116 protein-coding genes, 1 tRNA gene, 1 pseudogene and 1 riboswitch (1 of these 119 only partly in view) are annotated in these 113,059 nt (G+C 68.8%); of the genes and pseudogenes, 60 read left to right on the plus strand and 58 right to left on the minus strand.

What is annotated here, in order from left to right:
• Positions 1–89: 89 nt before the first annotated feature.
• On the minus strand, positions 90–1,985 hold the full coding sequence (gene typA / locus ORI60_RS39095; protein WP_266040868.1) for a translational GTPase TypA: 1,896 nt from the start codon (positions 1,983–1,985) through the stop codon (positions 90–92).
• A 166-nt stretch (positions 1,986–2,151) separates the two neighbouring features.
• On the opposite strand from typA, the gene ORI60_RS39100 reads away from it, so the two are divergent.
• Together ORI60_RS39100 and ORI60_RS39105 are read left to right on the plus strand one after the other, a co-directional pair.
• Positions 2,152–2,307: a hypothetical protein gene (locus tag ORI60_RS39100; protein ID WP_167974072.1), complete on the plus strand. Its 156-nt coding sequence runs from the start codon at positions 2,152–2,154 to the stop codon at positions 2,305–2,307.
• A 356-nt stretch (positions 2,308–2,663) separates the two neighbouring features.
• Positions 2,664–3,266 carry a S41 family peptidase gene (locus ORI60_RS39105; protein ID WP_266040867.1) on the plus strand — a complete coding sequence of 201 codons (603 nt, stop codon included), beginning with the start codon at positions 2,664–2,666 and terminating at the stop codon, positions 3,264–3,266.
• Here the strand turns inward: ORI60_RS39105 and ORI60_RS39110 are convergent.
• Entirely contained in the window at positions 3,263–3,565 is a 303-nt protein-coding gene (locus tag ORI60_RS39110) for a YciI family protein (protein ID WP_266040866.1), read from the minus strand. The two genes, ORI60_RS39105 and ORI60_RS39110, sit on opposite strands and share 4 nt — an antisense overlap.
• A 181-nt stretch (positions 3,566–3,746) precedes the next feature.
• On the opposite strand from ORI60_RS39110, the gene trpS reads away from it, so the two are divergent.
• A complete protein-coding gene (gene trpS, locus ORI60_RS39115; RefSeq protein WP_266040865.1) occupies positions 3,747–4,670 on the plus strand; it encodes a tryptophan--tRNA ligase in 924 nt (307 codons plus the stop codon).
• On the opposite strand, the gene ORI60_RS44665 is transcribed toward trpS, so the two are convergent.
• From ORI60_RS44665 to ORI60_RS39130, 3 genes are read right to left on the minus strand one after another with little or no spacing between them, the layout of a single operon-like run.
• The gene (locus ORI60_RS44665) at positions 4,663–5,436 is read right to left on the minus strand and encodes a (deoxy)nucleoside triphosphate pyrophosphohydrolase (RefSeq protein ID WP_323055949.1); all 774 of its coding nucleotides are present in this window, start codon (positions 5,434–5,436) and stop codon (positions 4,663–4,665) included. The two genes, trpS and ORI60_RS44665, sit on opposite strands and share 8 nt — an antisense overlap.
• Positions 5,437–5,445: 9 nt before the next feature.
• On the minus strand, positions 5,446–6,702 hold the full coding sequence (locus tag ORI60_RS39125; protein WP_266040864.1) for a sensor histidine kinase: 1,257 nt from the start codon (positions 6,700–6,702) through the stop codon (positions 5,446–5,448).
• The gene (locus tag ORI60_RS39130) at positions 6,699–7,412 is read right to left on the minus strand and encodes a response regulator transcription factor (RefSeq protein WP_266040863.1); all 714 of its coding nucleotides are present in this window, start codon (positions 7,410–7,412) and stop codon (positions 6,699–6,701) included. Before ORI60_RS39130 ends, ORI60_RS39125 begins: the two co-directional genes overlap by 4 nt.
• 155 nt (positions 7,413–7,567) lie before the next feature.
• Between ORI60_RS39130 and ORI60_RS39135 the strand changes: the two genes are divergently transcribed.
• From ORI60_RS39135 to ORI60_RS39145, 3 genes are read left to right on the plus strand one after another with little or no spacing between them, the layout of a single operon-like run.
• Positions 7,568–8,641 (plus strand): LolA family protein, encoded by a 1,074-nt coding sequence (locus ORI60_RS39135; protein ID WP_266040862.1) that lies wholly within the window; start codon positions 7,568–7,570, stop codon positions 8,639–8,641.
• Entirely contained in the window at positions 8,638–9,642 is a 1,005-nt protein-coding gene (locus ORI60_RS39140) for an ABC transporter ATP-binding protein (RefSeq protein WP_266040861.1), read from the plus strand. Before ORI60_RS39135 ends, ORI60_RS39140 begins: the two co-directional genes overlap by 4 nt.
• Entirely contained in the window at positions 9,639–10,451 is an 813-nt protein-coding gene (locus ORI60_RS39145; RefSeq protein ID WP_266040860.1) for an ABC transporter permease, read from the plus strand. The genes ORI60_RS39140 and ORI60_RS39145 overlap by 4 nt, the downstream gene beginning before the upstream one ends.
• Here ORI60_RS39145 and ORI60_RS39150 read toward each other — a convergent pair.
• The 4 genes from ORI60_RS39150 to ORI60_RS39165 all read right to left on the minus strand — a co-directional run bounded on the left by ORI60_RS39150 (position 10,448) and on the right by ORI60_RS39165 (position 14,758).
• Positions 10,448–11,206: an SDR family oxidoreductase gene (locus tag ORI60_RS39150; protein ID WP_266040859.1), complete on the minus strand. Its 759-nt coding sequence runs from the start codon at positions 11,204–11,206 to the stop codon at positions 10,448–10,450. The two genes, ORI60_RS39145 and ORI60_RS39150, sit on opposite strands and share 4 nt — an antisense overlap.
• A gap of 11 nt (positions 11,207–11,217) precedes the next feature.
• Positions 11,218–12,171 carry an ABC transporter ATP-binding protein gene (locus ORI60_RS39155; protein ID WP_266040858.1) on the minus strand — a complete coding sequence of 318 codons (954 nt, stop codon included), beginning with the start codon at positions 12,169–12,171 and terminating at the stop codon, positions 11,218–11,220.
• On the minus strand, positions 12,171–13,778 hold the full coding sequence (locus ORI60_RS39160) for an ABC transporter permease (RefSeq protein WP_416234502.1): 1,608 nt from the start codon (positions 13,776–13,778) through the stop codon (positions 12,171–12,173). Before ORI60_RS39160 ends, ORI60_RS39155 begins: the two co-directional genes overlap by 1 nt.
• Positions 13,754–14,758, minus strand: coding sequence for a thiamine ABC transporter substrate-binding protein (locus tag ORI60_RS39165; protein WP_416234501.1), 1,005 nt, complete (start codon positions 14,756–14,758; stop codon positions 13,754–13,756). The genes ORI60_RS39160 and ORI60_RS39165 overlap by 25 nt, the downstream gene beginning before the upstream one ends.
• A riboswitch (TPP riboswitch) is annotated at positions 14,745–14,857 on the minus strand. It overlaps the preceding gene by 14 nt.
• Before the next feature lie 32 nt (positions 14,858–14,889).
• Between ORI60_RS39165 and ORI60_RS39170 the strand changes: the two genes are divergently transcribed.
• Positions 14,890–15,183, plus strand: coding sequence for a 4a-hydroxytetrahydrobiopterin dehydratase (locus ORI60_RS39170; RefSeq protein WP_266040857.1), 294 nt, complete (start codon positions 14,890–14,892; stop codon positions 15,181–15,183).
• Between the two features lie 30 nt (positions 15,184–15,213).
• Here ORI60_RS39170 and ORI60_RS39175 read toward each other — a convergent pair whose 3' ends face one another.
• From ORI60_RS39175 to ychF, 4 genes are all read right to left on the minus strand, one after another.
• The gene (locus ORI60_RS39175) at positions 15,214–16,428 is read right to left on the minus strand and encodes a mannosyltransferase (protein ID WP_266040856.1); all 1,215 of its coding nucleotides are present in this window, start codon (positions 16,426–16,428) and stop codon (positions 15,214–15,216) included.
• Between the two features lie 278 nt (positions 16,429–16,706).
• A complete protein-coding gene (locus tag ORI60_RS39180; protein ID WP_090007203.1) occupies positions 16,707–16,862 on the minus strand; it encodes a DUF6131 family protein in 156 nt (51 codons plus the stop codon).
• A 109-nt stretch (positions 16,863–16,971) separates the two neighbouring features.
• Complete coding sequence (locus ORI60_RS39185; RefSeq protein ID WP_266040855.1) at positions 16,972–20,097, minus strand: AfsR/SARP family transcriptional regulator; 3,126 nt, start codon at positions 20,095–20,097, stop codon at positions 16,972–16,974.
• Positions 20,098–20,194: 97 nt separating this feature from the next.
• Positions 20,195–21,274, minus strand: coding sequence for a redox-regulated ATPase YchF (gene ychF / locus ORI60_RS39190; RefSeq protein ID WP_266040854.1), 1,080 nt, complete (start codon positions 21,272–21,274; stop codon positions 20,195–20,197).
• An 80-nt stretch (positions 21,275–21,354) separates the two neighbouring features.
• On the opposite strand from ychF, the gene ORI60_RS39195 reads away from it, so the two are divergent.
• Complete coding sequence (locus tag ORI60_RS39195; protein WP_266040853.1) at positions 21,355–22,641, plus strand: bifunctional transcriptional activator/DNA repair enzyme AdaA; 1,287 nt, start codon at positions 21,355–21,357, stop codon at positions 22,639–22,641.
• Entirely contained in the window at positions 22,638–23,135 is a 498-nt protein-coding gene (locus tag ORI60_RS39200; protein ID WP_266040852.1) for a methylated-DNA--[protein]-cysteine S-methyltransferase, read from the plus strand. Before ORI60_RS39195 ends, ORI60_RS39200 begins: the two co-directional genes overlap by 4 nt.
• On the opposite strand, the gene ORI60_RS39205 is transcribed toward ORI60_RS39200, so the two are convergent.
• From ORI60_RS39205 to ORI60_RS39215, 3 genes are all read right to left on the minus strand, one after another.
• Positions 23,132–23,626, minus strand: a complete 495-nt coding sequence (locus tag ORI60_RS39205) for a hypothetical protein (RefSeq protein WP_266043071.1) — start codon at positions 23,624–23,626, stop codon at positions 23,132–23,134. The two genes, ORI60_RS39200 and ORI60_RS39205, sit on opposite strands and share 4 nt — an antisense overlap.
• 648 nt (positions 23,627–24,274) lie before the next feature.
• Positions 24,275–27,151, minus strand: coding sequence for an AAA family ATPase (locus ORI60_RS39210; RefSeq protein WP_266043072.1), 2,877 nt, complete (start codon positions 27,149–27,151; stop codon positions 24,275–24,277).
• Entirely contained in the window at positions 27,148–28,287 is a 1,140-nt protein-coding gene (locus ORI60_RS39215) for an exonuclease SbcCD subunit D (RefSeq protein ID WP_266043073.1), read from the minus strand. The genes ORI60_RS39210 and ORI60_RS39215 overlap by 4 nt, the downstream gene beginning before the upstream one ends.
• Positions 28,288–28,385: 98 nt before the next feature.
• Between ORI60_RS39215 and ORI60_RS39220 the strand changes: the two genes are divergently transcribed.
• Together ORI60_RS39220 and ORI60_RS39225 are read left to right on the plus strand one after the other, a co-directional pair.
• Positions 28,386–29,297 (plus strand): DNA recombination protein RmuC, encoded by a 912-nt coding sequence (locus ORI60_RS39220; RefSeq protein ID WP_266043074.1) that lies wholly within the window; start codon positions 28,386–28,388, stop codon positions 29,295–29,297.
• Between the two features lie 89 nt (positions 29,298–29,386).
• A complete protein-coding gene (locus ORI60_RS39225) occupies positions 29,387–30,109 on the plus strand; it encodes a DUF6542 domain-containing protein (RefSeq protein ID WP_266043075.1) in 723 nt (240 codons plus the stop codon).
• Positions 30,110–30,187: 78 nt separating this feature from the next.
• Here ORI60_RS39225 and ORI60_RS39230 read toward each other — a convergent pair whose 3' ends face one another.
• A complete protein-coding gene (locus ORI60_RS39230) occupies positions 30,188–31,132 on the minus strand; it encodes a 4-hydroxy-3-methylbut-2-enyl diphosphate reductase (protein WP_266043076.1) in 945 nt (314 codons plus the stop codon).
• Positions 31,133–31,195: 63 nt separating this feature from the next.
• On the opposite strand from ORI60_RS39230, the gene ORI60_RS39235 reads away from it, so the two are divergent.
• The 9 genes from ORI60_RS39235 (at position 31,196) to ORI60_RS39275 (ending at position 37,083) form a co-directional block, all read left to right on the plus strand.
• Entirely contained in the window at positions 31,196–31,690 is a 495-nt protein-coding gene (locus tag ORI60_RS39235) for a lipid droplet-associated protein (protein ID WP_266043077.1), read from the plus strand.
• The gene (xseA, locus tag ORI60_RS39240; protein ID WP_266043078.1) at positions 31,687–32,937 is read left to right on the plus strand and encodes an exodeoxyribonuclease VII large subunit; all 1,251 of its coding nucleotides are present in this window, start codon (positions 31,687–31,689) and stop codon (positions 32,935–32,937) included. Before ORI60_RS39235 ends, xseA begins: the two co-directional genes overlap by 4 nt.
• Complete coding sequence (locus ORI60_RS39245; protein WP_266043079.1) at positions 32,927–33,271, plus strand: sugar ABC transporter substrate-binding protein; 345 nt, start codon at positions 32,927–32,929, stop codon at positions 33,269–33,271. The genes xseA and ORI60_RS39245 overlap by 11 nt, the downstream gene beginning before the upstream one ends.
• Positions 33,268–33,501, plus strand: coding sequence for an exodeoxyribonuclease VII small subunit (locus ORI60_RS39250; RefSeq protein WP_266043080.1), 234 nt, complete (start codon positions 33,268–33,270; stop codon positions 33,499–33,501). Before ORI60_RS39245 ends, ORI60_RS39250 begins: the two co-directional genes overlap by 4 nt.
• A 67-nt stretch (positions 33,502–33,568) precedes the next feature.
• Complete coding sequence (glpX, locus tag ORI60_RS39255) at positions 33,569–34,609, plus strand: class II fructose-bisphosphatase (protein WP_266043081.1); 1,041 nt, start codon at positions 33,569–33,571, stop codon at positions 34,607–34,609.
• 130 nt (positions 34,610–34,739) lie between these two features.
• The gene (locus tag ORI60_RS39260) at positions 34,740–35,510 is read left to right on the plus strand and encodes a S1 family peptidase (protein WP_266043082.1); all 771 of its coding nucleotides are present in this window, start codon (positions 34,740–34,742) and stop codon (positions 35,508–35,510) included.
• Between the two features lie 329 nt (positions 35,511–35,839).
• A complete protein-coding gene (locus ORI60_RS39265) occupies positions 35,840–36,199 on the plus strand; it encodes a L,D-transpeptidase (RefSeq protein WP_266043083.1) in 360 nt (119 codons plus the stop codon).
• A gap of 9 nt (positions 36,200–36,208) precedes the next feature.
• Positions 36,209–36,616: a L,D-transpeptidase gene (locus tag ORI60_RS39270; RefSeq protein ID WP_266043084.1), complete on the plus strand. Its 408-nt coding sequence runs from the start codon at positions 36,209–36,211 to the stop codon at positions 36,614–36,616.
• 56 nt (positions 36,617–36,672) lie between these two features.
• Positions 36,673–37,083, plus strand: coding sequence for a L,D-transpeptidase (locus ORI60_RS39275; RefSeq protein ID WP_266043085.1), 411 nt, complete (start codon positions 36,673–36,675; stop codon positions 37,081–37,083).
• 41 nt (positions 37,084–37,124) lie between these two features.
• Here ORI60_RS39275 and ORI60_RS39280 read toward each other — a convergent pair whose 3' ends face one another.
• Genes ORI60_RS39280 through ORI60_RS39290 form a run of 3 tightly spaced genes read right to left on the minus strand, consistent with a single transcriptional unit; the run spans position 37,125 to position 39,353 of the window.
• Positions 37,125–37,553: a hypothetical protein gene (locus ORI60_RS39280; RefSeq protein ID WP_266043086.1), complete on the minus strand. Its 429-nt coding sequence runs from the start codon at positions 37,551–37,553 to the stop codon at positions 37,125–37,127.
• 10 nt (positions 37,554–37,563) lie between these two features.
• On the minus strand, positions 37,564–38,310 hold the full coding sequence (locus ORI60_RS39285) for a hypothetical protein (RefSeq protein WP_266043087.1): 747 nt from the start codon (positions 38,308–38,310) through the stop codon (positions 37,564–37,566).
• A gap of 56 nt (positions 38,311–38,366) precedes the next feature.
• Positions 38,367–39,353, minus strand: a complete 987-nt coding sequence (locus tag ORI60_RS39290) for a Glu/Leu/Phe/Val dehydrogenase dimerization domain-containing protein (RefSeq protein ID WP_266043088.1) — start codon at positions 39,351–39,353, stop codon at positions 38,367–38,369.
• A gap of 109 nt (positions 39,354–39,462) precedes the next feature.
• Between ORI60_RS39290 and ORI60_RS39295 the strand changes: the two genes are divergently transcribed.
• Positions 39,463–39,924 (plus strand): Lrp/AsnC family transcriptional regulator, encoded by a 462-nt coding sequence (locus tag ORI60_RS39295; protein WP_266043089.1) that lies wholly within the window; start codon positions 39,463–39,465, stop codon positions 39,922–39,924.
• Between the two features lie 19 nt (positions 39,925–39,943).
• Here the strand turns inward: ORI60_RS39295 and ORI60_RS39300 are convergent, their stop codons facing one another.
• Positions 39,944–40,912: an NAD(P)/FAD-dependent oxidoreductase gene (locus ORI60_RS39300; RefSeq protein WP_266043090.1), complete on the minus strand. Its 969-nt coding sequence runs from the start codon at positions 40,910–40,912 to the stop codon at positions 39,944–39,946.
• A 63-nt stretch (positions 40,913–40,975) separates the two neighbouring features.
• On the opposite strand from ORI60_RS39300, the gene ORI60_RS39305 reads away from it, so the two are divergent.
• A complete protein-coding gene (locus ORI60_RS39305) occupies positions 40,976–42,370 on the plus strand; it encodes a class II fumarate hydratase (RefSeq protein ID WP_266043091.1) in 1,395 nt (464 codons plus the stop codon).
• An 80-nt stretch (positions 42,371–42,450) separates the two neighbouring features.
• Here the strand turns inward: ORI60_RS39305 and trhA are convergent, their stop codons facing one another.
• On the minus strand, positions 42,451–43,122 hold the full coding sequence (gene trhA / locus ORI60_RS39310; RefSeq protein ID WP_266043092.1) for a PAQR family membrane homeostasis protein TrhA: 672 nt from the start codon (positions 43,120–43,122) through the stop codon (positions 42,451–42,453).
• Between the two features lie 77 nt (positions 43,123–43,199).
• Here trhA and ORI60_RS39315 point away from each other — a divergent pair, with 77 nt between their 5' ends.
• Complete coding sequence (locus ORI60_RS39315; RefSeq protein WP_266043093.1) at positions 43,200–43,982, plus strand: isoprenyl transferase; 783 nt, start codon at positions 43,200–43,202, stop codon at positions 43,980–43,982.
• A 55-nt stretch (positions 43,983–44,037) separates the two neighbouring features.
• Here the strand turns inward: ORI60_RS39315 and ORI60_RS39320 are convergent, their stop codons facing one another.
• A complete protein-coding gene (locus tag ORI60_RS39320; protein WP_266043094.1) occupies positions 44,038–44,310 on the minus strand; it encodes a hypothetical protein in 273 nt (90 codons plus the stop codon).
• 91 nt (positions 44,311–44,401) lie between these two features.
• Positions 44,402–44,695 carry a hypothetical protein gene (locus ORI60_RS39325; RefSeq protein WP_266043095.1) on the minus strand — a complete coding sequence of 98 codons (294 nt, stop codon included), beginning with the start codon at positions 44,693–44,695 and terminating at the stop codon, positions 44,402–44,404.
• 225 nt (positions 44,696–44,920) lie between these two features.
• Between ORI60_RS39325 and ORI60_RS39330 the strand changes: the two genes are divergently transcribed.
• Complete coding sequence (locus ORI60_RS39330; RefSeq protein ID WP_266043096.1) at positions 44,921–46,171, plus strand: DUF885 family protein; 1,251 nt, start codon at positions 44,921–44,923, stop codon at positions 46,169–46,171.
• A gap of 400 nt (positions 46,172–46,571) precedes the next feature.
• Positions 46,572–47,864 (plus strand): PhoH family protein, encoded by a 1,293-nt coding sequence (locus ORI60_RS39335; protein ID WP_323055994.1) that lies wholly within the window; start codon positions 46,572–46,574, stop codon positions 47,862–47,864.
• Between the two features lie 56 nt (positions 47,865–47,920).
• On the opposite strand, the gene ORI60_RS39340 is transcribed toward ORI60_RS39335, so the two are convergent.
• The 5 genes from ORI60_RS39340 to ORI60_RS39360 form a co-directional block, all read right to left on the minus strand.
• Positions 47,921–48,691 (minus strand): ABC transporter permease, encoded by a 771-nt coding sequence (locus tag ORI60_RS39340; RefSeq protein WP_266043098.1) that lies wholly within the window; start codon positions 48,689–48,691, stop codon positions 47,921–47,923.
• Positions 48,688–49,641: an ABC transporter ATP-binding protein gene (locus tag ORI60_RS39345; protein WP_266043099.1), complete on the minus strand. Its 954-nt coding sequence runs from the start codon at positions 49,639–49,641 to the stop codon at positions 48,688–48,690. Before ORI60_RS39345 ends, ORI60_RS39340 begins: the two co-directional genes overlap by 4 nt.
• A gap of 4 nt (positions 49,642–49,645) precedes the next feature.
• Positions 49,646–51,085, minus strand: a complete 1,440-nt coding sequence (locus ORI60_RS39350; RefSeq protein WP_266043100.1) for a GuaB1 family IMP dehydrogenase-related protein — start codon at positions 51,083–51,085, stop codon at positions 49,646–49,648.
• Between the two features lie 48 nt (positions 51,086–51,133).
• Positions 51,134–52,114, minus strand: coding sequence for a GNAT family N-acetyltransferase (locus tag ORI60_RS39355; protein WP_266043101.1), 981 nt, complete (start codon positions 52,112–52,114; stop codon positions 51,134–51,136).
• A 138-nt stretch (positions 52,115–52,252) separates the two neighbouring features.
• Positions 52,253–53,782 (minus strand): ATP-dependent DNA ligase, encoded by a 1,530-nt coding sequence (locus ORI60_RS39360; RefSeq protein ID WP_266043102.1) that lies wholly within the window; start codon positions 53,780–53,782, stop codon positions 52,253–52,255.
• A gap of 90 nt (positions 53,783–53,872) precedes the next feature.
• Between ORI60_RS39360 and ORI60_RS39365 the strand changes: the two genes are divergently transcribed.
• Positions 53,873–54,010 (plus strand): hypothetical protein, encoded by a 138-nt coding sequence (locus ORI60_RS39365; RefSeq protein ID WP_266043103.1) that lies wholly within the window; start codon positions 53,873–53,875, stop codon positions 54,008–54,010.
• Positions 54,011–54,040: 30 nt separating this feature from the next.
• Here ORI60_RS39365 and ORI60_RS39370 read toward each other — a convergent pair whose 3' ends face one another.
• Positions 54,041–55,393: a PLP-dependent aminotransferase family protein gene (locus tag ORI60_RS39370; RefSeq protein ID WP_266043104.1), complete on the minus strand. Its 1,353-nt coding sequence runs from the start codon at positions 55,391–55,393 to the stop codon at positions 54,041–54,043.
• A gap of 47 nt (positions 55,394–55,440) precedes the next feature.
• Between ORI60_RS39370 and ORI60_RS39375 the strand changes: the two genes are divergently transcribed.
• Together ORI60_RS39375 and ORI60_RS39380 are read left to right on the plus strand one after the other, a co-directional pair.
• Positions 55,441–56,361 (plus strand): DMT family transporter, encoded by a 921-nt coding sequence (locus ORI60_RS39375; protein WP_266043105.1) that lies wholly within the window; start codon positions 55,441–55,443, stop codon positions 56,359–56,361.
• A gap of 258 nt (positions 56,362–56,619) precedes the next feature.
• Positions 56,620–56,745, plus strand: coding sequence for a hypothetical protein (locus tag ORI60_RS39380; protein ID WP_266043106.1), 126 nt, complete (start codon positions 56,620–56,622; stop codon positions 56,743–56,745).
• Between the two features lie 57 nt (positions 56,746–56,802).
• On the opposite strand, the gene ORI60_RS39385 is transcribed toward ORI60_RS39380, so the two are convergent.
• The 3 genes from ORI60_RS39385 to ORI60_RS39395 are packed head-to-tail and all read right to left on the minus strand — an operon-like array spanning position 56,803 to position 60,201.
• The gene (locus tag ORI60_RS39385) at positions 56,803–57,606 is read right to left on the minus strand and encodes a hypothetical protein (protein WP_266043107.1); all 804 of its coding nucleotides are present in this window, start codon (positions 57,604–57,606) and stop codon (positions 56,803–56,805) included.
• Positions 57,607–57,616: 10 nt separating this feature from the next.
• Positions 57,617–58,171 (minus strand): hypothetical protein, encoded by a 555-nt coding sequence (locus ORI60_RS39390; protein ID WP_266043108.1) that lies wholly within the window; start codon positions 58,169–58,171, stop codon positions 57,617–57,619.
• Positions 58,172–58,227: 56 nt separating this feature from the next.
• Positions 58,228–60,201: a thioredoxin domain-containing protein gene (locus tag ORI60_RS39395; RefSeq protein ID WP_266043109.1), complete on the minus strand. Its 1,974-nt coding sequence runs from the start codon at positions 60,199–60,201 to the stop codon at positions 58,228–58,230.
• Positions 60,202–60,256: 55 nt separating this feature from the next.
• Here ORI60_RS39395 and ORI60_RS39400 point away from each other — a divergent pair, with 55 nt between their 5' ends.
• Genes ORI60_RS39400 through ORI60_RS39415 form a run of 4 tightly spaced genes read left to right on the plus strand, consistent with a single transcriptional unit; the run spans position 60,257 to position 65,428 of the window.
• Positions 60,257–61,594 (plus strand): 3' terminal RNA ribose 2'-O-methyltransferase Hen1, encoded by a 1,338-nt coding sequence (locus ORI60_RS39400; protein WP_266043110.1) that lies wholly within the window; start codon positions 60,257–60,259, stop codon positions 61,592–61,594.
• A complete protein-coding gene (locus ORI60_RS39405) occupies positions 61,594–64,062 on the plus strand; it encodes a polynucleotide kinase-phosphatase (RefSeq protein WP_266043111.1) in 2,469 nt (822 codons plus the stop codon). The genes ORI60_RS39400 and ORI60_RS39405 overlap by 1 nt, the downstream gene beginning before the upstream one ends.
• Positions 64,059–64,673, plus strand: a complete 615-nt coding sequence (locus tag ORI60_RS39410) for a DNA polymerase beta superfamily protein (RefSeq protein ID WP_266043112.1) — start codon at positions 64,059–64,061, stop codon at positions 64,671–64,673. Before ORI60_RS39405 ends, ORI60_RS39410 begins: the two co-directional genes overlap by 4 nt.
• Positions 64,670–65,428: a DNA polymerase beta superfamily protein gene (locus ORI60_RS39415; protein WP_266043113.1), complete on the plus strand. Its 759-nt coding sequence runs from the start codon at positions 64,670–64,672 to the stop codon at positions 65,426–65,428. Before ORI60_RS39410 ends, ORI60_RS39415 begins: the two co-directional genes overlap by 4 nt.
• Here the strand turns inward: ORI60_RS39415 and ORI60_RS39420 are convergent.
• The gene (locus ORI60_RS39420) at positions 65,425–65,700 is read right to left on the minus strand and encodes a hypothetical protein (RefSeq protein WP_416234564.1); all 276 of its coding nucleotides are present in this window, start codon (positions 65,698–65,700) and stop codon (positions 65,425–65,427) included. The two genes, ORI60_RS39415 and ORI60_RS39420, sit on opposite strands and share 4 nt — an antisense overlap.
• 2 nt (positions 65,701–65,702) lie before the next feature.
• Positions 65,703–66,572 (minus strand): mycothiol conjugate amidase Mca, encoded by an 870-nt coding sequence (mca, locus tag ORI60_RS39425; RefSeq protein WP_266043114.1) that lies wholly within the window; start codon positions 66,570–66,572, stop codon positions 65,703–65,705.
• Between the two features lie 96 nt (positions 66,573–66,668).
• Here mca and ORI60_RS39430 point away from each other — a divergent pair, with 96 nt between their 5' ends.
• The gene (locus ORI60_RS39430) at positions 66,669–67,091 is read left to right on the plus strand and encodes a DUF4307 domain-containing protein (protein ID WP_266043115.1); all 423 of its coding nucleotides are present in this window, start codon (positions 66,669–66,671) and stop codon (positions 67,089–67,091) included.
• A 184-nt stretch (positions 67,092–67,275) separates the two neighbouring features.
• On the plus strand, positions 67,276–67,773 hold the full coding sequence (gene greA / locus ORI60_RS39435; RefSeq protein ID WP_090007240.1) for a transcription elongation factor GreA: 498 nt from the start codon (positions 67,276–67,278) through the stop codon (positions 67,771–67,773).
• Positions 67,774–67,801: 28 nt separating this feature from the next.
• Here greA and ORI60_RS39440 read toward each other — a convergent pair whose 3' ends face one another.
• Entirely contained in the window at positions 67,802–68,272 is a 471-nt protein-coding gene (locus ORI60_RS39440; protein ID WP_036016884.1) for an Lrp/AsnC family transcriptional regulator, read from the minus strand.
• Between the two features lie 113 nt (positions 68,273–68,385).
• Here ORI60_RS39440 and hppD point away from each other — a divergent pair, with 113 nt between their 5' ends.
• Both hppD and ORI60_RS39450 read left to right on the plus strand, forming a co-directional pair.
• Positions 68,386–69,567, plus strand: coding sequence for a 4-hydroxyphenylpyruvate dioxygenase (gene hppD / locus ORI60_RS39445; protein WP_266043116.1), 1,182 nt, complete (start codon positions 68,386–68,388; stop codon positions 69,565–69,567).
• Between the two features lie 132 nt (positions 69,568–69,699).
• Complete coding sequence (locus ORI60_RS39450) at positions 69,700–69,942, plus strand: hypothetical protein (protein ID WP_189158166.1); 243 nt, start codon at positions 69,700–69,702, stop codon at positions 69,940–69,942.
• A gap of 336 nt (positions 69,943–70,278) precedes the next feature.
• Here the strand turns inward: ORI60_RS39450 and ORI60_RS39455 are convergent, their stop codons facing one another.
• From ORI60_RS39455 to ORI60_RS39465, 3 genes are all read right to left on the minus strand, one after another.
• Entirely contained in the window at positions 70,279–71,424 is a 1,146-nt protein-coding gene (locus ORI60_RS39455; protein ID WP_266043117.1) for a cystathionine gamma-synthase, read from the minus strand.
• Between the two features lie 111 nt (positions 71,425–71,535).
• Positions 71,536–72,630, minus strand: coding sequence for an RDD family protein (locus ORI60_RS39460; protein ID WP_266043118.1), 1,095 nt, complete (start codon positions 72,628–72,630; stop codon positions 71,536–71,538).
• A gap of 91 nt (positions 72,631–72,721) precedes the next feature.
• Entirely contained in the window at positions 72,722–74,092 is a 1,371-nt protein-coding gene (locus tag ORI60_RS39465) for a cystathionine beta-synthase (protein ID WP_266043119.1), read from the minus strand.
• 119 nt (positions 74,093–74,211) lie between these two features.
• On the opposite strand from ORI60_RS39465, the gene ORI60_RS39470 reads away from it, so the two are divergent.
• The 3 genes from ORI60_RS39470 (at position 74,212) to ORI60_RS39480 (ending at position 76,769) form a co-directional block, all read left to right on the plus strand.
• Positions 74,212–75,084, plus strand: a complete 873-nt coding sequence (locus tag ORI60_RS39470; RefSeq protein WP_266043120.1) for an SGNH/GDSL hydrolase family protein — start codon at positions 74,212–74,214, stop codon at positions 75,082–75,084.
• A gap of 91 nt (positions 75,085–75,175) precedes the next feature.
• A complete protein-coding gene (locus ORI60_RS39475) occupies positions 75,176–76,396 on the plus strand; it encodes an acetyl-CoA C-acetyltransferase (RefSeq protein WP_266043121.1) in 1,221 nt (406 codons plus the stop codon).
• 163 nt (positions 76,397–76,559) lie between these two features.
• On the plus strand, positions 76,560–76,769 hold the full coding sequence (locus ORI60_RS39480; protein ID WP_266043122.1) for a hypothetical protein: 210 nt from the start codon (positions 76,560–76,562) through the stop codon (positions 76,767–76,769).
• Here the strand turns inward: ORI60_RS39480 and ORI60_RS39485 are convergent.
• Entirely contained in the window at positions 76,766–77,176 is a 411-nt protein-coding gene (locus ORI60_RS39485; protein ID WP_266043123.1) for a GNAT family N-acetyltransferase, read from the minus strand. The two genes, ORI60_RS39480 and ORI60_RS39485, sit on opposite strands and share 4 nt — an antisense overlap.
• Before the next feature lie 93 nt (positions 77,177–77,269).
• Positions 77,270–78,076 carry a Bax inhibitor-1/YccA family protein gene (locus tag ORI60_RS39490; RefSeq protein ID WP_266043124.1) on the minus strand — a complete coding sequence of 269 codons (807 nt, stop codon included), beginning with the start codon at positions 78,074–78,076 and terminating at the stop codon, positions 77,270–77,272.
• 320 nt (positions 78,077–78,396) lie between these two features.
• Between ORI60_RS39490 and ORI60_RS39495 the strand changes: the two genes are divergently transcribed.
• The 3 genes from ORI60_RS39495 to ORI60_RS39505 all read left to right on the plus strand — a co-directional run bounded on the left by ORI60_RS39495 (position 78,397) and on the right by ORI60_RS39505 (position 81,711).
• Entirely contained in the window at positions 78,397–79,785 is a 1,389-nt protein-coding gene (locus tag ORI60_RS39495; RefSeq protein WP_266043125.1) for an MSCRAMM family protein, read from the plus strand.
• Positions 79,770–80,486 carry a class F sortase gene (locus tag ORI60_RS39500; RefSeq protein WP_266043126.1) on the plus strand — a complete coding sequence of 239 codons (717 nt, stop codon included), beginning with the start codon at positions 79,770–79,772 and terminating at the stop codon, positions 80,484–80,486. The genes ORI60_RS39495 and ORI60_RS39500 overlap by 16 nt, the downstream gene beginning before the upstream one ends.
• A gap of 70 nt (positions 80,487–80,556) precedes the next feature.
• Positions 80,557–81,711: a polysaccharide deacetylase gene (locus tag ORI60_RS39505; protein WP_266043127.1), complete on the plus strand. Its 1,155-nt coding sequence runs from the start codon at positions 80,557–80,559 to the stop codon at positions 81,709–81,711.
• Here ORI60_RS39505 and ORI60_RS39510 read toward each other — a convergent pair.
• Complete coding sequence (locus tag ORI60_RS39510; protein ID WP_266043128.1) at positions 81,708–82,700, minus strand: PQQ-dependent sugar dehydrogenase; 993 nt, start codon at positions 82,698–82,700, stop codon at positions 81,708–81,710. The two genes, ORI60_RS39505 and ORI60_RS39510, sit on opposite strands and share 4 nt — an antisense overlap.
• Positions 82,701–83,033: 333 nt before the next feature.
• Here ORI60_RS39510 and pqqA point away from each other — a divergent pair, with 333 nt between their 5' ends.
• The 6 genes from pqqA (at position 83,034) to ORI60_RS39540 (ending at position 87,316) form a co-directional block, all read left to right on the plus strand.
• Positions 83,034–83,156, plus strand: coding sequence for a pyrroloquinoline quinone precursor peptide PqqA (gene pqqA / locus ORI60_RS39515; RefSeq protein WP_166045134.1), 123 nt, complete (start codon positions 83,034–83,036; stop codon positions 83,154–83,156).
• A 78-nt stretch (positions 83,157–83,234) separates the two neighbouring features.
• Complete coding sequence (gene pqqC / locus ORI60_RS39520; protein WP_266043129.1) at positions 83,235–83,930, plus strand: pyrroloquinoline-quinone synthase PqqC; 696 nt, start codon at positions 83,235–83,237, stop codon at positions 83,928–83,930.
• A complete protein-coding gene (gene pqqD / locus ORI60_RS39525; protein ID WP_266043130.1) occupies positions 83,927–84,205 on the plus strand; it encodes a pyrroloquinoline quinone biosynthesis peptide chaperone PqqD in 279 nt (92 codons plus the stop codon). Before pqqC ends, pqqD begins: the two co-directional genes overlap by 4 nt.
• Complete coding sequence (gene pqqE / locus ORI60_RS39530; RefSeq protein ID WP_266043131.1) at positions 84,198–85,277, plus strand: pyrroloquinoline quinone biosynthesis protein PqqE; 1,080 nt, start codon at positions 84,198–84,200, stop codon at positions 85,275–85,277. Before pqqD ends, pqqE begins: the two co-directional genes overlap by 8 nt.
• Complete coding sequence (pqqB, locus tag ORI60_RS39535) at positions 85,274–86,149, plus strand: pyrroloquinoline quinone biosynthesis protein PqqB (protein ID WP_266043132.1); 876 nt, start codon at positions 85,274–85,276, stop codon at positions 86,147–86,149. The genes pqqE and pqqB overlap by 4 nt, the downstream gene beginning before the upstream one ends.
• A gap of 18 nt (positions 86,150–86,167) precedes the next feature.
• Positions 86,168–87,316: a PucR family transcriptional regulator gene (locus ORI60_RS39540; RefSeq protein WP_266043133.1), complete on the plus strand. Its 1,149-nt coding sequence runs from the start codon at positions 86,168–86,170 to the stop codon at positions 87,314–87,316.
• Here ORI60_RS39540 and ORI60_RS39545 read toward each other — a convergent pair.
• Complete coding sequence (locus tag ORI60_RS39545) at positions 87,270–88,115, minus strand: SGNH/GDSL hydrolase family protein (RefSeq protein WP_266043134.1); 846 nt, start codon at positions 88,113–88,115, stop codon at positions 87,270–87,272. The genes ORI60_RS39540 and ORI60_RS39545 overlap by 47 nt on opposite strands.
• 117 nt (positions 88,116–88,232) lie before the next feature.
• Between ORI60_RS39545 and ORI60_RS39550 the strand changes: the two genes are divergently transcribed.
• The 5 genes from ORI60_RS39550 (at position 88,233) to ORI60_RS39570 (ending at position 95,048) form a co-directional block, all read left to right on the plus strand.
• Positions 88,233–88,973 (plus strand): inositol monophosphatase family protein, encoded by a 741-nt coding sequence (locus ORI60_RS39550; RefSeq protein WP_266043135.1) that lies wholly within the window; start codon positions 88,233–88,235, stop codon positions 88,971–88,973.
• On the plus strand, positions 88,970–89,653 hold the full coding sequence (locus ORI60_RS39555) for an SDR family NAD(P)-dependent oxidoreductase (RefSeq protein ID WP_266043136.1): 684 nt from the start codon (positions 88,970–88,972) through the stop codon (positions 89,651–89,653). Before ORI60_RS39550 ends, ORI60_RS39555 begins: the two co-directional genes overlap by 4 nt.
• A 1,550-nt stretch (positions 89,654–91,203) precedes the next feature.
• A complete protein-coding gene (locus ORI60_RS39560; protein ID WP_266043137.1) occupies positions 91,204–92,775 on the plus strand; it encodes a helix-turn-helix domain-containing protein in 1,572 nt (523 codons plus the stop codon).
• A 231-nt stretch (positions 92,776–93,006) separates the two neighbouring features.
• The gene (locus ORI60_RS39565) at positions 93,007–94,476 is read left to right on the plus strand and encodes a reverse transcriptase domain-containing protein (RefSeq protein ID WP_266043165.1); all 1,470 of its coding nucleotides are present in this window, start codon (positions 93,007–93,009) and stop codon (positions 94,474–94,476) included.
• A gap of 5 nt (positions 94,477–94,481) precedes the next feature.
• Complete coding sequence (locus tag ORI60_RS39570; protein WP_266043138.1) at positions 94,482–95,048, plus strand: hypothetical protein; 567 nt, start codon at positions 94,482–94,484, stop codon at positions 95,046–95,048.
• A gap of 265 nt (positions 95,049–95,313) precedes the next feature.
• On the opposite strand, the gene ORI60_RS39575 is transcribed toward ORI60_RS39570, so the two are convergent.
• Both ORI60_RS39575 and ORI60_RS39580 read right to left on the minus strand, forming a co-directional pair.
• On the minus strand, positions 95,314–95,508 hold the full coding sequence (locus tag ORI60_RS39575; protein ID WP_266043139.1) for a DUF397 domain-containing protein: 195 nt from the start codon (positions 95,506–95,508) through the stop codon (positions 95,314–95,316).
• Positions 95,495–96,373: a DUF5753 domain-containing protein gene (locus ORI60_RS39580; protein ID WP_266043140.1), complete on the minus strand. Its 879-nt coding sequence runs from the start codon at positions 96,371–96,373 to the stop codon at positions 95,495–95,497. Before ORI60_RS39580 ends, ORI60_RS39575 begins: the two co-directional genes overlap by 14 nt.
• Positions 96,374–97,216: 843 nt before the next feature.
• On the opposite strand from ORI60_RS39580, the gene ORI60_RS39585 reads away from it, so the two are divergent.
• The 4 genes and pseudogenes from ORI60_RS39585 to ORI60_RS44810 form a co-directional block, all read left to right on the plus strand.
• Complete coding sequence (locus ORI60_RS39585; protein ID WP_266043141.1) at positions 97,217–98,140, plus strand: Scr1 family TA system antitoxin-like transcriptional regulator; 924 nt, start codon at positions 97,217–97,219, stop codon at positions 98,138–98,140.
• 104 nt (positions 98,141–98,244) lie between these two features.
• Positions 98,245–98,985 (plus strand): DUF5753 domain-containing protein, encoded by a 741-nt coding sequence (locus ORI60_RS39590; RefSeq protein WP_266043142.1) that lies wholly within the window; start codon positions 98,245–98,247, stop codon positions 98,983–98,985.
• A 379-nt stretch (positions 98,986–99,364) separates the two neighbouring features.
• On the plus strand, positions 99,365–100,486 hold the full coding sequence (locus ORI60_RS39595; RefSeq protein ID WP_266043143.1) for a replication-relaxation family protein: 1,122 nt from the start codon (positions 99,365–99,367) through the stop codon (positions 100,484–100,486).
• 248 nt (positions 100,487–100,734) lie between these two features.
• A pseudogene (locus ORI60_RS44810) lies at positions 100,735–101,481 on the plus strand (recombinase family protein); the annotation flags it as partial.
• An 848-nt stretch (positions 101,482–102,329) separates the two neighbouring features.
• On the opposite strand, the gene ORI60_RS39605 reads toward ORI60_RS44810, so the two are convergent.
• The 12 genes from ORI60_RS39605 to ORI60_RS39660 all read right to left on the minus strand — a co-directional run bounded on the left by ORI60_RS39605 (position 102,330) and on the right by ORI60_RS39660 (position 110,515).
• A tRNA-Leu gene (locus ORI60_RS39605) sits at positions 102,330–102,406 on the minus strand.
• 118 nt (positions 102,407–102,524) lie between these two features.
• Complete coding sequence (locus ORI60_RS39610) at positions 102,525–103,631, minus strand: ATP-grasp domain-containing protein (protein ID WP_266043145.1); 1,107 nt, start codon at positions 103,629–103,631, stop codon at positions 102,525–102,527.
• Positions 103,628–103,750 (minus strand): hypothetical protein, encoded by a 123-nt coding sequence (locus tag ORI60_RS39615; RefSeq protein ID WP_256238980.1) that lies wholly within the window; start codon positions 103,748–103,750, stop codon positions 103,628–103,630. The genes ORI60_RS39610 and ORI60_RS39615 overlap by 4 nt, the downstream gene beginning before the upstream one ends.
• A gap of 199 nt (positions 103,751–103,949) precedes the next feature.
• Positions 103,950–105,275, minus strand: coding sequence for an NAD(P)/FAD-dependent oxidoreductase (locus tag ORI60_RS39620; protein WP_266043146.1), 1,326 nt, complete (start codon positions 105,273–105,275; stop codon positions 103,950–103,952).
• A gap of 142 nt (positions 105,276–105,417) precedes the next feature.
• Positions 105,418–105,879: a hypothetical protein gene (locus tag ORI60_RS39625; RefSeq protein WP_266043147.1), complete on the minus strand. Its 462-nt coding sequence runs from the start codon at positions 105,877–105,879 to the stop codon at positions 105,418–105,420.
• Positions 105,873–107,102 (minus strand): DUF58 domain-containing protein, encoded by a 1,230-nt coding sequence (locus tag ORI60_RS39630; protein WP_266043148.1) that lies wholly within the window; start codon positions 107,100–107,102, stop codon positions 105,873–105,875. Before ORI60_RS39630 ends, ORI60_RS39625 begins: the two co-directional genes overlap by 7 nt.
• On the minus strand, positions 107,099–108,040 hold the full coding sequence (locus tag ORI60_RS39635) for an AAA family ATPase (protein ID WP_266043149.1): 942 nt from the start codon (positions 108,038–108,040) through the stop codon (positions 107,099–107,101). The genes ORI60_RS39630 and ORI60_RS39635 overlap by 4 nt, the downstream gene beginning before the upstream one ends.
• The gene (locus ORI60_RS39640) at positions 108,037–108,387 is read right to left on the minus strand and encodes a hypothetical protein (protein ID WP_266043150.1); all 351 of its coding nucleotides are present in this window, start codon (positions 108,385–108,387) and stop codon (positions 108,037–108,039) included. The genes ORI60_RS39635 and ORI60_RS39640 overlap by 4 nt, the downstream gene beginning before the upstream one ends.
• Positions 108,384–108,983 (minus strand): DUF4129 domain-containing protein, encoded by a 600-nt coding sequence (locus ORI60_RS39645; protein WP_266043151.1) that lies wholly within the window; start codon positions 108,981–108,983, stop codon positions 108,384–108,386. The genes ORI60_RS39640 and ORI60_RS39645 overlap by 4 nt, the downstream gene beginning before the upstream one ends.
• Positions 108,984–109,037: 54 nt before the next feature.
• Entirely contained in the window at positions 109,038–109,511 is a 474-nt protein-coding gene (locus ORI60_RS39650) for an SMI1/KNR4 family protein (protein WP_266043152.1), read from the minus strand.
• Between the two features lie 19 nt (positions 109,512–109,530).
• Entirely contained in the window at positions 109,531–109,887 is a 357-nt protein-coding gene (locus ORI60_RS39655; protein ID WP_266043153.1) for a CPCC family cysteine-rich protein, read from the minus strand.
• A 10-nt stretch (positions 109,888–109,897) separates the two neighbouring features.
• Positions 109,898–110,515 (minus strand): uracil-DNA glycosylase, encoded by a 618-nt coding sequence (locus ORI60_RS39660; protein WP_266043166.1) that lies wholly within the window; start codon positions 110,513–110,515, stop codon positions 109,898–109,900.
• Between the two features lie 30 nt (positions 110,516–110,545).
• Between ORI60_RS39660 and ORI60_RS39665 the strand changes: the two genes are divergently transcribed.
• Genes ORI60_RS39665 through ORI60_RS39675 form a run of 3 tightly spaced genes read left to right on the plus strand, consistent with a single transcriptional unit; the run spans position 110,546 to position 112,988 of the window.
• Entirely contained in the window at positions 110,546–112,003 is a 1,458-nt protein-coding gene (locus tag ORI60_RS39665; protein WP_266043154.1) for a S10 family peptidase, read from the plus strand.
• Entirely contained in the window at positions 112,000–112,425 is a 426-nt protein-coding gene (locus ORI60_RS39670; protein ID WP_266043155.1) for a GNAT family N-acetyltransferase, read from the plus strand. Before ORI60_RS39665 ends, ORI60_RS39670 begins: the two co-directional genes overlap by 4 nt.
• The gene (locus ORI60_RS39675) at positions 112,422–112,988 is read left to right on the plus strand and encodes a chloramphenicol phosphotransferase CPT family protein (RefSeq protein WP_266043156.1); all 567 of its coding nucleotides are present in this window, start codon (positions 112,422–112,424) and stop codon (positions 112,986–112,988) included. The genes ORI60_RS39670 and ORI60_RS39675 overlap by 4 nt, the downstream gene beginning before the upstream one ends.
• 10 nt (positions 112,989–112,998) lie before the next feature.
• Here ORI60_RS39675 and ORI60_RS39680 read toward each other — a convergent pair whose 3' ends face one another.
• A protein-coding gene (locus ORI60_RS39680; protein WP_266043157.1) for an ABC transporter ATP-binding protein crosses the window boundary here: on the minus strand, positions 112,999–113,059 show its 3' end. 935 nt of this gene lie beyond the right edge of the window; the window shows 61 of its 996 coding nt (coding positions 936–996); its start codon lies beyond the right edge, outside the window; its stop codon occupies positions 112,999–113,001.

The following is a 113,059-nucleotide window of genomic DNA, read 5'->3' on the forward strand; positions in this document are numbered from 1 at the left end:
CCCCCCCGCGCCGGCCCCCCCGCCCCCCGCGCGGGGCGCCGGGGCGCGGCCCCCCCCCGCCCCTGTCAGGCGTTGCGTCAGCGCTGGTACTAGCCGCGCTGCTTGAGGCGGGAACGCTCGCGGCCGCGGAGGTTCGCGTCCAGGGTCACCTTGCGGACGCGGATGACGTCCGGGGCCACCTCGACGCACTCGTCGGAGGCGCAGAACTCCAGCGCCTCCTCCAGCGAGAGCTTGCGGGGGCGGGCCAGGGTCTCCATCACGTCCGCCGTGGAGGAGCGCATGTTCGTGAGCTTCTTCTCGCGGGTGATGTTGACGTCGAGGTCCTCGGCGCGCGGGTTCTCGCCCACGACCATGCCCTCGTAGGCGTCGGCGCCCGGCTCCACGAAGAACGTGCCGCGGTCGGCCAGCTGGATCATCGCGTAGGCGGTGATGGAGCCGGTGCGGTCGGCGACCAGGGAGCCGTTGTGGCGGGTGCGGATCTCGCCCGCCCACGGGCCGTAGCCCTCGGAGACGGCGTTGGCGATGCCGGTGCCGCGGGTCTCGGTGAGGAACTCCGTGCGGAAGCCGATGAGGCCTCGCGACGGGACCACGTAGTCGAGCTTGATGCGGCCGGTGCCGTGGCCCGACATGTTCTCCATGCGGCCCTTGCGGTTCGCCAGCAGCTGCGTGACGGCGCCGAGGTGCTCCTCGGGGCAGTCGACGGACAGGCGCTCGAACGGCTCGTGGACCTTGCCGTCGACGGTGTGCGTGACGACCTGGGGCTTGCCCACGGTCAGCTCGAAGCCCTCGCGGCGCATCTGCTCGACCAGGATGGCCAGCGCCAGCTCGCCGCGGCCCTGCACCTCCCAGGTGTCCGGGCGCTCGGTCGGCAGGACCTTCACCGACACGTTGCCGACGAGCTCGGCGTCGAGACGCGCCTTGAGCACGCGGGCGGTGAGCTTGGTGCCGCCGTTGCGACCCGCCAGGGGCGAGGTGTTCACACCGACGGTCATCGAGATGGCCGGCTGGTCGACCGTGATCCGGGGCAGCGCCTCGGGGGCCTCGGCGTCGGCCAGCGTGTCACCGATGGTGATGTCGGCGATGCCGGCGATGGCGACCAGGTCACCCGCACGGGCGAACTCGGCCGGGACGCGGTCCAGCGCCTCGGTGATGAGGAGCTCGGTGATGCGGACCTTGACGGGCTCGCCGTCCTCGCGGCACCACGCCACGGTCTCACCCTTGCGCATCGTGCCCTGGTGGATGCGGCACAGCGCGATGCGACCGAGGAAGGTCGAGGCGTCGAGGTTCGTGACGAGCGCCTGCAGCGGGCCGTCGACGTCGACGTGAGGAGCGGGGATGCGGTCGAGCAGCACCTGGAACAGCACGTCCAGGTTCTCCTCGTCCGGCAGGCCGCCGTCCTCGGGCTGGTTCAGCGACGCGCGACCGGCGCGGGCCGAGGCGTAGACGACCGGCAGGTCCAGCACGGACTCGTCGGCGCCCACCTCGGACGCGAGGTCGAGCAGCAGGTCGTGGGCTTCCTCGACGACCTCGGAGATCCGGGCGTCGGGGCGGTCGACCTTGTTGACCAGCAGGATCACCGGCAGGCCGGCCGCGAGGGTCTTGCGCAGGACGAAGCGCGTCTGGGGCAGCGGGCCCTCGGACGCGTCGACCAGCAGCACGACGCCGTCGACCATCGACAGCGCGCGCTCGACCTCGCCACCGAAGTCGGCGTGGCCGGGGGTGTCGACCACGTTGATGATCACGTCGCCGTCCGGCGTGTGCCTGCGCACAGCCGTGTTCTTGGCGAGGATCGTGATTCCCTTCTCCCGCTCGAGCTCGCCCGAGTCCATGACCCGGTCGACGAGCTCGGCACGCGCGGAGAACGCGCCGGACTGGCGCAGCATTGCATCGACCAAGGTGGTCTTGCCGTGGTCGACGTGCGCGACGATCGCGACATTTCGCAGGTCAGTTCGCGTCTGAAGGACAGACGCGGTGGCCGTGGGCACGCAGAACTCCTATGAGCTTCGAAGGCGTTGGAGGGGCTCGCGCCGGACACTTCGATGCGCAGGGCCGTTGCTGATACTACCGGCTGCGTCGCCATTACCACACAAGAGTGCCAGTGAAGTGAGCCTCACCTACTCTAGCGATACGTGTCGGAGTGGAGTTCAACCAGTGGGCAAAAAGCTCAAGAAGAAGTGTTGCCGGTCGAAGCCCCAGTGCAAGCGCTGCCCGGTTCCGTTCCTGCTCAAGGAACGTGACAAGGCCAGGAAGAAGGCAGCCAAGAAGGCCGAGAAGGCGGCCAAGAAGGCCCTGAAGAAGGCCGCTTGAGACCCGCCGGGGTCCATGCGTACGTCGAGGCGGCTCTGGGCCTCCTCGAGCGTCACTCGATCGACAGCGCGGCGGCCGACTGGCCCGCGCTACGTGCCGAAGCTCACCTCGCGACCGCCGATGCGCGCGTCCCGGAGGACACCTACGACGCGATCCGTCACGTGATCGCCACGCTCGGCAACCCGCACACCCACCTGATCACGGCGCGGCGAGCGGCCTCTGCGCCGCGTTCCACCATTCCAACCGGTCGGTTGCTTGAGGCAACCGGACGGTCGGACCAAGCAACCGGACGGTCGGACCAAGCAACCGGACGGTCGGACCAAGCAACCGGACGGTCGGGCGAAACAACCGGATGGTTGGTCCTGCCGGAGACCAGCTCACGCAACGGCAGGAAGTACGTCAGCGCCGGTCTGAAGGCGCTGCGCGGCCTGATCGGGAGCCGACCGACCGGTTGGGTTGTCGACCTGCGCGGCAACCGCGGCGGTGACATGCACCCGATGCTCGCGGTGGTGGCCCCGCTGCTCGGCGACGGCGAGCGGGGCAGGTTCGTCAGCGCCCACGGCGAGACGAGCTGGGGCATCAGACGCGGCCACGTCTACAACGGCGCAAGGACCGCGTACCGGTGGCACCGGGTCCCGGCCGCGCGCAACCAGCCGGTGGCGGTGCTCGTCGACGGCGGCACGGCGAGTTCCGGAGAGGCCGTGCTGATCTCGTTCCTGGGCGCGGAGGACACCAAGACCTTCGGCCGGCCGACAGCCGGCTACGCGACGGCGAACGAGACGTTCGGGCTGCCCGACGGCGCGCGGCTCGCCATCACGACCGCGCTCATGGCCGACCGCACCGGGAGGACGTACGGCAACACCCCGATCGCCCCGCACACGCTCGTCGACACGGATGACACGAATGACGCGGACGACGCGCTGGACGCGGCGATCGAGTGGCTCGCCGGACGGGCCTAGTGCTGCAGCACGGCCTCGTTCAGCTTCAGCAGCTCGGGCGCCGTTCGCGTCGCCTCGAACTCGCAGATCTCGTACGTCACGAGTTTCTGCTCGGCCCACGGGTCCGTGGCGAGCAGCGCTTCGAGCTTGCCCCGGGGCATGGGCCGCGTGATGATCACGCCGCCCGTCCTCGGCACCTGACGCCCCGAGGCGAGGAAGAGACCTCGCTCGTACTGCTTCTCGACCCAGGCTCGGTGGTCGGGAAGGGCGTAGTCGATCTGTTCCAGTGGCGCGGCGTACTTCAGCAGCACGATGAACATGCGTTGACGGTAGACCTATACTCGCCATCATGCGCACGATGAACGCCTTCTGGTGGGCCGCTTTCAGGCGGCCGGAGTAGCTGTGCGCAGAGTTCACCACTGACGCCACACGAGCCGCCCGCGACGGGGCGGCTTTTTCGTGCGTGTCGTCCGGGCGGTCCTTCACGAGAGGACCAGCATCATGATCCGGCTCTCCGCCATCACGCCCTCCGGCCAGGTGCACCTGGGCAACTACCTCGGTGCGCTGCGCACGTGGGCTCGTGAGGGCACCGACGAGGACGTGTACTTCATCAGCGACCTGCACGCGATGACGTCGTCGCACAATCCGCAACGGCTGCGATCCATGACGCGTGAGCAGCTCGCGGTGCTCATCGCGTCCGGCATCGCCCCGGCGAGCGTGTGCGTCCAGAGCGATCTGATCCGCGAGCTGGGGGCGCTGAACTGGGTCCTGGAGTGCACCTGCACGTACGGGGAGGCCGCGCGGATGATCCAGTTCAAGGAGAAGTCGCTCGGCCGCGAGTCGGTGCGGCTGAGCCTGCTGACCTATCCGGTGCTGATGGCCGCGGACATCCTGCTGCAGGGCACCGCGGAGGTGCCGGTCGGCGAGGACCAGCTCCAGCACGTCGAACTGGCCCGCGCGCTCGCCCGGCGGTTCAACCACGCCTACGGCGACGCGTTCATCGTGCCGACCGCGGTGGTGCCGAAGGTGGGGGCGCGCATCAAGGACCTCTCGGACCCGGCCCGCAAGATGGACAAGTCGGCGCAGAACTCGGCGGGTGTCGTGTTCGTACTCGACGACCCCGACCTGGTGCGGCGCAAGGTGCGCAGGGCCGTCTCGTCCACCGAGGGCATCGCGAACCTGACCGAGATCCTCGCCTCCTGCACCGGCAAGGCACCCGAGGACTACACGAGCAGGTTCGCCGACCTCAAGAACGTCGTGGCCGAAGCGGTGATCGAGGAGCTCCGTCCCGTCCGCGACCGCACGCTGGAGCTCCTCGCCGACCCCGCCGAGCTGGACCGGATCAGGAACGCCGGCGCGGAACGGGCCCGCGAGCGCGCCCAGCACCGGCTGAACGCGGCGCTGCGCCTGTCCGGGCTCAGTTGAGGAGCTGCTGAAGGGCCGGCACCAGCACGCGATCGGCGGGCAGCCAGTCCAGGCCGGGCAGCTCGCCGGCGGTGAGCCACCGGACGGCGTTGTGCTCCAACGCTTCCGGTTCACCGCCGGCGAGCTCCGCGGCGAAGATCCGCAGCACCAGGTCCTTCTTCAACGGCACGTCCGGCCCGACCTGCTCGCCGACGACAACGGGAACACCCAGCTCCTCCACGCACTCGCGCACCAGCGCGTCCGCGGGCTTCTCGCCGGGCTCGACCCGCCCGCCGGGTAGTTCCCACTGCCCCGCATGGCTTTCCGGGTAGGAACGCTGCTGCGCCAGCAACCGCCCGTCCCGGACGACCGCCGCGCCCACCACGACCCCGGCCGCGCTCAGCTCCTCGCACCGCCGGGCGAGCAGCGCCGAGCGCTTCTCCAGCACCCGCAACGCCATTCCGCGCCCGACCGCCACGTCCGCGAACCGGCCGACGACACCGCGCACCGAGGTCCACGCGACGCGGTCGACCACCATCGTCCCGGCGCCGGTCGCCACGAGGTCCGTGTGCAGCTCCAGGAAGCCGCCGGCCGCGGACACACCGGACAGGTCCGCGCGCGTGACCGTCAACCGCACGCCGAACGGCCCGGTGAGCACGTCTCCCAGGCACAGCAGCGGTCCCGCGACGCGCACCCCGAACGCCGTGATCAGCGAGGTGTCCAGCAGGGCACCCGCGACGACGGGAACAGGCGCATCGACCAGCGCGGACGCTCGCAACTCAGGCACCAGAGCTTGCTACCAGGACGGCCAGCGGATCTCCAAACGCGCACCACCGGCAGGGGACTCCGCGGCGCGGACCGTCCCGCCCCTGCGCTGCACGAGGTGTGACACCAGGGCCAGCCCGAGACCGAAGCCACCGGACCGGCGGCCGCGGTCCTCCTCCACCCGGTAGAACCGGTCGAACACCTTCGCGCGGTGCTCGGCGGGGATGCCGTGCCCGTCGTCGTCCACGAGCAACCGCACGTCCCGCCCGACCGGGACCAGCGTGAGCGTGATCGTCGAGTACGCGTACCGGGCGGCGTTGCGCAGCAGGTTGTCCAGCACCAGCTCGACCTCTGAGCGCGTGGCCGACACCAGGCACGCCGACGGCGGGGCGGTCAGCCGCACCAGCAGCTCCGTGTCCAGCCGGGAGATCGCCGCCTCTGCCTCCAGCACCAGGTCCACTGCCTCGGCACGCGGCGGCGCCGCCGTGTCCGCGCGGGCCAGTATCAGCAACGACTCCACCAGGGCGCTGAGCCGGATCGACTCCTCGACCACGGACTCCAGCACCTCGATGGAGAAGTCGGGATCCGGGTGTGCCACCGCGACCTCGGCCTGCGCCCGCACGGACGCGACCGGCGACCTCAGCTCGTGCGCCGCGTCCCCGGTGAAGCGCCGCAACCGGTCCGAGGCCTCGTCCCGCCGGGCAAGCAACGCGTTCAGCGCCTCGGCCAGCGCTTGCAGCTCGTCGCGCGACGGCGGCACCGGCAGCCGTTCGCCGTGCGGCAGCTCCCCCGCCGCGACGCGCATCCGTTCGACCGGCCGCAACGACGAGCGCACCGACAGCCAGGTCGCGATCCCCACCAGCCCGGCCACCAGCACCGCCGCGACGGCCAGCCAGCGCGAGCCGAGCGTGTTCGCCTTGCCGTACCCGAGCAACGTGCTCGCGTAGACCTCCAGCCGCGGTGTCCCGTCCCCGGAGAACACCACCTGCCCCCGGAACCGGAGCGCGGACTCCCCCTCCAGCCGCAGCACGGGCTCCCCGGACCTCAGGGCCCGGATGTCCTGCGCGGTCAGCGGAAGCGGCGGCTTGCCGTCCACCGGCACGCCGGCCACGTCCAGCACCCGGGGCGTCGACTTCTCCAGCTCCTGGTCGACCGCGGTGATCTGGATCAGCCCGATCAGCGCGGGCGCCAGGCCCGTGAACGCGAGCAGGCACAGCAACGCGACCCCGGTGGCCACGACGGTGATGCGGAAGCGCAGCGTGCGCCGCAACCACCAGCCAGGACTCACCTGTTCCCCAGCGCGTTGTCCAGGTCCGGCGTGGACGCGATGTACCCGTGCCCGCGGATGGTCCGCACGACCTCACCGGCCCCCACGGCCTCCAGCTTGCGCCGCAGGTACCCCACGTAGACCTCGACGGCGTTCCTGGTCGCTGCCTGCTCGTCTCCCCAGACGGTCCGCAGCAGCTCGTCCTTGGTCACCACAGACCCCGCCCGCGACGCCAGCACGTCGAGCACCGCGTACTCGCGCGGCGACAGCGACACGTCCTGCCCGCCCCAGCTGACCTCGCGCAGCCCGCGGTCGATGACGAGGTGCCCCAGCGTCAGCCTCCGCCGAGCACCGCCACCCCGCCGCAGCAACGCCCTGACCTGGGCCACGAGCACGACGAAGCTGAACGGCTTGACCAGGTACCCGTCGGCGCCGAGGTCCAGCCCGTCCGCCTGGTCGACCTCCCCGTCCTTGGCGGACACCATCAGCACCGGCGTGCGCACCCCGTCGGCGCGCATGCGCTGCAGCACCCGGTAGCCGGAGAGACCGGGCAGCATGATGTCGAGCAGCACCACGTCGAAGGCCCCGGTCAACGCCACCCGCAGCGCCGTGGGTCCGTCGGAGGCCGTGACGACCTCCATGCCCTCGGCCGAGAGACCACGTTCCAACGCCCGGCGCACGCCGGCTTCGTCGTCCACGACCAGCACTCGAGGCTTCACGGGTGACAGCATGCCGCGCGCGGCTCCCCGCTGCCCGCAAGATCTCAGCCGACTCTCAGCAAGCACCTCCGCACAAGCACAAAACCGCAGGTGGGAGTAGTCTCAGCACCATCTCAGCAACCCACCACCAAGCTATGGGTACAAGCCCTTGGAGGAGGGGACCACTGATGAACAAGCGAAAGGTGACCCTGGCCGCTGCGGCGGCCGGTGTGGTCACCGGTGTGGCAGGCCTCGGCCTGCTCGCCATGCCAGCGGGTGCGGGCCAGCCGCCATCACTCCCGGACGTGTCCGCGGAGTCACTCGTCGAACAGGTGATGACGAGCAAGCCGGGTGCGTTCGGCGGAACGGTGGAGGTCGACAACAAGCTCGGCCTGCCGTCGCTCGCCGAGATCCCGCAGCTCGCCGACGGCAAGCACAGCGCGCGGATCTGGACGGACGGCAACGGCAAGTTCCGCGCCGCCCTGCCGAACGGCCAGTCCGAGCAGACCATCGTGAACGACGGCAAGACCACGTGGTCTTGGAACTCCGCGGACAACGAGGTCGTCAAGTCCGAGCACAAGGCGGACGAGCCGAAGGCCGGGAACGAGAAGGCCGAGTCGGTCGACCCGGCCACCGCGGCCAAGCAGGTCGTCGGCATGACCAAGGAGTTCAGCGACATCACCGTCGACGGCACCGCGCGAGTCGCGAACCGTGCCGCCTACGAGCTCGTGCTGACCCCCAAGGCCAGCGAGAAGACCCTGATCCGCGAGGTGCGGATCGCGGTCGACGCCGAGCTGAAGATGCCGTTGCGCGTCGCCGTTCTGACTAACGGCGCGAGCGAGCCCGCGGGCACGGTCGGCTTCAGCGAGATCAACGTCGGCGCGCAGGACCCGAAGCTCTTCGAGTTCACGCCGCCGGCCCAGGCCAAGGTCACGACGCCGGAGGCCAAGGAGGAGAAGGGCCGCGACCGCGGATCCGAGCTCGGCATCGAGCAGGCGTTGCAGGGTGAGGACCCGCAGATCTTCGGCACGGGCTGGGACACGGTCGTCGGCGCGCGGATTCCGGCCGAGGCCATGACCCAGGTTCCCGCCGAGGCGCAGGGCCTGGTCGACAGGTTCACCAAGAAGGTCAGCGGTACCTGGGGCAGCGGCCAGATCTTCACCACGAAGGTCGCCACGATCCTGATCGCGGACGACGGCCGTGTCGTCGCGGGTGCCGTGCCCGAGCAGGTCCTGTTCGACACGATCGGACAGGTGAAGTGACCACCTCGACCAGCGCGCCGGTGACAGCGCCCAGCAAGACCGCTGTCGCCGCGCGGACCAGGGGTCTGCGCAAGGAGTACGGGAGCACGGTCGCCGTGGACCGCGTCGACCTGGAGCTGCCGGAAGGTGCAGTGCTCGGCATGCTGGGCCCCAACGGGTCCGGCAAGACGACCACGATCCGGATGCTGCTCGGGTTGGTCCGCCCCACGCAGGGGGAGATCGAACTGCTCGGAAGGCCGCTGCCAGAGGGAGCCGAGCAGTCGCTGCCGCACGTGGGCGCGCTGGTCGAGGGTCCGGGGTTCCACCCGTTCCTCAGCGGACGGGAGAACCTCGTCAGGTGTGCCGCGTTCGAGCCTCTGCTGCCTCGCAAGGAGATCAAGCAGGCGGTCGAGGACGCCATCGAACGCGTCGGGCTCGCCCAGGCGGCCCACCGCAGGTACCGGGGGTACTCGCTCGGCATGAAGCAACGTCTCGGCCTGGCCGCGGCGTTGCTCGTGCCGCGCAAGCTCGTCGTCCTCGACGAGCCGACCAACGGCCTGGACCCCGCCGGCACGCGGGAGATCCGCAAGATCATCGCGGACCTGCACGCGGCCGGCAGCACCGTCCTCGTCTCCAGCCACCTGCTGAGCGAGGTCGAGGCCACCTGCACGCACGTCGCAGTGCTGCACCGCGGCACCGTGGTGGCACAGGGAGAGCTGACCGAGCTGCTGCAGGCGGGCGGCTCGGCGCTCCAGGTGATCACCCCGGACGTCGAAGCGGCGCTGAGCGCTCTGCGGCAGGCCAAGATCTCCGCGCGTCCGCTGGGTGAGGGCCTGCGGGTCGAGCTCGCCGGGACGAGCGCGCCGCAGGTGATCGAGACGCTCGTCCAGGGCGGCGCCCGCGTCTTCGAGGCGACGCGCTGGAAGACCGGCCTGGAGGAGCTGTTCGCACGGCTCACCGAGGCCGAGGAGGCAGAGCGCGGAATGTCCGCTGTGGACACTCTGGACGGGGGACGCCGATGATCACGCGCCAGTTCGGCTCCGAGGTGCGCTGGATGCTGCGCCGGCCGCGAACCCTCATCGGGTTGTTCGGCCTGATCCTCGTCCCGATCATCATCAGCTTCGGCATCTGGACCGCGAGCGACGAGGGCGAGGGCGGCGGCGGGCCTCCGGGGCTCGGCGCGATCCTCCAGGGCAACGGCATGGTCGTGCCGATCTTCACGTTGTTCCTGTCGCTCAACCTGCTGCTGCCGCTGGTGGCGTCGATCTGGGCGGCGGACGGGCTCGCGGGCGAGGCCCAGCACGGCACGTTGCGCGGCCTGCTGGTCGCCCCGGTGTCGCGCGTGCGGCTGCTGTTCGTGAAGCTCTTCGGCCTCACCGCGATGTCGCTGTTCGCCGTCACGCTGATGGCCGTCGTCGGCATCATCGCGGGCACGGCGTTCCTCGGCACCGACGGCATGATGACGCTGTCCGGCACCACGCTCTCGACCGCCGAGGGCCTGCTGCGCATCGGTTTGTTCATCCTGCTGGTGACGTTCCAGATGGTGGCGATCGGCGCGGTCGCCCTCGCCGTCTCGTCCACCACCGAGCACCCGCTCGTGGTGCAGGCGGCGACGATGACGACGATCATCGTGTTCCAGGTGCTCGGGCAGTTCTCGTCGCTGGACTGGCTGCACCCGTTCCTGATCACGACGGGCTTCCCGGGGCTGATCGACGTGATGCGCGATCCGATCCCGCTCGGGCAGATCGGCGACAGCACGCTGCTCGCCGGCTGCTACCTGCTGATCGGCACGGGCCTGGCGGCCATCCGCCTGGTCACGAAGGACAGTTAACGAAATCCGCCCTCGCTGTTGATCACCTGACCGGTGATCCACTCGGCGTCGTCGGTGCAGAGCCAGGAGATCAGCCGGGCGGCGTCGTCCGGCTGACCCCAGCGGCCGAGTGGCATGCGTTCGCGCACCCACTCCCTCGTCTCCTCGCCGGCGTAGCCGGTGTCGGTCGGGCCGGGGTTCACCGCGTTGACGGTGATCCCCTGCCTGATCAGCTGGTGCGACAGCGTCGGCAGGATCCCCACCAGCGCGCCCTTCGACGCCGCGTAGGCGATCTCGCCCGGCATCGGTCCGAGGTTCTGCCCGGACGTCATGAACACGACACGTCCGCCCGGCGCCCCGTCGTGCTGCCGGGCAAACGCTTGCGCCAGCAGGATCGACGACCGCGTGTTCACCGCGTAGTGGGCGTCGATCTTCTCCGCGTCCAGCTCACCCAGCGCCCCGTCAGGCCCGCTGCTCGCGTGGTTGCACACCAGCACGTCCACACGCCCGTAGGCCTCGACCGCGGCCGCCACCAACCGGTCGGGTGCGTCCGGCAGAGCGAGATCGGCGCCGAGGTGCTCGACGCGCCCGCCGATGCCCGCGATCACGTCCTCGATCGAGTCCGCGCCCCACGGCTGCTCGGCGTCGTGCGGGACGTGGTGCTGCACGAACAGATCCGCACCCAGCCCGGCCAGGCGTTGCGCGATCGCGTACCCGATGCCCTGCCGCCTGCTCACGCCCGTGACGAGCGCGACGCGTCCTTCGAGAGATCCCATAGGACTCACAGCTAACCGATGCGGGCGACGCCGTCCAAGTCAATTTCGAGCCGGACCCGGTCGCCCACCTCGGCCATCGGCCCCACGGCCTCGTACTCCTCGCCGTCGATGGCCACGAGCAGCCGCACGTGATCGCGCCGGTGGACCCGTTCCACCACGGTGCCCTCGATCAGCCCGTCGGAGTCGACCCGTAGCGCCGTGGCCCGCAGCCCGACCCGCTCGACGTCCAGCCCGACGAACGAGCCGGGTACGAACTTGTTGCACCCCAGGAACTTCGCGGTCTCCACGTCGACGGGCGACGACCACACCTCGGCCGGCGGGCCGACCTGGACGATCCGGCCGCGCGACATGATCGCCACCCGGTCGGCCAGCGTGAAGGCCTCGTCGTGGTCGTGCGTCACGACGAGGGCCGTGGTCGCGGCCTCGCGCAGCAACCGCGCCAGGTCGACCGCCAACTGTTCGCGCAACGCCCTGTCCAGCGCCGACAACGGCTCGTCCAGCAGCACCAACCGGGGCGAGGGAGCCAGGGCCCGCGCGAGCGCCACCCGTTGCTGCTCGCCGCCGGACAGCTGCGTCACCCGGCGATCGGCGTAGCCCTCGAGCCCGACCAGTTCCAGCAGCGACAGCACGCGCTTGTCCCGCGTCTCGCGCTCGACCTTCTTCATCCGCAGGCCGAACGCCACGTTCCCGGCGACCGTCCGGTGCGGGAACAGCTGCCCGTCCTGGAAGACCAGCCCGAACTCGCGCCGGTGCACCGGGACGCCGGCCAGGTCGGTGGCGTCCCAGCGGACGGACCCCGACGTGGGCTTCTCCAGCCCGGCCACCGTCCGCAGCAACGTCGACTTGCCGCACCCCGACGGCCCGAGCAGCGCCACGACCTCGCCGTCCGCCACCGAGAGCGACACGTCCGACACCGCGGTCGTCCGTCCATAGCGGACGGTGATCGAGTCCAGCTCCAGCGCCATCAGAACTCCCCGCTGCTCGGCACGCGCAACCGCTCGATCAGCAGCACGCACCCGACCGTCACGACCATCAGCAGCACGCACGCCGCGTAGGCCATCTGGCTGTTCAACTCCCCCGGCCGCGACATGAGCCGCGCGATCACCACCGGCAACGTCGGCGCGTCCGGCCTGGCCAGGAAGCTCGTGGCCCCGAACTCCCCCAGCGCCACGACGTACCCGAACCCGGCCGCCGCCACCAGGGACCGCCCGACCAGCGGCAGGTCCACCTCGCGCCACACCCGCGCCGGCGAGGCTCCCAGCGTCGCCGCCGCCTGCCGCAGCCGTTCGTCGACGGCCCTCAGCACCGGCAGCACCATCCGCACGATCAGCGGCGTCACCACCAGCGCCTGCGCCAGCGGCACCAGCATCGGCGAGGTCCGGAAGTCGCCCGGCAGCGCGTCCATCGTGATCAGGTACCCGAAGCCGACCGTCACCGCGGACACGCCGAGCGGCAGCATCAGCGCGGTGTCCAGCACCTCGGCGAAACGGGCCCCCGACCGGCGCAGGCCGACCAGCACGACGGCCGAGAACACCCCGACCACCAGCGCCACCAGGGTCGCGTCGAAGGCCGTCCGCAGCGAGTTCACCGCGGCGTCGACGCCGGTGACCGCCAGCGTGCCGCGATCACCGCGCGTGTTCAGCGCCACGTACCCGGCGAGACTCCAGCCGTCCCTTGTGGACAGTGAGCGCGTCACCAGCCCCACGACCGGCGTCAGCAACGCCACCACGACGGCGAACGCGGCGAGGACCACGTACCACTCGCCGCCGGTCGGCCGTCGAGCCAGCTCCTCCCTGTCCCGCAACGCCAGCGCGGTCTCCCGCCGGCGCCGGGCCAGCGCGCCCAGCACCAGCACCGCCAGCACGGCGGCGAACTGCAGCAGCGACAGCGCCGCCGCCCCGGACAGGTCGAACAGCTCCACCGTGCGCAGGTAGATCTCGGTCTCCAGCGTCCGGTACCGCGACCCGCCCAGCACCAGCACGACGCCGAAGCTGGTGGCGCAGAACAGGAACACGACCGCCGCGGCCGAGCCGATGGCCGGTGCCAGCGCCGGCAGCACCACGGACAGGAACGCCCGCGGCCGCGAAGCCCCCAGAGCCCGGGCCGCGTCCTCGGCACGCCGGTCCGTGTGCGCCCACAGCCCGCCGACGGTCCGCGCGACCACGGCGACGTTGAAGAACGCGTTCGCCAGCACGATCGGCAGGACCCCGCCGTCGGGCCAGAACGTCCGGAAGGCCAGGCCCACCACCACGGTCGGCAGCACGAACGGCACCATCACGGCGGCTCTGACCAGCCCGAGCCCGCGAATCCGGCACCGCGCCAGCACGAACGCCAGCGGCATCCCGGCGAGGACGGCCACGACCGTCGACGCCAGCGCCTGCCCCAGCGTGAAGCAGACGAGTTCCCAGGTGTCGCTGTCGGCGAGCGCCGACAGCACACCACCTTCGCGCAGCCCGAGCGAGACGATCGCCAGCACGGGCCAGGCGAAGAAGAGGGCCAGGAAGGCCAGCGGCAGCAGCGCCGCCGCCGACCAGCCCGTACGGGAGCTCAGCCCTGCACGAGCTTGCGCCACTGCTCGACCCACGCTTCGCGGTTGTCCTTCACCTCGTCCGCGGGCAGGGCCTGCGGGTTCGGCGGCAACGGCGCGTCCTTGGCCCACGACTCGGGCAGCGCGACACCTTCACGCGACGGGTAGACGTACATCTGCTCGGCCACCTGGGCCTGGAACTTCTCGCCCAGAAGGAAGTCGAGGACCTTCTTCGCGTCCTCGGAGTTCTTGGCACCGGACAGCACGCCCGCGTACTCGACCTGGCGGTAGCAGGTGTCCAGCACGGCCTTGGTCTTGCCGCCCTCCGCCGACGGCGACGACGCGTAGGACACGACGATCGGCCGGTCGCCCTTGGTGGCGGAGAACTCCTGGTTGTATGCCTCTTCCCAGCCGCTCACGACCTTGACGCCGTTGGCCCTGAGCTTGGTCCAGTACTCCTGCCAGCCGTTCTCGCCGTACTTGGCGATCGTGCCGAGCAGGAACGCGAGACCGGGTGAGGACGTGGCCGGGTTCTCGACGACCAGCTTGTCCTTGAACTTCGGGTCGACCAGGTCGTCGTAGGACTTGGGCTCGACGCCGCCGAGCTTGGCCGGGTCGATGTTCAGGCACACGTCACCGACGTCGACGGCCTGCAGGCGGTTCGAGTCGTCGGCCTTGTAGCGCTGGGCGCCCTTCGAGGCCTCCGGGGAGGCGTACTCGGCGAACACGCCTTCCGACAGCGCCCGCGACGCGAACGTCGAGTCGACGCCGAACGCGACGTCGCCGATCGGGTTGGCCTTGGTGAGCACCAGCTTGTTCGTGAGTTCGCCCGCGTCACCGCTCGCGACCTGCTTCACGGTGATGCCCGAGGACTTCTGGAACTCCTCCAGCACCTCCGGCTTCACCGCGAACGAGTCGTGGGTCACCAGCGTGACCTCGCGCGACTGCGGCGCGGTCGACGTGCCGGCCGAACAACCGGTCAGCGCCAGAGCAGCGAAAACAGCACAAATCCTTCTCACAGCGATCTCTCCCTACGCCGGTATGACCCGGATCAGGTGGACGGTCGAGGGCTTGCGAGCCCTCCTCTCAGCCCGGCGCTTCACCGGACTCCCGCGGTAAACGCGCAGCCTACGTGACGTGGTGGGACGATCAGGACATGGCCGAGCTGTTGAGCGACGATCAGTTGGACCTCATCCTGCCCAAGCTGCCCGGCTGGTGCCCCCAGGACGCGGCGCTGGTCCGGACCGTGGAACTGCCGAGCTTCTCCCACGCGATCATGGTCGTGAACCGGGTCGCGGAGATCGCGGAGAACGACAACCACCACCCGGACATCGACATCCGGTACAAGACGCTGACATTCCGCCTGAGCACTCACCACAAGGGAGGAATCACCGCACTCGACGTGTCCCTCGCCGAGGAGATCGACGGCGTCCTGGACGCGATGAGCTGATTCGCACACCACGTCCCACTGCGGCGTGCGTCAGCCGGCGACCCGGCTGGGCGCGCCGTCGGACGCTTCCTCGTCACCGGGCAGCGGCGCGTTCCTCGCACGCCTGGCCGCCAGCCCGATCGCGACCAGCGTGAGCATGCCCGCGGCCGGATAGCCCCAGCCGAGCAGCACGAAGTACCAGGGCCGCGGGAAGTCCCAGATGTTCGGCTGGGCGAGCAGCAGGAACGAGATCAGGTAGCCGCCGGTCAGCAACACCCACAGGCCGGCGGTGATCTTGCACAGGACGTGCCCGCCCTCGTAGATCAGCCACAGCAGGGCGGGCACCATCCACACCCAGTGGTGGCTCCACGAGATCGGCGAGACCAGCAGGCCGAGCATCTGCACGCTGACGATCAACGCCAGCGCGTCCTTGGTCTTGCTGACCGCGAACCACGTCAGCGCGGCCGCGACGAGCACGGCGACGATGTAGATCGGACCGGTCTTGACGTCGTAACCGACCGTGCGGCTCAGGGCACCGCGCAGTGACTGGTTGATCGCGCTGCCGACAGGCCCGACCCGGCTCGCGTCGCCGAGCAGCTGGAACCAGAACTTGTCCGACTGGGACGGTGAGATCGCCCAGCCGATGCCGTAAACCACGACAAAAGCGACGAACGACCACACAGCGGCCATCCACCGCCGCTGGATCAGGAAGTACAGCCCCGAAATCGCGGGCGTGAGCTTGATGCCGGCGGCGAACCCCACACCGGCACCGCCGACCCAGTTGCGCGCGCTGGCGAGGGTGCCGATCAGGATCGCGACCAGCACCAGGTTGATCTGGCCGTAGTTGAGCGTGGTGCGGACCGGCTCGATCCACAGCGTCAGCGCGGTCCACATCATGGCGCGGCGCGGGTCCTGCAGCTTGAGCAGCTTCAGGCTGGTGCGCACGATGAAGTAGAGGCAGCCCAGGCAGATCAGCTGCCAGATCCAGCGCGACGCCTCCCACGGCACCCAGCTCATCGGCGTGAAGATCGCGGCCGCGAACGGCGGGTAGGTGAACGGCAGCGGGAACACGTCCGCGTACTGGTCGAGCCGCCACTCGTACAGGTCGCCGGAGAACAGGTGCGGCGATCCGTTGCGGTACACCAGCAGGTCGATCATGGTCATCTTCGCCTGGAAGGCGACCATGAAGAGGTGCCCGGCGACCGACAACGCGAGCAGCCACGGTGCTACGGAGAGCACACGCGCTTCCACAGCACGGAGTTTCACCCCGAAAACGTTACCCGAGGCAACGAAACGGGGTACCCCGGCGTCATTAGGACGGGAGAGATCGCAAGAGGGAGTTTTTCTGATCATGTCAGTTGATCTTGTAGTTGCCGCTGTCGCCGCTCTGGCCATGCTGGGGGTCGCGTTCGGAGTGTTCGCCGCCGCCGCACGCGCCAAGAACAACGTGTAAAGCCGTTGTGAGACATAAAGAAGGGGCAACCTCCACTGTGGAGGTTGCCCCTTCACCGTCTCCGAGGGGGAACGGTGTCTTGGTACGGCGTTTAGAAGTAGTGCGCCCGGCCACCGATCGGCTTGCCGACCGCGCCCAACACGGCGAGAATCGCGCCGATCACCAGCAACACCACGCCAAGCGTCGTCAGGATGCTGATGCCAGCAAGCCATCCGACGACGAGCAGGATCAGTCCGAGGACGATCATGACACCTCCAGGTGGGGAATCCTGTTCTAGGGCTACCCCACGGCGGTAGGTACAAACCTCGCTTCATACATTCGTCAGAGATGTAATCGGCGCAGGCGGGATTCGGCGATCACACCGGACGAGCACACAGGCGTTCGGGCACTCCGCAGTCCCGGTGAGCATCGGCGGCCAACGCTTCCGCGGCCTCCGCGCCCGCGATGTCACCCGTGGCGCGGCGTGCTGACGCGAGCGCCCTGAGTGACTGCCCTTCAAGGTACCGCTGGTGGTAGCGGCGGTGCGTGGCGACAGCCTCCTCCGCACAACTCAGCGCCTCCGCCGTCTCGCCCAGCGCGAGGTGGAGCAACGCACGTTCCTTGAGCTCGTCACCCGCGCCCAGCAGGTGCTCGTCGTTCACGAGTGCGCGCACCTCGCTCAGGTGGCGTGCCGCTGCCTCGTAGTCGCCGAGCTCGCGACACGACCGCGCGGCCGAACAGCCCGCCGCGATGCGGTCGTGGACCATCGTCTCGGGGTCGCTGATCCTGATCTGCAGGTTCGCCGCGGCCAACGCGTCCTCGTGCTCGCCGCATTCGTGGAACAGTTCCGCCAGCGAGTTCCAGACGTCGGCCTCCGCGTCGAAGCTGAGCATGAGCCGCATCTCGTCGAGGACCTCGAGCATGAGGTCGAACGCGGCGTCTTCCTCTCCGAGCGCGCGCCTCGCCCGGACGGCCATGCTGGTGCCCAGCGTGGACCGCCTGGGGTTGCCGAGTTCTGCCTGCACCGCCAGATAGGCGTCCTGGTGCGCGATCACCTCGGGCAACCTGCCCAGTTCCAGGTAAACGCTGTTCAGCGAGGCGTGGACGTGGCCGTGGAGCGCGGGTGAGTCGCTGAGCTCCAGCGCCCTGAGGTACTTCTGCTCCGCGGCGAGGAGGTCGGGCAGGCTGTACGACACGGTGCCCATGTTGACCAGCACCAGCGCCTGGCCCTCGACCGATCCCATCTGCTCGTGGATCGAGAGCGCCTCCCCCAGGTGGTGCAGGGCGACGGCCGAGTCACCCGCGACGCGGGCCACCGCGCCCAGGACGGTGTGCGCGGACGCCACGGCGCCGTGGTTGCCGCTCCGGCCGCCCAGCTCGAGCGCGACCCTGCCGAGCTCCGCCGCCTGTGCGAAGTCCCCCTGGCAGTAGCGGTGCGCCGCGGTGGAGAGGCTCGCGTCGGCGATCAGCACGTCGTCGCCGGACTCGCGGGCGGCGCTGAGCCTGATCTCGCACAACGCCGACCAGCTGGTGTCGTCGCGGATCTCGTAGCAGAAGCCGCTGAGCACGACACCGATCTCGGCGGCGGGCCGGTGGTCACCCTGCTCGGCCGCTGCCACCACCGTCGAGACCAGGTTCTCGTACTCGGCGGTCATCCACGCGTACGCCTGTTCCGAAGTGGTCAGCACCACGTCCGGCAGCTGCGTCGTGGCGGTGTCGAGCGGGAACCGCCGCTGGTCGGGGAACATCAGCTCGGCAGCGGTGTCGGTCATGCGGCGGTAGAAGTCGTACAGCCGCCCGATGGCCTCGGTGACCTCGTCGCTCCCACACCTCTCCCGCGCGTACACCCGCAGCAGGTCGTGCAGGGCGAAGCGGTCGCCGCGCTGTTCCACGAGGTGAACCGCGACGAGGTGGTTGAGGTGCCGGCGGACGGTGGGCAGACCGGAGATCACGGCGGCGTCGTTCGCGGTGAAGTCCACACCGGGCAGCACCCCGAGGCGGCGCAGCACCAGCCGTGCGTCCTCGGGCAGTGCGGAGTAGCTCTCGTCGAAGACGGCGCTGACCGCGGCGCCCGGATCGCCGGGGACCGCCAGCTCGCCGAGCCGGTCGGCGTCGAGCTGCGCGACCTTGTCCGCGATGAGCATCGAGTCCTGGGCGCGCAGGTCGGCGGCCGCGATGCGCAACGCCAGCGGCAGTCCGGCGCACAACCGCACCAGCGAGGCGGCGGCGTCCCCCTCCGCGCTCACCCGGCCCTCACCGAGCACGCGTTCCAGCAGCCGCATACCGCCGTCCGCGCCCAGCGTCGGCAACCGCACGAGGTCGGCGTCGTTCAGGGTCAGTCCACGCAGGTCACCACGGCTGGTGACGAGGGTCAGGGCGTCGGCGGACGCGGGCAGCAACGGCCGCACCTGCTCCGCGTTCGCCGCGTTGTCCAACAGCAGCAGGAACTTCCGGTCCGCGACCAGCGACCGGTAGAGCGCCACCTGCTCGTCCGGGTCGACCGGCGGGGAGTCGACGCCCAGCCCCTTGAGCACGAGCGTCAGCGCCTCCTGCGGCGGCATCGCCCGCACCGGGTCCTGGCCGCGCAGGTTCACGAAGATCTGCCCGTCGTCGAAGCGCCCGCCGATCCGGTGCGCCCAGTGCACGGCGAGAGCGGTCTTGCCCACCCCTCCGGTGCCGGAGATGACCAGCACCCGCGCACCGCTCGTGGCGAGCCGTCCGACGTCCTCCTCGCGCCCGGCGAACGTGGAGAGGTCCGGCGGCAGCTGCCGCGGCGTGACGCGCTTCTCCTCGGGCGGCGCGACCTCTCCGCGCAGGATCTGCTCGTGCAACTCGCTCAGCGCCGGCGCCGGGTCGACTCCCAGTTCGTCCGCGAACATCTCGCTGACCTGCCGGTACACCGAGAGCGCGCCTGCCTGCTGTCCCGACCGGTACAGCGCCAGCATCAGGTGAGCCCAGAAGCGGTCGCGCAGCGGATGCCTGCGCGTGAGTTCCTGCAGCTCCGGCACCAGGTCCACCGCCCGTCCGGCGGCGAGATCGGCGTCGATCCGCTGCTCCAGCGCGCCGAGCTGCTCCTCCACCAGCGGCGGCACGTCGTCGCGGTGCAGCGACTCCGACGCGACGTTGCCCAGCACGGGCCCCCGCCACAGCTCCAGCGCGGGCCCGAACCGCTGCTCCGCGACCAGCGCGCGGAACCTCAGCAGGTCGAGCTGCCCCGGTTCGACCTCGGCCAGGTACCCACCGGACTCGTGCCGCACGCAGTTCGCCGCGCCGAGCGCCTGCCGCAGCCGCATGACCACCGTCTGCAGCGTCTTGTGCGCGCGATCGAGGTTCGGCGGCTCGCCCTCCCACACCCGCTCGACCAACTCGTCCACCGAGGTGAACCGGTTGGCGCGCAACAACAACGTCGCGAGCAGCACCCGTCCGCGCCCAGCGGGAACTGCCACGGGTTCCCCGTCGAGCAACACCTCGAGCGGCCCCAGTACCCGGTACTCAACTCCCACGAGCTCGAAGTCTAGGTGCGCGAACCGGGACACTGCAGATGAACGAGAACGGGCTCCGAGCCGATCGGCTCGGAGCCCGCGAAACCCCGGAACGGAGTCAGACGTTGAAGCGGAACTCCACCACGTCGCCGTCGGACATGACGTAGTCCTTGCCCTCCATGCGGACCTTGCCCGCCGCCTTGGCGTCGGCCTTCGAGCCCGAGGCCACCAGGTCGTCGAACGACACGACCTCGGCCTTGATGAAGCCCTTCTCGAAGTCGGTGTGGATCACGCCGGCGGCCTGCGGGGCGGTGGCGCCCTGCGGGATCGTCCAGGCGCGCGCCTCCTTCGGACCCGCCGTGAGGTAGGTCTGCAGGCCGAGGGTGTGGAAGCCGGCGCGGGCCAGCGCGTGCAGGCCCGGTTCTGCCTGGCCGATCGACTCCAGCAGCTCCAGGGCCGACTCCTCGTCGAGCTCGAGCAGCTCCGACTCGACCTTGGCGTCGAGGAACACGGCGTCGGCCGGGGCGACCAGCTCGCGCAGTTCCTTCACGCGGGCCTCGTCGGTCAGCACGCCCTCGTCGGCGTTGAAGACGTAGAGGAACGGCTTGGTGGTGAGCAGGGAGAGCTCGCGCAGCAGCTCGCCGTCCACTTCGGACTGCGCCGCGAACAGCGTGCGGCCCGCGTCGAGGATGTCCTTGGCCTTCTTCGCGTTCTCCAGGACGGCGCGGCGGTCCTTCTGCATCCGCGCCTCCTTCTCGATCCTCGGAATGGCCTTCTCGAGGGTCTGGAGGTCGGCGAGGATCAGCTCGGTGTTGATCGTCTCGATGTCGCTGGACGGGTCGACGCGGCCGTCGACGTGCACGACGTCCGGGTCGTCGAAGACGCGGATGACCTGGCAGATCGCGTTCGCTTCGCGGATGTTCGCGAGGAACTTGTTGCCGAGGCCTTCTCCCTCCGACGCGCCCTTGACGATGCCCGCGATGTCGACGAACGACACCACGGCGGGCACCTCGCGCTCGGAACCGAAGATCTCGGCGAGCTTGGAGAGACGCGCGTCCGGCAGCGGCACGACGCCCACGTTCGGCTCGATCGTCGCGAACGGGTAGTTCGCGGCGAGCACGTCGTTGCGCGTGAGCGCGTTGAACAGGGTGGACTTGCCAACGTTGGGCAGGCCGACGATACCGAGGGTCAAACTCACGGAGAGCGAGTCTACGGCAGGGAACGGTCGTGTCCGATTTCCGCGAGCCATTGCTCGTTCCCGCTGGCAGGATCGATGGCATGGTCATTGACGAAGAACACGCGTACCGGGTGTGCTCCGCACGTGACGCCCGTTTCGACGGGTGCTTCATCCACGCGGTCCGCACGACCGGCATCTACTGCCGGCCGTCGTGCCCCGCAGTGACCCCGAAGCGCCGCAACAGCCAGTTCTTCCTCACGGCCGCCGCCGCCCAGTCGGCCGGTTTCCGCGCCTGCCGACGCTGCCTGCCCGACGCCGTACCCGGCTCGCCGGAGTGGAACCTCCGCGCGGACCTGGCCGGCCGGGCGATGCGCCTGATCAGCGACGGCATCGTGGAACGCGACGGCGTGACGGGCCTGGCCTCCCGGCTCGGCTACTCGGAACGCCACCTCACCCGCGTGCTGACCGCCGAACTGGGTGCCGGCCCGCTGGCCCTGGCCCGCGCCCACCGCGCCCACGCCGCCCGGCTGCTGATCGAGACGACCGAACTGCCGTTCGCCGACATCGCGTTCGCCGCGGGCTTCGCGTCGGTGCGCCAGTTCAACGACACGATCCGCATGGTGTTCGCCTCGACCCCGTCCGACATGCGCAGCCGAGGCAAGGCCCCCGTCGGCACGCCGGGCCGCATCGTCCTGCGCCTGCCGTACCGGGCACCGTTCGACGCCACGGGCCTGCTCGCCCACTTCCGGGCGCACGCGCTGCCCGGCGTCGAAGAGGTGACCGCCGACTCCTACGCCCGGACGCTGGCCCTCCCGCACGGCGAGGCGACGGTCCGCCTGACGTTCCCGCCCGGCCACGTCCTGTGCTCACTGCGCCTCGCCGACGTGCGCGACCTGGGTGCGGCCGTCTCCCGGGTCCGCCGCCTCCTGGACCTCGACGCCGACCCGGTGGCCGTCGACGAGTTCCTGGGCGCGGACCCGATCATCGGCCCCCTGGTCCGCGAGGTCCCCGGCATCCGCGTGGCGGGCAGCGTGGACGGCGCCGAGACCCTGCTGCGCCTGGTGGCCCCGTTCACCGGCGTCCCGCTGCAGATCCCCGACGGCAACCTGACCCACCTCTACACGGCCGGGGACCACCCCGTCACCGAGGCGCTGGCGAGCGGCAGACTCGTCGTGGACGTGGGCCGCTCGATCGAGGACCTGACCGAGGAACTGACCCCTCTGGCCGGCCCAGCGGTGGCCGACGAGGTGGCCATGCGAGTGCTGGGCGCACCGGACGTGCTGGTGCTCCCCGAAGCCTCACGACACCTTGCTTCCCACGGCCCCGACTGGCGGCCGTGGCGCTCCTACGCAGGAGCACACCTGACGAGGAAGGCAGCAACATCATGACCGTCGCGCACACGTCCACTGTGGACACCCCGGCGGGGCCGTTCACCGCGATCGTCGCGCCGGACGGAGCAGTGCTCGCCAGCGGCTGGACCGCCGACCTGGCCCTGCTGACGCCCCAGATCCACGCCACCCTGATGCCGTCCGAGATCACCCCGCGCCCGGACCTGGGCGACGTCACCAAGGCGACCATCGCCTACCACGAGGGCGACCTGACGGCGATCGACACGATCGAGGTCCGCCAGAAGTCGGGCCCGTTCCTCCAGCACGCCTGGGACGTCCTGCGCACGGTGAAGGCGGGCGAGCCCGTCACCTACTCCGAGTACGCGGAACTCTCCGGCCGCCCGGCCGCGATCAGGGCAGCGGCCTCGGCCTGCGCCCGCAACTCGGCGGCCCTCTTCGTCCCCTGCCACCGCGTGATCAGGATCGGCGGCAACCTGGGCGGCTTCCGCTGGGGCCTGGACGTCAAGCGCTGGCTCCTGGCCCACGAGAACTAACCGACGAGATCGATCTCCGGCCCGGCCACAGCGGACACCAGCGCGGTCCCACACCTGGGACACGAACTGACCGCCGAAGCCGCGCCGGACTCCAACGCCCCCTCCATGCCAAGCCACTCGCCAACCCCGCTGTCACGGCAGGTGTGACACCCGACGCGGTAGTGGAGCCGCACCCAAGGCTCAGCACTCAGCTCCGAAGCCTGAACCCCAGCCTCCACCGAGTCGCTGAACGGCGCCCACCACGACGTGATCCGGCACCGCAACCTCCGCTCGGCACCGTGCTCGGCAGCGTCGAACGCGCTGACACGCATCGGGGCCGGATGCTCGTTGCCGGTGCAGAGCCCGTACGGCATCCCGTGCCGCAACTGCACAACCCGCCCGACCCGCAGGCAGACGAGGCAGTCGTGGACGAGGTCGAGCCGGTTGGACCACACGAAGTGGGCAGCCGGGGTGACGGTGACGCGGGCGGTGACTTCCACGTGGGACAGCACGAGCCGAGGTTAGAGCCGCCGACCGGCCTCGTCCACACAGGACACCGCGCCAACGGGGCAACGGGGCAACGGGGCAACGGGGCAACGGGGCAAGCCTCCGCACCGCCAGGGCAACAGCGGAGCCAAGGCGCCTCTCCAGACGTAAAGGGCAACGGCGAAGCCGAGCCACCCTCCCGCTCAACGCAACGGCGCAGCCGAGGCGTCCCTCCTCACGCAAAGGGCAACGGCGAAGCCGAGCCGCCCTGCCGCCCACACCGATGGCGAAGCCGAGGCGTATGAACTACGGCCTGCCGCATAAGCGGTGGTGACGCAACCCCGACGGCGATTGGGGCTTGACCTTGAGGGGGCGGGATGCTCCCCTCATGGTCACGGCCGGGCGCTTTTCAGCCCGGCCTTTTCCGGCCGTCAAGCATCCCGCCAGAGGCTCAAGGTCAAGCCCCAATCGCTATCGACGCGCAGCGGCGATGACCCACACCGGCCCGGTACTGCCCGCCCAACCACCCACACAAGGCGACCAGACCGCACAGGCGACCACCCCGCTGGAACCGGCGACAAGCCAACGCAAACCGACCCGCGCACTACCCACCCGCAAACCGACCCGCGCACTACCGATCCGCCAGCCCTCGCAAGGTGACCGCCCGGCACCCATCACCCCAGCGACATCTCCAACGTCGACCCGGTCCGAGCCTTCCGCACCCTCAACCGGGTGGGAATCCGCTGCCGCAACTCCTCGACGTGCGACACCAGCCCCACCACCCGCCCACCGGCCCGCAACTCGTCCAACGTGTTCATGACGATGTCGAGCGTGTCCGAGTCCAAAGTCCCGAACCCCTCGTCGACGAACAGCGTGTCGAGCAACGCCCCACCGGTCTCGTTGGCCACCACGTCGGCCAGCCCCAGGGCGAGCGACAGCGAGGCGAGGAACGACTCCCCGCCGGACAGCGTCTTGGCCGGCCTGGCCCGCCCCGAGTAGTCGTCCAGCACGTCGAGGTTCAACCCGCCGCGGGTTCCGCGCGCTCCGGCCGAGTCGGAGTGCACGAAGCTGTACCGGCCCTGGCTCATGCGGTGCAGCCGCGCGGAGGCGGCGACCGCGACCTCCTCCAGCCGTGCTGCCAGCACGTACGACCGCAGGGTCATCTTCTTGGAGTTCTGGCCGCGCCCGTTGATCACGTCGGTCAGGGCGTCCAGCTCGGCGTAGGTGGCCTCCAGCGGCTCCAGCGACTTCCACTCGGCACGCAGCCGCGCGGCCAGCTCGCCGACGCGGTCCAGTGCCGCCTGGGCGCGTGCCAGCCCCGTGGCGGCGGAGGACGCCGCGGCACGGGCGGACGACGCCGCCGCCGTCACCTCGCCCAGGTCCACCTCGGAGTCCGGGTCGACGTCGGCCAGCTCCTCCAGCGTCGCCAGCGCGGAGGCCCGTGCCCGCTCCCAGGCCGCGATGCGTTCGTCCAGGGCCTGCAGCTTGATGGCGGGACGCGCCGCGGCCAGTGCCGAGTCGACGTCGGCGAAGCCGGCCTCGGCTGCGAGCGCCGCGACCAGGGCCTGCTGTTCCTCGACCCGTGCTCGTGCGGCGTCGCGGGCGGAGCGGCGATCGGCCAGCTCCACCAACGCCTTCGCCAGCCTCAGCAGGTGGTCGCGGCGGGTCAGGACGTCGTCGTGGTCGCCGCGGGCCTTGTCCAGCCGGGCGCCGCGCTCCTCGACCACGCCCACGAGCGACGCGTGCTCGGTGCGCAGGCCCACCAGGTCCTGCTCCACCTGCGCCTTCTCCGCGCCCAGTTCCCTGGTCTTGGCCTCCAGGCCGACGAACTCGGTCTGCCGCTGCGACCGGGTGCGGGCCAGTTCCAGCGCCGCGCGGTACTCGGCGATGGCGGTGGCGGGTTCGTCCGAGCCCAGGGCCTCCCAGCAGGCCTGGATGCGCAGCTCGGCGGCGTGCGCGGCGCGCTCCGCCTCGTTGCGGCGGTCCAGGGCGACCTGTTCCTCCTGGGCCGCGTCTTCCTCGGCGGTCGCGTCGACCCCACCCAGCATCGGCTGAGCGGGGGCCGGGTGCGAGGGCGAACCGCAGACGGCACAGGGCTTGCCGCGCTTGAGCGCCGCCGCCAGTTCGATCGCCATGTTCTCCAGGCGCTGGTGGCGGACCTGCTGGAGGACGTCCTTCGTCTTCTGGTGGACGTCGATGGCCTCGTGCAGTGCCTTCTTGCTGCGCTCCAACGCTTCCGCGGCGTCCGGCAGCGCCAGGGCGGCGTCGGCGCGGGACTTCAGCGACTCCAGGCGCGCCGAGGCCTCGGCGGCCGCGTCCAGCTGCAGGCGGCAACGGGCCACTCGTTCCGGCAGCACCTCCAGCTCGGCGTTCAACGCCAGCAGGCGGCGTTCCACCTGGTGCGAGGAGTTCTTCAGCACCGACAGCCGGCGCACGTCGGCCTGCTGACGCTCGGCCTCGGCGGCCAGCTCACCCAGGCCACCCGATTCCTCGCGGTAGCGCTCGGCGTCCTCGCGCAGCGACGACCCCGTGTACCCCAAGCGCTCCAACGACTCCAGGGCTCGGGCCTCGTCACGCACGGCGAACTCGTAGGACTGCTGGAGCTTCGCGATCTCACCGAACGCCGGCACGACCGGGCTCGCGCGGCGGGCGGCGTCGCGTTCGGCGAACCACGAGGCCGAGTCGGCGGCTTCCACGCGGGCCAGCAGCTCGCGGGCCTCGCGCACGCGGCGGATCTGCTCGGCCTGCACGCGGGCCTGGGCCAGCATCGCGTCCGCGCCGTCCGCCAGGCCCGCCGTCTCCTCCGACAACGCAGCGGCCGCGGTCACGGCGGCGGAAAGGCGCTCCAGCACGGATTCCAGCCAGCCCGGTTCGCACGACGGCTCGCCGCCGGCGGCTTCCGCCACGCGGTGCATGAGCTCGTCGGCGCCCTTGCGGCGCTCCTCCAGCACCCGGCCCGCGACGACGCGCCGGTCGCGGAACCACTTCTCCACGTCGAGGAACCGCTCGGTGCCGAAGAGCTTCTCCAGCAGCACCTCGCGTTCGGCCGTGTCCGAGCGCAGGAACTTCGCGAACTCGCCCTGCGGCAGCAGCACGACCTGGAAGAACTGCTCGTACGACATGCCCAGCATGTCCTCGACGGCACGCGCCACGTCGTCGATGCGGGTGATGCCCTCGCCGTCCCAGCCCTCGAGCCAGGTCAGCGTGCACTTCGCGGGCTGCGTCGTGAATCCGCCGCCGCGCTTCTTCGGACGGTCGAACTCCGGCGAGCGCACGATCCGGAAGCGCCGCGACTGGACCGTGAGCTCCAGCGACACCTCCGTCGGCACCTCGGGATCGGCGTACTCGCACCGCAGCTTCTTCACGTCGCCACGAGCACCCGGCACGCGGCCGAACAACGCGAACGCCACCGCGTCGAGCAAAGTCGTCTTGCCCGCGCCCGTGTCGCCGTGCAGCAGGAACAGCCCGTCCGCGCCCAGCTCGTCGAAGTCGACGGCCTCGGGCTTCGGGTAGGGCCCGAACGCCGTCAGTTCCAGGCGGTGCAGTCTCATTGCTCCTGCTCCCTCGCCACCGACGCGAACGCCTCGCGCAGCAACGCCTTCTCCGCCTCGGAAGGCTCGGAGCCACGGGCGTCCGACACGAAGCAGCACGCCACTTCCTCGTCGGAACGGCCGCGCACCCTGTCCGCGTAGGTCATGTCGTGCTGCAGGCCCTGCGCGGGCCGCCACTCCACGTGCACCGCGTGCTCGAACCGCTTCTGCAACTGCCGCAACGCGTCCATCGGCCGCACCTGGTCCGTCAGCACGACCGACAGGAAGTGGTCCTCCAGCGGCGTGTGCGCCGGATCCTCCAGCACCTCGGCCAGCGTCCCGCTCACCACGGCCAGCTGCCGCGGCACCGGCAGATCACGCCGCTCCACCCCGACGAGCCCGCCCTCGTCCAGCTCGACCAGCCACACCGACTTGCGGTGCCGCGCCTCGGAGAACGAGTACGCCAGCGGACTTCCCGAGTACCTCAGGTTCTCCGCCAGGGTCTGCGGCCCGTGCAGGTGCCCCAGAGCCACGTAGTCGACGCCCGAGAACACCTGCATCGACACGTCCTGGACGCCACCCACCGCGATGGTGCGCTCGGACTCCGACGGTGCCCCGCCCGTCACGAAGGCGTGCGCCAGCACCACGGAACGCGAGTCCCTCGATGCCAGGTCGGCGCGAATGCGCCGCATCGCCTCACCGAGAACGGGCGCGTGCCCCTTCTCCGGCACCCCTAGCACGTGCCGCGCGGGCTCCGGCTCCAGGAACGGGATCCCGTACACCGCGACGGGACCGTGCTCGTCCTCCAGCTCGACGGGCTTGTCCAGCAACGAGATCTGCGTGCGCAGGTACAGCCCGCCCGCCGCCGCGAACTCCCCGAACACGCCGATCCGCGCCGCCGAGTCGTGGTTGCCGGGCGTGATCACGATCTTCGCGCCGGCCGCGCGGATCCTCATCAGCACCCGCGCGCACAACGCCACCGCGTCGGCGGACGGCACGGCGCGGTCGTACAGGTCGCCCGAGATGACCACGACGTCGACCTTCTCGGAAGACACCAGGTCAGCGAGGCCGCCCAGCACCGACTCCTGCTCCACGAGCAGGTCGCGGCCGTGGAAGGTGCGCCCCACGTGCCAGTCGGAGGTGTGCAGGATCCGCATGGCCCCAACCGTAGAGACGGGGTCCGACAAATCTCCGGGAGGGTTCCCGGCGTGTCACCCGATCGAGTTCAACATCTGTGAGGGAGCATCATCGTGCCGTGACCGCAGTGATCATCACCGCCTCGCTCGTCCTGGCGCTCGTGTGCGCCGGGGCGCTGGTGTTCGTCTACCGGCTCTACCAGGACAGCGTCCGGCGCACCGACGAAGCGCTCCAGGCCATCGGCGCGGAACGCGCGCGCTACGACGCCCAGCAGCAAGCCCTGCAACGCTACGAAGTGGCGTTCTCCAGCGTCAGCGGACGCGGTGAACTCGGCGAACAGGTGCTCGTCGAAACAGCGCGCGCACTCGGCCTGAGGGAAAACCTCCACTACACGCTCCAGACGGACGTGGCGGGCGGCGGCGCGGTCCGGCCCGACATGGTGCTGAACGTCGGCGGTGGCCGCGCGGTCCCGGTCGACTCGAAGATGTCCATGGCCACCTGGGCCGAGGCCGTCGAGACGGACGATCCGCAGGAACGCCAGGACGCGCTGCGGGTGCACGTCCGCAACATCCGCTCCCGCGCCGCCGAACTGGCCGGCAAGGGCTACCAGCGCTGGGCCGACGCCATCTACGGCACGATCATGTTCGTCCCCAACGACGGTGCGGTCGTCGCGGCGCTGGACACCGATCCCGAACTGCTGCGCTGGCTGCTCGACCGCCGCGTCTTCCTGTGCGGCCCGACCGGGTTCGCCGTGATCGCGTCGAGCGCGATGTTCGCGGTCACCGAACGCGCGCTGGCCGAGGACGTCGAGCAGGTCAGGCTGCAGGCCGGCCGCGCGAACCGGGCCGCCGACACCGCCATCGAGGCCGTCAACCTCTCCACCACCCACCTGCAGCGCTTCCTGAGCGCCCGGCGCAGGGAGCTCGACGCCCTGGAGGGCTTCCGGGCGAGCGTGGAGCCGCTGACGGACGCCTCCGCCACCCCCACGCCCCTTCCGCTCGTCCGAAGGGCGGACGAACAGTCCGCTTAAAACGCACGCGGTGTGCCCATGGGTTGCTTCTGGGTGAGAAAGCAGCGGACCGGCGAACACCGAATGGCCGAACGGCTACCGTGTGCGTCGTGAGTGAGTTGCGCGAGCGTTCAGCAGCTTTCGATGACGACGACGTCGAAGACTACGACGCGGTTCCGTGGAACTACCGGGCCATCTTCGGGGAGTTCAAGGGCATCCCGTGGTGGGCGGCGATCCTCGCTGCCCTGGTCCCGGCGTTCATCGGGGCGTTCATCGACATCAACTCCAGCAAGACCGTCGGCTGGACGTTCTACGTCGTGTTCTTCGTCGGTGCGCTGGCCGCGATCCTGCTCGTGCAGCGCCGCAGCCTGTTCGGGCCGATGGTGCAGCCGCCGTTGATCCTGGCCGCCACGGTGCCCACGCTCGTGCTGCTCACCGGCGAGACCAACAAGGGCGGCCTGTCCGCCATGGCGCTCGGCCTGGGCAAGCCGCTGATCGACAGCTTCCCGGTCATGGCGCTCACCACCGCCGTCACGGTCGGCCTGGGCATCCTGCGGATCATGACGCAGAAGAACCCGAACCGGCCGACCAAGGACGAGGTCCGCGAGGCCAAGGCGGAGATCAAGGAACGCTCCAAGCCCGTCCGCAGGCCCCGCGAGGAGCCCGAGGAGGACGAGCGCCCGCGCCGTCCCCGCCCGGAACGCGCCGAGGGCGCTCCGGCCCGCCGCCCGCGTCCGGAGGGCGCTCCGGCCCGCCGTCCACGCCCGGAAGGCGCCCGCGCCGAACGTCCCGCGGGCCAGCGCAGGCCCCGCCCGCCGCGCGACGACCGCTAGACACAGTTCGTCCCGGCTCGCCAGTGGCGGCCGGGACGTCGTCGTGCGGGCCTGGCCGTGGACCAGGCCCTCGACCGACTAGCGGACCAGGTCCTTGCGGAGCTCGCGCGGCAGCGAGAACGTGATGCGCTCGTTCGCCGTCGTGATCTCCTCGACCTCGCCGTAGCCGTGGGACTCGAGGAACTTCAGCAGCTCCATCACCAGCAGGTCCGGCACCGACGCGCCCGAAGTGACGCCGACGGTCTCGACGCCCTCGAGCCACGCCAGGTCGACCTCCTTGGCGTAGTCGATCAGGTAGGAGGCCTTGGCGCCGTGCTGCAGCGCGACCTCGACCAGCCGGACCGAGTTGGAGGAGTTCTTCGAGCCCACGACGAGCACCAGGTCGCACGACGGTGCCATCGTCTTCACCGCGGTCTGGCGGTTCGAGGTGGCGTAGCAGATGTCGTCGGACGGCGGGTCCTGCAGATCCGGGAAGCGGTCCTTGAGCTGGCGGACGCGCACCATGGTCTCGTCGACCGAGAGCGTCGTCTGCGACAGCCAGATCACCTTGGACGGGTCGCGCACCTCGACGGTCGCGGCGTCCTCGGCGGTGTCGACGAGCTGGACGTGGTCCGGCGCCTCACCGGCGGTGCCCTCGACCTCCTCGTGGCCCTCGTGGCCGATCAGGAGGATGTCGTAGTCCTCCTTGGCGAACCGCACCGCTTCTTTGTGGACCTTCGTCACGAGCGGGCAGGTGGCGTCGATCGTGCGCAACGAGCGCTGCTCGGCCTCCGCGTGCACGGCGGGCGACACGCCGTGCGCCGAGAACACGACGAGCGCGCCTTCGGGAACCTCGTCCGTCTCGTTGACGAAGATGGCGCCGCGGTCGGACAGCGTCTCCACGACGTACTTGTTGTGGACGATCTCCTTGCGCACGTAGACGGGAGCGCCGTACTTCTCGAGGGCGAGCTCGACCGTCTCCACGGCACGATCAACGCCCGCGCAGTAACCACGCGGCTTCGCCAACAGGACTCGCTTGGGCATGCCCCCAGGGTACCCAGGCCCGGTCCTAGGCATTTCAGACGCGGTTGCGGCAGGCTAGTACGCATGAAGCCACTGCCACTGGGTGTCCGCATCGCCGCCGGGCTGGCGGTGACCGCCCTCGAACAGGCCCGCAAGCTGCCCCAGCAGCTCGCCGGACTCCCGTTGACCGTGGTCAGCGAGGCGATGCAGCTGTCCATGCGCGTTCAGCAGCATGTGACCGAACTCGCCATCAAGGGCGACGACGTCCTCTCCGGACTGCGGCCGGCGGAGGAGGAACCGGAGTGGGCGACCTTCGACGAGGAGGAGACGCCCGTCACGACTTCTCAGGAAACTCCCGCGGACGACCCGTGGGAGGAGGAAGTGCGCGCGATCGCCGAGGTGCCGGAGTTCCTGCCGACCTACGACGAGCTGTCGATCGCCCAGCTGCGCGCACGCCTGCGCAACCTCGACGTCGGCCAGCTCGAGGAACTGCTGCGCTACGAGAAGGCGCACGAGTCGCGGCCTGAGTTCGTCGGCATGCTCAACCGCCGGATCGCGACGGTGAAAACGCAGTCGTGAGTGATGCGAAATCCACGCCGGAGAACCCCTGGCCGGTGCGGACGGTCGCCCGCAAGCTGCTCGACTGGATCAACCGGCTCGGCGAGGTGTGGGTCGAGGGTCAGGTCACGCAGCTCAACGCGCGCAGTTCCACGGCGTTCCTGACGTTGCGCGACCCGAGCGTCGACATGTCCATGTCGATCACGTGCAACGCCTCGATGATCCGCGAGCTGCAGCTCACCGAGGGCAGCAGGGTCATCGCGCACGGGAAGATCAGCTTCTACCCGAACCGCGGCACGCTCAGCCTCAGGGCGGACGACATCCGCGCCGTCGGCATCGGCGAGTTGCTGGCGCGCATGGAACGGCTGCGCAAGCTGCTGCACGCCGAGGGCCTGTTCGACCCGCGCCGCAAGCGCCGTCCCCCGTTCCTGCCGAACAAGATCGGCCTCATCACCGGCCGGGCGTCGGCGGCGGAGCGCGACGTGCTCACGAACGCGCGGAACCGTTGGCCCGGCGCGCACTTCCGCGTCATCAACGTCGCCGTGCAGGGCCCGACCGCCGTCACCCAGGTGATGACCGCTCTGTCCACTCTGGAACGCGACCCCGAGTGCGATGTGATCATCATCGCCCGCGGCGGCGGCAGCGTGGAGGACCTGCTGCCGTTCTCCGACGAGGCGCTGTGCCGCGCGGTCTCCTCGTGCCGCACGCCGGTCATGTCGGCGATCGGGCACGAACCGGACACCCCACTGCTCGACCACGTCGCTGACGTGCGTTGTTCGACGCCGACCGACGCTGGCAAACGGGTGGTTCCCGATGTCGCCGAAGAGAGTGAACGCGTCCGGCAGATGCGCGACCGGGGCCGCCGCGCGCTGCACGGCTGGGTCGACCGGGAACGCAAACTGCTCGACTCGTTGCGCTCCAGACCAGTACTTTCGGACCCTTACGGCCCGCTGGAGCGCCGTTCCGAGGAAGTGAAGCGCTTTCGCGACCAAGCCCGCCGGGCCGTCACGCAACGACTCGATCGGGAGGACGTCCACCTCTCGGGGACGAAAGCGCGCTTGACGACCCTCGGACCAGCCGCCACGCTGGCCCGCGGATACGCCGTTGTGCAACTCGTCACATCTGACGGTCCCGACGGCGTGCTGCGTTCGGTCTCGGATGCGCCGAGCGGAACACAGCTGCGGGTGCGCGTCGTTGACGGAGCAGTGTGGGCCGTGGTCAGCGGTCCGGAAACTGATGGGGAAGGGGGAGGTACCGATGATGCGTGATGCCGTGTTCCTGCCCCTCACCATGGAGGCGGCCGGTTCCTGCGGCTCGGGCCTGCGCACGAAGGCGGAGGCGGCGAACCGCGCCGCGGCGGACTGCTGGACGGCCATGGTGGGCGACTGCGACACCACGGGCCGCCGCACGCTGATCCTGACGTTGCACGACCTGAGCGAGGCCACCGCCGGCACGGTGCAGTACCGGCGCGTCGCGGAGGCCGAGGCGCTCATCGACGAGGCGGTGCGAGAGGGTGACGGCGAGGAGTTCGCGGAGGCCCTGGTCGGCTACGACCTGGCCGTCGCGACCGTGCTGAGCCGCCTGAGGAGCCAATCCGCGTGAGTTCGGAATCCACCCAGAACGACACTTCATTGGGTTACGAAGCCGCCCGCGACGAACTGGTCGACGTGGTCCGCAAGCTGGAGGCCGGTGGCCTGTCGCTTGAGGACTCGCTGGCGCTGTGGGAACGCGGCGAGGCGCTCGCCAAGACGTGTGAGCAGCATCTCGCCGGTGCGCGCGAGCGAATCGATGCAGCTCTGGCTGTGGTCGAGGAGGACGTTTCGGACGCGTGATCCCGTGCAAGGATTCAGCTGCCGATCACAAAATCCGGCACGCTGAGTAGTCGCATGGAGGCGCGCAATGGTGAACACCCCCGCGGAACGACGTCGCGAAGCCCCCGACCGGAACCTGGCATTGGAGCTCGTGCGCGTCACCGAGGCAGCGGCGATGGCCGCGGGCCGGTGGGTGGGACGCGGCGACAAGAACGGCGGTGACGGCGCGGCCGTCGACGCGATGCGCAAGCTCATCCACACCGTCTCCATGAGAGGCGTCGTGGTGATCGGCGAGGGCGAGAAGGACGAGGCGCCCATGCTGTTCAACGGTGAGGAAGTGGGCAACGGCGAGGGCCCCGACTGCGACGTCGCGGTCGACCCGATCGACGGCACCACGCTGATGGCCAAGGGCATGCCGAACGCGCTGGCCGTGCTGGCGGTGGCCGAGCGCGGGGCGATGTTCGACCCGTCCGCCGTGTTCTACATGGAGAAGCTCGCCGTGGGCCCGGAGGCGGCCGACGTCATCGACATCACCGCGCCGCTCGCGGAGAACATCCGCCGCGTCGCGAAGGCCAAGCACAGCGACGTGTCCGACGTGAACGTGTGCATCCTCGACCGGCCGCGGCACGAGCAGATCGTGCACGAGGTCCGTCAGGCCGGCGCCCGCATCCACTTCATCTCCGACGGTGACGTGGCCGGTGCGATCGCGGCCGCGCGCCCCACGTCGGGCGTGGACATGCTCGTCGGCATCGGCGGCACCCCCGAGGGCATCATCGCCGCGGCGGCCCTCAAGTGCGTCGGTGGCGCCATCCAGGGCCGGTTGTGGCCGAAGGACGACGAGGAGCGCGAGAAGGCGATCGGCGCGGGCCACGACCTGTCCCGCGTGCTCACCACGAACGACCTCGTCAGCGGTGACAACGTCTTCTTCTGCGCCACGGGCGTGACCGACGGCGATCTCCTGCGCGGCGTGCACTACCGCGCCGGCGGCTGCACCACGCAGTCGATCGTCATGCGCTCCAAGTCCGGCACCGTGCGCATGATCGACGGCTTCCACAGCCTGCACAAGCTGCGCGAATACGCCTCGGTGGACTTCGACCGGCCCGAGGACGCGCAGCAGCCGCTGCCGTAGTCGCTGTGAATCTGTGAACCGTCAACGGACAGTCACCCTCCGAGTGACCCTAGTGACGGAGTCACTTTCGTCCTTAGTTTCCGACCTGACCCCGGCAACCCTGCGCCGGGTTCAGGAAAGGAAATCAACGATGAGGGCACGTTCGTTGTTCTCCGCAGTCGTCGTGGCCGCGGGCGCTCTGCTCGCCTCGGTCACCGCGGCCACCGCGGCTCCGGCTCCCACCGCTGACGGCGAGGTCTCGCCGATGATCGTCGGCGGCACCAACGCCACGCAGGTGTACTCCTGGATGGTCTCCCTGCAGAGCACCTCCGGAAGCCACTTCTGCGGCGGCACGCTGATCAAGGCCAACTGGGTCGTGACGGCGAAGCACTGCGTCCAGGGCTCGTCCGCGGCCTCGATCCGCACCCGGATCGGCACGACCAACCGCACCAGCGGCGGCACCACCACCGGCGCGTCGCGGATCATCAACCACCCGTCCGCCGACCTGGCGCTGGTGCAGCTCAACACCTCGGTCAGCCAGGCGCCCGCTCCCGTGTCGGCCTCCTCCGGCGCGGTCGGCACCGCCACCCGCATCATCGGCTGGGGCCAGACCTGCCCGACCCGCGGTTGCGGCTCCGCTCCGATCACCCTGCAGGAGCTCAACACCTCGATCGTGACGGACAGCCGTTGCGCCGGCATCAGCGGTGCCTCGGAGATCTGCACCAACAACACCGGTGGCAACAAGGGCGCCTGCTACGGCGACTCGGGTGGCCCGCAGGTGAAGTCCGTGAACGGCCGCTGGGAGCTCATCGGCGCGACCAGCCGCTCCGGTGGCGGCGCGACCTGCGCGACCGCTCCGTCGATCTACGTGGACGTCCCGTACTTCCGCTCGTGGATCAGCCAGTACGCCGGCACCGTGTGAACTGACCCGGTAGATCGGTAAACGCATTCCGAAGGTCCGTCTCCCAACCGTTACGGGAGGCGGACCTTCGCGTTGCAACCTGGGCACACGTCCCGTCGTCTACTTCGGCAAGGGATGGAACAACCAGGGGGTGCGCGATGAGGATGCTGCTCGTGGCGGTCGCGTTGATGTCGGTGGCGGGATGCGCGCAGGGGGCCGTGAAGGCCGATACTCCAGCCGCACCACCGCATTCGTCAGCTTCTTCGGCGTCTCCGGCGCCGCCTTCCGAGGCACCGCCTTCCACGCCCTCGTCGACGCCTGCCCCGCCGCCGCCCCCGCCGCCTCCGCCCGTGGTGAAGCCGACGCCGTGCACCATCAGCGACGGCGCGTGCATCCAGCTCTCCACGAACCAGACGTGGATCGTCCGGGCCGACAAGATCGTCTACGGCCCGACGCCGATCACCCACGGCCGCAAGGGCTTCGAGACGCCGCTCGGCAACTTCCCGGTGCTGCGCAAGGTGAAGGACGACTGGAGCCGCCCGTACAACGCGGCGATGCCGTGGTCGACGTACTTCACCGAGAGCGGCATCGCGTTCCACGAGGGTTCGCTGACCGTACCGTCGCACGGCTGCATCCACCTGGACCCGCCGTCGGCGAAGTACTACTTCAACAACCTTTCGATTGGCGACACCGTCCAGGTGGTCTCATGATCATCAACCATGAGAGCCCTGGCCGTAACGGCCCTGTTCCTGCTCAGCTTCGCGTCGCCCGCGCAGGCTTCCGGCTGCACAGTCCACAACGGAGCGTGCGTCCAGAAGCACACTAATCTGGCGTGGCTCGTCACCAACGGCGTGACGAGCTACGGCCCGGTCCGGATCAGCCACGGCAAGCCCGGCTTCGCCACACCCGTGGGCGACTTCCCGGTGCTGCGCAAGGTGAAGAACGACTGGAGCGTCCCCTACAACGGCCCGATGCCCAACGCCGTCTACTTCACCACCGACGGCGTCGCGTTCCACCAGGGCGACCTGAACTCCCAGTCGCACGGCTGCGTCCGCCTCACCTGGAACGACTCCGAGGTCTTCTTCGACAACCTGTGGCCCGGCGAGCGCGTCCAAGTTCTTCCATAAGGTGATGATTGAAATCACCCCGTGGTGGCTACACCACTACAGAGGGGTGATGCGAGATGCGAGTTCTGATCGCGACGGTGCTCCTGATCCTCGGCTTCGCTGTTCCCGCACAGGCTCAGGCGGGATGCACCGTCTACAACGGAGCGTGCCTGGAAAAGCATTCGAACAAGGCCTGGCTGGTCTTCAACGGCAAGACGAGCTACGGGCCGGTGACCGTCAGTCACGGCAAGCCGGGGTACGAGACCCCGGTGGGTACGTTCTCGGTGCTGCGCAAGGTGAAGAACGACTGGAGTGTCCCCTACAACGGCCCGATGCCCAACGCGGTGTACTTCACCAACGACGGCATCGCGTTCCACCAGGGTGACACCGCCGTCCAGTCCCACGGGTGCATCCGGATGACCATGGATGCGTCGCTCGTGTTCTACGACAACCTGATGATCGGCGAGAAGGTGCAGGTCCTGCCGTAACTCGCCCGTTGGAAGGCCTGACCGGCTCCCGGTCGGGCCTTCTAGCACGCCGCGCGCTTCTTCGCGAAGTCGTCCGCGCTGAGGTACTCGCCGTCGTAGCTGACCTTGCCGTCCTTCAGGCCGTCGAGCGTGAACTCCACGACGGGGGTGCTGCCGTCCTGGAGTTGCACGGACAGTCGCAGCGGCGCGTCACCGCTCGGCCGCTGCCAGGCGACCTCCTCCTCCGCGCCTCCGGGTTTCTGACCGACGGTGAGCTCGCGGACCTCGGCGGGCTGGGCGAACCCGATCCGCCAGATCTCCTTCTCCTCCGCTCGCACCCACATGGCCGCGACGCGCTGCCCACCGCAGGCGGTGTCGACGAACTGCGGCAGCCCGGTCGGCGTGAGCTTCGCGGCCCAGGTCTGCTCCGGCGAGCAGCCCCCGAGCACGGTGACCGCGGCGAGCACCGCGATCGTCTTCCACCGGGTCATTCCGCTCTCCTCAACCGATAGCAGCCCACCAGCACCCATCATCGCGTCCCATCACCGAGACGCGCGCGGCGAGACCGTTCGGCAACCACCCCGTGAGCCGTTCGAGTTCCTTGCCGGCCACGACCAGGGCCGTTCCGGGGTCGGCGGACAGGTCCTCCAGCAGGACGGGCACGTCCACGGCGCTGAAGTCCACATCGGACACGGGCCGCCCGGCGGGTTCGTCGTTCGCCCGCACGATCCGCCACCCCTCGTACCCCTCCCACTCGACCTCGGCCGCGTTCAGCGTCGCCACGAACTCGTCCAGCCGCGCGTGCGGCGCCACGAGCGCGATCGTCCCACCGAACCGCCCGGCCAGCGTGCTGAGCCGCAGCGGGTGCTCCAGGCTCGCGGGCTCGGCGTTCGTCCGCGCGTACGGCACCCCGAGCCGCCGCGCGACCCGCTCGACCACCGCGTGCACCCCGTCCTCGAGCGCCTCGACGACGAGCTCGACGTCCCGCGACCGGTTGAGCGCCTCCGGCAACGCGAGCTGCGCCACGGCGAACCCCGGCATCACCGCGACGTCGGGACTCAGCAGGTCCGGCACCGTCAGCTCGACCAGCACGCCGGAACCCCAGCCCGACGTGTCGACCGAGGCGTTCACCCGCCGCTCGACGAGATCGGACAGCGGCTGCCAGTACACCGCGCGCGGCTGACGCGTGACGGGCCCGGCCCACCACGGCAGGCCGGGCACCATGTCGGCCCAGCAGATGTGAATCACGAAATCCCCCTGGGTTGCTCGGTGCGCGTCCCCTGACACGCGCAACCCCGTGCGTTCTAGATGCCCATGTTGCCGACAGGCGACGACGTCCCGCTGTCGTCTCGCTGACGCGCGAGGAGCAGCCTCTCGACGGTGGCCTCGATGCCGTCGACGCGCTTCAGCGCGGTCTCGTGGTCGGCCCCGTCGTCCTCCCTGGCCAGCGTGTAGATCACCCCTCCGGCGCTCGCCACGTGATCGGGGACCCACACGATGCCGCGCTCCTCCAGCAGCGCGGCCACGCCGTCGTCGGTGAGCTGGTTGTTGGCCGGCCCCACGACCAGCCGGACGTCGAGCCGCGCCACCGTCTCCGGGCCCAGCACCCCGCCCACCGCGGCCGGCACGAGCACGTCGGCTTTGAGCTCGTACGCCTCGTCGGGGTGCACCCAGCCGAACTCGTCCGTCCGCCTGCTCTCGTCGACGTCGGACACCGTGATGTCAGCGCCTTCGAGGCCCCGCGCGATCAGCTCGCCCACCGACCCGAACCCGCTGATCACGACCTTCCTGCCGGTGAGGTCCGACGTGCCGAAGGTGTGGCGCGCGGCCGCTTTCAACGCCGCCAGCACACCTCGCGCGGTGGGCCCGCTCGACGATCCCGTGCCGCCGTGCTCCTCGGGCAGGCAGTAGGCGTGCGGCGTGAGTTCCCTGAGCACCAGCATGTCGGCCGGTCCGGTTCCGACGTCGGGCCCGGCGCGGTAGGCGCCGCCGAACTCGTTGATCAGGTCGGCGTGGTCGAGCAGCACGGCGCGCCTGCGTTCCGGCGTGAGCTCGCCGTCGACCACGATCACGCTCTTGGCTCCCCCGTGCGGAATTCCGGCTGCCTCGCACTTCAGCGTCATCGCCTTGGACAACCGCAGAACGTCCGTGACGGCGTCGCCGATCTGCGCGTACGCCTTCATCCGGCACCCGCCGACCGCCGGCCCCGCCTCGGTCGAGTGCAGGGCGACCATGGTGGTCATCCCCGACCGCCTGCCGGTGCGGACGACGAGTCGTTCGTGCTCCCACATCTGCGTTCCTCCCGAACTTCAGTCAGCCTTCGACCTCGAAGTTAGGGTGAACAGCAACCGTTGACGTGCTGTGCCGAACGTTGTTCGGCACAGCGACCTGGGGAGCGCGATGGATGAACTTGATTCGGCGATCGTGCGCGAACTGCAGCGCGATGCCCGGCAGTCGAACCGCGACATCGCCCGGAAGGTCGGCGTGGCGCCGTCGACGTGCCTGGAGCGCACCCGCCTGCTGCGCGAGCGGGGTGTGATCCGCGGCTACCACGCGGACATCGCGCCGGCCGCGCTGAACCGGGGCGTGCAGGCGCTGGTGTCGGTGCAGGTCCGCCCGCTGAGCCGCACCGTGATCGACGCCTTCAAGGCGTTCGCCGCCGGTCTCCCCGAGGTGACGGCGGTGTTCGTGATGGCGGGCAGCGACGACTTCGTGATCCACGTGAGCGCCCAGGACAACGACCGCCTGCACGCGTTCCTGGTCGACAGGCTGAGTCAGCGCAAGGAGATCGTCGGCTTCCGCACGTCGATCATCTTCCAGCACCTGGCGAAGCACGACCCCGCGCCGCTGCCGGGGGCCTGACCGGCCCCCGGCGCACGCGTCAGCTGCCGTCGCTCGAATGCCCGGGGAACAGGTGCGCCGAGGGGTTGAGGGCCACCGCGATGTTGTTGACCGCGGTCGCCGCCTCGCCGAACCCGGTCGCGATGAGCTTGACCTTGCCGGGGTAGTGCGCGACGTCGCCCGCCGCGTAGATCCTGTCCAGCTTGGTCTTCATGGTCGAGTCGACGAGCACCGCGCGGTGGTCGAGCTCGAGCCCCCACGCCTCGATCGGCCCGAGGTCCGCGGTGAACCCGAGGGCCGCGACGACCGTCTGCGCGGGCAACGTCCGAGCGTCGCCGCCCTTGACCTTGATGTCCACTTCGGACAGTGGCTCGCCGCGCAGGGCCAGCACCTCGGCGTCGGTGATGATCTCCACGCCGAGCTCCCGCACCTGGCGCACGGTGGCCGCGTGCGCGCGGAAGTTGGCCCTGCGGTGCACGATCTTGACGCTCGCGGCGATCGGGTGCAGCGCCAGCGCCCAGTCGAACGCCGAGTCGCCACCGCCCACGATCACCACGTGCTGCCCGGCGTGCTCGGCCAGCACCGGCACGAAGTGCACCATGCCGCGCCCCAGCCAGCCGTCACCGGCGGGCAGCGGGCGCGGGTTGAACTCGCCCATGCCCGCCGTGATCAGCACGGCCCTGGTGGTGATGGAGGAACCGTCCGCGAGACCGACCCGCAGACCGTCCTCAATGGACTCACAGGTGCGCGCCTGGCGGCCGAGCAGGTAGGTCGGCTTGAACTGCGCGGCCTGCTCCACCAGCCCGTTGACGAGGTCGCGTCCCCGCACGGCGGGGAACCCGGCCACGTCGAAAATCATCTTCTCCGGATACATCGCCGTGACCTGGCCACCCGGTTCTGGCAGAGCGTCGACCACGGCGACGTTCATTTCCCGGAAGCCTGCGTAGTAAGCGGCGAACAACCCCGTGGGACCAGCTCCCACGATGAGGAGGTCGACGTCACGCTCCATGAGAGGTGCCCTTCTGCCAGTGGTGGGTGGCAGTGCTGTGATCGACGATAGAGACTCGGAGGTATGTCTGAACAGGAGTACCGCGTCGAGCACGACACGATGGGTGAGGTCCGCGTGCCGATCGACGCATTGTGGCGCGCCCAAACACAACGCGCGGTCGAGAACTTCCCGATTTCCGGTCGAGGCCTGGAACGCGCCCAGATCAGGGCACTGGGCCTGCTCAAGGCAGCGGCGGCCAGGGTGAACGCCCGGCTGGGCGTTCTCGACGAGGACCTCGCCTCCGCCATCGCCGCCGCGGCCGACGAGGTGGCCGCGGGCCAGTGGGACGCCCACTTCCCGGTCGACGTCTTCCAGACGGGCTCCGGCACGTCCTCGAACATGAACGCCAACGAGGTCATCGCCACCCTCGCCACCCGCGCACTGGGCCGCGACGTGCACCCGAACGACCACGTCAACGCCTCGCAGTCGTCCAACGACACGTTCCCGACGACCCTGCGCGTGGCCGCCACCGAGGCCGTGGTGACCGACGTGATCCCGTCGCTCGAACACCTCCTGGGCGTCCTGGAGTCACGCGCCGCCGAGTGGTCCGACCTGGTCAAGTCGGGCCGCACCCACCTCATGGACGCCGTCCCGATCACCCTGGGCCAGGAGGCGGGCGCCTGGGCGGCCCAGGTCCGCTACTCCGTCGAGCGCCTGCGGTCCTCCATCCCGCGGCTGGCGGAACTGCCGATCGGCGGCACCGCGGTCGGCAGCGGCCTGAACGCCCCCGAGGGCTTCGGCGCGGCCGTGTCGGCCGAACTGGCCAAGACCACCGACCTGCCACTCGTGGAAGCCCGCGACCACTTCGAGGCCCAGGCCACCCAGGACGGCGTCGTCGAGATCTCCGGCCAGCTCCGCGCGTCGGCCGTGGCACTGTTCAAGATCGCCAACGACCTCCGCTGGCTGGGCTCCGGCCCCCGCACCGGCCTCGGCGAACTGGCGCTTCCGGACCTCCAGCCGGGCAGCTCGATCATGCCGGGCAAGGTCAACCCGGTGATCTCCGAAGCCACGATGATGGTCGTCGCGCAGGTCATCGGCAACGACGCCACCGTCGCGTTCGCCGGCTCGCAGGGCAACTTCCAGCTGAACGTGATGCTGCCGGTCATCGCCCGCAACGTCCTGGAGTCGTCCCGCCTGCTCGCCGCCGTGGCCCGCCTGCTCGCCGACAAGGTCCTGCTCAACACCGAACCGCAGGTGGCGCGGATGAGCGAGTACGCGGAGTCGTCCCCGTCCATCGTCACGCCGCTGAACCGCTACATCGGCTACGAGGAGGCGGCGTCGATCGCCAAGCAGTCGCTGAAGGAGCGCAAGACGATCCGCGAGGTGGTGCTGGAGCGCGGCCACGTGCCGGGCAAGCTCACCGAGGAACAGCTGGACGCGGCGCTCGACGTGCTGCACATGGCCCGCGGCGGCCGCTGACGCCAGGAGGGGAGCTGTCCCTGGGGCAGCTCCCCTGCTCGCAGAACGAGTTCGTCACAGCGGGTCAGACGCACCCGTGCTCAGGAGTACATCGCGAGCCAGATGGCGATGTAGTGGCAGATCGCCGCCACCACGGTCGCGGCGTGGAAGAACTCGTGGTACCCGAACACCTGCGGCCACGGGTTGGGCCACCGGGTCGCGTAGAACACCGCTCCCACCGTGTAGAGAGCCCCGCCCACCAGCAGCAGCACCAGGGCCGCGACCCCGGCGTGGTGCAGCAGCTCGGGCAGCACGAAGACCGCGACCCACCCGAGCGCGATGTAGATGGGCACACCGAGCCAGCGCGGCGCGTGCGGCCAGGCCAGCTTCAGCGTGACGCCGAGGATCGCGCCGACCCACACCACGGTGAGCACGACGCGCCCCGTGCCGGGATTCATGGCCAGCAGCGCGAACGGCGTGTAGGTACCGGCGATGAACACGAAGATCATCGAGTGGTCCATGCGCTTCATCCACGTGCGGACGCGGTCGGACTTCCACGTCACGCGGTGGTACAGCGCCGAAACACCGAAGAGGCCCACGACCGTGAGGCCGTAGACGGAGGTTGCCAGGGCAGCGCGCGCGGACACCGTGGACGCCGCGAGAGCGATCAACGTCGCGCCTGTCGCCACCGAGGCGATGAACGACCAGAAGTGCAGCCATCCACGCAGGCGCGGCCGCAGTCCGGGCTGGGGAGGAACGGTCGCAGTGGTCACGGGAACCTAGGTTACGCGACCGTAGGTTTCCGACCAGTACTCAGTGATGAACCTTGCACGGCGTACGCTGTTCGGACGTGGCACTCCGCACCCGTGTGAAAGACGTCGCTATCCACCTCTACGAGTGGATTCTCCGCCGCGAGCTGAGCACGACGCCACAGGCGCCCAAACACGTCGGCGTGGTCCTCGACGGCAACCGCAGGTGGGCCAGGGAAGCCGGCTTCACCGATGTCGCGCACGGCCACAGGGCCGGCGCGCGCAAGATCCTCGAACTGCTCGACTGGTGCGGTGACGCCGACGTGGAGGTCGTCACCCTCTGGATGCTGAGCACCGACAACCTCAACCGCGACAACGACGAGCTCGCGCCGTTGCTCGACATCATCGCGGACATCACCGACGAGCTGGCCGGGGACGGCAAGCCGTGGCGCGTCCGGCACGTCGGTGCCATCGACATGCTGCCCAAGGAGCACGCCGAGCGCCTCACGAACGCCGCGGCGCGCACCAAGAACCGCACGGGCATCCAGGTCAACGTCGCCGTCGCGTACGGCGGGCGGCAGGAGATCGCGGACGCCGTCCGGAAGCTCCTGCAGGCGCACGCCGAGCGTGGCGGCACCATCGAGGAGCTCGCCGAGGTGCTCGACGTCGACCACATCGCGGAGCACCTCTACACGTCCGGGCAGCCCGACCCCGACCTGATCATCCGCACGTCCGGTGAGCAGCGGCTCTCCGGTTTCATGCTCTGGCAGTCGGCGCACTCGGAGTTCTGGTTCTGCGAGGCCTACTGGCCCGGCTTCCGGCGCACCGACTTCCTGCGGGCCATGCGCGAGTACGCCAAGCGCCACCGCCGTTACGGCAGCTGACGAAACGCCGAAGGGGCGCTCACCACGAGGTGAGCGCCCCTTCGAACCGAGAACGTCAGCCCTCGACGTTGACGTCGTCGCCGTCCACGACGCCGCCCGCGGCGCAGGTCTCGGTGAAGCTCGGGGAGTTGACCGGCACCGCAGCACCCAGCACGCCCACGTTGTTGTTGCAGGCGCCGACAACGGCGTTCACGTTGTTGCCGTTCAGCACGCTCAGCACCGAGCCGTTGGTCTGGTGGAAGCCGTCAGGTGCCGCGGACGCCATCCCGGCGCCGAACATCATGAGGCCAGCCGCAGCGACCGTGGCGACACACGCCTTCTTCAGCATTTCTTCTCCTTGTGAACAAGTGCTACTGCCAGAAAGAGTCCAGGGACGCCCGAAACGACGCCCCTGGACATGAAAAAACTGCGAGCGAAAATCAGCCGTCGACGTTGACGTCGTCGCCGTCCACGATGCCGCCGGCAGCGCAGGTCTCGGTGAAGCTCGGGGAGTTGATCGGCACCGCAGCACCCAGCACGCCCACGTTGTTGCCGCAGACGCCGAGAACGGCGTTCACGTTGTTACCGTTCAGCACGCTCAGAAGCGAGCCGTTGGTCTGGTGGAAGCCGTGGTAGTGGTGGTGGTGGTCGTCGTCCCCTCCCGCCATGGCTGCCGGGGCGAACGCGAGCGACAGAGCAGCAGCGGCCGCAACCACTGCGAAAGTCCTCTTCACGTCATTCTCCTTCATGTCGGGTCATCCCCGTCATTTCCGGAGTCTTCGGGGATCTCCGGACTTGGGGTCCTTGTGCGAAAGTTACCCGCGCCCGTTCAGCTTGATGCTCCCATTAGCCCCATTGTGTGACACCAAGATCAACGACATTCCCCGATCAGGTGGTCGTCGTTTCGCGATTCGGTCGCGAGTAAGACGCTGTGGTAGACGCCTTAAGCTCTCCGACTCATGGACGCCAACGAGCTGGTGCGCGGATATCTGGTGCTGGGGCTGCGGCTCGGGCGCCTCGTGTCCGGGTTCGTCGACTCGTTCACCGGCGACCCGGCGTTGAGCCGCGCCGTCGACAACGAGCCGCGCCTGCACCCGAGGGCACTGGGCGACCACGCGCGTCGGCTGCGCGGGGAGATCCCCGGCAGCGACCTCGCTGACCAGCGCAAACAGTTCCTCGCCGCGCACCTGCGGGCGTTGGAGTGCACGGCCCGCAGGCTCGACGGCGAGCGCATCTCGTTCGTCGACGAGGTCGAGCGGTACTTCCAGGTGCGCATCCGCCCCGGTGACGAGGACGCGTACGCGCAGGCCCACCGCAAGCTCGACGTGGCGCTCGCCGGGCCGGGTTCGCTCGCCGACCGCCTCACAGCCTTCCGCGCGGCCGACGAGGTGCCCGCACGCAGGCTCCAGGGCGCCGTGCAGGCCCTGTCGAGCGCGCTGAGGGACCGGGTGCGCCAGAAGTACGCGCTGCCCGAGCAGGAGATCGTGGAGTACCGGATCGTCACGAACAAGCCGTGGAGCGGCTTCAACTACTACCTCGGCGGTTACCGCAGCCGGGTCGCGGTCAACGCCGACCTGGGCCACCGCATGGCGAACCTGCCGCACCTGGTCGCGCACGAGTCCTACCCCGGCCACCACACCGAGCACTGCCGAAAGGAGTCAGGCCTGGTCGCCAAGCGCGGGTACGAGGAGCAGTCGATCTTCCTGATCAACACGCCGCAGTGCCTGATGGCCGAGGGCATGGCCGATCTCGGCCTGCACGCCGCGGTCGGGCCCGGCTGGGGCGTGTGGACGGAGCAGATCTTCCGCGACCTGGGGTTGCGAATGGACGGCGAACTGTCCGAAGAGGTGGAGTCGGCGGCATCGGGCCTGCTCACGGTGCGGCAGGACGCCGCCCTGCTGCTACACGATCGTGGCGCGGATCAGGATGACGTCGTTGCGTACCTGCGCAGGTGGCTGCTGGTCCCGGAGCGTCGCGCACGGCAGATGGTCCGTTTCCTGGCCGATCCGCTGTGGCGCGCGTACACCACGACATACGTCGAAGGGGTGCGCCTGGTGCGGGCCTGGCTCGACGTCCGGGCGCCCGGCGAATCGCTCGACTCCCGCTATCTGAGACTTCTCGACGAGCCCCTCGTGCCGAAATCCCTCGAATCCCAGGTCAGGGACGGATTGTCGTGGCTGGCGCGCAACACGCACGAGAACAGCATGTGACCAGCGGAAACACGGCAGCGGTCACGTTTCGGGATGTTTTCGGGCAGATGACAAATCGGGATTCACCTGTGTGGCTTCGTGCAGATGGGGCACTCCCACAGGTAACTTCGAAAGCGGCGGGACGCGACCACTGCGGACCGCGCAGGGAGGCTCTGATCGTGGCTGACAACGTCGCGAGGGGGCCGGCACCCGGCCCTCGTGGTCGACCTGCCTGACGCCACACCGGCGGAAGGCAAGACGATCAATCAGGGTGGTGCCTGGCCCAGCGAGGAGCGGACGCGGGTGCCGCGTTCGTGAGGGAGTTGCCGTGAACGCACGACGTCCCGCGAGCCGTTCCTCAGGCTCATCGCGCAGTTCTTCCTCCCGGCGCAAGTCCGCCGCCCCAGCCATCACGACATATGTGCTGGACACGTCGGTACTGCTGTCCGATCCTCTCGCCGCCACCCGTTTCGCGGAGCACGAGGTCGTGCTCCCGCTCGTGGTGATCAGCGAGCTGGAGGGCAAGCGCCACCACCCCGAACTGGGATGGTTCGCGAGGGAAGCCCTGCGACTGCTCGACGACCTGCGCTTGCGGCATGGTCGCCTCGATTCGCCGATCCCCATCGGGGATCTGGGAGGCACCTTGCACGTCGAGCTCAACCACTCCGACCCGGAGGTGTTGCCATCAGGTTTCCGAACGGACTCCAACGACGCCCGAATCCTCGCCTGCTCCCTCAACCTCGCTGCTGAGGGACGCAACGTCACCCTGGTGACCAAGGACATGCCCCTGCGGGTCAAGGCCGGATCGGTCGGCCTGCAGGCGGAGGAGTACCGGGCACACGACGTCACCCTGTCAGGCTGGACGGGAATGTCCGATCTGGACGTTCCCCAGTCCCTGGTGGACAACCTGTTCAAGGACAACGTCGTCGACCCCACCCAGTACGAGGACCTGGAGCACATCGCGGAACTGCCCTGCCACACCGGAATCCGGTTGCTGGCGGGCACCTCGAGCGCTCTGGGCCGGGTGACCGCGGACAAGCAGATCAAGCTGGTGCGCGGAGATCGGGAGGCGTTCGGACTGCACGGGAGGTCCGCCGAACAGCGGATCGCCCTGGACCTGCTGCTGGACTCGGAGGTCGGCATCGTCTCGCTGGGCGGACGTGCCGGCACCGGCAAATCGGCACTGGCGCTGTGCGCCGGTCTCGAAGCGGTGATGGAACGCAGGCAGCACCGCAAGGTCGTGGTGTTCCGGCCGCTGTACGCGGTCGGTGGCCAGGAGCTCGGCTACCTGCCGGGTAGCGAGAACGAGAAGATGGGGCCGTGGGCGCAGGCGGTGTTCGACACCCTCGGCGCGCTGGTGAGCCAGGCGGTCGTGGAAGAGGTGATGGACCGGGGCATGCTCGAGGTCCTGCCCCTCACCCACATCCGCGGCCGCTCGCTGCACGACTCCTTCGTGATCGTGGACGAGGCGCAGTCGCTGGAGCGCAACGTGTTGCTGACCGTGCTGTCGCGACTGGGCAGCAACTCGCGGGTGGTGCTGACGCACGACGTGGCGCAGCGCGACAACCTGCGGGTCGGCCGGCACGACGGCGTGGCGGCGGTGATCGAGAAGCTGAAGGGCCACCCGCTCTTCGCCCACGTCACCCTGACGCGCTCGGAGCGTTCGCCGATCGCGGCTCTCGTCACCGAGATGCTGGAGGACTACGCCTCGTAGTGCCGTGAACGAGCACCGGCCCCGCGCAGCTCTCGTTGCGCGGGGCCGGTTTCGCTCTAGTCCAGGGCCCGTTTCATGAAGCCGCGCAGGCCGAGACCGCCGAAGAACGCGATCGCGACGACGAGCACGACCAGCACGATCGGCAGCGGCATGTGCGGGACGTCCGGCACGAGCTCCGCGCGCATGCCCTCGCTCACGTAGGTCAGCGGGTTGAGCGCGCAGATCACCTTGAACCACAGCAGGTCGTTGCTCAGCGACCGCCACGGGAACTGCGCGGACCCCGTGAACAGCAACGGCGTCAGGATCACCGCGAACATCACGTTGACCCGGCGCGCGGGCACCGACGTGCCGATGACCATGCCGACGCTGCCGCCGGCGAGACACCCGAGGACGATCACCAGCAACGCGCCGGGAATCCCGGACCACTGCCACGACACGTCGAGCATCACGAACCCGACGGGCACCATCAGCACGGCCGCGAAGAACCCGCGGATCGCGCCGAACACGATCTTCTCCACCGCGACGAGCGGAATGGAGATCGGCGCGAGCAACCGGTCCTCGATTTCACGGGTCCAGGAGAAGTCGAGCACCAGCGGCAGCGTCGTGTTCTGCAACGCGCCCAGGAACCCGTTCATCGCGATGATGCCGGGTAAGAGCACCTGGGCGAAGTCGTCCTGGACGTACCCGATGTCCCCCAGCACCTTCGCGAAGATGAAGAGGATGAAGAACGGCTGGATGATCACCTGCGCGAGGAAGCTCGGCAGTTCGCGGCCCGTGACGAAGACGTCGCGCCACAGGATCGCCTGGAAGGTCCTGAGTTGGCTCACCGCAACTCCCTGCCGGTCAGGTGGATGAAGACGTCTTCCAGGCTGGGCTTGCCGATCGCGACGTCGCTGACCGTGACGTCGAGGTCCCGCAGGACGTTCAGCACCGCGGGCAGCGTGACCGAGGTGTCGGAGTCGGTGTAGACGCGGAACGTGTCGTTCAGGTCCTCGACCCGCTGCACACCGTCCACTTCGGACAGCGCCTTGGTGGTCTTGGCGGCTTCGTGGCCGTTCGGGCTCACCGTGACGCTGACGGTGTTGCTGCCGGGCAGGCTCTTCGTGAGCTCGTCCGGCGTGTCCAGCGTGAGCAGCTTGCCGTGGTCGACGATGCCGACGCGGTCGCACAGCTTGGTGGCCTCGTCCATGTCGTGCGTGGTGAGCACGACCGTGACGCCGTCCGCGTGCAATGCGGCGACGCGCTCGTGGACGAAGAGCCTGGCCTGCGGGTCGAGGCCGGTGCTCGGTTCGTCGAGGAACAGCACCTTCGGCCGGTGCATCAGCGCGCGGGCGATCATCAGCCGTTGCGCCTGACCGCCGGACAACGTGTCGACGAGCGCGTTCTGGTGGTCCTTGAGGCCCATCCGCTCGATGATGTCGTCGGCGAGCTTCTGCCGTTCCTTCGGCCCGATGCCGTGGTAAGCCGCGTGGAACAACAGGTTCTGCCGCGCGTTGAGCGACCGGTCGAGGTTGTTGCGCTGCGGCACGACGGCGAGCAGCTGCCGTGCGCGCTTGGAGTCGGCCACCACGTCGACGCCCTCCACGAGCGCCTGCCCCGAGGTGGGGCGGACGCGCGTGGTGAGGACGCCGACCGTGGTCGTCTTGCCCGCGCCGTTGGGCCCGAGCAGTCCGAAGACCTCACCGCGGCGGACTTCGAAGCTCAATCCGTCCACCGCAGGTTTTTGTCCCGTTTTATAGACTTTGCGGAGATCTCTTACCGAGACCGCTTCGTCCATCAATTCACCATCCCCCTGGCAACGGCCTTCCTTCCGCGAATCCGGCGGCGGACTGGATGCCGAGCACAGCCTTGTCGTGGAATTCCTCCAGCGAAGTCGCACCGGCATACGTGCAGGCCGAGCGAACGCCGGACGTTATCGCATCGAGCAGGTCCTCGACGCTCGGGCGCACCGGGTCCAGCCTCATCTTCGACGTGGAGATGCCCTCTTCGAACAACCCCTTCTTGGCCCTGTCGAACGCGTTGTCACTGCGCGTCCGCGCCGTCACGGCACGCTTCGACGCCATTCCGAAGGATTCTTTGTAGAGGTTCCCGCGCTCGTCGCGCTGCAGATCGCCGGGCGACTCGTACGTGCCCGCGAACCAGCTCCCGACCATCACGCTGCTGGCACCGGCGGCCAGCGCCAGCGCCACGTCCCGCGGGTGCCGCACGCCGCCATCGGCCCACACGTGCTTGCCGAGCTTCCGCGCCTCCGCGGCGCACTCCGCCACGGCGCTGAACTGCGGCCGTCCCACGCCGGTCATCATCCGCGTGGTGCACATCGCGCCGGGCCCGACACCGACCTTGATGATGTCCGCGCCGGCCTCGACCAGGTCCCGCACACCCTCGGCGGTGACGACGTTGCCCGCCGCGACCGGCACGCTCGGGTTCGCTTCCTTCACGGCCCGCAGCGCCGCGATCATCTTCTCCTGGTGCCCGTGCGCCGTGTCCACGACCAGCACGTCGACACCGGCCTTGATGAGCGCCTCGGCCTTGGCGCGCACGTCCCCGTTGACCCCGACCGCCGCCGCGACCCGCAACTTGCCCTCGTCGTCGGTGGCGGGCTTGTAGACCTCGGCCCGCAGCGCCGTCAGCTCCGTGAGCACGCCACGAAGCCGCATCGTCTCGTCCACACCCAACGCGATCTTGTGCGCGCTGTGGTGCAGCTCGTCGAACACGTCCTGGGGCCGCGAGTCGAGCGACAGCTTCAGCACGTCGGTGTTCATCACGTCGCCGAGCCGCGCGAACCGGTCGACGCCCGTGAGCGCCGCCTCGTCGACGACGCCGAGAGGCCGCCCACCGTCGTCCACGACGACAACAGCGCCATGAGCCCGCTTGTGCAGCAGGTTCCACGCGTCCGCCACCGCATCGCCCGTGGTGAGCGTCAACGGGGTGTCCCAGACGGGATGCCGCTCCTTGACCCACGCGATGATCTCCGCGACGGCCTCGGTGGGCACGTCCTGCGGGATGACGACGAGGCCACCGCGCCGCGCGATGGTCTCCGCCATCCGCCGCCCGGCCACGGCCGTCATGTTGGCGACGACGATGGGGATCGTGGCCCCGGTGCCGTCCGAAGTGGAGAGGTCGACGCCGAACCGCGACTCCACGGCGCTACGGCCGGGAACGAGGAAGACGTCGTCGTAGGTCAGGTCGTAAGAGGGTCGATGCCCTTCGATGAACCGCACGTGCTTCCACGATACCCGCAGCGTCTCAGTTGGGCAGCCGCGCGGGCGTCACGGCTGCCAGACGTAGCCGGTGGTCGTGGTCACCACGACGAACCCCAGGCGTTCCAGGATCGGCCTGCTGTCCTCCGACGCGTCGACCTGGAGGTACTTCACACCTCGTTCGACCGCGACGCGCGCACGGTGTGCCACGAGCGCGCGGTAGATGCCCTTGCCCCTCCACGCGGCGAGCGTGCCGCCGCCCCAGAGCCCGCCGAACTCCGTGCCCGGCACGATCTCCAGCCGCGCCGACGACACGACCTGGCCATCCGCCTCGGCCACCACGACGACCGTGTTCGGGTCGTCCTGCTTCTCCAGCAGGTAGTCGACGAGCCAGGTGCTGTCCCTGCCGAACACCTCCGTGGCCGTGGCGGCGAGCCGACGCAGGTCGGCTTCGTCCTTGGTCTCGCGCAGGACGATCCCGTCCTCGAGCCGGACCGGCCCCGCCATCTCCTCGGCGAGCCCGATGAGCACGGTCTCGCGGCCCTCGGAGACGAACCCGGCCGCCTCCAGTCGTTCCGGCAGGTCAGAAGGCTTGTCGTGGCCCCAGGTCTTCCACTCGACGGCCTGCCCGCGCGCGGCGAAGAAGTCGCGCTGGCGTGCGATCACCGCGTCGAGCTCGGCGCCGCCGAGACGGAGGTCGGGCGGGCCCGCGACGAAGCCGCGGCGGTGTCCCCACGCGACGCGGAACACCTCCGAGTCCTGGACCGCGTCGGGATACGCCTCCCACTCGGCGGGGCGGGCCTGGGTGTCGAACGCGCTGAGCAGCGCGGAAGCGTCGGTCACCGGCTCGACGCTATTGCCGGCACCAGATTGCCGCACCCGATTTTCGAACCAGAACCGCCCGAGCGCGAGCACGCTGACCGGCCATTTCCCGGTCAGCACGCGGTGCAGGACTGGCTTGTCGGAGCCGGTGATGCGGGGAAGCCGCCCGCCTGGTCTGCCCGCGAACGTGACCGGGGCGCCGTAGACCTCCGGCCAGGGCTCGACCACGTTGAGCAGGAAGCCCTTGGCCGTCGCTCCGCTCCAGTCACCCGCCTCCAGCTCCGCACCGAGTGGGCGAAGTCGTCCGGCTCCGCGCAGACGCGGCTGAACTCCTCGTTCTCCCCCAGGCCACCACGCCAGCCGCGGTCAGCCCTCGGGTTTCGGCTGTGCGGTGGGCAGGAGTGCCCTCACCTCCTCGATCGTGGTCGCTTCCGACGGGTCCTTGTCCGGGCGGTAGCGGACGACGCGGGCGAACCGCAGCGCCACACCGCCGGGGTAGCGCGGCGAGACCTGCACGCCGTCCAGTTCGATCTCGATCACCAGCTCCGGGCGGACCATGACCACCCAGTCGTTCTGCTCGGTGGCGATCTCCTGCAGGGCATTCGTCTGCCACTTCAGCAGCTCGTCGGTGAGGCCCTTGAAGGTCTTGCCGACCATCACCGGCGGGCCGCCGTCCGGGTCGCGGGCGCCCAGGTGCAGGTTCGAGAGCCAGCCGCGGCGGCGGCCGCTGCCCCACTCGACGCCGAGCACGACCAGGTCGAGCGTGTGCACCGGCTTCACCTTCTGCCAGGCGCTGCCCCGGCGGCCGGCCGCGTAGGGCGAGGCCAGCGACTTCACCATCACGCCCTCGTGGCCCGCGGCGAGCGCCGCGGTGACGACGTCCGCCGCTTCCTGCGGCGACGGGTCCAGCACGCCCGGGATGACGTGCTCGCCCGCCACCTGCCGCAGCGCGGCCAGGCGGTCCCGCAACGGCTCGTCGAGCAGGTCCTTGCCGTCGAGGTGCAGGCAGTCGAAGAAGTACGGGTGCAGCAGCAGCTCGCGTTCGTCCTGCGCGCCGAACCTGCTCATCGTCTCCTGGAACGGGCGGGGTCTCCCCTCGTCGGTCAGCGCCAGCGTCTCGCCGTCGAGCACCACCGAGGTGCACGGCAGGCCGCGCACGAGCTCGACGAGCTCCGGCACCGTCTTGGTGATCTCCCGCAGCGTGCGCGTGTAGACGTGGACCTCGTCGCCGGAGCGGTGCACCTGGATGCGCGCGCCGTCGAGCTTGTGCTCCACCACGCAGCTGCCGAGCTCGGTCAGTGCCTCGTCCAGCGACTCCGCCGGCGAGGCCAGCATGGGCCGCAGGGGCCGCCCGACCTCCAGCCGGAACGCCTCCAGCACGGGTGCGCCGCCGTCCAGCGCGGCCACCGCGGTCTCCGGCAACCGGCCGGACAGCATGAACGCCCGCCGCACCGTCTCGCCCGGCACGTCCGCGGCCGAGGCGATCGCGTCCAGCATCACACCCTCCAGCGCCCCCTGGCGGAGCTCGCCGGTGAGCAGCCGGCGTAAGAAGTCCTGCTCCTCCTCGGTCGACCGCGCGAACAGCGCCGTCAGCAGGTCGACCCGGCGCTGCGCCGAGCCCTTGCCGGACGTCGCCGCCACCTCGGCGAGCGCGGCGTCGACCTCGGCGATCGTCAGTTCGGCCCGGGCGGCGGGCGGCACGGACAGGTCGACGACCGTCCGCCAGCCCGCGCCGATGCGACCCTGCCGCGGCGTGCCTATGAGGAACGACACCACCGCGACCACCACGTCCGCCGTCGCCGCGCGCAGCAACGCGGACAACGCCTTGACCTTGGCCAGGCGTGACCGGGTCGCCGCCACCGCGGCTGACGTGTCGACCACTTCGGAGAGGAGCACGGTTCAATGGTGCACCCGAGCACTGACAATTTCTGGAGGCGCGGGCTAGGCTGACCGGGTCAATCGTTCTACCTGGGGGTTTACCGCACCATGCGTGTTCTCATCGCTGCCGCCCTGCTCTTCGCGGCCGTCGCCGTCACGTCCTTCGCCGGTCCCGTCACCGGGGATCGCGAGCACATCCTCGGCACCGACGCCGACACGAGCGCCAAGCGCGAGCACATCCTCTAGAGCGGACCACCCGGCCGGCGTTCCGGGCCATCAGGCGACCGCGACGTCGGCTATCTCCCTGACCGCCTCGCGCAGGCGGTCAGGGGTCAGTGACGCGTACCCGAGCACCAGACCGGGCCACATGGGCGTGCGCGTGTACTGCGCCAACGCCCAGACGTTCACGCCTCGCTCCGCAAGCCTGCTCTTCAACGCGAGGTCGTCCGTCCCGTCCGGCATGCGCAGCACGACGTGCAACCCGGCCGCGACGCCGATGGGCTGCCATGCGGGCAGATGCTCCGCAACGGCCTCCAGCAGCGCGTCCCGCCTCTTCCGGTAGAGCGCGCGCGTACGGCGCAGATGCCGGTCATAACCGCCGGTCCGCAACATGTGCGCGAACGCGGCCTGCGGGATCGTGCCGGTGCCCATGTCGTTGTACTTCTTGCGTTGCACGATGCCCTCGCGCAGACGTTCCGGCACCACGAGCCACCCGAGGCGCAGCGCGGGCGCCAGCACCTTGCTCGTCGTGCCCTGGTACACCACGTGGTCGGGCGCAAGGGCCTGCAACGCGCCCAGGGCCGGGCGGTCGTAGCGGTGTTCGGCGTCGTAGTCGTCCTCGATGATCAACGCGTCGCGCTCGCGCGCCCACTCGACGAGCGCTCGCCGTCGTTCCGGGTGCAGCACCATGCCCAGCGGGAACTGGTGTGCCGCCGTGACCAGCACCGCCTTGCAGTCCGTTTTGGACAGAAGATCGACCCGGATTCCCCTGTCGTCCACCGGAACCGGCACGGTTTCGAGGCCGTGCGAGCGCAACATGTTCTCGCCGCCGAAGTGGCTGGGCTCCTCGATCGCGATGCTGCCGTTCACGATCCGCGCGGTGAGCTGCAACCCGTCCGCCGCGCCGTTGGTGATCACCGCGTCCTTGGCGACCACCGCCCGGACGCGAGCCAGGTAGTCGACGATCTCCTTGCGCAGTCCCAGAAATCCAGCGGGATCGGGGTAGGCGAGGTCGTCGTCGGGCAGTTCGGCGAGCGCCGACCGGTGGGCCGACACCCACTCGGCACGGGGGAACGCGCCCAGCGCGGGCAGGCCGGGCCGCAGGTTGTACCGCCACCGCTGGGGCGGCTCCGGCACGCCGCACGCACCGGCCGGCCCGAGGCTCGCGACCGTCGTCCCCGAGCCGCGACGCGTCGTGAGGTACCCCTCCGCGACGAGCTGCGTGTATGCGGACGTCACCGTGCCGCGCGCCACCCCGAGCTGCGCGGCCAGATCGCGACTCGACGGCAGCCGCGTACCGGGTGGGAGCCGGCCGTCCCGGATCCCCCGGCGCAGTTCGGCCTCCACCCCGCGACGCCGCTGGTGCCCCGGCAGCAGCAGCTCGCGAAAAGTGGTCCAGTTCGTGGTCATTGAAGTGGAGCTTAAACCTGGACCAGTTCAGCGCAAGGCTCTGAGGCATGAAACTCGGGGTGGCCGCGGGAGCGACAGCGGCAACGATCGTCGGCGCGTCAGTGCCGATCACGGGCATGCTCGAGGGCTACCCGGTCCTGACCGGCCAGGCCATGCGCTACGCCCTCGGCGCGGCCGTGTTGCTGCTGGTGGCGCGCCGTCTGCCCATGCCGTCGTGGCGCGACATCCCGCCGTTGCTCGGGGTGGTCGTCACGGGCATGCTCGGCTTCAACGCCGTGCTCATCGCCGCTCAGCAGTACGCGGAACCGGGCTTCGTCGCCGCCGTCATGGGCGGCGCCCCCATCGCATTGGCGCTGCTCTCGCGCCAACGAACCGCATCGGCCGTGGTCGGCGCGGTGGTGGTGGCGGCGGGCATCGTGCTGTTGTCCGGCGGCGGCTCGTGGCACGGCCCTGGCCTCGCGCTGGCGTTGATCACGATGGCCGGCGAGGTCTGCTTCACCCTGTTCGCCGTGGGAGTCGTACGGCGCCTTGGTGTGCTCGGCGTGGCGACCTGGACGTGCATCCTGGCGACGGTGATCGGCGCTGTGCTCGGCACGTTCTTCGGCGGGTGGCAGATGCCGAACGCCCGGCAGGGCTTCTCGCTCGTGCTGCTGGCCGTGGTGGTGACCGCGCTGGCCTTCGGACTCTGGTACTTCGCCGTGAACCGCCTGGGCTCCGACCGCGCGGGCGTGCTCATCGGCCTGATGCCGGTCTCCGGCCTGGCGACCTCCGTACTGCTGGGCGCGCAGGAACTCTCTCTCGTGTCCGTCGCCGGCGTCACCACGGTCGCACTCGGGTGCGTCATCGGGCTCCGGCGAGGAACGCACGACGCAGAGGGAACACACCACACACACGACGCGGGCCGGGTACCCCCAAAATCAACAATAGCGAACGGGTCTGACACTCCTGCGCAAGTTGTTGCGCCATAAGGGTGTCAGGAGTGGGCGACCACGACCGCCATCTGCCGGACGATCGCCCGCGAATCGCCCGGCTCGGCACTCACCCGGTCGAAGATCTCCCGCTGTGCCGCGGTGAACCGCCCTCGCTCCAGCAAGGCTGTGCACGTCGATGTCCGCAGAGTCGCCCTTCGAATACCAGAACCATACGGCGTGAAGGGCCGCCTCGCGCGGTGCGCCGTACCAGTGCGAAGGCTTGTTCGGGTTGGGCGCGGAAGGGTGCGGAACCCGGTGACCCAGGCGCTTGGCGTGCCGCCGGAGAACGCCGTAGGCGCGCAGGTCGGCCTGCCTCGCGGTCAGCAGTTCCAGCGCCACGGGCAGCACGGCCGGGTCGCGGGTGAAGTGGCAGGCCGTTGACGCGATGGCTCAGCGGGAGCGAGGTGTCGAGAACTTTCCTTGCAGAACCGGCGAAACTCACGAACTGACCTTCGCGAGCCACGCAGCGGCCTCATCAGCGGACAACACGCGGGTGATGTCGACGAGAGGCGTCATCATCGGGTAGACACGGCCCGCGTTCCACGACCGCAGGTACGGCGGCGGGTCCAGCACGACGACCCGGCGGCCCTCGAACAGCGGGATGTCGGACGGGCGGCCCTCGTTCCAGATCGTGTCGCCGAACGCGTCGGAAAGCTGGAACTGGCCGCGGATCCCGCCCTCGGGTTCGAGGTCCGGGCCCACGGAGGCCGCCTCCACCCACGATTGCAACGGCGGTTCGCCGGGCACGTGCTCAGGAACGAGCCGGTACGCGAGCAGCGTGTGGAGCTGGAAGTTGTCGCCGATGCCGCCGATCGTCACCTCGAAACCGGTGCCACTGGGGCGATGCAGCACCAGCAGCGGTTCGAGGTCCACGACCATCAACAGGCCGTGCAACCACGAGTCGGCAGGCACGGCAGCCAGGAGGCGCTCGCGGTGCGGCAGGCCGGCGCGGACGTCCTCGTCCTGCATGGGCAGCAGGAGGGCACGCTCCCAAGCGTCGCCATCACCGCGTTCGAAGGCTTCCGCCACACGCAGGACCAACGGCTCCAACGCATCGCACGTGCCGATGTAGAACAGCAGGTTGCCGAGCAGCTCGTTGACTTGGACGTCCGGTGACGAGGAAAGGACCAGGGCCGCCGCCGAAATCTCGTCGGGCGAACGGCCCTGGGCCTCGTTGATGAACGTTTCGAACGCGCCGGGCTCGCCCCGGACGACCGCTGCCGCGAGCGATGTCAGATCCACGCGCAGGACCCTAGGCCAAGTCTGGCCCCTGCGAGCGGAGATCATCGACCTTCGACATGGCATCGCGCAGTTCGCCGAGCCACGTGTCCGCGTGCTCGCCGACCAGGCGCACGGCCCATGCCAACGCGTCTGCGCGTGAGCGGGCCACGCCTGCAGCGACGAGAGTGTCGAGCACCTGGCGTTCTGGCTGGCGCAGGCGCGTCATGACCGGCACGGCCAGGTGCGTGAACAGTTCGCGCGTGCCGCCCTGCACGGCACCCCAGGCGACCTTGCGGCCGTAGCGGTGCTCCGCCTGGCGGGCGATCTCGATGCGTTCCTCGCGCGTCTCCTCGCGCCAGCGCGCGATGCGGCCCGACTCGGCCGCGGCGCGGGAGGCCTCGTCGAACTCGCCCTCCAGCGGCGGGAGCGTGCCGACGACCGTGATCTCCTCGCGGTCGACCACCACCTCCGCGGCGCCGGTGAACCAGCCGTCCGGGAGCCTGCCCGCGAACCAGGCCGCCGCGTCGTCTGCCGAGGGCAGGTCAGCCTGCTGCCACCCGCCTCTTCCTCGCCATCCACGTCCCATTACAACCGCCTCTGATTACATGATTACGTTGTAACCGACGTTACGCCTGCAATCAGTCAGCGGGTGTTCGCCGTCAGCGAAGTGACCAGGGCTTCTACCGATACGACGGGCCTGTCGCACACGTAGCCGCGGCACACGTAAGCCGCGGGACCTTCGTCGACCAGCGGGCGGTCTTCGAGCAACGGCACGGACGCCGGCTCTCCGGCCACGACGACGCCGCCTCCGGGCACATGGGCGACGGCCGCCGCCCACAGCGACGCACGGCGCGAGTCGTCGGCACCCACCACCGCCACCTGCAGCGGGCCCGCGACCAGCGCCTCGGCGGCGGTGAGCCAGTGGCCGGCGAACCGAGGCGCCCGCGCGGCCAGCAGGCCGGCCCGCGTCACCGCCTCCGAAGCAGCGGTGAAGTAGCGCGAGGAACGATCGGCGCCGGACAGCAGGGAGGCCGTCAGCAGGGCCGAGGCCAGCGAGGACGCGCCCGAGGGCGACGCGTTGTCGGTCGAGTCGGCGGGACGCCTGACCAGCGTCTCGGCGTCGTCGGCGGTGTCGTAGTAGGCGCCGGGGGAGTCCGGCACGGCGAACCGCGCAAGAGCCGTGTCCAGCAGGCCGCACGCCACGTCGAGCCACCGGATCGAGCCGGTGACCTGGTGCAGCGCCAGCAGGCCGTCGGCGAGGCAGCCGTAGTCCTCCAGCACGCCGAACGACGGCCCGGCGACGCCGTCGCGCGAGGTCCGCAGCAGCCTGCCCTCGACCAGGTGCACCGAGGCCAGCAGCGACGCCGCCTCCGAGGCAGCCGTGATCCACGACGGCTCGCCGAAGAACGCGCCCGCCTCGGCCAGCGCGGCGATCGCCATGCCGTTCCAGGAGGCGATCACCTTGTCGTCACGGCCGGGCTGCGGCCGCAGAGCGCGCTCGGCCAGCAGCGCGGCCCGCACCTCCTCCCCCGGCTCCGACACGAACCGCAACGTGGACTTGCCGTCCTCGAAGTTCGGCTCGGGAGTCACACCGAAGGCAGCGGCCGCTGAGCCGAGCTCCTCGAAGGACCACACGTAGGTCAGGCCCTCGACGCCCTCGGTGTCCGCGTCCAGCGAAGCAGCGAACCCACCTTCGGCCGTCCGCAGGTCCCGCAGCAGGAACGCGGCCGTGTCCCTGGCGACCCGCTCGTAGCGCTCAGAACCCGTCACCCGCGTCAGGTGCGTGTAGAAGCGGAGCAGCAAAGCGTTGTCGTACAACATCTTCTCGAAGTGCGGCACCACCCACGAGGCGTCGACGCCGTAGCGCGCGAACCCGCCGCCGAGCTGGTCGTAGAGCCCGCCGTTGGCCATCGCGTCGGCCGTCGCGGTCGCCATCGACACGGCCTCGACCGACCCGGTGCGTTCGTGGTGGCGCAGCAGGAACTCCAGCACCATCGACGGCGGGAACTTCGGCGCGCCGCCGAACCCGCCGTTGCGCCGGTCGAACTCGCCCAGCAGCGACACCACCGCGCCCGCCAGCACGTCGGAGTCCACAGCGGACGGAGGCAGCGGCGAGGCGTGCCTTGCGATCTCCTCCACCACGGCGGAAGCCGACTCCAGGATCTCGCCGGGACGGGCCACCCAGGTCGCCGCGACAGCCTCGAGGAGCTGCCGGAACGACGGCATACCGGGACGGGGAGCCGGCGGGTAGTAGGTGCCGGCGTGGAACGGTCGCGCGTCGGGCGTCAGGAACACCGTCATCGGCCATCCGCCGTGGCCGGTCATGGCCTGCGTCACCTCCATGTACACGGCGTCGACGTCCGGGCGTTCCTCGCGATCCACCTTCACCGCGACGAAGTGCTCGTTCAGGAACGACGCGATCTCGGCGTCCTCGAACGACTCGTGCGCCATCACGTGGCACCAGTGACAGGCCGCGTATCCGACGGACAGCAGCACCGGCACGTTGCGCCGCCGCGCCTCCTCGAACGCCTCCTCGGACCAGGGCCACCAGTCGACCGGGTTGTCCGCGTGCTGCAGCAGGTAAGGGCTGGTCGCGTCCGCAAGCCGGTTAGTCATGCGAACCACACTAAATCAGCAGCGCAGGGGCCGAATCTCGATCAGACTCACGCTCGTGTTGCTCACCATGACCACGACGCACCAGCCGGCGACCGACCTCGGCCACCTGCTGCACAAGCATCCCGACCGGGCTCAGTCCTTCACGACGAGCTCGGGTGTCGCGCACGTCTTCTACCCGAAGGCGACGAACGAGGAATGCACGGTCGCCCTCCTGCTGGAGGTCGACCCCATCGCGCTCGTCCGAGGTCCCGGCAGCACGCTCACCCAATACGTCAACGACAGGCCGTACGCGGCCGGGTCGTTGCTCACGGTCGCGCTCGGCAGCGTGTTCCGCACGGCCATGAACGGCCGCAGCGAGAGCTACCCCGAACTCGCCGCGACGCCGATTCCGCTGGTCATCCGCATTCCCGCGCTGCCACACCGGCTCGCGGCGCGACTGTTCACCCCACTCGGCTGGACCGTCGAGACGACGGGGCACGGCGACTCGCGCTTCGGCGACGTGACGCTGACCGGCACCGTGAAGCTCAGCGACGCGCTGAAGCACCTCTACGTGCTGCTGCCCGTGCTCGACGGCGGCAAGCACTACTGGGTCGCGGCCGACGAGGTCGACAAGCTGCTCAAGGCCGGTGACGGCTGGCTGGCGGCGCACCCGGACAAGGAGCTGATCACCACCCGGTACCTGGCGCGCAAGCGACCGTTGATCACCTCGGCCCTGGAACGCCTCGCCGACGTCGACGAGGTCGAGCCGGAGGAGCTCGACAACGCGCTGGCCGAGCCGAAGATCTCCCTTGCCGCACAGCGCAAGGAGGCCGTGATCAGGGCGTTGAAGGAGGCCGGGGCCAGGCGCGTGCTCGACCTCGGTTGCGGTGGCGGGGCGTTGCTGCGCGCTCTCGTGAACGAACCCGAGTTCACCGAGATCCACGGTGTCGACGTGTCCGCGAAGGCGTTGCAGGAGGCCGCGCGCAAGCTGCACCTGGACCGCATGGGCGACCGCCAGCGCGAGCGGATCACGCTGCGGCAGTCGGCTTTGACGTACGCGGACCCCGAGCTGGCCGGCTACGACGCGGCGGTGCTGATGGAGGTCGTCGAGCACGTCGACCCGTCGCGCCTGCCCGCGCTGGAGCACTCGGTCTTCACCGTGGCACGCCCGGCGACGGTGCTGGTGACGACGCCGAACGTCGAGTACAACGTGCTGTTCGAAACGTTGCCGGAGGGGCAGATGCGGCACTCCGACCACCGTTTCGAATGGACTCGGCAGGAGTTCCAGGAGTGGGCGACCGGCATCGCGGAACGCCGTGGTTATGCAGTGCGATTCGTGCCGATCGGGCCGGAGGACGCCGAACGCGGCGCGCCGACCCAGATGGCCGTGTTCAGCTCGGGAGACGTGAACTGATGGAACTGAAGATCCCCGACCTGTGTCTGGTGGTGCTCGTCGGCGCCTCCGGTTCGGGCAAGTCCACGTTCGCGCGCAAGCACTTCCTGCCCACGCAGGTGCTGTCGAGCGACTACTTCCGCGGTCTCGTGGCCGACGACGAGAACGACCAGTCGGCGTCCGCGGCGGCGTTCGACGTGCTCCACTACGTGGCGAGCAAGCGGCTGGAGGCCGGACGCGTCACCGTGGTCGACGCGACCAACGTGCAGCCGCAGGACCGCGCCCGGCTGGTCGAGGTCGCCAGGAAGGCGAACGTGCTGCCGGTCGCGATCGTGCTCGACACCCCGACCGAGGTGTGCCTCGCCCGCAACGCGCAGCGCCCCGACCGCGACTTCGGCGCGCACGTCGTGAAGCGGCACCGCGCGGCGTTGCGCCGCTCGCTGAAGCACCTCGGCAAGGAGGGGTTCAAGCGCGTCCACGTGCTGCGCTCCGAGTCCGATGTGGACAACTCGACGATCGTGTACGAGCGCCTGCTCAACGACTTCCGGCACGAGACCGGCCCGTTCGACGTGTTCGGTGACGTGCACGGCTGCCGTGCGGAGCTGGAGGAGCTGCTCACCGAACTCGGCTACACCCTGGTGCGCGACGACGAGGGCCGGGCGATCGACGCGGTTCCGCCGGGCGAGCGCAAGGCCGTGTTCGTCGGCGACCTCGTGGACCGCGGGCCGGACACCCCCGGTGTGCTGCGTCTCGTGATGGGCATGGTCGCAAGCGGGCACGCGTTCAGCGTGCGCGGGAACCACGAGGAGAAGCTCGTGCGGGCCATGCGCGGCCACAAGGTGACGGTCCGGCACGGGCTGGAGAAGTCGCTGGAGCAGCTCGCGCACGAGTCCGAGGAGTTCCGCCTGGCCGCGACGAGGTTCTGCGACAGCCTGGTCGCGCACTACGTGCTGGACGGCGGGAACCTCGTCGTCGCGCACGCCGGACTGCCCGAGCGCTACCACGGCCGCGCGTCCGCGAAGGTCCGCAGCTTCGCCCTGTACGGCGACACGACGGGCGAGACCGACGCGTACGGAATGCCGGTGCGCCTGCCGTGGGCCAACGACTACCGCGGCTCGGCGATGGTGCTGTACGGGCACATCCTGGTGCCCGAGGCCGAGTGGATCAACAACACCATGTGCCTCGAGACGGGTGTGGTGTTCGGCGGCAAGCTGACCGCGTTGCGCTACCCGGAGAAGGAGCTCGTCTCCGTCAAGGCGCATCAGGTCTGGTACGAGAGCGACGCGCCCTTCCCGCCGAAGGCCGTCGAACGCGCGCCGGACGTGCTGGCGCTCACCGACGTCACCGGCCTGCGCCGGATCGACACGTCGCTGATCGGTGCCGTGACGATCCGCGCGGAGCAGTCGGCTTCGGCCCTGGAGGTCATGAGCCGGTTCGCGATAGACCCGCACGACCTGATGTACCTGCCGCCGACGATGGCACCTGTGGCGACCTCGCAGCGCGACGACGTGCTGGAGCACCCCGAGGAGGCCTTCGCGGAGTACCGGTCCGCCCGCGTCGGGCAGGTGATCTGCGAGGAGAAGCACATGGGCTCCCGCGCGGTCCTGCTCGTGCGCAGGGAAGGCGGCGCGATCTACACGCGCACCGGCCGTGCGTTCTTCGACGGCGCGCTGGGCACCGAACTGCTCGACGGCGTGCGCGCGGCGGCCAAGCCGTTGTTCGACGAGTTCGCCACGGACTGGCTGCTCGTCGACGCCGAGCTGATGCCGTGGAACGCCAAGGCGTCCGGACTGATCCGCGAGCAGTACGCGGCGGTCGGCGCGGCGGCGAACGGCGCGCTCCCGGTCGCGGTCGACGCACTGGCAGCGGCGGCGGCACGCGGTGTCGACGTCGCGGACCTGTTGGCGCGCACGAGTCAGCGCGCCTCGAACGCCGCTGCCTACAGCGCGGCGTACGAGCGGTACTGCTGGCCCACCGACGGGCTGGAGGGCGTGCGGATCGCGCCGTTCCAGCTGCTCGCGGCCGAGGGCCGGACGTTCCACGACCGATCGCACCTGTGGCACCTGGAGACGCTGGGCAAGCTCGAAGGACCGCTGTTCCAGCGGACGCGGCACCTCGTGGTCGACGTGAACGAGCCCGAGCAGGTGGCCGCCGGCGTGAAGTGGTGGGAGGCGCTGACCGCGGCCGGCGGTGAGGGCATGGTCGTGAAGCCGCTGGCGAACCTCGGCGGACGCGTGCAGCCGGGTGTGAAGGTGCGCGGGCGCGAGTACCTGCGGATCATCTACGGCCCGGACTACACGTCGTCCGAGAACCTCTCGCGGCTGCGCAAGCGTTCGCTCGGCCGCAAGCGCGGACTCGCCCTGCGCGAGTACGCGCTGGGCATCGAGGCCTTGGAACGCCTCGTGCGCGGCGAACCTCTTTGGCGGGTGCACGAGTGCGTCTTCGGCGTGCTCGCGCTGGAGTCGGAACCGGTGGACCCACGACTGTGATCCTCGAAGCCGTGATCGGCTCGCACGCCTACGGGCTCGCGAGCGCGGAGTCCGACGTGGACAGACGCGGGGTGTTCGTCGCGCCCACGGAAGCGTTCTGGCGCCTGGAGAAACCCCCGACGAGCGTCGAGGGACCGGACCCGGAGCAGCTGAGCTGGGAGGTCGAGCACTTCTGCAAGCTGGGCCTCAAGTCGAACCCGACGGTGCTCGAAACGCTGGTGAGCCCGCTGGTGGAGATCAGCACGCCGATGGGAGAGGAGCTGCGGGACCTGCTGCCCGCGTTCCTCTCCCGGTACGCGGTGCGGGCCTTCACGCGCGCGACGGAGATGCAGCTGTCGCGCGCGGGCCGCAACCTCAAGCCGAAGCAGCTCATGCACGTCGTGCGGTTGCGGCTGGTGGGCCTGAACCTGCTGCGCACCGGCCGTTACGACATCACGGCGGACCGCTCGTTGCTGAAGATCCGCAACGGGGAGATGCCGTGGGACGACGCGGTCGCGTGGGCGCACAGGCTCGGCGACGAGATCGCTCAAGCACGAGGCCCGCTGCCCGACGATCCTGATCGGGCGCGGGTGGAGGACTGGTTGGTGTCGGTGCGCAGGAGGATGTTGTGAGCTACGAGGTACCCGACCTGAGCGCCGTCGTCGCCGAGCAGTCGCACGACCTGCTGTTCGCGACCGTGTCCGGCGCACACCTGTACGGCTTCCCGTCGCGCGACTCGGACGTGGACCTGCGCGGCGTGCACGTGCTGCCGCTCGCCGAGGTCCTCGGCCTGCGGCACGGCCCGGAGACCAAGGAACGGATGTGGGTGCGCGACGGTGTCGAGATCGACCTGGTCACGCACGACGTGCAGAAGTTCTGCCGGCTGCTGACCCGGCCGAACGGCTACGTGCTGGAGCAGCTGCTCTCGCCGCTGGTGGTGCACACCACGGAGGCGCACCGCAAGCTGGCCGATCTGGCCGCGGGGTGTCTGACCTCACGGCACGGGCACCACTACCGCGGGTTCGCCACCACCCAGTGGCGGCTGTTCGAGAAGACCGCGGAGATCAAGCCGCTGCTCTACACGTTCCGCGCGCTGCTGACCGGCGTGCACCTGCTGCGCACCGGTGAGGTGAACGCGCACCTGCCGACGTTGCTGGAGAAGCTCGACGGCCCGGACTACCTGCCCGGACTCATCGAGGCGAAGGTCCTCGGCGAGCACCGGGCGCTGGCCGGGGTGCCGGGCAGGCCCGCTCCCGAGCGGCTGGAGGCGGACCTCGCGCACTGGCACGAGGAGCTGCGGCAGGCGCGGGAGACCAGCGACCTGCCGCTGGAGCCACCTGCCTTCGAGGAGGTCCACGACTTCGTGGTGGACCTCAGGCTTCGCTAGTCCTTCTTCTTCGTCGCGGACGACTCGGCCGGGGTCTCGCCTGGAGCCTCGGCCGGCTCGTCGAACGATGCGGGCAAGCCCTTGATGTGCTTGTTCATCGACTTGACGAGGAAGAACACCGCGATGAAGAAGACGATCAGCAGGACGAGGCCGACCGGGGAGGACTTGCCGAAGTCCTCGCCCTGGCCGCCCTTGTCGTCGTCGTTCGTGTTCGACGGCTGCACGGCGACGAGCGCCACCGTGCTGCCGACGGAGAAGTCTGGGGAGAGCACCCCTAGACCTTAACTCCGGCGAACAGGTCGTTCTCCGGCAGCGTCGAGTCGACCAGCGAGCGGACGAGCTCGTACTCCTCGGTCGGCCAGATCTCCCGCTGCAGCTCCATCGGGATGCCGAACCAGCGGCTGGTCGGGTCGATCTGGGTGGCGTGGGCCTTCAGGGCCTCGTCGCGGACGTCGAAGTAGTCCGCGCACTCGACCTGCGTGGTCACGCGGTCCATCACGTCCGGGCGGTCGGTGCCCCAGTTCGCGAGCCACTCGGTGTACGGCGACTCCATGCCGCGGGCCTCCATCGCCTCGTGGAAAGCGACGATCTTGGCGCGCGAGAAGCCGTGCCCGTAGTAGACCTTCAGCGTCTCCCACGCCTCGCCCAGTTCCGGCTGGTAGGCCGGGTCCGCGGCCGCGTCCAGGGCGGCCATCGAGATCTCGTGCGTGCGGATGTGGTCCGGGTGCGGGTAGCCGCCGTTCTCGTCGTAGGTCACCACGACGTGCGGGCGGAAGTCGCGAATGGCCTCCACCAGGGACGGCACCGACTCCTCCAGCGGCACGAGGGCGAAGCACCCCTCGGGCAGCGGCGGCAGCGGGTCGCCCTCGGGAAGGCCCGAGTCCTTGAAGCCCAGCCAGCGGTGCTGGATGCCGAGGATCTTGGCCGCGCGGGCCATCTCCTCCCGGCGAACCTCGATGATGTTCTCGAGCACGTCCGGCCTGTCCATCGCCGGGTTGAGGATGCTGCCCGCACCACCGTCGGTGCAGGTCACGACCATCACGTCGTGCCCTTCGGCGATGTAGCGAGCCATCGAGGCCGCGCCCTTGCTCGACTCGTCGTCGGGATGTGCGTGCACTGCCATAAGGCGCAGCTTGTCGGCCATGACCCCCGTGGTCCTCCTGTGAGAATGGTCCTGCGACACTCATCAACTGAACGCCGGGCACCATTGTTCCCCAGAGTCCGAGGAGGGCGCGGACAAGTGGCACAACGCGCGCTCCCCGAGGGGCGCTACCGCAGTCAGAGCCGCAAACCGCTGGCCACGTGGGCGCGATGGGCATTACTCGCTGTAGCCGTCGCGGTAGGTGCCGTCATCGCCTTCGTCGGTTACCGAAATCTCGGCACAAAGCCGATAGAGGCCAAGCAGACCGCGTTCATCCTCCTCGACGACGACCAGGTGAAGGTCAGTTTCGAGGTTTCCCGAGATCAACCGGAGCGTGCGGCTGTCTGCATCATTCGGGCCCGGTCCAAGGACGGGGACGAAGCAGGCAGACGCGAAGTTCTGGTTCCACCGGGAAATGACGTCGTCGTGGAGACAACCGTTCTCCGCACCTCGAAGCCGCCGGTCACCGGCGAGGTGTTCGGGTGCTCCTACCAGGTTCCCGCCTACTTGTCCACGAGCTAGCGGCCAAGCGGGTGATCTGCGGTTTAAACGGCGAGATGGGGAACAAATCGCCGTCGCTGAACGTTGTCTACGTGTTACTATTGCAGCTCAAGCACGGCCCCGGCGCGGGCCGTGTTTTTCCGTTCCGGGCCCACGGCCCGGGAACTATCTGGGGCACACGCGTGCGCCGGAGCAAGACGAGGAGTTGGTGACCGTGAGCGACACCCAGGTGACCTGGCTGACCCAGGAGGCCTACGACCGGCTCAAGGCTGAGCTGGACGAACTCATCGCGTACCGCCCGGTCATGGCTGCCGAGATCAACGCCCGCCGCGAGGAGGGCGACCTCCGTGAGAACGGTGGCTACCACGCGGCTCGCGAGGAGCAGGGCAAGCAGGAGGCGCGCATCCGCCAGCTGCACGAGCTGCTCCAGGCCGCGAAGGTCGGCGAGGCTCCCACCACCAAGGGTGTCGCGGCGCCGGGCACAGTGCTCACGATCCGCTACGAGGGTGACGACGAGACGGAGACCTTCCTCCTCGCCACCCGCGAAGAGGGCGCGCACGGCGAGATGGAGGTCTACTCCCCGCTTTCGCCGCTCGGCAAGGCCCTGAACGGCGCCAAGGACGGGGAGACCGTGTCCTACGAGCTGCCGAACGGCAAGCAGCAGAAGGTCACGCTGATCTCGGCGGTTCCTTACCAGTCGTAGTCACGCCACAAATCGTGTGAAAGGGCGGTCACTTCGGTGGCCGCCCTTTCACGCGTTCCAGCAATGGCCGCACACGTGGAGGCACCGGCGTCGACAACGCAATGGAGGTCGACAGCCTCCGGACGTGCGGAACGTCGACGATGTGATCGACCACTCGCTGCAGGTCCGCATTCGACCTGGCGACCATTCGCACGAACAGATCCCCTTGGCCCGTCGTCGCGTGCACCTCGCACACCTCGCTGATCGCGGCCAGCCCCTCGCACACCTCGGCCCGGCGTCCCTGCGCGATCTCCACCGTCGCGAACGCCGTCAGCCCGTAGCCCATCGCGCCGAGGTCGAGCGCCGGCGGGAACCCGGTGAGCACGCCCCGCTCGACCAGCCTGTCCAGCCTGGCCTGCACCGTTCCCCTCGCGACGCCCAGCCGGCGGGAGCATTCGAGGACGCCCAGACGGGGCTCGTCCGTCAAGAGCAGCAGCAGCTTGGCGTCGAGTTCGTCCACGGGCTGGTCAGAGTGCTCACTCTGCTGATCTGAAGGCACAGTTCACTATACAAATTGCCCTGTGAATTCGCTGACTGTTGCTCACCATGCTAGGTCGAATCATGCTGATGGACATGACTCAGCAGCTTGACGACGTGAGCTACGACCAGCTCCGGCAGCTCGTGGGGTTGGTCGACTACGACGCGACCAAGGACCCCTTCCCCGTGCGCGCCATGGACGCCGTGGTGTTCGTCGCGGGCAACGCCACGCAGACCGCGTGGCTCTACCAGGTGGCGTTCGGCATGGAGCTCGTGGCCTACGCGGGCCCCGAGACCGGCCAGCGCACCCACAAGTCGTTCGTGCTGAAGTCGGGCTCGGCCCGCTTCGTGATCAACGGCGGCGTCACGCCCGGCTCCGAACTCCTCGACCACCACCGCCGCCACGGCGACGGCGTGATCGACCTCGCGCTGGAGGTCGGCGACGTCGACCAGTGCATCAAGCACGCCCGTGAGCAGGGCGCCACCGTGCTGGAGGAGCCGCACGACGTCACCGACGAGCACGGCACCGTCCGTCTCGCCGCGATCGCGACGTACGGCGAGACCCGCCACACGCTCGTCGACCGCTCCAAGTACACCGGCCCCTACCTGCCCGGTTACGTGGCGCGCAGCTCGTCGGTGAAGCGTCCGGAAGGCGCCCCGAAGCGCCTCTTCCAGGCCGTCGACCACTGCGTCGGCAACGTCGAGCTCGGCAAGATGGACTACTGGGTCGAGTGGTACAACCGCGTCATGGGCTTCGTGAACATGGCGGAGTTCATCGGCGACGACATCGCCACGGACTACTCCGCCCTGATGTCGAAGGTCGTCTCCAACGGCAACCACCGCGTCAAGTTCCCGCTGAACGAGCCGGCGATCGCGAAGAAGAAGTCGCAGATCGACGAGTACCTCGAGTTCTACGAGGGCGCGGGCGTCCAGCACATCGCGCTGGCGACCAACGACATCATCACCACCGTCAAGGCCATGCGCGACGCGGGCGTCGAGTTCCTGGAGACCCCGGACTCCTACTACGACGACCCGGAGCTGCGCGCCCGCATCGGTGAGGTCCGCGTTCCCATCGAGGTCCTCAAGGAGCACCGCATCCTGGTCGACCGCGACGAGGACGGCTACCTGCTGCAGATCTTCACGAAGCCGATCGGCGACCGCCCGACCGTCTTCTACGAACTGATCGAGCGCCACGGCTCCCTGGGCTTCGGCAAGGGCAACTTCAAGGCGCTTTTCGAGGCGATCGAGCGCGAACAGGAGCGACGCGGCAACCTCTAGTGGTGTGGCTCGGCACGGTGCCGCGAGGCGCCCTGCTGAGCGTGGATGCGCCGCCGACGTGCCGAGTCACGCCGCTGGTGACGATCCCCCGGTAGGCTGCCTTACGGGGGACTCACATCGGGTGGAGGTGGCATGGCATTCGCGCGACGCGTGGCCGCGGTGATTCCGCTGGTCGGAGCCGTGACCACGGCTGCGGCACTGACCGGCGCGGCGTTCTTGACCGTGGCGCACGCAGGTTGTGACGAAGCCGGCCGCTTCGTCCGCACCGGCGAGACGATCCAGTTCGTCGGAGGCTGTGTGAACGGCGCCGACCTACCGGCGGCGCCGACAGCCGAGGCCGAGAACGTGGACAGGTTCGGCTCGAAGAAGCCGTGAGGCTTTGAGACGTGGAAGGCCCCTCCCATGCGGGAGGGGCCTTTTGCGTGCCTGAGGGCTGTGGCCGGGGTGGAGGCGCCTATCGCGGGTCGAAGGCCTGCAAGGCGACTTCTCGCACGGTAGGCACCCCCTCCGCTGGAGCTGGCAACCGCAAGGCAACCCGCGCGGTGCCACAGGCACCCGCCAGAGGCTCAAGGTCAAGCCCCAATCGCAACCCCGCGCAGTTCCGTCACGACCCGCGCGACCACCCTCGCAAGGCGACCGAACACCAGGAACGCGACCCACCCCGCTGGAACGCGACAACCGCCCGCCAGCCGACCCGCGCTCGGCGAAACCTCAGCCCAGCGCTTCGAGCAGGTCGGCCACCAGGTCGTCACCGGACTCGATGCCCACCGACACCCGCACCAGGTCCGCGGGCACCTCCAGCATCGACCCGGCCGTGGAGGCGTGCGTCATCTTCCCGGGGTGCTCGATCAACGACTCGACCCCGCCCAGCGACTCGGCCAGCAGGAACAGCTTGGTCCGCGCGCAGACCTCCAGCGCCGCCTCCTCGCCGCCCTCGACGATGAACGACACCATGCCGCCGAACCGGCTCATCTGCTTGGCCGCGACCGCGTGCCCGGGGTGCGACTCCAGGCCGGGGTAGATGACCTTCTTCACGCGCGGGTGCCGGGTCAGGGCCTCGGCGACCAGCTCGGCGTTGTCGGAGTGCTTCTCCATGCGCAGCTGGAGCGTCTTGATGCCGCGCAGGGTCAGGTAGGCGTCGAACGGGCCGGGGACCGCGCCCGCGCCGTTCTGCAGGAACGCGAACGCCGCGTCCAGCTCCTCGTCGGAGGTGATCAGCGCACCGCCCACGACGTCGGAGTGCCCGCCGATGTACTTGGTCGTCGAGTGCAGCACCACGTCCGCGCCCAGCTCCAGCGGAGTCTGCAGGGCGGGCGAGGCGAACGTGTTGTCCACCACGAGCTTCGCGCCGGCGCCGTGCGCGACCGAGGCGATGGCCGCGATGTCACCGATGTTCAGCAGCGGGTTGGTGGGCGTCTCGATCCACACGAGCTTCGTCTCGGGGCGGATGGCCGCGCGGATGGCGTCGACGTCCGAGACGGGGGCGGGCGAGTGGGTGACTCCCCACTGCGAGAAGACCTTGTCGATCAGGCGGAACGTGCCGCCGTAGGCGTCGTTCGGGATGACGATGTGGTCGCCGGGCTTGAGGAACGTGCGCAGCGCGGCGTCGGTCGCACCCATGCCGGAGGAGAACGCACGGCCGTAGCGGCCGCGTTCGAGCGACGCGAGGCACGTCTCCAGTGCACGGCGGGTGGGGTTGCCGGTGCGCGAGTACTCGAAGCCCTCGCGCAGGCCGCCCACGCCGTCCTGGGCGTACGTCGACGTGGCGTAGATGGGGACGTTCACCGCACCCGTGGTCGGGTCCGGGTCCTGACCGGCGTGGATCGCCCTGGTGGCGAAGCCGTATGGGGTGCTCATGTTCGAAGGGTACTCACCCATCTGGCCGCCGACCGCAAGAGTCCAAGCAGTGAAAACGGACCAGCCCCCGGCCGAGGTGGCCGGGGGCTGGTCCAGGTCGTGCCGAGGGCTTTACCAGCCCTGCTGCTGACCGCCGTAGCCCTGCTGCGGGGGCTGGCCGTAGCCACCCTGCTGCGGGTAACCGCCGGTGCCGGGCTGCTGCGGGTAGCCACCGGTACCCGGCTGCTGCGGGTAACCGCCGCCGCCGTAGTTCGCGGTGTCCGGCCAGTTGATGACGACCGTGCCGCAGATCTTGTCGGAGTAGGTCTCCTTCTTCGGCTGGTTCCACAACGGCGCGAGGTAGTTGATCAGCGAGCCGATGCCGCAGAGCAGACCGAACGCGTTGTTCAGCAGAAGGCGCAGGAAGGCCACGCCACCGCCGGGCGGCTGCTGCGTGTCCTCCTTGACGACCTTGATCTTCGCGACCTTCTTGCCGATCGACTGCCCGGTGGAACCGCCCTTGAGGACCGTGTTCCAGATGTAGAAACCGAGCAGGCCGCCGTAGCCGACGAGGTAGGCGATCAGCACGAAGAGGCCCGCGGAGGACGGGTCACCGGTGCTGGCGCCGATCGCGCTGAAGACACCGATGATGATGCCCGCCGCGAGGCCGGGGACGCCGTAGTCGATCAGACCCGCGACGGCGCGCGAGCCCCACTCGGCGTAGCCGGTGGGGGGCTGCGGAGCACCGCCGTAGGCGGGCTGGCCGTAGCCACCGGGCTGGCCGTAGGCCTGCTGCTGCGGCTGGCCGTACGGGTTCGACTGCGGAGCCCCGTAGGGCTGCTGCGGCTGACCGTAGGCGCCCGCGGCCGGCTGACCGTACGGGTTGGACTGCGGAGCGCCGTAAGGCTGCTGCTGAGGAGCACCGTAGGGCTGCTGCTGCGGAGCGCCGTAGGCCGGCGGCTGGGCGGGGAACCCGCCGGAGCCGGGGCCCTGAGCCGGGAAACCACCCGAGGAGGGCGGCACCTGACCGGGGCTGACGACCTGGGTGGCGTCCGCGTTCTGCTGCGGTGCGGCAGGAGACTGCCCTGGCGAGACGACCTGCGTCGCGTCCGGGTTCGGGTTCGCCGCGGACGGCTGGCCACCCCCCGGGACGATCTGCGTTGCGTCCGCGTTGGGCTCCTGCGGCTGACCGCCGAACGGATTTCCTGGCGGCTGCGGAGCGTTCATCCGGTTTCCAACCCCCTTGGCTGGGCCGTGTTCGAGTGAGACAGGGTGATGATCTGGGGCGTCACGCTATCGGACGCACGGGGTTCCACGCTCAGCGACCAGCCAAGAACCCCAGAACGTCCTGCCGGGTCACCACTCCGGCGGGCTTTCCGTCCTCGAGCACGAGGGCGGCGTCGGCGTTCGAGAGCGCGTTCATGGCGATGCCGACCGGCTCACCGGCGCCGAGCGTCGGCAGCGGCGGCGACATGTGCTTGTCCAAACGGTCGGACAGCTGGGCCTTCCCGGTGAACAGCGCGTCGAGCAGGTCGCGCTCGTTGACCGCGCCGGCGACCTCGGCCGCCATGATCGGCGGCTCGGCGTTGACGACCGGCATCTGCGAGACGCCGAACTCGCGCAGGATCGCGACGGCGTCACCCACGGTCTCGTTCGGGTGCGCGTGCACGAGGTCGGGCAGCATGCCGCCCTTGCGGCGCAGCACGTCGCCGACGGTCGCGCCGGTCGAGTCGGGCGGGAGGAAGCCGTAGGACGCCATCCAGCGGTCGTTGAAGACCTTGGACAGGTAGCCGCGGCCGCCGTCCGGGAGGATCACGACCACGACGGCGTCCTCGGGCAGGTCCCTCGCGATGCGCAGCGCGGCGGCGGCCGCCATGCCGCAGGAACCGCCGACGAGCAGGCCCTCCTCGCGGGCGAGGCGGCGGGTGATGTCGAACGAGTCCGCGTCCGAGACCTCGACGATCTGGTCGCAGATGGTCTTGTCGTAGGCCTCCGGCCAGAAGTCCTCGCCGACGCCCTCGACCAGGTACGGGCGGCCGGTGCCGCCGGAGTAGACGGAGCCTTCCGGGTCCGCGCCGATGACCTTCACGGCGCCGTCGGAGATCTCCTTGAGGTACCGGCCGGTGCCGGAGATCGTGCCGCCGGTGCCGACGCCCGCGACGAAGTGCGTGATCTTGCCGGCGGTCTGGCGCCAGATCTCGGGGCCGGTCTGGTGGTAGTGGCTCGCCGGGTTCTCCGGGTTGGAGTACTGGTCGGGCTTCCACGCGCCGGGGATCTCGCGGACGAGCCGGTCCGAGACGTTGTAGTAGGAGTCCGGGTGCTCGGGGGCGACGGCGGTCGGGCACACCACGACCTCGGCTCCGTAGGCCTTCAGGACGTTGCGCTTGTCCTCGCTGACCTTGTCCGGGCACACGAAGACGCACTTGTAGCCCTTGCGCTGGGCGACCAGCGCGAGCCCGACGCCGGTGTTGCCCGAGGTCGGTTCGACGATCGTGCCGCCGGGCCGCAGCTCACCGGACTTCTCGGCCGCCTCGACCATCCGCAGGGCGATGCGGTCCTTCACGCTGCCGCCGGGGTTCAGGTACTCCACCTTCGCCAGCACCGTGGCCTTGATCCCCGTGGTCAGGGAGTTGAGCTTGACCAGCGGCGTGTTGCCGACCAGATCGACGACGTGTTCGACGTACTCCACCGGTATCTACTCCCCTGCTCCCACTCTCCGAGATAGCGGGACGAAGCGTAGCTCTAGTGGCTGCGGAGGTTGATTCGAACGGCGAGGTCGACGATTCCCCGGGGAAGGAGGTGTCGCGGATGATCGGACTGCGGACGCTGCGAGCGGCGGCGATGACGGCGGCGACGCTCGGAGGCCTCTCCGGAGCACTGGTCGGTCTGCTCACTGAGCAGGGACGACGTGCTCGGGCGGCCATCGGGGTGCTGGAGCACCTCTGGCCGGCACCGGACGGCGTGTACCTCGACGACGGCGGTGATCCGCTGCGGCTGGCGGTGCTCGGCGACTCGATGGCGGTGGGTGTCGGTGTGACCCATCCCTCGCAGATGCCGGGCGTGTTGCTGGCCGAAGCGCTGGCCGAGGAGGCGGGCCGGCCGGTGCGCCTGTCGACCTACGCCGTCAGCGGCTCGACCACGCGCGACCTGGTGCCGCAGGTCGACGCGGCCGTGCGGGACGTCCCCCAGGTCGCGTTGATCATCATCGGCGCGAACGACGTGACGTCGCGGATGAGCACCACCGAGTCGGCCCGGCTGCTGGCGGAGCAGGTCGGCAGGCTGCGCGCGGCCGGCTGCGGCGTAGTAGTCGGCACCTGCCCGGACCTCGGGATCGTGCGGCCTATCCCTCAGCCGTTGCGGATGGTCGGGCGCCGGTACAGCCTGCGTCTCGCGGCCGCGCAGACCGCCGCGGTGCGCCGGGCGGGTGGCGTGCCGGTGCCGCTCGGGAACCTGCTGGCGCCGGAGTTCATGGCGCGGCACGTCGACATGTTCAGCTCGGACCGCTTTCACCCCAGCTCGGTCGGCTACGAGGCCGCGGCGGGTGTGCTGCTGGCACCGTTGTGCCAGGTGGCGGGGCTGCGGCCGGACTGGGGCGCCCCTGTCGTGCGGCTGCCGTCCGCGGCCGCGCTGGCGGTGCGGCCGTCCCGCGTGCCCGCGTGGCTGCAGAAGCGGCACGCTTGAGTTTCGGAATTCTCGTCACTCGCGCTGGCCGGGGTGAGCGGGCGTTAACTAGGCTCGTCGGCAACCTTGACTCTCAACGAGGAGTTTCGTGATGCCTGAGGCCGTGATCGTCTCCGCCGCCCGCTCCCCCATCGGCCGCGCGGGCAAGGGCTCGCTGAAGGACGTTCGGCCCGACGACCTGGTGGCGCGGATGATCCGCGCGGCACTGGACAAGGTGCCGCAGCTCGACCCCGCGCAGATCGACGACCTGATGCTCGGCTGCGGCCTGCCCGGCGGCGAGCAGGGCTTCAACATGGCGCGCGTCGTCTCCGTGCTGCTGGGCTACGACAACCTGCCCGGCACCACCGTGACCCGCTACTGCGCCTCTTCGCTCCAGACGACGCGCATGGCCCTGCACGCCATCAAGGCGGGCGAGGGCGACGTGTTCATCAGCGCCGGCGTCGAGACCGTGTCGCGGTTCGCCAAGGGCAGCTCCGACTCGTGGCCGGACACGCACAACCCGCTGTTCGGCGAGGCCGAGGCGCGCACCGCCTCCGTCGCGCAGACCGGCGCCTCGGAGTGGGTGGACCCGCGTTCGCTCGACGTCGTGCCGGACGTCTACATCCCGATGGGCCAGACCGCCGAGAACCTGGCCCTGCTCAAGGGCATCTCGCGCCAGGAGATGGACGAGTTCGGCGTCCGCTCGCAGAACCTCGCCGAGAAGGCCATCGCCGACGGCTTCTGGGCCCGCGAGATCACGCCGGTCACGCTGCCCGACGGCACCGTGGTCTCGTCCGACGACGGCCCGCGCGCCGGCGTCACCTACGAGGCCGTGTCCCAGCTCAAGCCCGTATTCCGCCCCGACGGCCGCATCAACGCCGGCAACTGCTGCCCGCTGAACGACGGCGCCGCGGCCCTCGTGGTCATGTCCGACACCAAGGCCCGCGAGCTCGGCATCACGCCGCTGGCCCGGATCGTGTCGACCGGTGTCTCCGGCCTGTCCCCCGAGATCATGGGCCTCGGCCCGGTCGAGGCCTCGAAGCGCGCACTGGCACTGGCGGGCCTGTCGGTCTCCGACATCGACCTCGTGGAGATCAACGAGGCGTTCGCCGCCCAGGTCATCCCGTCCTACCAGGACCTCGGGATCGACCTCGACCGCCTGAACGTGAACGGCGGCGCGATCGCGGTCGGCCACCCGTTCGGCATGACCGGCGCGCGCATCACCACGACCTTGATCAATTCGCTGCAGTTCCACGACAAGCAGTTCGGTCTCGAGACGATGTGCGTGGGTGGCGGCCAGGGCATGGCGATGGTCATCGAGCGCTTGAGCTGACCTTTCGCTCAAGATCTGCAAATTGACGCTTGCAAGTGGCTCCGTATCACCCGAACGGAGCTACTTGCCTGCCCCCTTTTTGCCGATGAGATGAATCGTCGCGCATTGGCGTCATCAGGCGAGGGGAAGTCCGTCCCTAGCGATGAGTGAGGAGGGGTCGGACATGCCCTACGTGTGGTGGCAAAGCGAATACGACCTGCAATGCCATGCTTTCTCCCTTGATCAAACCGACGGTTCCCGCAGCTTTTACGAGGCGGTCTGCGAACATTCGGTTCCCGACGAACGGGTGTCGCGCGCCCAGGCGGGCGCTCTCTGCATGAACTGCCTGATCAAAGTGGGCACCGAACTGCCGGACGTGCGCTGGCGGGCCTAGACCCGCCTCATGCCGACACTCGCCGGCGCGCTCTCGACGAATCCGTGCCGTTCGTAGAGACGACGACCGGGCGGGTCGGCCAGCAGGTTGACGTACGCGTTCGGCGCGTGCGCTTCGATGCGGTCCAGCAACGCGGTCAGGATCGCGTCACCGATGCCTTTGCGCTGATGATGTGGCAACACCGCCATGTCGATGATGTGGAAGTACCAGCCGCCGTCACTGAGCACGCGGCCCATGCCGACGGTTTCACCTGATTCCACGTGAACGGCAATCGCGCAGGCCCATGCGCCGTTGACGCCGTTCTCGGCTTCTTCCGCGGTCCGTGCGCTCAGTCCCGATTCTTTGCGCAGGCGCAGGTAGTCGTCGACCGACGGCGGTTCCAAGACGATCCGGTACGCGGTGTCCACGCATTCCCCCTGAAGTTGAATTCCCCGAACCCTGCCACAACGCCGAAGGGGCGCCCCGCCGCAGCGGAACGCCCCTCCAGCACACCCGAAGCGTCAGTCCGAGTTGAAGTACGACAGCAGGCGCAGGATCTCGGTGTACAGCCACACCAGGGTGACCGTGAGACCGAACGCGATCTGCCACGCGAACTTGGCCGGCACGCCGGCGCGGATCGCCTGGTCGGCGGCGTCGAAGTCGATCAGGAAGCTGAACGCCGCGAGGCCGATGCAGACGAGGCTGAAGATGATCGCGAGCGTGCCACCGTTGCGCAGGCCGAGGCCGCCGGAGGTGAAGAAGCTCATGATCAGGTTGAAGAGCATGAGGACGCCGACGCCGATGAGCGCGCCGGTGATCCACTTGGTGAACTTCGGCGTGACGCGGATCGCGCCGGTCTTGTAGACCACGAGCATGCCGAAGAACACGCCGAGCGTGCCGATGATGGCCTGCCCGATCATGACGACACCCTGACCCGGGTTGCCGGTCATGCGGTCGACCATGTTGCCGATGATCCCGCTGAACGCGCCGAGGAAGATGCCCTCGACGGCGGCGTAGGCGATCACGAGCGGCGGGCTCGGCATGCGCTTGAACATGATGACGAGCGCGAGCACGAGGCCGATGATCGCGGCCGGGAACAGCAGGAACCACGCCTGCATGAGGTAGGTGACGACGGCGGTCGCGGCCACCACGGCGAGCGTGATGCCCGTCTTGGTGACGACGTCGTCGATCGTCATCGGCCGCTCGCTGGTCAGCGGCGGCGGGGCCTGCTGGTAGCCAGCCTGCTCTGGCTGGCCGAAGCCTGCGTAGCCTCCGTACCCGCCGCCGGTCGGCAGGTTGCGGAAGGCCGGGTTGCTGCTCGAGCGCACCTGATCCTCCTGTGGCGTTGCTTTACGCCGTCACTGGGTTCAACGAGCACGCTTAGTGCCATGTTCCCCATCGGTAAAGGCGACTTTACCCCCGACGACGATCACACGTGCGCAAATACTGCGCCAACTCCAGAGCGTTATACGACTACGGCGTGTCGCGGCGTGTCCTCCTCGAACTGAGTAACCCCCGTCACATTCCGATCACGTTCACACGCAGAGTAGCGGGAGACTTCCCCCTCGTGGCGGCTTGTCCCCGGTGTGGGGGACCGACAAGCTCGCACGCGGGACAATCCGCAGGTCAGAGGGGATCAAGATCCAAAATGGGCTGGAAACGTCTGGCCGCCGTGGCGATGGTCTCGGGGCTCGCGCTCCTGACCGTTCCCGCGACGGCGACAGCTGCCGGTGTCAAGGGCATCGGCCACAACGCGTCAGGGCTCCAGCCCAACGCCACGCCGGGTAGCGAGTGGCACGGGTCATACATCTGGCAGGACAAGCAGGTGTGGTGCGTGCAGTACGCGCTGCCGGCGCCCGACAGCGGTGTCGGCTACCGCGAGGGCGACGAACTGCTGACGAAGGCCGGGAAGAAGCTCGACGCGGGCGTCGCGGCGAACATCTCCTACCTGCTGCTGCGCTACTCCACGACCAAGTCGCCGGAGGAGGCCGCCGCTCTCGCGCACCTGCTCCACAGCTGGACGTCCGTGCCCGACGGCGCGGTGCGGCTCGACACGACCGACCCGAAGTTCCTCGCCTACGACGCACCGTTCTACGCGGCGCGGCTCCCGCAGCCGGTCCTGGACGCCGTCGCGCGCCTGAAGGCCGACGCCGAGACCAACCGCGGCCCGTGGACGCTCAGCGCCACCGCGCCGAAGGAACCGCTCATCATCGGCTCCGAGTCGTCCTGGACGCTCGCGCTGGTCAAGGCCAACGACAAGGGCGTCACGAACGCGCCCATCAACTTCACCCTCACCGACGCCACGCTGGCCGACGGCAAGACCAGCGGTACGGCCACCACGGGCGCGGACGGGCAGCCGGCGACCGTGAAGATCATCGCGACCGGCCCCAAGCCGTCGATCGCGGCCGTCGCGGACTCCCCCGCCGACAAGCCCGTCGTGCACTTCCCGATCCAGACGGACAACATGCAGCGCATGGTCACGACCGGCGGCGAGAAGAAGCTGAACGCCTCCGCGAACGGCCAGGCCAAGACCGCTCCCGGCGCCGTGAAGATCACGAAGATCGACTCCGAGACGAAGAAGGCCATCTCCGGCGTCGCGCTGCGCGTCACCGCCAAGGACCAGACGACGGCGGCGAAGAAGCAGGACGACACGGACCTGGTCGGCACCGACGGCAAGCCGCTGGTGCTCCAGACCGGTCCCGACGGCACGGTCGAGGTCCCGGACCTGCGCACCCCGCAGGAGATCTGCCTCGTCGAGGTGGCCGCCCCCAAGGGGTACGAGGAGTTCTTCGACCCGAAGGCGCCACCGTCCGCCTGCGGCACGCTCGCGGCGGGTCAGACGCTCGCGCTCGAACTGATGAACAAGCCGAACAAGCCGGTCGTGCCGAGCACGATCCCCGCCGGTGCGGACGGCCAGACGCCGGTCGCCACCGCGTCGTTCGACATGCAGCTGCGGCCCGGACTGATGCTGGCGGTGGGTGGCCTGGTGCTGTTCGGTGCGGCGCTGGCAGGCTTCCTGGTGTGGCGCAGGCAGTGAGTCCCAAAGCTTTTCTGACCGGTGCGCTGGTGGCGGGTGTGGCCGCCGCCAGCGTGCTGGTCACCACGTCCGAGACCGAGGTCCTCCCCGGACGCGCGGTCGCGGACGAGATCCCGGTGGTCGGACCGGGGCCGGTCGCGGACAGCCTGAGCACCGGCCGCGGTCCCGACCTCACCGGGCTGGTCGGCGGTGCGAACACGGCCAACGCCAGGCCCGCCGACCCCACTCCGCCGCAGCAGCAACAACAGCCCGCGCCGCCCAAGGCCGGTCCGGGCTCCGTCCGGCTGCCCGCGGGCGGTTCGGCGACGCTGGTGCGCAAGGAGGTCAAGGACGGCGTGCTGCCGGTGCCCGACGGCATCGGCGAGGCGACCTGGTGGGGCACCGAGCTCGCGGGCGCCGAGGGTGCGACGGTGCTGGCCGGGCACGTCGACTGGAAGGGCGCGAAGGGCCCGTTCGCGGAGCTGTGGCAGGCGCAGAACGGCCGCGAGGTCGTGATCGCCGACAGCGCGGGCAAGGAGTTCCGGTTCCGCATCAAGCAGATCGAGACCGTCCGCAAGGAGGAACTCCCGGCACGCGCCGTCGAGTTCTTCGGGCCGCGTGGGCCGCACCGGCTGGTGCTGGTCACCTGCGGCGGCACGTGGGTCGGTGGTCAGCAGGGGTACGAAGCGAACCGAGTGGTCATCGCCGAACCCGTTCAGTGACCAATTGCGTACCTCGCGCAACCCGTTCGGGTAATCAGTCGTCTCCTAAGGTGTGAAACGGTGGGGATGGTTGACCACTGGCCTTGCTCTGGGGCTGGTTCTGGCAGTGGTGATGACGCTGGGGGCGCACGAGGACCCGGCGAACCAGGCGGACTCCGGCCCCCTGCCGATGGCTCCGAGGCTGCCCGCCCCCAAGGACGCGGGACCGACGCCCACGGTGCCGGCCGCCACGCCGGAGCAGATGCAGAAGCAGCCGTGGATGCACAAGCTCGCGCCGGGTGAGAAGCCGCCGCAGTTCGTGCTCTTCTCCTTCGACGGCGCGGTGTCCAAGCAGCACTGGGACAAGGTCCTGCCGATCGCGAAGGCCAAGAACGCCCACGTCACGGGCCTGCTCTCCGGCGTCTACATGCTGGCGGACCCGGACAAGAACCAGTACCAGCCGCCGGCGGGCCTCAAGCGCGGCCTGTCCGACATCGACTTCGGCGGCACCAGGCAGGACGTCGCCTCCCGGATCGGCTACCTGAACCAGGTGATCGCCGACGGCCACGAGATCGGCACGCACTACAACGGCCACTTCTGCTCCAACGGCACCCAGCCGTCGGTCGACAAGTGGGACACCGCGGCCTGGAACGCGGAGCTCGCCCAGTTCAAGCAGATCGTCGACAGGTCTCGCGCCGCCGGGCTCAACCTGCCCGCCGACGCGGTCCGGGGTGGACGGACGCCGTGCCTGGAAGGCAACTGGGACCAGGCTTTCCCCGCGATGGCCGCGAACGGGCTCGTCTACGACACCAGCAAGGTCGCGCTCGGCGTGCAGTGGCCGACCGTCCAGAACGGACTGTACGAGTTCCCGATGCCCGAGGTCCGCGTTCCTGCGCTGGGCAAGCAGGTCGTCATGATGGACTTCAACCTCTGGTACTCGCTCAACCAGGCGAAGGACGAACCCTGGCGCGCGGGCGACTTCGCCCAGATCGTCCTCGACACCTACAAGTCGGTGCACCAGGCCGCGCTGAACGGCAACCGCGCGCCGATCGTCGTCGGCAACCACTTCAACGAGTGGAACGGCAACGCGTTCTCGACGGCGATGGAGCAGTTCATGGAGTACGTGTGCGACAAGCCGGAGACGGTGTGCGCCACCTACACCGAGGTGATCCAGTGGATGCAGCTGCAGGATCCGGCGGTGCTGGACCAGCTCCGCCGGATGCCCGCTGCTCGCAACTGGTCCTAGCCGTCGGTGGAGATGATCCGGTCGTCCGTCGCACCCGGTGAGCCGTTGGCGTCCTGGTTGGACGTGCCCAGCCACAGCGTGCCGTCCGGCGCCGGAGCCACCGCGCGCACCCGGCCGTAGCCGGTGAACAGGGCCTGCGGGGTGCCGAGCGTGGTGCCGTTCACCGGGATCTTCCACACGCGCCTGCCGGTGACCGCGCCGACGTACAGGGCGTTCTTGTAGAAGGCGATGCCGGTCGGACCTGCCTGGCTGGTGGACCACGTCTTGACCGGGTTGGTCATGCCCGCGGTGTTGCAGTTGCCTTCACACGTCGGCCAGCCGTAGTTCTTGCCGGCCTCGATCCGGTTGACCTCGTCGGTCCTGCTGTTGCCGAACTCCGTGGCGTACGCGGTGTTGCCGATCCACGTGATGCCCTGGACGTTGCGGTGGCCGATCGAGTAGACGACGCTGCCGGCGCGGGGGTTGCCGGCGGCGGGCTTGCCCGTCTCGTCGAAGCGCAGGACCTTGCCGCCCAACGAGTTCCAGTTCTGCGCGGTGGCGGTGTTCTGGCCGTCGCCCGTGGTGGCCCACAGGAAGCCGTCCGGACCCCATTCGAGGCCGCCGCCGTTGTGGTAGCGGTTCTTGGGGATCCCGGTGACGATCGGCTGCGGCGTGCCGCCGAGCTGGAGCTTGGCGACGCGGTTGTCGCTGGCCGTCGAGTAGTAGATGAAGACCGAGTTGTCCATAGCGAAGGTCTTCGACACGGCGAGGCCGAGCAGGCCGCCTTCACCGCCGGTCAGCTGGGCTTGTTCCACCGTGTCGAGCTCCGTCACGGTGGTGCCCGTGATCTTCTTGATCTTCCTGGTGTCCCGCTCGGTGAAGATGCCGCTGCCGTCCGGCAGGAACTCGATGTCCCACGGGATGTCCAGGTTCGTGGCGAGTGTCCGTTCGGCCAGGACGGAGGGATCGTCCTGCGCCGAGGCCGGCAGCACGCAGAGGGACGCGGCCATGGCAGTACAGGCTGCCGCTGCTGCGATACGACGAGCACGCATGTGTGCTCTCCTTCGGGTCCGCTCGTGAGGGTCTGCGGCGGCGGCGTTGCAGGGCGTGTTTACGCAATCACAGATCGCAGTGACCCGCAACAGTGGTCGGAGGTTCCGGGATTCCCGACCGCCACAGGGGCGAAACAAGATGATTTCCCTCCGATGATTCCGGGTAACTTCGTGGACGGTATGGACCTCGACGACCCGGAAGACATACCGTGTGGGTCGCCGCCGCGCCCCAACGGAAAGCGCTTGCACGCCCACTCGGGCATGCGGGCCGGACACCCGAGGAGTTGCGCCATGAACGTTGCCGTCACCACCACCGAGACCAAGCTGCCCGAGGTCAAGCGCGAGTGGGTCAAGCCCGACTTCCGCGACTTCGAGACTCCGATGGAGGTCACCGCCTACGCGGCCCGCAGCTGACGTCAGGCATCGCGCCGGGGTTCCTGGCAGGCTGCCGGGAACCCCGGTCCCCGCGCGTTCCCGGAGGAGTTCCCGCCCATGTCTGCCGTCGCTCCCGCGGAGTTCGTCGCCGAGCTCCGCGCCCTGGCACCCCGGTACTGGGACAGCCACCCGTTCCACCTGCGCATGCACGCCGGACAGCTGAGCAAGCACGAGCTGCAGGCGTGGGCCGCGAACCGCTGGTACTACCAGCGCTGCATCGCCCAGAAGGACGCCGCGATCCTCTCCAACTGCCCGTCGCCGGAAATCCGGCGCCAGTGGCGCGAGCGGATCGTCTGGCACGACGGCACTCGGCCGGGCGAGGGCGGCGCGGAGAACTGGATCCGCCTCGCGGAGGCCGTCGGACTGACGCGGGAGGAGGTGCTCGACGAACGGCACGTGCTGCCCGGCACGCGCTTCGCCGTCGACGCCTACGTGAACTTCGCGCGCACCAAGCCGTGGGTCGAGGCCATCGCCTCCGGCCTCACCGAGATGTTCTCGGGTGCGTTGATGCGCAAGCGTTTGGCGGCGTTGCGGGAGCAGTACCCGTGGATCGCCGAGGAGGGCTTCGCCTACTTCACGAACCGCATCCAGGCGGTCGCCGGGGAGGGACAGGCCACTGTGGACATCGTGGTCGAGCACTCCGTGACGCGTGAGCAGCAGCTGGCGGCCGTGGCCGCGCTGTCGTTCAAGTGCGACGTGCTGCGGGCCGTGCTGGACGCCGTCGACTACTACTCGGGCAAGGGCAGGCCGTGACGGCGGCCGTCGCGCTGGACGCCGTGCCTCGGATCCGGCGCGGCGTGAAGTGCACCTACGACCAGATCCGGTCCGCGCACGTGGTGCTGTTCCCCGAGGGCGTGCTGGTGCTGAACGAGACCGCGGCCTCCGTCGTGGCGCTGTGCGACGGCGTCCGGTCCGTCGGCGACATCGCCGTGGTGCTGGCCGACGAGTACGCCGGTGTGGAGCCGGGGGACGTGGCCTCGCTGATCGCCCGCATGGTCGAACGAAGGGTGGTGGACGTCGATGGCTGAGGCGCCTTTCGGCCTGCTGGCCGAGCTGACTCACCGGTGTCCGCTGCAGTGCGGCTACTGCTCGAACCCGCTGGAGCTGGTCCGCCGCGACGCGGAGCTGTCGACCGAGGACTGGCGGCGCGTGTTCGACCAGGCCCGCGCGCTGGGCGCGTTGCAGATCCACCTGTCCGGCGGGGAACCGTTGCTGCGGCCCGATCTGCCCGAGCTCGTGGCCCACGCGAACAGCCTCGGCTGCTACGTCAACCTGGTCACGTCGGGGGTCGGCCTCTCGCGCGACCGGCTGCGTTCGCTGGCCTCCCTGGGTGTCGACCACGTGCAGCTCTCCCTGCAGGACGCGACGCGGGAGGGCAACGACCGGATCGCGGGCATCAAGGCGTTCGACCGCAAGGTGGAGGCCGCGGCCCACGTGCTCGACGAGGGCTTGCCGCTGACCGTGAACACGGTGCTGCACCGGCAGAACCTCGACAACGTCGCCGGCATCATCGCGATGGCGGAGCAGATGGGCGCCGAGCGCCTGGAGCTGGCCAACACGCAGTACTACGGCTGGGCGCTGCGCAACCGCGCGGTGCTGCTGCCTACCCGCGCCCAGCTCGCCGCCGCCGACCCGGTCGTGGCCGCGGCGCAGGAACGACTGCGCGGCCGGATGGAGATCGTCTACGTCATCGCGGACTACCACGAGGCCCATCCGAAACCGTGCATGTACGGGTGGGGTGCGCGGCAGCTGACCGTGGCCCCGAACGGTGACGTGCTCCCCTGTCCCGCCGCGACGGTGATCTCGTCGCTGGAGATCGAGAACGTGCGCGACTCCTCGTTGCACGACATCTGGCACCACTCGCCGTCGTTCAACGCCTTCCGCGGGTTCGAGTGGATGCGGGACCCGTGCCGCTCGTGCCCGCGCAAGGAGATCGACTTCGGCGGGTGCCGCTGCCAGGCGTTCCAGCTGACCGGTGACGCCGCCGCGACCGATCCCGTCTGCTCCCTGTCCCCCGAGCGGTCCACTGTGGACCTGATCCTGGAGACCGAGATGGCACCGTCCGAGGTTCCCGCGATGGCGATGAGGAAGATGCGGTGAAGGCGGTCCTGCTCGGTACGACGGCGGGTGGTGGTTTCCCGCAGTGGAACTGCGCGTGCCCGCTGTGCGTGCGCGCTCGTTCCGGCGCGTTGCCCCCGCGCTCCCAGGACTGCCTGGCGATCAGCGGCAACGGCACCGACTGGTGGCTGGTCAACGCCTCACCGGACATCCGAACGCAGATCACTTCCTGTTCGTTGCTGGACCCCGGCCCTGGAGCGCGCGACACCCCGTTGCGCGGCGCCCTGTTCACCGACGCCGAGCTCGACCACACGCTGGGGCTTCTGACGTTGCGGGGTGGCGCGGGCCTGACGGTGTGGGCGCCGGGCGCGGTCCTGCACGCGCTGAAGGACCAGTTCGACCTGCGCACGGTGATCGACGGCTACGCGCCGGTGGAGTGGCGTCAGGTCGAACAGTCTTTTGAGGTCGGCGGGCTGCAGGTCTCGGCCATCCCGATCAGCGGCAAGCGCCCGAAGTACGTCCGCTCGTCCACTGTGGACGGCCACTGGGTGGTCGCCTACCGGTTCGAGGACACCGTTTCCGGTGGAGTGCTGGTGTACGCGCCGTGTCTGGCGTCGTGGCCCGCCGGCTTCGACGAGGTGGTGGCCGGGGCCGACTGCCTGCTGCTGGACGGCACCTTCTACGCGGCCTCGGAGATGGGGTCGGCGACCGGCAGTGCGTCCGGGCAGGCCGCGATGGGCCACCTGCCGATCACGGCGAGCCTGCCCGAGCTGCGGCGGTTCCCGGGGGTGCGGCGGATCTACACCCACCTCAACAACACCAACCCGGTGCTCGACCCGTCGTCACCGGAGTCCTCGAAGCTGCGCGAGGCCGGAGTCGAGGTGCCGGTGGACGGCACGGTGATCGAGCTGTAGATCGGCCACAATCACCGGATGTCCTACGTGATCGGCGGACGACCGCTGGCGGACCGGCTGGTCGCGGAGATGCCGTCGTTCGTGCGGCAGGTGATCGCGTCGCTGGTGGAGCGCGTGCCCGCGTACGCCCAGCTGCCCGCGGAAGAGCTGTCCGGCGACATCCACCGCGTCACCGAGCACGCCCTGCGCGCCTTCGCGGCCGTGCTGGCCTCGGGCTCGTTGCCCTCGGCCGACGAGCTGCGGTTCCTGCGCGAGTCGGCGGCGCGGCGGGCCGAGGAGGGCGTGCCGATCGACGTGGTGCTCACGGCGTACCACGTGGGCATCCAGGTCGTGTGGGAGGCGCTGGTGCCCGAGGCGCGTCCCGAGGAGGTCTCGGACGTGCTGGCGCTGAACGCGCTGGCGCTGCGGTACCTGCAGCTCGTGACGCCCGTGGTGAGCGCCGGGTACCTCGACGAGCGCCAGACGATGTTCGACGACGAACGTTCCGCGCGGGCCACGTTGCTGACCGGGCTGCTCGCCGGAACCGTCGAGGCGCCCGGACCTTTCGTGGTGCTCGCCCTGGACGTGCCACCGCACCCCGACGAGCTGTTGGACGGAGTGGACGCGGCGGTCGCGTCCCGGCGCAAGCTGCGCCGGCTGCGGACCGAGCTGGAGCGGCACAGCCGGGAGCCGGTGCTGTCGTCGCTCACGCCCGAAGGCGGCCTCGCACTGCTGCCCGGCGAGGACCTGCCGCTGGAACGGATCGTGGCGGACGTGACGCGGGCGTCCGGGGTGCCGTTGACGGTGGCGGCGGTCGCGGCCCCGCCCTCGGGGGTCGCGTCCGCCGCCGTGCTAGCGCGCGAGGTGCTGGTCGTGGCACGCGGGTCGGGACCTGGCCTGTACCGCCTCACCGACGTGCTGCTGGAGTACCAGCTCTCCCGGCCGAGCGCCGCCCTGGAGCCGTTGGCGGCCATCGTCTCGCCGCTGACCGACGAACTGGTGCAGACGCTGGAGGTCTACCTGCGGCGGGGTTCGCGCAGGCCCGCCGCTTCAGAGCTGCACGTGCACCCGAACACCGTGGACTACCGGTTGCGGCGCGTCGCGGAACTGACCGGGCTGGACCCGACGCGCATCGAGCACGTCACGCTCCTGACGGCTGCACTCGCTGCGCGGCGCGCGCGACCGTAGCCCCGAAAGCGGCCATGCCCGCCGCGTTGGGGTGCAGCGGCGCGGCGATCGTCGTCGGGATCAGCCCTTCCAGGTACCGGTCGGCGGGCCTGGCGCAGGTGTCGTGCCCGACGCTGACCGCGGCGAGGTCCACGTAGGTGGCGCCGCGCTTCTCGGCCTCCGCCTTGGCGGTGGCGCTGAGCAGGTTCACCGACCCCTGCAGGTAGTCGGCGTCGCGCGCCCAGATCGGCTGGACCGGGTAGCAGCCACCGGGGCGGATGTAGGTGCCGTAACCGGTGACGAGGATCTTCGCTTGCGGCGCCCGGCGCTTGACCTCGTCGAGGGCCGCGCCGAACTCCGGCGCCCACTGGGCGATGGCCGCGGCCACCTGGTCGCCACCGGACGTGAGCCGCGCCTTGCACGAGAACCCGGCAGGCTCCGGCAGGAGGTTGATGCAGCCGAGCGCCGTCTGCACGAGCCCCACGTCGTTGCCACCGATGGTGATCGACACGAGGTCGGTGGTGGGCTTCAGCGCGTCGTACTGCGGCGCCACGAACCCGAACTGCCGCCCGGCGAAGTCGTCCGTCTTGGCCCCGGAACAGGTGACGTCGGTGAGCCTCGCGTTCAGGAGCTTCGCGGCGACCTGCGGGTAGTTGTTGTTGCTGCTGCGCAGGCACCACAGCGCCGGGTCCTGGTTCGGGATCAGCGGCCCGGCCGCCGCCGAGTCCCCCAGCGCCACGTAGTCGAGCGTGTCCGCCTGCGCGGTGCTTGTTCCGGCGACCAACATCGCCACGACAGCCAACCCGGCCACAATCCGCATCCTGATCCTCCAACGTCGTTGTCAGGTCAGCTCATCGTCGTGGCTCAGGTCACTGGCGCGCGTGGGACGTTGCCCAGAGTCATCCGGTCGTGTTTGTGACCGATCACAATGGCCCTCGTGACACCTCGCGATCTCCTCTCGCTGGCCGTGGACTCCTGCCTGGACGCCGCCAAGCTGCTGCACGACGTCCGGGTCGACGTCGAGTCGAAGGGCGCGTTCGACCAGGTGAGCTCCGCCGACGTGGAGCTGGAGTCGTTCCTGCGCGGCGTCCTGACCGCGGGCGCGCCCGGCTCGGCGGTGGTCGGCGAGGAACTGGGCTCGGCGACGGCCTCCGTGACCTGGTACGTCGACCCGATCGACGGCACCCGCAACTTCGTGCGCGGCATCCCTCTCTCGTGCATCTCGGTCGCCGCGGCCGTGGACGGTGTCCTGGTGGCGGGCTGCGTGCTCGACCCGTTCCGCGACGAACTCTTCACGGCGGCCGCAGGCGTGCCGTTCACGGTCCGGTCCTCCGGCCTGACCATCACTCCGGGCGTGAGCCCACGACCGCTGGTGCTGACCGACATCCCGCTGCCCGGCAGCCCGTACACCGGCGAGATGGACCTGCTCGGCGCGTTGCTGGAGATCGCCGACGTCCGCCGCGTCTACTCGACGGCGCTGTCCTTGGCCTGGGTGGCAGCCGGCCGAGCGGACGCCGCGGCGAACATCGGCGTGTTCCCGTGGGACGTCGCCGCGGGCGCGGTGCTGGTCCGGGAGGCGGGCGGCGAGTTCCGCCAGATCGGCGCGAACGCCTTCGCCGCGGGCCGGGGTGAGATCGTTCCGTGGTTGGCCGGACGAATGGAAGGCATCCTCTCGTGATCGACCTCAGCGGCAAGGTCGTGCTGGTGACCGGCACCGACGGCCCCATCGGCTCCGGCATCGCCGAGCGGTTCCTGGACGCCGGCGCCTCGGTCGTCCGCCACCGGGGCCGCGAGGACGGCGACCTCCGCACCGCGGCCCAGCGCGTGGTCGACGACGCCTTCACCCGGCACGGCAGGCTCGACGCGGTCGTCAACAACGCCGGCATCCAGCCCGTGGAACCGTTGCCGGACATGACGGCCGCGCAATGGCAGTCCGTGATGGACACCAACCTGATGGCCCCGTTCGCCGTCACCCAGGCCGCCGTCCGCCACCTGCCGCCCGGCGGCTCGGTCACGCACATCGCGTCGATCGAGGGCCGTCACCCCGCACCCGGTCACGCCCACTACGCCGCCTCGAAGGCGGGCCTGATCATGCACGCGCGTGCGGCGGCGTTGGAGTACGGTCCGCGCGGTGTCCGCGTCAACACGGTCTCGCCCGGGTTGATCGCGCGGCAGGGCATCGAGGAGCAGTGGCCGGAGGGCGTCGCGCGGTGGCGGGCCGCGGCGCCGTTGGGGCGGCTGGGGACGCCTTCGGACGTCGGGGACGCCTGCGTGTTCCTGGCTTCGGACATGGCGCGGTGGATCACCGGGCACGACCTCGTGGTGGACGGTGGCGTGACGGCTCGCCCGACCTGGTAGCAGGCCACGCCGGTGACGAACACCACATCGGCTGACGGGCGTGCCGAGTCGCTGGCAGATCGCGAGGTCAGGCCTGACGAGAAGCGCTTGACCTGCAGCGACGAGAGTCGTTCAAGATCACTCTGATCGGCGTCGCCAGGCGTGATGACCATGATCGACTTCTGGTTACTCTCCGGCTGCCCTCCGCACATCGTTCGGAGGTAGCGACCTCGGCCGAACGGGTAGGCCGAGTGGGACCGAAGAGCGGCAAAACACCTGCTCAAGCACCACGGGCTGAGGTGATTTCAGGTGGTGCCCCCGACACGGTACGCACTAGTCCCTCCCCTACACGCACGTGCCGTGAACTGCAGATATCCGCCACCGTTCCGATCACACATCGCCGTCGGCGCCGCGGCAGTGACGCCCGATGAAGCGCCGGCCCGGCGCTCTGGCTTCAATACGCCTACGCATCACTGGTTACCCAGAGAGTGATGTGCACATCGCGCCGTCGCTACAGGAAAATTCGCAGTTTCTTCACGCCAAGCGAAATAGCAGCTCTTACTCCAGAAGAAGCCCGCTGCATTCAACAATTGGCGTGATCTTGTCAGAAAGCAAATGCACAAATCTGTCCCACTCGCGAGGATCTTGACTCGGCTCTTCCACGAGAGGTAGCGAAGGACTGAGAGTACTCACATCACGCCGCTCCCCGATGGGTACGGATAGCCAAGCACTGGCATCACCCCAACCCTGCCCATCGAGGTACGTGGACCCTTCAGCAGCCAGATTCCAGGCTAGCGGCGGAAAGTAGACGGCAGCATCAGACAGTAAGTACTCGATGACACCACTCCGCGTCTCGATGACCTTCATCGAGTGCATTGCTCCTGTGAGGCGGCCAACCGTACCCCGAGCCAGAGCAAACCTAAGACGGAGCTCCTGCGGAAGAACAAGGTCTCCAAAACCCTCCAGCAAACCTTCCGCAAGATCCGGGAACCGATCGCGAAGAATATGATTAACGCCAAATAGACCCATCAGGATCGACCGGGCCACCTCACCTGGACTGCACATAACAGCAGGAAGAAACATCCGATCACTAGGCACCAAAACGAAACCAGAAGCCCAGCATCGCTTAAGACCGTGGGCCAATTCGGCGTACGCTGGGTCCCATTTTCCCGCAGCGGTATTACAGGTCTGACAGAGTCCAAAAACATACATACCGCCAGCAGACTTCCGACCCACCACCTGTGTCCGTAGCCCGTCTGCGGTCTTCACTCGAAGGTAATGCCGCTGAACGCCATGATCATTCCCTGCCGCCTGAGGTGGCACGTGGGTTCGACTTAGCTTCCCCTCAGCCCCGCACAGGCCGCAGGGTCCATCGTCTCCCTTTCGACGCAGCAGGCCGACGTCAGTGGGCACGTCCTTCTCCGCACGGTTGGCACGGTTTCGTGCCCCTTTACTCATAAGATGAGATTTTACCCCGATGACAACGATTCGCTAGTGATCCGACCGGGGGCTTGTCAAAATTCACTCGCTCCCGAGCCGCGTCAAGTCTAGGCTCCAGCCGACGTCCCCACGTGGAGGCGGAAGATCCTGGCGCGAAGGCGGTGTCCGAGGTGGCAGTAGTAGTCGAGCCGACCGTGACCGCAGAGAAACTGACGGCCTTGCTGGCTGAACAGTGCGAGCAGTTCTGCCTTGACTACAAGTCGACGCTCAACCTCGGCAAGGGGCATGTCGAGGATCTTGTCGAACTAGCCAAGGACGTCGCCGCGATGCAGTCGAACCCAGACGGCGGCTACATCGTGGTAGGCGCGGACGACCGAGGCAATATCATGCCCGGACCCTCCGGCGGGTTGACCGCAGAGCTAGCGAAGCACCTTGATGAAGCGACACTGCGACCAAAGCTGGAAAAATATCTCAGCGCGCCTGTGATCCATTCCGCCTGCCACGAGATCGGGCAGCACCTAGTGGGGCTCATTTACGTCGCGCCAGACCCGTACGGATGGTCTGTCATCCACACCACTGGGGTGTATCTGGATTCCAAGGGACGATCGAAGACGGTGTTCCGAAGTGGTGACGTACTGGTCCGGCATGGAACGAGTAGCGAGCGATGGAACGACAACGACCGCGACCGGCTCGTCAGGCAGATCGTCGCACGCAGCAAGGAGGCATGGCGTAAGGAAATCACCGAGGAATTTGCAGCCCACCTGGCGACGATGAGCACCGTCGGCCAACTCGCGAATGCCCCTACCTCGGCGATCGATTGGAAGCTCGATGCCGACACCTACGAACAGGTTCTCACCGAACTGCTTCGCCGAGAAGACGACATTCCCTTGCGTCACTTGCTGATCCGCACCCTTCAGGACGCTGCCGTTCTGCTCGCTTCCGATCAGGACGAGCTACGAAGATTGCTCGACCGGCTCACCACGTTTGCCGCACTCAGCATCGAGTACGAACGTGAAGCCTGGCTGGGCCGCGTTGTCGAGGTGCTGGTACGCATCTACGAACTCGGCTTCGATGAGTACGGACATGGTCGTGACAGCGACCCAATAGTGGTTCGGCTATGGCTCGACGTCACCACAAGGGTGTATGCGCTTGGCGCACTCGCGGTCCGTCGCCAGGCTTGGTTCACAGTCCGATACCTTGCAGTTCAGGAGCCACCCGGAGAAGCCAGAAGGCACTGGGGAACATGGCTGCGCCACGCTACCGTCATGGCGTTTCGGGCTCGAGTCTTCGAGACCGAGGAAAAGGCTGGCCTTCTCGCCCGCGCTCACAACGTGATCCGCGAGATGGGCGCCTTGCGCCCAGACGTTACCTCGGAGTCGCCGGCGGTTCTGAACAGCTTGTGCCAGTTCGATGTCTACGCGGCGTTGGCAGTCATCGGCGTCCGCGGCAAGGTCAGCCACGGCAACTTTTACACCCACTTTGCCCGGTACTACTCACCGCGCAGCACTCCAGCGTTCGAGACGATAGTGACCGATGCCAAGGTCCGAGCTGCGCTGTTCGACGGCGATGATCAACTACTTGCCGACGCGATCCGAGAGGTCGTCCGCATGGCGAGCAAGGAGTCCTTCTACTTCGACGGCTGGGACGGTCTGCAGTCTCCCGCGGTCGAGAGGTTCGTCCAAGTGCACGCCAGCTCGCGCTAGCTGGGGATGCGTCACATACTGCCGCCACACGGCGCATCGCAACGATCGATCGAATGAAGACCCTCTTTGATCATCGCTGCAGCCATCTGCCAACACGTCTCCGTTCGGCTTCTTCTGTAGCTTTCCCGTCCGGCCCTAGACATACTTACCCCTCCCCTACTGGCGAGACACAGCGAACCAGACGACTCGGGTGAGGAATCGATGGATCCAATCCAATCGTCAACATTGGACATGCTCCACTTCGAACAAGCAGCTACTGCGGAAGCAGAGGCCTGGCGGAATCTGCTACCTCCGGAACCTTGGCTAGAAACCGTCAAGAAGCACCCCGAGATTTTCGGAGAGTACGCTCGATTCCGACTTGAAACAGGTATAACTAATGCACCTTCCGTAGTATCGCGCGCTCGTAAACCCCACCAGCAGACTCGCCCCGTGCCTATACTTGGAATTCCGGAAAGGATTACTTATCGAGCCCTATGTCACGAGATTCTCGATGGCATATCTCCTTCCGATCGATCGCAGGAGGCCTATAAGTCTTTTATCTCAGGGCCGCTAAGGTCAGCATTCGATGGAAAACGTACTATGCAGCTCGAAAGTGCGCGAATTCAATACGTCATAGAGTCGGACATCGCCGCATTCTACGAGTACGTCGACCACTCGCGTTTATTAAGCGAAGTGCAGCTTCGCACGTTCAAGGTTGACCTACCACGACTTCTAATAGGGCTGCTGGAAGAAATACAAGGACGCCCATTTGGATTGCCACAGTTGCTCGATCCTTCCGATGAACTATCAGAAATCTACGCTCGCATCATCGAGCGCGAACTGCGCCGACGCGGGATTGAAGTATGGCGTTACAACGATGACTTTCGAATCGCCGCAGCTACCTACGAGGAAGCCCAAGCGCACGTAGAGGCCCTAGCACATGAAGCTAGCGCAGTCGGGCTTATCTTGAATGAGCGAAAGACTCGAATCACTAAGTTCAGCACCTACTTCTGGAAAAACTGGATAGAGTCTCCAAGCGAGGGCGACATCGAGTTCAAGCCGGAGTTGGTCAAGATTTCGAATGATTACGGCGATTTGGAGGACGACGAACTCACAGCGGTTGGCCACAAGACTTTCGAGAAGCTCGATTTAGAACCTGGCGAGCGCGGATACTTGGACCTTTCCAATCTCACGCCAGACGAGAATCACGAGCTCAGCCGCGCAATCGGAATCCTTACCAAGCAATCTGACTCGTTCGGGCTTGCTCACATCGCAAGGCTATTCGAGTACGCGCCTTTCTTAAGCCATCGACTAGGCATGTATATGATAGCGCTTCACGAAGCCGGAACAGACATAGGCCCAACCTGGGACAAACTGATTACTCGAACAGACTTTTTCAATGCATGGCAGCGACTCTGGCTGGTGCATGTTGCGCGTGTGTGCAAGCTTCTTAGCGCGCGAGTACGTCGCGGATGGGTTAAACGTCAACGAACAGACGTCGATCCACTACTTAAGGCTGAAGCAACACTCACTCTTGCCCCCTACAAGTTAGTGAATTTCGACGAGATCGATCGCGCGATTAGGACCGAACCTGAAGCACTAATCGCCTGGTACGCCTTGGCGGCAAAGTCCATCCCTAACGTCAATCAGCAGAGGATCGCAGCCCTAAAGGAAGGAAATAAGCTGGTCGAACTGTTACTATATCGCACACCAAAGAAGTAGGCCTAATGAATACCATTGATCCAAAATGGTCCATAACGGACGACGCGCTCTCCCTTATTCTTCACGCCCAGAGTGGCCTCATCAAAGCCGGATATGCGGCAAACCAGGATGCAATCCTGATGCAGGTCGGCAAACTTGGAGGTGAGATGGCGAGCGCACTTGTGCGTCGCGAGACCGCAGTTCTTCGTCTCATATCGACAGTTGAGGCCTACGCAAACGCTGCTTCCGAATTCTTCTTTTTCTCACAGGGACTTCCTGCACCGAAAATGCCTTTCACCTGGCCGGCGCGAATTAGACACTACGCAAATGAACACTCTATCGACCTTGAAGCGTGCGACAGCTGGAAGCAAGTTAAGGCAGGCATCGATCTACGCAATTGCCTTGCCCACGGCCTAGGCAACCTCACCGATCTGCTGACGGCAGACCAAGCGCTTGGAAGTCAAATGAAGCATATCGACGTCAACATCGGAGGCAACAGGATGCATACAACGAACGCAACCGTCCCAAAACTCAGCCAGGGCTGTCGCCAGTTTGTTCTTTGGCTAGAAGAGCAGCTTGTCAGCCAGATCTAGCGAATGACTAAACTCTCGCGCTTTTTGCATTTAGCGAGATAGTCGTCGTCTGCCGGAAGGCAGGAAGACACGCCAAACGGGTTACTCCGCGCCACTTCGCACGCGAATTCTTGCCTTTCTTGAAATAGCGGCTGCGAGAAAATTGTCGAACAGCGCCCTGGGCACCAATCGCTCACTCCGCAGAAACTAACGACTCTCACAGCTAGCGACGTCGAGCAGAGACGTCACACGTCTACTTGCGCAGCAACTAGCGTTGCGCGCCAACTCAAGGTTTGAATCCATCGGATTTGGCGTGCGCAAGGAAGCAAGTCCACACATGCGCCGTGATGGTAACGGATATGCCCGCAGGATCTTTGCTATCCCGCACTGCGGTCTCAGCTTCGCCGACGGCGAGCTCAACGCAGTTGTTGTCGGGTGCGGTGTAGCTGGACTTGCGCCACGTCTTCTCAGGGTTCGTCATGTCGCTGGAGTCTCTCCTTGAAGAGTTCAGCCTGGTCGCGGATGATCTTGAGCGACTCTTCGGGCGTGAAGGCCAGCTTCTCCGCGATCTCGTTGAACGACTTGCGGAACTTGTCTACGTCAACGTCATTCTCCACCCACCGACCACCTCCCCTGGTCTCCAGGTAGACGACGTCAGGGAAGTCCTCGTCGTCGAAGCTCAGGATGGTCACGCCGTCGATGGCGTAGGCGCCGGCGGCCTCGCCGATCACCTGGATCGTCACGTTCAGGAGAGCCGCGGACGCCTGCAAGTGGAGCATCTGCGCGTACATGGCGGCCGGGCCGCCAACTGCGCGGCGGAGAGCTGCGATATCGATCAGGAAGTGCGCTTGCAGCGGAGCGTCGCCGTGCAGCCGCATCTGGCGGCTTTGCCGGGCGGCGACGGTGCGGTTAGCGGGAACCTTCGGGTTGACGAAGAGGTGCGCCGCCTCGCGGAGAGCGAGCGTGTACTCCGGGACCTGCAGCATGCCTGGGATCCAGACCGCTTCCACCTGCTTCAGTTTTGAGGCGTCAGCTTCGGCACGGGCGTATGAGCGCGCCGCCTGGTTGTACGCGGCTGGGTGTTGGACGCGCGTGCTGTCCTGCTTAGCGTCTTCCCAGTACTCGGTTGCCTTGCGCCGGCGGTCTTCGTCCGCTTCTACGAGGTCGAGGGACAGGCCGAGGTCGGCCCAGCCGAGGAGGTTCGTGCCGTTCAGACACTTCGAGAGGTGCGCCTCGGTCTTGCGGAGTTCGCTCGCCAGGTAGCTGAGGTCCTTGCCCGCGTCCTTGCGCAGCTGATCGAGCAGGCGGCCCAGCTTGGACTTCCTGTACGTCTTGTCGCTCGGCACCCGGTTGCCTCCTCGCGCTGCGGAACTCGTGATCACCCTAGTCACGCGCAGGTCAGGGCAGGTTCACACGTTCCGGTTATCGCATCAGGGGTTAATTAACCCCTAATATAGTCGCTGTCGGCGGGATCCTTGGCCCCTTGTGGGAGCTGGTCTGGACGGGCGTGTCTGGGCTGGTAGCGCGCCACGCCCAATGGTTCCGTCGGCCCCAGGTCGGTCTGACGGAGGGTTCTGGCGATGGAGCGTGTTGAGGATGTTGTTCCTGTCGTTGTGAACCTGACGTGGGCGCAGACCGCGGTGCTTTCGCGCGCTGCCGTGGTGGTCACTTCTGCCTTGGATTGCAGGGAGGCCAATGCTGCGGAGCAAGGGCTTCTGGTGTTCCGCCAAGCGGTTGCGCGTGCTTTCGCCAGCGACAGGACGTCGGAACCGGCCGAGCAGCCTCGGCCTTCCTGTCTCCGAGCCAGCTAGCCGAAGGGCGTGCTGCCATGGGCAACCTGATCTTGTTTACCGAGCTGCGTCAGCGGCTTGTCGAGCATTTGGATCTAGTGTCGCGGATCGCTGCTGACGGTGATGGTGCGTCCGCGTTGTCCATGGCACGGCACGAAATTCCGCGGTTGGTGGCCGCGTTGCGTGTGTTCGTCGACGAGCACCAGCCGGACGAGAACGGCTGGTGCAGGAAGTGTCGCGGCGGACCCGCTTGGCGGAGAGTGCCGGCGCCTTGCCGGATGTTGCTCGACGTTCATCTTGCCGCCCAGGCAGCGACTGCGACGACGCACGAGCGCACGCATTGGCAGCCGAAGAGGCATCGGGCGCGAAGCCCACGGATCAAGAACAGGCTGATGGGACATGGCGCTACAACTGGTCAACGGGAGAGCAAGTCTGGAGGTCCGCGCCTTGAGCCGGACTGTGCTGGGCTGGCGTACGAGGCGCGACTGGTCGCTCTTGGAGTTGGGTGCTCGGGTTGGCTTCTCCACCGCGAAGTTGTCGCACCTCTGTCGAGCCGCCCAACGCATGTCTCCTAGTGAAGTCGTCCTGGTCGGAGCTGCGTGCGGTGCATTCGATGACGAAGTTGAACTGTGCATGCGGGTTGCGCAGCGAGCCGTTGATCCCCAGATGTGGGATCGGATCAACGGCGACGCTTGGGCTCGGCTGACATGGACACCGTGGGACGTTCTGGCCGAGGCGAGTGAACTGGTGATTGTGGCGGCGGAAACGCTGCCTGAGCTTGTGCGGACCAGCGGCTACCACGCCGCCCTTGTGGAGTCCGGTGCAGCGGCGAATGACATCGATCTTGCGAACCAGCAAGAGGCTCTCAGCCGCTTGAGAGTGGGCACCAAGCAGGCCGAGAAGCTGCGGCGGCTGAACGTTCGACTGATCGTGACAGAGCAGGTGCTCAACGGCGGCGTTGGCGATTCGAGAGTGATAGCGGACCAGATGGAGCACCTGGAGGAGCTGGGCGGACTGCCTGGCTTTGAGCTTCGCCTCGTGGATGGCGATGTCGGCCCCTACTTCGGCATGGGCGTGTTCTTCACCTTGATGCGGTTCGTGGAGAAGCGGTTTGACGACGTCGTTCTCCTGCACACGCTGCACGGTGGCAGCACCTGGCTTGAGTCCGCTGCCGAGCGCGCTCCCTACGAACGAGTCCTTGTCGCGCTCCGCGATGTCGTGCGCACCGAGGAGCTGTCCTTGCTCTGGTTGAACGAGGCCTCGCTGCGGCTTCGGGATCCGGCACGGCGCTTGCAGCTGGTTACCGATCAGGCGAGGAGCTAGGTATGCCGAAGAGGATCTCCACCGCGCGTGGCCGTGAGCTGGGTGCTGGCATACGGGCGGCCATCGCAGGAGCTGGCATGACCTCGCGAGGGGCCGCTGAGGTCATGGACTGGGACGAGGCCAAGGTCTCGGACGTGGTGAACGGCAAGGGTGGCGCCAACCTCGTTGAGATCGCTGCGCTACTCGGTGCCTGCCGGGTCCAGTCGGATGAGCGCGCTCATCTTCTGGCCCTGCACAGTGAGACGGCTGTTGTCGGCTGGTGGCAGCAGCACGGAGTGTGTTCGCCTATCGAGCTTCGTACTGTCGTTGAGAACCTGGCGGTGGCGGAGACGCTCACCTGCTGGCACACGCACGCGGTGCCGTTGTTCCTGCAGACGGCCGACTACATGCGCGAGGCATTGCGCGCATCGGCCACGTCGCCGGCGGATGAGCTGGAAGACCGAGTTCAGGCGGGCCTTGCGATGCAGCGACTGCCTCGACGAGGCGCCACATGCACGTACTTCATTCACGAGTTGGCGCTGCAACTTCAGGTTGGCGGTGCGGAGGTGCAGGCTGGGCAGCTGCTGCATCTCATGTTCATGGCGAACCGCCCGAACGTCGAGATCCGGATCCTGCCGGTCGCCCGAGGTGCGCACGCAGGGCTGGCGGGGCCGTTCACCCTGCTGACGTTTCCGAAGTACGAACCGCTGGTTTGGGTTGGCGCCGAGAACTCCACTCTGCTTGCCGAGTCGAGAGATGCGGTCGCGGGTTACGAAGCTGTCGTTCGCGCGCTGGATGCGGAGAGCCTCGACGAGGCCGAGTCCAAGGAGCTGCTTCTCCGCCTGCATGACGTGACGAAGCCATAACGATCGACGACCGCGTGTCCTATTAGGCCCAGAAATCCGGAGTTCAGGGGTGCTTGAGCGACCACCGCTTGAGCAGCTCCGAAGGGAGAGGCCGATGGACAGCAGCGCGGGTTGGCCAGCGCCTGGTCCGGCACATGGGGAGGCGGATGTCCGGCGTTCTGAATCCGCTGGTCCAACCGCCGAGACGCGAAGTCACATCACCGCACGTCAGCAGTGGTATCGAGGAGAGCAGCCCAAAAGCCGACTGAGGAGTGACAGCAAAGGAACTCCCCACATTCGTGGACGGCGAGGCGGCCGAGTCGGCGAGCCGGATGCGGCCCTGTGGTTCCGGCTCGTCGAGCGGGATCGACGGATACTCGCCCTCCTGCACGAGCACAAGGTGCTCACCACCAACCAGATCGCGGCTATCGAGTTCTCGTCGATACGACGTGCTCAGGATCGTCTGCGACAGCTGCGTGAGCTGGGCGTGGTGTTCGCGTTCCGCGACTCGTACAGCACCGGCGGCACGAGTCAGACGCGGTATGCACTCGGTTACCGCGGTGCGCGGGTGGTCGCTGCACAGCGCGGGGAGAAGCCGCCGGTGGCCAGTGCGTACGCGGACCGGCTGGAGCGACTGGGATTGTGGCCGAAGCTGTCGCATCAGCTCGGCGTCAACGACTTCTTCTGTGGGCTGGCGGCGTATGCCCGTACTCGCCCGGATGCCGCCCTCACCCAATGGTGGCCGGAGAAGGCGTGCACCGAGTTTTTCTGGCACGGGGACATCAAGCTCAGGCCCGATGCTTACGGCTGTTGGGACGAGCAGGGACGCCGGGTGCGGTTCTTCCTGGAACACGACACCGGTACCGAACCGCTGTCCAAGGTGGTGAGCAAGCTCGGTGACTACAGCCGTTTCGGCACCGACGTGTTCGGCGTTCTGCTGTTCTCGGTTCACTCATCGCTGCGAGAACGGAACCTTCGCTCGGCGATGCGACAACAGCTCGGCTATGAGAAGCCCGGTTTCGTCATCGCGACCGCGTCTCGTGATCACGGCCATCCTGATGGGCCTGCTGGGCCGATCTGGGCAGTGTGGTCCTTCCAAGACCAGGTTCAGGAACGGCGGCGGCTGGCGGAGCTGCCGCAACGCGGCCCGCGCATCGCACAGCACGTATCCCCCCGCTGGGCTCCCGTTCAGCGAAGCGGCATGGGATCCCCACGACACCACCATGACCGGACAGGTCACGGGAGACGAGAGGCGATGGGAATGAACATTGTTCCACTGCCTCAGAAACCACCCGTTGGTGACACAAAACCCTTGCGTGACAACGGTTCTGAACACAATGAGTGGCACTACAATCGGATAGGAAACCGCACGAAGAGCTGGGATTTCTCCGGCCACGTGCGTTATGTCAGCGGCGCCGAAGGCGATCGTCTGCGCGGCGAACTGGCCGCCGTGATCAGAGACCTCCTCGACTGGGCTGCCACCCAGCACGCCGAACAGGTCGATGATCAGGAGGCTGCCTGATGAGCCAACCGCGAACGCACACCGTGCCGTCTGGACCATCCGGTCTGTCGGACTACGCGGTCTCTCCACTCGGCATGCCGGTTGCATTGCTGCGCAACGAAGTTCGCGTGGCGTTTCTGGGGCGCACGTCCACCGATGACCAGCAGGATCCGCGGCAGTCCATGCTGCGGCAGCTCGGCAACTGCAAGGCGTCCATCCCAGAGTCGTGGGTGATCGTGGCGCATTTCTACGACGTCGAATCCGGCCGCATGGAGTTGGACCAACGTGGGCGCGGCGAGAACTACGAGCGCTACGACATCCCGATCGCTCGCGATGGCGGTGTCACCGACCTGCTCGACGAGTCGGCGCACAAGGGTCGCAGGTTCGATGTCGTGATCTGCGAGAGCGTCTCGCGCGTGGCTCGGCGCACGTACGAAGGACTCTCAATCGAACGGGAGTTGGAACGGGTCGAAGTCCCACTGTTCGCCTCCAACGAGCCGATCACGCTGACCGGCAGCAGGGCGCAACGGATCCTGCAGCGGCGGATCAACCAGTCGGTGGCCGAGTACGAGGTGCTCAACACGCTGGAGCAGTCGTGGGGCGGGTTGTGCACGCATGTCCGCGAGGGTTGGAACATCGGCAAACCGCCGTACGGCTACAAGGCCAAGACGTACCGGCATCTCAACCCCACAAAGGCTGCCAAGGGGCAGACCAAGACGCGGCTGGAACCGGACGGCATCAAGGCCGAGACCGTCACTCAGATCGCGATGTGGCGCTACCACCAGGGGCTTGGCTACGGCACGATCGCCGACCTGCTCAACGCCGACCTGACCAAGTACCCGCCGCCTCAGCCACCCAGCAAGGCGCGTGCCCGAGGCGCTTGGAGCAAGTCCAGCGTCTGCGACCTCTTGAGGAACCCGAAGTACACCGGCTTCCAGGTGTTCAACCGGCGCGCTACGCGGTCGAAGCGCGGGAAGGTCAACTCGCCCGTCCTCTGGGTGTGGTCGCCTGAGCCGGTCCACGAGCCACTGATTCCGAAGTGGATGTTCGACGAGATGGCCGCGACGAGGAAGGCCCGACAAGGCTCGCGCGACGACGACGCGAGCGTGCACTCCACCGCCACACGTACATACCTGCTGCGCGGCATGGTGTTCGACGCGTGCGGCCGGCGGATGTACGGCAGCTTCCGCAACCAGCGCGTCTACTACATGTGCTCGGCGCGCAGTAACAACCGCGGGCGGCCTGACAGGTACTCCGACCATGCCGAGGTGGTCTACGTCCGCGAGGACGCGATCATGGACGGCGTTACGGCCTTCTTCACGGATCGTGTGTTCGGTCCGGAGCGTCGTGCGCTGCTCGAAGCCGATCTAGCGGCCGTCGACGATCGCGAGACCCAGCAGCGGCGCGCTGAAGCCGAGCGGGTTGAACGAGCTCTTGCCGACATCGAACGGCGGCAGGCGGCGATCCTCCGTCAGGCGCAGGACGGCGACGACGCGTTCAGCCGTGGACTGCGGCAGACCTACAACGAACTGGACGAGCAGCGGCGGTCGCTCGTGACGAAGGACACAGTGATTGGTACACCAGTGCCAATCGGCCCGAAAACCGAGGACATCGCACTGCTCGATGCGCTTCCGCGCCTGGTCATGAACCTGAGCAAGGCTCCTGACCTGCTGCTACGACGCCTGTTCAAGGTCACCCAACTCGGCGTCCGCCTGAACGATGATCATGATCAACTTCTGATTACTCTCCGGCTCCCCTCCGCGCATCTTTCGGAGGTAGCGGATACCGCCGAACGGATCGCCGAAGCGGTGGCCGCGAAGGGTGACACGCCTGATCAGGCACCTGATCCTTATGCGGATCTAGTTGGTGCCCCCGACGGGATTCGAACCCGTACTGTGATCCTTTTAAGGGACCTGCCTCTACCGATTGGGCTACGGGGGCGCGGTGAGCCTAGGCGTTGATCGTCGGCTTGTGTGAGCGGATGGTCGTTTCTCGCCCGAGCGGCCCAGTGAATTGGACTAGAGCGAGCATCCGGCTAAGCGTCGAACGGACCCGAACATCAGCGTGCCCTTCCGGCGCCGAGCAGTTCCTTGAAGCGCAGCGCGACCCAGTCGTGCACGGCCGTGGAGACGCTGTTGTCGCCTGCCCTGTGCTCGAACCAGCGCCAGTCGCAGTTGACGTTGATCTCCAGGAACACGTGGTCACCACCGCCGGTCACGAGCAGGTCGAACGCCGCCACCTGGACGCGCCAGTGCCGGGCCAGCGCCAGGAGTTTGTCCGAGAGGGACGCGGGGACCGTGGTGGGCGTGACGCGGACCGCGTCGGGATCCACCCAGAGTTGGGCCGGGTCCAGCTTGTCGACCTGGTAGGCCAGGCACTGCTCGCCCACGACGAACACTCGGAGCTCGGTCTCGGACGGCACGTACTCCTGGACGATCACCGGTGCCGGTTCGGGGGCGTCGGAGGCGCGGGAGGTTTCCAGCGGGCGCGGGAACAGGCCGTGTTGCACGCCTGGGCGTGGTTCCAGGAGGTGCCTGCCCGCCGTTTTGACGATGCAGGCGCCGCCGCCTGGGCGCGTGCGGCCTGGACGGGTTGTCACGGCCGTGCGCGGTACGCGCAAGCCGAACGCGGACGCGTCGGAAAGCTGCGTCAGGCGGTCCAGGTGCGTCGAGAAGCGCGACGGGTTCACATGAGCCCAGTCGGAGCGTGAGGACAGCCAGTTGGCCACTGAGGCCCATTGGTCGACCGCGTAGGCGCCGGCGAGGGTTCCTGGTTCCACGGGGACCGCGGAGAGCTCGAAGTGGCGGCGCCACACCAGCAGGGGGCGCAGGAGCCAGCGGTCCAGCTCGATCAACGGCTGGTCGGTGTAGACCGAGAGCGGGATGTCCACGCAGCGGTCGGCGTCGATCCTCGCCATCCGGATGCCGCGTTCGGCCAGGGCGATGGAGAGCTCGTTCATCTCCATGTCGGCGGCGCGGGCCAGCACGAGCACGCAGGGTTCGGGATTGCCGTCGCCCTCGTCGACCATGCCGAGGCGGTGGACCTGTTCCTGGAAGTCCAGGCACTTGGGCGGTGAGCGGAAGAGGTATTCCTGACCCTGGAGCAGAAGGGGTCTGGCAGCCTCGGACGGGGCACCTGGCACCCGCCCGTCAGCCGACCTGCTCAATCGTCCTTCTTGCTGCGGAAAACTTGCCCCGCCTGCGCGTACTCTGCGGCGTACTGCGCCAACGCGGGGTCCTCGATCTCGCCGCGACGAAGCTGTGCGGCCAGCTCCTCGAGAGACATCGGGATCACCTCTTTCCCCACATGGCGAATCACGCATTCAGGTGATGCACCAGCCGTAGTCTCCGAAACACGTAACGCAATGTCAAGGCGACCCTCGGAGCTTACTCCGATTGGGCGCTCAAGTTCCGCCCTGAGGTCAGACGAGTGCCCCGAACGAGAAGATCGTCCGGGGCACGACGTCACTTACAGACAGTGAAGGTCAGCTTTGCACTGCGCGGTCGAAGTCCGACTTCGGGTCGTTGATCTGGCCCAGGGCCACGATCTCGCGGCCGTAGAACAGCGCCTGCGTCCAGTCCATCAGCACGCGGAGCTTGCGGTTCACGGTCGGCATGAACGCCACGTGGTAGCTGCGGTGCATGAACCACGCGGGCAGGCCCTTGAAGCGCAGGCCGAACACGTCGGCGACGCCCTTGTAGAGGCCGAGGCCCGCGACCGAGCCGAGGTACTTGTGGAAGTAGTCCTTCGGCTGCTGGCCGCGCAGCGACGCGACGATGTTCTTCGACAGCAGCTTCGACTGACGGATGGCGTGCTGCGCGTTCGGCACGCACGTCGCCGTCGGGTCCTCCTCGGTGCGCGAGAGGTCCGGCACCGCGGAGCAGTCACCGGCGGCCCACACGCCTTCGAGGCCCTGGACCTGCATGGCGGCGGTGCAGCGGACGCGACCGCGCTCGTCGAGCGGGAGGTCCGTGTTGCGCAGCACCGGGTTCGCCTTCATGCCGGCGGTCCAGATGATCGTGTCCGAGTCGAACTCGGTGCCGTCGTCGAGGATGACGTGGCCGCCCTCGAGGGACTTCACGCGGGTGTCGAGGTAGATCTTCATGCCGCGCTTCTCCAGCGCCTCGACGGTCCACGCGCCGAGCTTGGCGGACACCTCGGGCATGATCCGCCCGGCGGCCTCGACCAGGACCCAGTTCATCTCTTCGGGCTTGATGCCCTCGTAGTACCGAAGCGCATACCGCGTCATGTCCTCGAGCTCGGCGAGCGTCTCGATGCCCGCGAAGCCACCACCGATGACGACGAAGCTGAGCAGCTTCTTGCGCAGGTCCGCGTTGTTCGTGCTCGCTGCCTGGTCCAGGCGCGACAGCACGTGGTTGCGGACGTAGATCGCCTCGCCGATCGTCTTCATGCCGATGCCGACCTCGGCCAGGCCGGGGATCGGAAGCGTGCGTGAGATCGCACCCAGCGCGGAGACGAGCACGTCGTACTCGATCTCCTCGACGTGACCGTCCGACAGCTCGGCGGTCACGATCTTGCGCGAGTGCTCGATCTTGGTGACGCGGCCGGTGACGACGTGGCAGCGCTTGAGCACCTTGCGCAGTGGAGCGACGACGTGGCGCGGCTCGATCGAGCCGGCCGCCGCCTCAGGCAGGAAGGGCTGGTAGGTCATGTGCGGCTGCGGGTCGATTACCGTCACGGACGCCTCACCGGAGCGCAGTTTCTTCTGCAGTCCGAGAGCCGTGTACATCCCGACGTACCCACCGCCGACAATGACAATCCGAGTGGGGTGCGACTTCACAGCAGCCATACACACATGGTCGCACCAGAACCCCCATTTTCGCGCGTCCGGAGGGGCCGTTGTGACTACCGTCGCCGGGTGATGCGGGACACGATCGGGGCTGACCTGCGCCTCCACCGTAAGTCGAGGCGTTCTGCCTGAGAGAGTCGATTCAGATCCTCAGCGCGACGACCCCGATGACGACCGTCAGAGCGCCCAGTCCGAGCACCTCCACGAGCCCGATGCCGGCACCTGACGGGACGACCGCGGCGAAGGCCGTGACGACAAATGTGATCGCTTGGACAATGGCGAACCGGCGTGCTGGTGCTTTCAGCGCAGCGGGCTCGATTTTCGTTTTCACCGGAACGACCGCCGCGAGCGCGGACGTCACGTGAATGAGGTGCAGCGCCGGAATCATGATCAGCACGCCGAGCCGCAACGGGTGCCCGTCGGCGAACGCCGTCGCCAGCGCCGCGTAGCCGATCAGCAACGCGGGCCCGGCGCTTCCCGGCATCAGCGCGGTGAGCGCCGTCAGCACGACGACGATCAGCAGCGGCGCGATCGTCGAGGACTCGAGGTGCAGGACCAGCGCCACGGGCAACGCCGCGAGCACGATCGCCAGACGCATCAGCACTCGCGCGTCACCGCCACCCCGTGCTCGGCCATGCGCCGCAGCCGCAGCCGGTGCTCCGCGGCGATCATCTCGGCCGCGACTTCGCCCCACGGCGTCTCCGCGTCGGGCACCAGCGGCATCGGCAGCGTGTTGATCGCCAGCACGACGTGCCCGTGCTTGCGCGTCTGCACGGCCAGCTCCGCGACGTCGTCGTCGAGGAACGGCGACAGCAGCACGACCACGCTCCCGTGCGGCAGCTTGCGCAACGCGACCCGCGACGACCACCCGGCGGCCTGCACGCACACGACGAGCTGCGTGCGGATGCGCATCAGGTGTCGCCGCCCGACACCGGAACGCACGTTGAGCTGCGGCCGCGACAGGTCCATCAACGCCACCCTGTCGCCCTGCCGCAGGTAGCCCGCGGCCATCGACGCCGCCTGCCGCACCGCCCGGTCCAGACTGCCGCCGGGCCGCGTCGTCGCGCCCTGGTGGGGAGAGGCCCAGTCCGCCACGTCCGCGCCGACGTCCGCGCGCGTGTCCAGGGCCAGCACGATCTCGGCGTCGGCCTCGGCGTGCCGCTCGCGGACGTGCACGGTGCCGGTGCGGGTCGTGACGCGCCAGTCGATGCGCTTGAGCCTGTCGCCCGGCTGGAACGCCCTGATGTCGCGCAGTTCGGTCGAGTCGCCGGCGCGGGGCGAGCGGTGGATGCCCACCAGCCCGGACGGCCGGGGCGGGAGCGGACCGGACGGGTGGTGCTCGACCGGCGGCAGGATCGTGCGGACGTGCTCGACCCCGACGATCGGCCCGTAGACGTGCATGCCGTCCGGTCCGGCGAACAGGTGGTCCAGCCGCAGGTCGACACCGGGACCCCAGGCGTCGCGCCTGATCTCGACCGGCAGGTCGGGCGAGTGCGCCGGCACCGCCCGAGCGCCGCCCGGCAGCTTGACCACCGCGATCTCCGCGTCCGCGCCGTCGAGGTGCGCGACGGTGTGCACGACGCCCAGGCCGGCCCCGCGCGGCACGGGACGGACGTCGACCGTCGGCGTACCACGCGGTTTGTGGGTGAGCAGCACGGACAGGACCAGCGGCACGCCGAACAGCACCAGTTCGACGTGGTGCAGGAACATCCCGCCGACGACGAGCCCGACGCCCAGCCAGACGGCGCGCGAGTACGCGTCCGTCGGGTGCCAGTGCGCGCCGTGCGACTGGGCGAACGCCTCCCTGATCTTGTCCGCTCTGCTCATGAGCTGGGCGGGCCCGGAACCTTGCCGAGCAGGTCGGTGACGACCTGCACCCCGTTCACGCCGGACGTCCACGTCTCGGGCTTCATCACGAGCCGGTGCGCCAGCACGGCGACAGCGCACTCCTTGACGTCCTCCGGGGTCACGTACGCGCGACCCTCCGAAGTGGCGAGCGCGCGGGCGACGAGCACCAGTCCCTGCGCGCCGCGGGGCGACGCGCCCACCTCGACCGAGGAGTGCTTGCGCGTGGCGACCGCCAGGTCGACGCAGTACCGCAGGAGATCGTCGTCCACTGTGGTCCGTTCGAGCTCGGCCTGCAGCTCGGCGAGCCTGCCGGGGGCGAGCACCGGTGCCACCTCGGCCTCCTCCCGCTGCCGCGCGAGCCGGCGGCGCAGGACCTCGACCTCCTCCTCCGGCGGCGGGTACCCGATGTCGAGCCGCACCAGGAACCGGTCGAGCTGCGCCTCGGGCAACGGGTAGGTGCCCTCGTACTCGACGGGGTTCGAGGTCGCGAGCACGTGGAACGGCCTGGGCAACGGGAACGTGCGCCCCTCGACCGTCACCTGCCGCTCCTGCATGGCCTCCAGCAGCGCGGACTGGGTCTTCGGCGGCGTGCGGTTGATCTCGTCGGCGAGCAGCAGCCCGGCGAACACCGGCCCCTGGTGGAACTCGAACTCGCGGCTGCCGGGGTCGTAGAGGAACGACCCGGTGACGTCCGCGGGCAGCAGGTCGGGCGTGCACTGCAGGCGCCGGAAGTCGAGGCTCAAAGCCTGCGCGAGCGACCGCGCGATCAGCGTCTTGCCCAGGCCCGGCACGTCCTCCAGCAGCACGTGCCCGCCCGCCAGCACGGCCGCGAGCGCGAGCCTCAGCGTGCGGGTGCGCCCGACGACGACCCGGCCGATCTCGTCCAGGACGGCCTTGGCCTCCAGCGTTATGGTCACTCGACCCTCCTGAGCCTTTCCGCGAGCTGCTTCGGATCCGGCATCTCGGACGCCTCGACCCCCAGTCGTGCGAGCCGGGCGCGGAACCGTTCCCGGTAGCGCCTCGGGTCCTCCGCCGCCTCGGCGAGCCTGCTCGCGAGCGTGCCGGCGATCGCGGTGCTGATCGAACCGGGCGGCGGAGGTGCCGAGCTCCAGACGATGTCGGTGGCGCGCGGCAGCCTGGTGACCAGCACGCCGAACGCGGTGGGCGGCACGGCCAGCGCCGCGGCCCACGCCGGTGAGGCGCCGAGCCACCAGATCACGACGCCGATGATCGCCCCGACGACCAGTGCGAGCGCGGTCTTCATGCGAGCTCCCGGACGATGCGGCTCAACTCTCGCTGCGCCTGTTCGGCCTGCGCGGCCGTCACGTCCTCGTGCCCGAACCGCGCGCGCTGGTAGAGGTCCTTGAGCACCACGGCGTCCACGCCGAGCTCCTCGGTGAACTCGGTGGGCGTCTGGTGCGGCAGGCGTTCCTCGGCGGCTTCGAGCGCGAGCCAGGCGGCGATCACGGCGTCGCGCGGCGGCCGGTTCGGGTGTTCGGTGAACTCCTGCAACGCCTTCTCGACGCGCTTCACGACCGCGGACTCCCCGATCTCGCCGCCCTCGACCTCCACACCGCGCACACCTCGGCGACGGCGCAGGCGGGGCAGCTCGAACGCCACGACGATCCCGACCAGTCCGAACAGGACGAGTCCGGCGAGCACCACCAGGTACGCGGTGAGCGGTATCGCGAACACCTCCGGCAGCTCGCTCGGCAGCGGGACGTCCATCCGCGGCGGGCTGTCCTGCGGCGGCGGGCGGTCGTCCAGGCGGTTGACGAACGTGACCGGCGACGTGCCGCCGGCCGCGACGACGACGATCAGCAACGCCGCCACCGCCACCCCCGCGCGCCACCACTTCATGGCGGTCAGCCTCGCACGCGTCCACGAGGTTCGGACGATCCTTCGGCCAACTCGCTAGTCGAACGACTCGGCGGGCACCAGGCCGTCGAGGAACGTCCGGAGGTCGGGGGCCAGCGGGAGCTCCCACTCGTCGTCGGCGTCGAGCCACACGACCGACGGCTCACCGGCCGGACCGCACTCGCGGTAGTCCAGGGCGATCCACCAGTGGCCGTCCCCGGTCAGCAGCACGACGGGCGACGGCAGCCCCCACTCCTCGACCAGGTAGGGCGTGTCGAGCAACGACGTCGTGCGCTCGGCCCTCCCGATGCCCATCAGGCTGTCGAACGGCGCGTGGTCCGGCGCCCACGAGGTCGGCTCGCTCGTCGGGAACGCGGACCGCTCGTCCACGACGCTGCCGCCGTTCTGCACGCGCAGCAGCTCCAGCAGCGCCTCGGGCAGCCGCACGCCCAGCAACGCCTCGGCCTCGCGGAGGGCGTCGTCGGTGAGCGGCGCCTGCATGCCGTAGCTGTCTTCGACCCAGAACTGCACGCGGCGCCTCCCAGGCAGATCAGACGGCCGGACCGGGAGGCACGTGCTCACCGCGAACGCCGCCATCCGCGACGTAGGCGGCACGCTCGTCGTCGAGGCTGACGGGGCCGTTCGGGCCGCCGCGGACGACAGAGCTGTCGTGGTCGTCCTGGCCGTCGTCCTCCCAGCCGCACTCGCGGCAGATCTCGCAGTTGGCACGCGTGGTCAGGGTCAGGTGGCCGCAGCACGGGCAGGTGTACGGGCCGCCGTCCGCCGACCCGTAGACGTTCTTCATGCTCAAGTACGAGCCGAACCACGCCAAGCCCACAGGTCGAGGCGCCTGTTCGGCCCGGCGCACCAGGCTCCAGCCTTCGCCTTCGACGACTTCGTCCCCCATGACGCGCATCCTAGGCAGAGGCCCGTTTCAGCACGTTCTGCAGCATCTCCTGGGTCAGCCTGCCGGTGTAGGTGTTGTGCGGCGACACGTGATAGCACCCGAACACCCGCAGCCCGCCCAGCTCGACTTCCACCCCGTGCCCGAACTTCGGCCGCTCGGGCCCGAGCAACGGCAGGAACGCCTTCCACCCGAACCCGCCGAGCACCACCACGGACCGCAGGTTCGGCATCAGCGAGATCTCCTCGCGCAGGAACGGCGAGCACCTGTCCCGTTCCTCGGCGGTCGGCTTGTTCTCCGGCGGCGCGCACCGTACGGGCGAGGCCATGCGCACCCCGTACAGCTCCATGCCGTCGTCCCGGGACCACGCGGTGGGCTGCGAGGCGAGGCCCACCTCGTACAGCGCCCGGTAGAGGAAGTCGCCCGAGGCGTCGCCTGTGAACATCCGTCCCGTCCGGTTGCCGCCGTGCGCGGCGGGTGCGAGGCCCACGATGAGCAGCGAGGCGTCCATCGGGCCGAAGCCGGGGACGGGTTTGCCCCAGTAGTCCCAATCCTTGAACGCCGCGCGCTTCACCGACGCCGCGGTCTCGCGCCACGCGACCAGGCGCGGGCACGCTCGGCAGGCCGTTATTCGATCGTCGAGTTCCGTAGTGTTGCTCCCATGTCCGAGGAGAAGACCGAAGAGAAGCCCGCGTCTCCCGCTGATGATCTGGTCACCACCCAGCACAGCATCACCGTCAAGGGCCGCGAGCTGAACTACACCGCCACCACCGGGCGGATCGTGCTCAAGGAAGAAGTGCTCAAGGACGGCGTGTTCGAGGGCCACAAGCCCAAGGCCGAGGTGTTCGTGACCACCTACACGCTCGACGGCGCGGACCCGCTGAAGCGGCCCGTGACGTTCGCGTTCAACGGCGGACCGGGCTCCGCGAGCGTGTGGCTGCACATGGGGCTCCTCGGGCCGCGCCGGGTCCTCAGCGGCGACGTCGGCGACCTCACCGCCCCGCCGTACGGCATCGCGGACAACGAGGAGAGCCTGCTCGCCGAGAGCGACCTGGTGTTCATCGACCCGGTGTCGACCGGGTACTCCCGGGCCGCGGAGGGCGAGAAGCCCGGCAACTACCACGGCTACCAGCCCGACATCGAGTCCATCGCCGAGATCATCCGGCTCTGGACGTCGCGCAACGGCCGCTGGATGTCGCCGAAGTTCCTCTGCGGCGAGTCGTACGGCACGCTCCGCGCGGCTGGTCTGGCCGAGCACCTTCAGAAGAAGTACGGCATGTACCTCAACGGGCTCATGCTGATCTCCTCGGTGCTGGACTTCGCGACGCTGGAGTTCAACGAGGGCCACGACCTCGCCTACACGCTCTTCCTGCCGACGTACGCGGCCATCGCCAACTACCACGGCCTGCACGGCGACCGCCCGCTCAAGGAGGTGCTCGCCGAGGCCGAGGAGTTCGCGGTCCGCGACTACCCCTACGCCCTCGCCCGCGGCAACCGGCTCACCGACGTCGAGCGCGCCGCGACGATCGAGAAGCTCGCCCGGCTCACCGGCCTGTCCGAGGAGTACGTGGACGCGGTCGACCTGCGCATCGAGCACATCCGGTTCTTCACCGAACTGCTCCGCCGCGACCGCAAGACCGTCGGCCGCATCGACGCCCGCTTCACCGGCTGGGACACCGACTACGGCCGCGAGGGCATCTCCGCGGACCCGTCCATCGACGCGATCCTCGGCCCGTACTCGGCGGTGCTCAACCACTACGTGCACGCCGAGCTCGGCTACTCGAGCGACCTGCCGTACGAGGTGCTCGCGAGGGTCATCGAGCAGTGGTCGTACAAGGAGTTCGAGGGCCGCCACGTCACGACGGCGGGCAAGCTCTCGGCGGCGATGCGGGCGAACCCGCACCTGAAGGTCCACGTCGCGTTCGGCTGGTACGACGGCGCCACGCCGTACTTCGCCGCCGAGCACCTCATCGCGCACCTGCAGATCCCGAAGGAGCTCACGGGCAACATCGAGTCGGCCTACTACCCGGCCGGCCACATGATGTACGTCCACGAGCCCAGCAGGATCCAGCAGTCCGAGGACCTGGCGGCGTTCGTCCGGAACTCGTCCAACACGTGATCCTCGACCTGTCCGACGACACCGTCCTGAACGAGCTCTGGACGGTGCAGCGGCTGGCGTACGCCGTCGAGGCCGAGCTCATCGGCTTCGACGGCATCCCGCCGCTGCACGAGTCGCTCGACGAGCTCCGCGCCTGCGACGAGACCTTCCTCGGCCTCTACGACGAGGAAGGTCTCGTCGGCGCGGTGTCCTACCGGCTCGACGGATCCACTGTGGACATCTGCCGGCTCGTCGTGCACCCGCGGGCACACCGCCGCGGCATCGCGTCGAAGCTTCTCGACGCGCTGCCGGACGGGCCTCAGGTCGTCAGCACCGGCACCGGGAACGAGCCCGCGCTCGCGCTGTACCGCAAACGCGGGTTCGTGGAGACCGGCACGCGCGAGGTCGCTCCGGGCGTGTCGCTCACGGACCTCAGCCGGTGATCATCTTTCTCAACGGGACGTCCAGCTCCGGCAAGTCGAGCATCGCCGAGCAGCTGTTGCGGGTGCTGGACGCCCCGTACTTCCACCTGGCCGCCGACGCCTTCGGCGCCATGCGCGCCGTCGAGCGGACGCTGGAGCTCGACGGCCCCGCGCAGGCCGAGGTCCTGCGCCGCACCAGGGCGGGCTTCCACCGGGCGGTGGCGGGCATGGCGCGAGCCGGCAACGACGTCGTGGTGGACCACGTCCTGAGCGAGCCGTGGCGCCTCCAGGACTGCCTGGAGGCGCTCGACGGCCTGGACGTGCTCTTCGTGGGCGTGCACTGCCCTCCGGACGAGCTGGAGAGGCGCGAACGGGCTCGGGGTGACCGGGTGCCGGGGCAGGCCGCCGCGCAGCTGCGGAGCGTCCACCAGCACGGGCTCTACGACTTCGAGGTCGACACGAGCACGCACAGCCCGCACGAGTGCGCGCTGGCGATCAAGGAGTTCCTCGGCCGGGTCTCGGGGACCAGGGCCTTCGACGAGTTGAGGGGCCGCACCCGCAGGCACGACCCCTCAACCAGCTAGCTGACTGCGATCAGACGACCGCGCGCTCCTCCGCGAAGTGGCACGCGGCGGGGTGACCGTCGTTGCGCACC

This window comes from Lentzea sp. NEAU-D7 (assembly GCF_026242055.1).
GTDB lineage: Bacteria > Actinomycetota > Actinomycetes > Mycobacteriales > Pseudonocardiaceae > Lentzea.

Bases quoted from the DNA above. Each gene is read 5' to 3' on its own strand.
- ORI60_RS39630 (WP_266043148.1), bottom strand. From the start codon at position 107,102: ATGAGCAGAGCGGACAAGATCAGGGAGGCGTTCGCCCAGTCGCACGGC.
- ORI60_RS39620 (WP_266043146.1), bottom strand. From the start codon at position 105,275: ATGGCTGCTGTGAAGTCGCACCCCACTCGGATTGTCATTGTCGGCGGT.
- glpX (WP_266043081.1), top strand. From the start codon at position 33,569: ATGGTGAACACCCCCGCGGAACGACGTCGCGAAGCCCCCGACCGGAAC.
- ORI60_RS39655 (WP_266043153.1), bottom strand. From the start codon at position 109,887: ATGGGGGACGAAGTCGTCGAAGGCGAAGGCTGGAGCCTGGTGCGCCGG.
- ORI60_RS39300 (WP_266043090.1), bottom strand. From the start codon at position 40,912: ATGGAGCGTGACGTCGACCTCCTCATCGTGGGAGCTGGTCCCACGGGG.
- ORI60_RS39590 (WP_266043142.1), top strand. From the start codon at position 98,245: ATGGACTGGGACGAGGCCAAGGTCTCGGACGTGGTGAACGGCAAGGGT.
- pqqA (WP_166045134.1), top strand. From the start codon at position 83,034: ATGAACGTTGCCGTCACCACCACCGAGACCAAGCTGCCCGAGGTCAAG.
- ORI60_RS39405 (WP_266043111.1), top strand. From the start codon at position 61,594: ATGGAACTGAAGATCCCCGACCTGTGTCTGGTGGTGCTCGTCGGCGCC.
- ORI60_RS39390 (WP_266043108.1), bottom strand. From the start codon at position 58,171: ATGGGACGTGGATGGCGAGGAAGAGGCGGGTGGCAGCAGGCTGACCTG.
- ORI60_RS39210 (WP_266043072.1), bottom strand. From the start codon at position 27,151: ATGAGACTGCACCGCCTGGAACTGACGGCGTTCGGGCCCTACCCGAAG.
- ORI60_RS39365 (WP_266043103.1), top strand. From the start codon at position 53,873: ATGCGTGTTCTCATCGCTGCCGCCCTGCTCTTCGCGGCCGTCGCCGTC.
- hppD (WP_266043116.1), top strand. From the start codon at position 68,386: ATGACTCAGCAGCTTGACGACGTGAGCTACGACCAGCTCCGGCAGCTC.
- ORI60_RS39260 (WP_266043082.1), top strand. From the start codon at position 34,740: ATGAGGGCACGTTCGTTGTTCTCCGCAGTCGTCGTGGCCGCGGGCGCT.
- ORI60_RS39375 (WP_266043105.1), top strand. From the start codon at position 55,441: ATGAAACTCGGGGTGGCCGCGGGAGCGACAGCGGCAACGATCGTCGGC.
- ORI60_RS39245 (WP_266043079.1), top strand. From the start codon at position 32,927: ATGATGCGTGATGCCGTGTTCCTGCCCCTCACCATGGAGGCGGCCGGT.
- ORI60_RS39540 (WP_266043133.1), top strand. From the start codon at position 86,168: ATGTCCTACGTGATCGGCGGACGACCGCTGGCGGACCGGCTGGTCGCG.
- ORI60_RS39150 (WP_266040859.1), bottom strand. From the start codon at position 11,206: ATGGGATCTCTCGAAGGACGCGTCGCGCTCGTCACGGGCGTGAGCAGG.
- ORI60_RS39565 (WP_266043165.1), top strand. From the start codon at position 93,007: ATGCTCCACTTCGAACAAGCAGCTACTGCGGAAGCAGAGGCCTGGCGG.
- ORI60_RS39235 (WP_266043077.1), top strand. From the start codon at position 31,196: ATGAAGCCACTGCCACTGGGTGTCCGCATCGCCGCCGGGCTGGCGGTG.
- ORI60_RS39155 (WP_266040858.1), bottom strand. From the start codon at position 12,171: ATGGCGCTGGAGCTGGACTCGATCACCGTCCGCTATGGACGGACGACC.
- mca (WP_266043114.1), bottom strand. From the start codon at position 66,572: ATGGCCGACAAGCTGCGCCTTATGGCAGTGCACGCACATCCCGACGAC.
- ORI60_RS39180 (WP_090007203.1), bottom strand. From the start codon at position 16,862: ATGATCGTCCTCGGACTGATCCTGCTCGTCGTCGGATGGCTTGCTGGC.
- ORI60_RS39510 (WP_266043128.1), bottom strand. From the start codon at position 82,700: ATGGCCGCGTCCCTCTGCGTGCTGCCGGCCTCGGCGCAGGACGATCCC.
- ORI60_RS39135 (WP_266040862.1), top strand. From the start codon at position 7,568: ATGAACAAGCGAAAGGTGACCCTGGCCGCTGCGGCGGCCGGTGTGGTC.
- ORI60_RS39215 (WP_266043073.1), bottom strand. From the start codon at position 28,287: ATGCGGATCCTGCACACCTCCGACTGGCACGTGGGGCGCACCTTCCAC.
- ORI60_RS39480 (WP_266043122.1), top strand. From the start codon at position 76,560: ATGCCCTACGTGTGGTGGCAAAGCGAATACGACCTGCAATGCCATGCT.
- ORI60_RS39455 (WP_266043117.1), bottom strand. From the start codon at position 71,424: ATGAGCACCCCATACGGCTTCGCCACCAGGGCGATCCACGCCGGTCAG.
- ORI60_RS39585 (WP_266043141.1), top strand. From the start codon at position 97,217: ATGGCGCTACAACTGGTCAACGGGAGAGCAAGTCTGGAGGTCCGCGCC.
- ORI60_RS39195 (WP_266040853.1), top strand. From the start codon at position 21,355: ATGGTCATTGACGAAGAACACGCGTACCGGGTGTGCTCCGCACGTGAC.
- ORI60_RS39290 (WP_266043088.1), bottom strand. From the start codon at position 39,353: ATGTGGGAGCACGAACGACTCGTCGTCCGCACCGGCAGGCGGTCGGGG.
- ORI60_RS39345 (WP_266043099.1), bottom strand. From the start codon at position 49,641: ATGGACGAAGCGGTCTCGGTAAGAGATCTCCGCAAAGTCTATAAAACG.
- ORI60_RS39230 (WP_266043076.1), bottom strand. From the start codon at position 31,132: ATGCCCAAGCGAGTCCTGTTGGCGAAGCCGCGTGGTTACTGCGCGGGC.
- ORI60_RS39640 (WP_266043150.1), bottom strand. From the start codon at position 108,387: ATGAAGACCGCGCTCGCACTGGTCGTCGGGGCGATCATCGGCGTCGTG.
- ORI60_RS39665 (WP_266043154.1), top strand. From the start codon at position 110,546: ATGTCCGAGGAGAAGACCGAAGAGAAGCCCGCGTCTCCCGCTGATGAT.
- ORI60_RS39470 (WP_266043120.1), top strand. From the start codon at position 74,212: ATGATCGGACTGCGGACGCTGCGAGCGGCGGCGATGACGGCGGCGACG.
- ORI60_RS39305 (WP_266043091.1), top strand. From the start codon at position 40,976: ATGTCTGAACAGGAGTACCGCGTCGAGCACGACACGATGGGTGAGGTC.
- ORI60_RS39145 (WP_266040860.1), top strand. From the start codon at position 9,639: ATGATCACGCGCCAGTTCGGCTCCGAGGTGCGCTGGATGCTGCGCCGG.
- ORI60_RS39645 (WP_266043151.1), bottom strand. From the start codon at position 108,983: ATGAAGTGGTGGCGCGCGGGGGTGGCGGTGGCGGCGTTGCTGATCGTC.
- ORI60_RS39395 (WP_266043109.1), bottom strand. From the start codon at position 60,201: ATGACTAACCGGCTTGCGGACGCGACCAGCCCTTACCTGCTGCAGCAC.
- ORI60_RS39170 (WP_266040857.1), top strand. From the start codon at position 14,890: ATGGCCGAGCTGTTGAGCGACGATCAGTTGGACCTCATCCTGCCCAAG.
- ORI60_RS39110 (WP_266040866.1), bottom strand. From the start codon at position 3,565: ATGTTCATCGTGCTGCTGAAGTACGCCGCGCCACTGGAACAGATCGAC.
- ORI60_RS39545 (WP_266043134.1), bottom strand. From the start codon at position 88,115: ATGCGGATTGTGGCCGGGTTGGCTGTCGTGGCGATGTTGGTCGCCGGA.
- pqqE (WP_266043131.1), top strand. From the start codon at position 84,198: ATGGCTGAGGCGCCTTTCGGCCTGCTGGCCGAGCTGACTCACCGGTGT.
- pqqC (WP_266043129.1), top strand. From the start codon at position 83,235: ATGTCTGCCGTCGCTCCCGCGGAGTTCGTCGCCGAGCTCCGCGCCCTG.
- ORI60_RS39270 (WP_266043084.1), top strand. From the start codon at position 36,209: ATGAGAGCCCTGGCCGTAACGGCCCTGTTCCTGCTCAGCTTCGCGTCG.
- ORI60_RS39280 (WP_266043086.1), bottom strand. From the start codon at position 37,553: ATGACCCGGTGGAAGACGATCGCGGTGCTCGCCGCGGTCACCGTGCTC.
- ORI60_RS39275 (WP_266043085.1), top strand. From the start codon at position 36,673: ATGCGAGTTCTGATCGCGACGGTGCTCCTGATCCTCGGCTTCGCTGTT.
- ORI60_RS39320 (WP_266043094.1), bottom strand. From the start codon at position 44,310: ATGCTGAAGAAGGCGTGTGTCGCCACGGTCGCTGCGGCTGGCCTCATG.
- ORI60_RS39370 (WP_266043104.1), bottom strand. From the start codon at position 55,393: ATGACCACGAACTGGACCACTTTTCGCGAGCTGCTGCTGCCGGGGCAC.
- ORI60_RS39615 (WP_256238980.1), bottom strand. From the start codon at position 103,750: ATGTCTCTCGAGGAGCTGGCCGCACAGCTTCGTCGCGGCGAGATCGAG.
- ORI60_RS39475 (WP_266043121.1), top strand. From the start codon at position 75,176: ATGCCTGAGGCCGTGATCGTCTCCGCCGCCCGCTCCCCCATCGGCCGC.
- ORI60_RS39495 (WP_266043125.1), top strand. From the start codon at position 78,397: ATGGGCTGGAAACGTCTGGCCGCCGTGGCGATGGTCTCGGGGCTCGCG.
- ORI60_RS39570 (WP_266043138.1), top strand. From the start codon at position 94,482: ATGAATACCATTGATCCAAAATGGTCCATAACGGACGACGCGCTCTCC.
- ORI60_RS39295 (WP_266043089.1), top strand. From the start codon at position 39,463: ATGGATGAACTTGATTCGGCGATCGTGCGCGAACTGCAGCGCGATGCC.
- ORI60_RS39130 (WP_266040863.1), bottom strand. From the start codon at position 7,412: ATGCTGTCACCCGTGAAGCCTCGAGTGCTGGTCGTGGACGACGAAGCC.
- ORI60_RS39460 (WP_266043118.1), bottom strand. From the start codon at position 72,630: ATGAACGCTCCGCAGCCGCCAGGAAATCCGTTCGGCGGTCAGCCGCAG.
- ORI60_RS39575 (WP_266043139.1), bottom strand. From the start codon at position 95,508: ATGACGAACCCTGAGAAGACGTGGCGCAAGTCCAGCTACACCGCACCC.
- ORI60_RS39200 (WP_266040852.1), top strand. From the start codon at position 22,638: ATGACCGTCGCGCACACGTCCACTGTGGACACCCCGGCGGGGCCGTTC.
- ORI60_RS39330 (WP_266043096.1), top strand. From the start codon at position 44,921: ATGGACGCCAACGAGCTGGTGCGCGGATATCTGGTGCTGGGGCTGCGG.
- ORI60_RS39450 (WP_189158166.1), top strand. From the start codon at position 69,700: ATGGCATTCGCGCGACGCGTGGCCGCGGTGATTCCGCTGGTCGGAGCC.
- trpS (WP_266040865.1), top strand. From the start codon at position 3,747: ATGATCCGGCTCTCCGCCATCACGCCCTCCGGCCAGGTGCACCTGGGC.